Raw genomic sequence first — 107,949 nt, 5'->3', positions numbered from 1 at the left:
AACTATTCCAATGCAGACAAGGCCTATTGCAAATGGCAAGGGAAACTTCTCCGGGTGGGGACGTCCGCTACGTATCAGGCCGCTATCTGCAATATCAAGGGCCAGGATACGTATTTGGGGTTGGACAAGGCCACGGGGAACACGACGAAACTACCGGCAACAGTCAGCGGCGGGGAGGTGACAGTGCTAAATCTCGATTACGTCTACAGCCTCAACGTGAGCAAATTTCAAATATCCAAGGGAAACAAGGTCATTGGAAGTGAGAAAATGCTCTCTTGGTTGGAAGCTGATGCATCAGAGCTGCGACTGCCGGGCGATCTTGGCATCAGCCAGCCCATTAGCTATCCAGTGTGTGACGGGAACGGCGTGGTCATCCTCGGGGTATCGTGGGATCCCTCAACTGACGCCTCGAGCATCCAACGACTGCTGATCGCAAATCCGGGCAGCGAATACATCCGCACTGACCTCGCCTGTGACAACTTCCGCAGCCCGTCCACCGAGAATAGCGATGGCAATTTCATCTACGCCGTCATACGCCTAGTTCAGGGAGACAAGGCCAAAGTGTGCGCAGCCATGGGACAGTACAAGGCCAGTAGTGGGGATTGGTTGGAAAACGACGTCGATCCAACTGCTAGGATCACTTGCCCTTAGCCGGTGCTCTCGCCATCAGTGGAAGCAACCGGTGGAGCAACTGCGATGATTGCGGTTCATCAATTCACGAATCGTCCTCGCTTCCAACGGGCGTGAAGGGCTGGCTAATGGGGTCGAAGTAATCCTTGCTGCCATCCAGTATGGATTCGAACTTAGCAACTTGCTGATTGATGTGACGATCGAGAACATGGTCGCGGAGATACGCCACTGTCAGTAGAGCGAGGCAGGCGAAGAATCCCATTCCGGCCGCGTATACCAAATACTTCGCAAGTACTTGGGCATACTCTCCAAAGGCCCAGAGGTTTACGGCAAAGGCGAGCCACGACATGCCGGCAATAACGGCCCAAAATACAGCAAGGATTATCATGACGCAGGCCCATCGTTTGAGCTTTCGGCGGCGAGACGATGCGTCGGTACCGGAGTGGACTGGAATGTCTCCCAAACTTGGTGAGTTTTTTGCCATTGGGGGATTCGCAGTAAATACGAAGCCATGAATTGATGCCAACGGGGGGATAAGGTCCGCCTGCATGATGGCCATTCCCTCCTCCTCACCGGCCCCGACAATTTGGAAACCAGGCCAGTTCAGGGCGATGGATGGAGGAATCAAGGTATCTACCAAGGCTGTGCCAAGACGTATCCTAAGTGGTTTCCCGCCATCGAAATCGGACGTCTTTATACTGGATTTGCAAGGGTTAACTAGAATCACTGCGGCCGTGTGCAGACCTGGAAAGTTATGTCCTTTGCGTCCACAAACAATCCTGAACTCTAGACGTTTCTTCTTACTGTCCCTGGTGAACTTCACCAGTTCGATGACGGCGGCCACGACTGCAGCCACGCCGCCCGACGCAGCAATAGTGAACCCAAGCCATTGATCCATACGCCTAATGTAGCCCTCGTTGTCCTTGCCCGGGAATCCATTTTCGGAATCGTCAGGGAACCGGTTGGCCCACATACCTACCACCTGGGCGCCCCGTCAAGCGCCTATTTGAGTAATCATGAACTGTAATATCACTTTTCAATCACGGAAATTCAGGTAAGGATTGGGTATCACAGTCGACACGCTTGGAGTTGCTTCACATGCCCACCCCCCACCGCCTGCACCCCGAGCTGGACTGCGGTATCGGCAAGTGGGACAAGCTTCTTTACGGCAACCACCGGATAGTGGTGACCGTGGCCGCGCTGCCGCAACATTGTCGAGCAGCCACGGTGACCCTGCCGTGGCGCCGCCAGGATCCCACGCCGGCAGATGTTGACGTCATTGTGGTCTCCGCCGCAACGGGCACACGGGTGCGCAATGTGGTGGCCGGGGAACGGAACCGGGCCAGCGGCACGTTTACCTTTGAACCCATCGACGGTGCCGGCGACTACTTCTTCTACTACCTGCCCTATGCCATGGCCGGCCACGCCCACTACCCGCAGGCACAGTACCTGCCCGCCCGTCCGACGGCGGACCCAGCCTGGGTGGGTGCCGTGTCGCCGAGCGTGTTCTCGGCTGAGCAGGGCCGCGGTGGCAGCAATGCCCCTTCCGCCGCGGCAATCCGCTACGAGGCCGCGAGTGAATGGGACACCTTCGCCCCGATGAACTTCACCGCCACGGACGCCGAACTGGCGGCACTCCACGCGGCCCATGCCGGCGCACCCTTCATGCTCTTTGCCCAGGACCGCCGCCATGCCATCTCCCTGAAGGATGCAATCCCGGCGCACTGGGCCATCGCGGGTCCCGCGGCCGTGGCCGGGGGAGCGCACAGGGCCGAGCCGCTCGTGGTGCAGGTGCAGCCCGGTGAGGACTACGTCATCCAGCTGGGGCTCTACGCTTGTGCCGACCTTGCCGACGTCACCGTGGCCGTCGCCGCCCAGGCGGATGGAGCCTGCGTTGCGGCCCGGTGCATCAATACGGCCGGGGTTGACCGCCTGGGCCGGCCGTTCACCAAAGCACTGGCTGTCGCCAGCGGCGCCGTCCAGGCGTTGTTCGTGGTGGTCCCGGTGCCCGCCACCGCAGCCGGTTCAAGCCTGGAAGCCGTCATTACCGTGGCCACGACCACCGGGGCCGCTGAACTGCCCGTGCGCCTCGACGTGGCGCTGGACGCCGAGCCGGACATCGCCGCCGGCGGTTTTGGCGACCCCCGCGCACTGCGGCGCCTGGCCTGGCTGGACTCCACCCTGGCCCAGGACGACGAGCTGGTGGCGCCGTTCACCGCCGTCGGTCTCGACGAATCCAGCCGGACGCTGTCCATCCTGGGCCGCACGGTTGAGCTCGCCCCCAACGGCCTGCCGGCGCAGCTGGGCTCCACGTTCACCTCCGCCGTGACGGCCCTTGACGGCCCGGCCCGGTCGCTCCTGCTCGAGCCCCTGGGCCTGCTGCCGGAGCCGGTGCAGGGCCCCGCGGCCTGGGAGTTTTCGCCGCTGGCCTTCACCACCCACGGCCCGGCCAGGGTGGCTTGGGAGTGTTCCTGGACCAGTGCGGACACGCCCCTGCGTGTCACGGTGGAAGGGCAGTTGGAGGCCGACGGCGCCGCCGAGTTCGCCGTCCGGCTGAGCGTCCCGGGCGGGGCCGGAGCCGTGGAACTAAACAATGTGGCGTTGACCGCGTCCTTTGATCCCGCGGCCGTGCCCTACGCCATGGGGCTCGGCGTGCCCGGAGGCACCCGCCCGGAGCGCATCGACTGGACGTGGGAGGTCGCCGCCAGGAACCAGGACTCACTGTGGCTGGGCGACAGCAACATCGGTGTGCAGCTGGCCCTGCGGGACGACAACTACGAGCGCCCGCTCAACACCAACTTTTATCGCGAGAAGCCGCTCATCGCCCCTGAATCCTGGGCCAATCCGGATGCGGAGACCGCCGGTGCCGGCGTCACGCTCGGGGCGGGTCGGAGCGCTAACGGACGCGACGCCGTCGTGCTTCAAGCGTTCAGCGGCGGACGGACCATGACGCCGGGGGAGAAGCTGAACTATGGTTTCCGGCTGCTCCTGACCCCGTTCAAGCCGATCGATCCAGCCCGCCAGCTGCGCAACAGGTACTTCCACGACCAGGGCAGCGTGGCGGATATTGCCGCCACGGGTGCCAGCGTCATCAACATCCACCATGCCACGGCCCTGGCCCCCTTCATCAACGACCCCCTGTTGCACGCCGACGCGCTGGCTGCGTACACGGCGCAGGCGCACGCGGCAGGGCTCAAGGTCAAGGTCTATGACACGGTGCGGGAGCTGACGGGGCACAGCCCTGACCTGCTGCCTCTGCTGTCTCTGGGCCAGGAGATCTTCAGCGACGGACCCGGCAAGGGGCACATTTGGCCGCAGGAACATGCCGGTGCCCACTATGTGTCAGCCTGGTATGCGCCCAACGTTGACGACATCGCCGTGGTGACGGCGGGCGAGTCCCGCCTGCAAAACTGGTACATCCGCGGGCTCGACGAACTGGTGCGCAGGACAGGCCTGGACGGCATCTACCTGGACGACATCGCCTATGACCGCCAGGCCATGAAGCGTGTGCGCAAGGTGCTGGCGCGGCGCTGCGAGGACCCGGAAATCGACATCCACTCAGCCAACCAGTTCAACGACAGGGACGGCTTCGCATCCTCCGCGAACATGTACATGGAACAGCTGCCCTACACGGACAGGCTGTGGCTGGGCGAGTACTTTGACTACGACAACACCGATCCGGCGTATTGGCTCGTGGAGGTCTCCGGGATCCCGTTCGGCCTGATGGGCGAGATGCTTCAGAGCGGCGGCAACCCGTGGCGGGGCCTGGTTTTTGGCATGACGGGCCGGGCCCCGCGCGTGGACAACAGGGCCCTGTGGTCGCTCTGGGCCGCTTACGGCCTGGCCGAAGCGCCCATGGTGGGGCACTGGGCTGTTGATGTGCCTGTGCGCAGCAGCCACCCCGAGGTGCTGGCCACGTCCTGGATCACGCCGTCAGGGCTGGTCACGGCGCTGGCCAGCTGGGCCGCGGAACCGGTGTCCGTGACGTTGGAGTTTGCCCCGGAGTTCGCGCACCTGGCAACGGCTGCCGCGGTGGCGCCCTTCGTTGACGGCTTCCAGGACGCCGCAACCTTTGCTCCGGGCACCGCCATCACCGTGGCGCCGCGCCGGGGCGTGGTGTTGGTGGTCAACCGGGCGTAGTTTCACCCGGGCGGGCGCGGAAACCCGCGCCCGCCCCTCCAGGATGTTGGGCCCGGAGAGCAGTCCCAGGACATAGCTTCCATTCTGCGTGGTCCTGGCCGCTGGGCACTGTCACGGCCACCACCTTGCGGTCCTCCGCACTGCCATGCCTGGCGTGCCCAAGAGTAGGGGTTGGGACGCCGCCGGGAATGATGGAAGTAGGTCTCGAAAATGAAACTTAGATCAGCTTCTTGCATCTGTGGACCGCATCACTTATCTTTGTTAAACGGTTAACATGGCGGGGGTCACAAACACCACGCCGCAGTGCCGCAGGAGGGGATGAAAAGCCTCAGCAGAAACAAGGAGAGCCATGAGCCAAATGCAACAGGAGTCGGTCGAGCGTCTTGACGCCACGGATGACATCCCCGCGGTGAGCAAAGCCCGCAGTGGCCGCAGCAAAACCAAGCGCGGCAAGCTGCCGGTGGACCACGACGGCCTGCCCGTGCGCCACGTGGGTTGGAGGTCGCGCCTGCGCCGGGACAAGCAGATGCTCATCATGATGATCCCGGGCGTGCTGTTCCTGGCACTGTTTTTCTACATCCCGATCCTGGGCAACGTCATTGCCTTCCAGGACTACCAGCCATTCCTGGGCATCTCGGCCAGCGACTGGGTGGGGTTGACGAACTTCGTGGACCTGTATTTCAACCCGGACTTCTGGGTGGCGTTCCGCAATACCATGGTGCTGGCAGTCTGGCAGCTGCTGTTCTTCTTCCCCGTACCCCTGGGCCTGGCGCTTGTGGTGGACTCGCTCATCAGCACCAAGATCCGCCGCTGGTTCCAGTCGCTGGTCTACCTGCCGCACTTCCTGTCCTGGGTGCTCGTCATCGCCTTGTTCCAGCAGGTCCTTGGCGGGGCAGGGCTGGTCAACAACACGCTGCGGGACATGGGCCTGGACACCATCCCGTTTATGACCAACCCCGAGACCTTCCCCCTGCTGGCCACCGTCCAGCTCATCTGGAAGGAGTGCGGTTGGGCCATGATCATCTTCCTGGCCTCGCTGGCCGCCATTGACGGCTCCCTTTACGAGGCGGCAGCAGCCGACGGCGCAGGCCGCTGGCGTCGCATGTGGCACATCACCTTGCCGGGGCTGCGCTCCATCATCGTGCTGCTGTTGATCCTACGCATCGGCGACATCCTCAGCGTCGGCTTCGAGCAGTTCCTGCTCCAGCATGACGCCGTAGGGGCGGGGGCTGCCGAGGTGCTCGACACCTTCACCTACTTTGCCGGCGTGGTCGGCGGTGGTTGGAGCATGGGTGCCGCCGCTGGCCTGGCCAAGGGCGTGGTTGCCGCCCTGCTCATCTGGGGCGCCAACTCGCTGGCCCACCGCATGGGGGAACCCGGAATCTTCCAGAAGAAGGTCGGCTGATCCGGGCCCCGGCCAGGACCAAGCCGTATAAGGAGAAAATCATGACCGCAACACTTCAGGAGCGGCGCGCCACTCGGCGCCGCAACAAGGCACTGAGCTTCAACCCTGGCCGCCCCGCCTGGAAGGAGCCGGCATCACCGCTCTACAACTTCATCAAGGCCGTCATTGTCGGCGGGATCAGCCTCTCGATCGTGATCCCGATCATGCTGGTGGTCTCCACCTCACTCGCCGATGACAAGCAGCTCATCGCGGCCGGCGGCTTTGTCCTCTGGCCCACCAACCCCACCTTCGCCGCCTACCAGGCGATCTTCAGCGGCGAGTTCATGTTCCGGGCCCTGGGCGTCAGTGCCGTCATCACGGCCGTCGGCACCGTGCTGGCACTCTTCGTCACCATCACTATGGCCTACGCCACCTCCCGGCCGGTCATGTTCGGACGGCCCGTGCTGCTGCTGGTGCTGTTCACCCTGCTCTTTGCCCCAGGCCTGATCCCCATGTTCCTCATGGTCAAGCAGCTGGGACTGCTGAACACTTTGTGGTCGTTGATCCTGCCGAGCGTCTTTGCCGCCTTCAACTTTGTGGTCATGCGATCCTTCTTCATGAACATCCCCACCGAGCTGATTGAAGCAGCCCGCATCGACGGGGCCAGTGACTTCATGATCCTGCGAAAGATCGTGTTGCCGCTGTCCAAGGCCGTGATCGCCGTCGTCGGACTCTTCTACGCCGTGGGCTTCTGGAACGCGTTCTTCAACGCCATGCTCTACATCAACGACCAGACGCTGTACCCCGTCCAGCTGGTGCTGCGCAACTACGTGGTGCAGGGCGGCTCCATGGCGGAGGCCATCGGCGTCGCGACCAGCCCGCCGCCGCAATCCATGCAGATGGCCATCGTGGTCGTGGCACTGGTTCCCATCCTCATCGTCTACCCGTTCCTGCAAAAGCACTTCAACAAGGGCGTCATTACCGGCGCCGTCAAGGGCTAACCCCTTCCGCAAGCAAACCCATCAGCAAGCCACCCAAACCTGAAAGAGGAAAAGACATGAAACGAGTTGTCAACGAAGCCCGGGTTTCACGCCGGAACTTTCTGAGCCTCGCCGGCGCATCCGTCGCCGCCATTGCCCTGACCGGAACCCTGTCCGCCTGCGGCGGCGGGGGAGCCAAAACTAGCAGCGGCGCCGAAGCCTCCAAGAAGGTGGTCCTGCCCACCTACAAGGAATTCACCGGCGTCACCGCCGATCTTCCCGGCAATGCCAAGGGCCTGGAATCCGCATTCCTGACCATGCCCAAGCCAGTGGTCTCCGCCAAGGGTGCCCCGCTCACCGGACCCATCAGTCTGCTTTCGGAAACCTTCGAGGTCATGGCCCCGGCCATGCCGGACAACCCCTTCTGGCAGCGCCTGAACACCGCACTGGGCGGCGAGTTCAAGATGCAGATTGTTGAAGACATTGGAGACGGCTACCCGGCCAAGTTCGCCACCATTCTCGCCGGTGGTGACCTGCCGGACCTCATGTGGATCCCGCCGAACCAGGGCATCCCGAACGTGGGGCCCATGCTGGAGGCCAAATTCCAGGATCTGACCCCCTATCTCTCCGGCGACGCAGTCCTGGAGTACCCGAACCTGGCCGCACTCAAGCCCGACTCCTGGCGCACGGCCGTGGTCAATGGCAAGATTTGGGGCGCACCCATCCCCAGCACCCCCTTTGGCCAGGTCATGGTTGGCACCTCACGCACTTGGGAGAAGGTGGGTGGCCTGAACGCCAAGAATGCCGACGAGTTCTTTGAAAAGGCCAAGGAACTGAGCAACCCCGGCAAAAAGCAGTACGCGCTGGAACCTGCCTACATCAACGTGCTGCACATGATCACCGAATGGCTCGGCGCACCCAACTCCTGGGCCGTCAACAAAGACCGTTCGCTGACCCACATTTATGAAACCGATGCCTACATTGCCGGTCTGGAATACGCCGCCAAGCTGTTCGCCGCCGGAGCCTTCTACCCGGACGCCGGCGTCACCAACACCAAGGCACTTATTCTCAACGGCACACTGGGTGCCGTTGTGACGGCCGGCCCTCGTGACGTCCGGGGTTTCCGTGCCATGGACAAGGACGTGAAGATGGAAATCCTCGTTCCGTTCAGCTTCGACGGCACCATCAAGCCCACCTACGACATGGGCTACGGCACGGTGGGTTACACCGCGTTCAAGAAGGCCGACGAGAAGCGCATCAAGGAGCAGCTGGCCCTGATCAACTGGCTGTCCGCGCCGTTTGGTACCTCCGAGTACCTCATGAAGAACTTCGGTGCCGAAGGGAAGGACTTCACCTTCGACGCGGACGGCAACCCCATCATGACCGAAGAAGGCCAGAAGAACCTCCCTGGCGTCGTCAGCGCACTGAACATCATGTCCAGCCCCGAATCAGTGCTGTACAACCCCGGCTTCCCGGAAGACACCAAGTACGTGCACGCAACGGAGGAGAAGCTGCTGGAATTCGCCTGGCGCAACCCCACCAACGGCAGCTACTCCGACACCAACGCCAAGGTCGGTCCGAAGATCACCAAGATTGTCCGCGACAAGACGATCGACATCATCACCGGCCGCGCCAAGGTTTCCGACCATGCCGAGGTGCTCAAGCGCTGGAAGTCCGAGGGCGGTGACAAGATCCGCGCAGAGTATGAGGCAGACCTTAACCCAGATGCCCCCGTGTTCACGCAGCAGCCGGTCAAGAAGTAGACTCCGGGACGGACCGGCACGCCACCGCGTGCCGGTCCGCCGCACCACCATCACGCACCACTACCCGCCGGGCACCAGAGAATGAGGAAAGGACGCTGCCGGACATGATTCGACCGACCATTAAGACAGTGGCTGCAGAGGCAGGCGTCTCCACGGCAACGGTTTCCTACGTCCTTGCCGGGCGCACGAAGGGAAACGGTTCCGGAATTTCACCGGCAACCGCCCAGCGGGTCCACGCTGCCGCAACCAGGCTGGGCTACCGGCCCAACCAGGCCGCCCGGACCATCAGGACCGGCAGGTCCAACCTGATGATGCTCTCCCTGACCATGCTTTCGGACCCTTGGTCCCTGTCCGTCAGCAAGGCCGTCGGTGCGGCGGTTGTCCCCGCCGGCATCACCCCCATGATTCTTGCCGACACGGATTGGCGCACGGCCATCAAACGGCAGGGCGCCGATGTTATCTTCATTGATGCAGCGGAGCGGCCGGGCGACGCCGGGCTCCTGGCCGAAATGGCGCGGGGAAATAACTTGGTGGTCTTCAGCGAAACGCTGGAACCGGAGGGCTTCGATGTGATCCGTTCCATGGCCGGAGACTCCATGGCAAAGGCCATGGACCATCTGACAGCAGGCCACACCAAGGTGGCGGCATTGACGACCTCCGGCAGCGTGGAATCGTCCGGTCCCACCAGGTACCGGGCTTACACGGCCGGGCTTGAACGGGCCGGCATTGAGTTCCGGCAGGACTACGTGGCCACCTTTGAGGGGGATGAGGTCAGTGCCTACCAGGCGGCCGTGGCCCTGCTGCAATTGCCTGACCCGCCCACCGCCATCTTTGCCACGTCCGACTTTGCGGCCATCGCGGCCGTCCATGCCGCCGAGCGGCTCAGGATGGCGGTGCCCGATGATGTGGTGGTGCTCGGCATTGGCAACACCATGGCCGGCGAGGCCATGACTCCGTCGCTGACCACCATTGGCCCCACTGATTTTTACGCCGGCCTGGCAGATTTTCTGGTGGCAAGGGCACAGGACCCCGACAAGCCGAACCAGGTGTTGGAATTCCCGTGGCGGCTTATTGTGCGCGATTCCGCCCCGGCCCACCCCTAATTTTCGTTTTTCGACCAAGAAAGAAGTTGTGTTGTGACAGATTTGGTTCAGGCCCGCCCGGACAGTGAGCAGGCCGTGCAGGACATGCGTATTGGGATCGTCGGCTTTGGCTTGCGGGCGTCGCTGTGGAAGCAGGTGCACAAGCCCGGGCAGGGATCGGAAGTGGTGATGGTGTGTGATGTTTCCGAGCGCGGCCGTGCCGATGCTGCGGAAAAGATTCCTACCGCCGCCATCACAGGCGACCTCGAAGAGCTGCTGGCCGCCCGGTTGGACGCCGTGCTGGTGTTGACCCCCGACAACCGCCACGCAGAGGTTGCCGTGCAGACGCTCAAGGCCGGCATCCCCACCTTCTGCGAGAAGCCCCTGGATGTCACCCTTGAGGCCGCCGACGCCATTTTGACCACAGCTTTTGAGACCGGCACCCGCCTCTACGTTGGCCACAACATGCGCCACATGCCCGTGGTCGTCCAGATGCGCGAGCTGATCCAGGCCGGCACCATCGGCGAGGTCAAGGCTGTCTGGTGCCGCCACTTTGTGGGCAACGGCGGCGACTACTACTTCAAGGACTGGCATGCCGAGCGCGCCAACACCACCTCCCTTCTGCTGCAAAAGGGTGCCCATGACATTGATGTGATCCACTGGCTGGCCGGCGGCTACACCAAGCGGGTCTCCGCCATTGGCGATTTGGCCGTGTACGGGGGCGTCACTTCGCGCAGGGACAACAGTGACAGGCGCATGGGGGACTGGTTCTCGCTGGACAACTGGCCCCCCGCGGAGCAGACGGACCTGAACCCGGTCATCGACGTCGAGGACATTTCCATGATGCAGATGGTGTTGGACAACGGCGCGCTGGCGTCCTACCAGCAGTGCCATTTCACCCCTGACTACTGGCGCAACTACACGGTCATTGGCACCAAGGGCCGGATCGAGAACTTTGGTGACGGCCCCGGGGACGTCATCAAGGTCTGGACTACGCGCAGCCAGACCGGTTATGTGGCCCCCGATGCTGAAATTGAAATCCGCGACGGCGACGGCGGCCATGGCGGAGCCGACCCGCTGCTGATTGCCGAGTTCCTGCGCTTCGCCCGCGACGGCGGTGCCACCGAGACTTCGCCCATCGCTGCCCGCGCCTCGGTTGCGGCCGGTGTGCTGGCGGCCCAGTCGCTGCGGTCCGACGGCGGAGCCCTGACGGTGCCGGAACTGCGCGCCGAGCTCGTGGAGTACTTCAACGCCGGCCAGCCGGCGCGCAGCTAGGCGCATGTCTGCGTCGCCAGCGTGGCGAAGGCGTGCCACGCTGGCGATGACGGATGAAATTAGGCCAGCGCACCCATCGGGTCCCAGGCGGGCAGTACTACGGGTTCGGCGTCCAGGGCCTGGCGAAGTTCGGGGGAGAGTCGGTTCTTGTTGACCACGACCTCGAACACGTACTCGTCGAACCAGTTGTCGGCCATCGTGTAGAAGCCCTGGTCGCCGCTTTCATCGCCCCAGCTGTTCTCCACCCGCCAGCGGCGGGTCCGCCCTTCCAGCACGTCCACGCCGGTCAGCAGCATGGCGTGGGTCATGGCCGATGCGCCGAAGCGGACACGGGACTCCTTGTCCAGGGCAAGCTCGGCGCCGTAGAGGCCCGCATAGTCGTAGAGGCGGGCGTCCCAGATGCCGTCCTTGCGGGCCATCTGCGGTCCCACGTCGCAGCCAAACCAGACGGGCTGCCCGTCAAGGATGGCATCCCTGGCCATGGCCTTGGCCACGGCGATATCTACATTGAGGTAGAGTACCGGCGCCGCGCCGAGAACATTGCCCAGGTGCTCCACCGTCAAGGTGCTGCCCTTCGGGTGCTCCGCCCTGGGATCATCCACGAGGCAGACGTAGTCCTGGAGGTTGATGGTGGTGTACCTGGCGAGGAATTCCTGCGGGGTCAGATCACCCTCGCGGTGGAAGACCTTCTTGTCGTCGGTGTATTCCCACTCGAAAGACGTTGGCGGGGTGCCAAGGTGCAGGGTGAGGATCCTGTGCACCTCAGTGATGATCCGGGCCCGGGCCCGTTCCTCCCCGGCCGTGTCCCCGGCGTGGCGGAGGGCGCGGAGTTCCTTTGCACCGCGGCGCAACAGCAAGCACAGCACCGCATTCATCCGGTTGGTGTTGGAGGACGATTCGGTCTCCGGCATGGCGGCCTTGGGTACGGCCCCGTACTTGGCGAAGATGTTCACCGCCATGTCCCACTGCCCGCCGTCGCTGAGCACGTTCTGCAGCAGGTAGGAGACCAGGCGGTCGTCCTCGGGCCGGTCGGCTGTTTCCAGGATCGACGCCAGGAAATAATTGGCCCGCTCCAGCTTGTCGAAGTACATGGCGTAGTTCTGGGAGAACTCGAACTCCTTGATATCCAGCTCCGCCTTGGCACCGGCCCGCAACAGGTTCAGGGCCGCGAAAAGCCAGCACCGCCCCGACTTCTTCTGGTTCGTGACCTTCCAGTCGTCAATGCGGTTCGAGACTGTGGTGGAGAGGGCGGTCGCGAGCTGGTGGTCGACGGCGAGTTCGTCCACGCTGACCCTGGCAATCGCGTTTTGCATGCGTTTGAGGACAGGGTCGGCGGCGAAGGCCTTGTGCAGGTCCGCAAGCTGTCCTGCGGTTAGTGACGTGGCGGTCGTATCTGTGATGGCGGTCATGTATTCCGTTCTATCCTGATTCCGCACCGGCGGCAACCGCGGGGACTACTGGGCCGTCAGCTCCGCCATGACCTCCTGCAAGGCCTGGGCCACGAGCATGACAGAGGCCCGCTTCAGGTTTTCGGGGCGGGCCAGCAGGTCAATCCGGCGCCTGGTGTTGATCCCGGTGAGCGGCCGCAGCACCACGCCGGGGTTCAGCGCCGCCCCCGGGGCCAGGGCCGGGCTTGAGGTGTAGCGCGGCAGCAGGCCAATGAGCTCTCCTGTGGACACCAGGGCAGCGGCCGCCGAATAGTCGTTGATCCTGTGCACCACGTTCACCGGGCAGCTCGTGACGGCTCCAATGGCGGTCAGCACATCCGCGGGGGAGTAGCCGCTGCGGCTTGCCACCCACGGATAAGCCACGACGTCGGACGGGGACAGGGATGCCTTCGCCGCCAGCGGGTGGTCCTCGGCGACGGCAATGTCAAGAGGTTCGTGGGCCAGGGGGATGACCCGCACCCGCGACTCCGGCCACGCCGGGCTGTGGTCCATGCGGTGCGCCAGGACCAGGTCATACCGGGCCGTCAGTGCCGGGAAGTCCTGCTGTGCCACGTCCTCGTCCGAGATCCGCAGCGCCGGGACGGCCCCCGCACCCGGTGCCGGGGAATCACGCATGCCCGCCAGGCGCCGGACCAGGGGCGCGAACAGGGCCTGGCCGGCGCTGTGGAAGCCGCTGAGCGTGACTGTTCCGCCGGCGTCGTGCTCATACGTGCCGATCGCGGCGCGGGCCGCGGCCATGGCGTCGGTGACTTGTGCGGCAGCGTCCGCCAGCACCTTCCCGGCCTCCGTCAGCACCAGGTTTCGCCCGTCCTTGCGGGTCAGCGGCGTGGCCACCTGGCGTTGGAGCAGTGAAATTTGCTGGGACACGGCCGAGGGTGTGACCCGCAGGGTGTCGGCGACGGCCTTGACGCTGCCCAGCTCGCCCAGCTCGCGCAGCATTTGAAGTTGATGAAGTTCCACGCACTCAGGCTACCATTTAGCATTTACTTAATCGATGATGGAGAAATTGTCGATTGTGCTAAATGGTTTTGGCGGCTGTAATGGAAAGCACACCACCGCATCGTCAAAGCACAACAGGAAAGTCAGCCATGAAAGCTCTCTACAAGTCCGGCGCACATGCAGGGTTCGAACTCGTTGAACGTCCCGAACCCGAAGCCGGTCTCCGCGACGTAAAAATCAAGGTTGGCACCACAGGCCTGTGCGGTACCGATCTGCACATCCAATCCTGGGATGCGTGGGCTGCGGCCACCATCGCAGCCCCGCTCATTGCCGGCCATGAGTTCTACGGCGAAGTGGTGGAGGTCGGGGCCGACGTGCACGATGTCAAGGTGGGCGACAAGGTTTCCGGTGAAGGCCATGTGGTGTGCGGCATGTGCCGCAACTGCCGCGCCGGGCGCCGCCACATGTGCATCAACACCATCTCCGTGGGCGTGCAGCGCGACGGCGCATTTGCCGAATACGTCGTGATCCCCGAATCCAACGTCTGGGTCCACCACGACCCCTCCATCACCCCCGAGCTCGGCGCCATCTTCGACCCGCTGGGCAACGCAGTTCATACGGCACTGAGCTTCGGTCTTGTGGGCGAGGACGTGCTCATCACCGGCGCCGGCCCCATCGGACTGATGGCCATCGCCGTCGCCCGTCATGCCGGAGCCCGCAAGATTGCCATCACCGACGTCTCCGAACCGCGCCTGGCCATGGCCGCCGCGATGGGCGCCGACCTCGCGGTGAACGTGGCCACCACGCGCCTGAAGGAAGCACAGCGCCAGCTTGGCATGCGCGAAGGATTCGACATAGGCCTTGAAATGTCAGGCCACCCCACGGCACTGCCTGAAATGATCGACAACATGAACCACGGCGGCCGCATCGCCATGCTCGGCCTGCCCAGCGAATCAATTGACATCAACTGGGGCAAGGTCGTCACCCACATGCTCACCCTGAAGGGCATCTACGGCCGCGAAATGTTCGAGACCTGGTACGCCATGAGTGCCATGCTCTCCTCCAACCCCGTGCTGCGCAAGGCCGTCGCCAGTGTTGTCACCGATGTCCTTCCCGCCACAGAATGGGAGCAGGCCTTTGAGATCGCCCGGTCCGGCCGCGGCGGCAAAGTGGTCCTGGACTGGTCGGTCTTCTCCTAGCACCTGCGCATGCTCCGTACGACGGCGGAACCTCAGGTTCCGCCGTCGTCCATCCTTTCCCTTACCTCACCCAAGGAGTTTCCATGTACACCTCCATGAAGGACGAGCTCGCCGCCGAGCTCACCGAAATCCGCACCGCCGGCCTGTTCAAGACCGAACGCCAGATCACCTCCGCCCAGTCCAGCCACGTGACGGCGGGCCCGCTTGACGGCGCCACCGCGCCGGTGCTGAACTTCTGCGCCAACAACTACCTCGGCCTGGCCGACCACCCGGAGATCATCGGCGCGGCGAAGTCGGCCATGGACAGCCACGGCTTCGGCATGGCCAGCGTCCGCTTCATCTGCGGCACCCAGGACCTGCACCTGCAGCTGGAGGCAGCCGTCTCCACGTTCCTTGGCACCGAGGACACCATCTTGTTCTCCTCCTGCTTTGACGCCAACGGCGGCGTGTTCGAGTCCCTGTTCGGCGCACAGGACGCGATCATTTCCGACGCCCTGAACCACGCGTCCATCATTGACGGTATCCGCCTGTCCAAGGCCGCGCGCTTCCGCTACGCCAACCAGGACATGGCAGATCTTGAAGTCCAGCTGAAGGCCGCCGCCGCCATGAACGACGGCGCCGGGGCCCGCCGCACCATCATCGTCACCGACGGCGTGTTCTCCATGGACGGCTTCCTTGCACCGTTGGCGGCCATTTGCGACCTCGCCGAGCAGTACGGCGCCCTGGTCATGGTTGATGACTCCCACGCCGTCGGCTTCATGGGTGCCACGGGCGCCGGCACACCCGAGCACGCCGGAGTCTCGGACCGTGTGGACATCTACACCGGAACCTTCGGCAAGGCCCTCGGCGGGGCATCGGGCGGCTACGTTTCAGGCCGCGGCGAAATCGTCGCCATGCTGCGCCAGAAGGCCCGCCCGTACCTGTTCTCCAACTCGCTGGCCCCCGCCATCGTGTCGGCAACGCTCAAGGCCCTTGAACTCGTCGAGGGGTCCGCCGAGCTGCGCACCCGCCTATTCGAGAACGCCGAACTGTTCCGCACCCGTATGACAGCCGAAGGCTTCGAGCTGCTCCCCGGTGAGCACGCCATTGTCCCCGTCATGTTCGGCGACGCCGTCGAGGCCGCCCGCGTTGCCGATGAAATGCTCAAGCACGGCGTCTTCGTCACCGCGTTCAGCTTCCCGGTAGTGCCGCGCGGTGCAGCCCGCATCCGCGTCCAGCTCTCCGCCGCGCACAGTGCAAACGACGTCGAAGCCTGCGTGGCCGCGTTCGTCGCCGCCCGCGGCTAGGAAGTGCCACCGCATGGCAGGATGAAACCATGACTTTCGCATGGGACATCAGGGCGCGCGTGCAATTCGAGGGCGACGCCCACGTCCAGGAGGACAGCTGCGGCTTCAACGGCCCGAACGCCTGGATCATCGACGGCGCCACCACGCTCCTTGAGCCGATCGAGTTGCCTGCGGCATCGAATCCGCAGTGGCTGGCACAACAGCTGTCAATGAGCCTGGCCGTGGGGGCCGCTGATCCGCAGCGGCAGGGGGTCCGCGCCGTGCTGGCCGCCGCCCTGGCCGCCGTCGACGCCGCCGCCACGCCCCTTGTCGGCGACGAGCGGGTGCGCTTTCCCAGTGCGGCGATCTCCGTGGCCCGGCTCAACGGGCAGGGTGTTGAGATCGCCGGTCTTGCCGACTGCACCGTGGTTGTCAGGACGGACGACGGCGCAACCCACCTCGTGCGTGCCGAGCTCGCCGACTCCCGCATCCCGGCAGAGGCAACGGATGCGACCCGCGTGGAACTCCTGAAGGCGGACCGCGCCGTGCGCAACACCCCCGGCAGGCTGTGGGTCGCCCGGCGCGAACCCGAGGCTGCCGACCATGCGCACGTCATCCAGCTTGGCCGGCCCGAGCTGATGGTGATGGCAAGCGACGGGGCCTGGCGCGCCGTCGACCTTGGCCTTGTCAGCGGGCCCGAGGAATTCCTGGCCCGCACCGCCACAACCCTTGACGCGCTGGGCCTGATGCATGAACTGCGCCTCCATCAGGCAGGAATTGGCGAGGTGGCCGACGACGCCACAGTCCTGGCCCTCGCCCCGGGTCTGTGACGTACTTATTGCATCAAATGAGCGACAGTAAGCGCTTTCCAGTGCAGTAAGTGCGTCACAGACCGAGGGGGTTACGGTGAGACCGTCCTGAACCCCAGGTTTCCGCTGGCCGACTCCGGCGAGTTTGAACTGCGTGCCGCGAGCCTGTAGCGGTTGCAGTAGGAGTCGTGGCACAGGTATGAGCCGCCGCGCATGACCCTGCCACGGCCGATCGTTGGCCCTGCCGGATCGGTCACCGTACCCTGGGCCAGGCATGTCTTGTAGTACTTGGGCAGGAACCAGTCGGCGCACCACTCCCACACGTTGCCGCTTGTCTGGAACAGGCCGAACGCGTTTGGCTCGAAGCACTCAACGGGCGCCGTGGTGAGGAATCCGTCCTCGCACGTGTTCTCCGTGGGGAAGGTGCCCTGCCAAATGTTGCAGTGGTGGAGCCGATCCCCGTTGGCAGCCACGCCGTGGAGCTCGTTACCCCAGGGGTAGCGGGCCTGGGCAACACCGCCGCGGGCGGCATACTCCCATTGGGCCTCGGTGGGCAGCGCCCTGCCGGCCCACGCGCAATACGCCAGCGCATCGGTGTGGGAGACCTGGGTGACGGGGTGGTCGGGGATGTCCTGCCAGGAGGACAGCGGCCCGGCGGGGTGGGCCCAGTCGGCCCCGCGCACATTCAACCACCACGGGGTGCCCGACGCCGTGCCAAGGATGTCCGGCCGTTCGGCCTGCACGGCCAGATGGAACACGGCCGAAGTCCCGTAGGCCTCGGACTCGGTGCGGTACCCGGTGGCGTCAACGAACGCGGCGAAGGCTGCATTGCTGACTGCCGTCGTGTCGATGCTAAAGGCCGACACCTCGACCTCGTGGACAGGGGTTTCACCGTCGCGGGGATAGCCCTCCTCGAAGGGGTCGCCCATGGCGAAGCGGCCGCCCGGGAGGCTGACCTCCCGGGGCACGGTGGTGGCCGCTGCCGCCTGGCGGGGCGGAACGCTAAGCGGGAAAAGCTGCGGCGCCGCGGCGGCGTGTTCTGCGTGGTCGTCCCGGCCGGGACTGCAACAACTTGACATGGTCTCTCTTCGCTCCGGGCAACTGGGGGTTTAGCTCAAGTCTAGGCAGTCGGCGGGGTGTCCGCCGCCACGTCCATGGTGCCCGGAACCTTGCCCTGTGTTGGCGCAGGAAGGCACCCATGTGCCACCATGGCCCCATGGAGACGCAGGTATTGATCATTGGTGGCGGCATTGCTGGGCTTTCCTTGGCGTGGCGGCTGGCGCCGGCGATCCCCGTGGTGGTGGTTGAGGCAGAAGCAACACTTGCCTTTCACACATCGTCACGGTCGGCCCGCCAGATGCAGCCAAGCTACGGCCCTGCACCCATCGCGGAACTGACGCGGCGAAGCATCAAGATGGTGCGGGACATTTCCGCCTCGCTGGTCGCGCCGATCCTCAAGCCCCGGCCGCTGTTGACCTTGGGCACTGTCGAAGAGGTTGTGGCGCTTGTGGCCGCCCATCCGGGTCTGGAGGTCATCGGTCACGCCGAGACCCTGCGGCGAAGCCCCGACCTGCACGCCGACGTGTTTGAGGCCGCGGCCCTCGACGGCACAGCCATGGAGGTGGATGTTCCGGCCCTCATCGAGCACTACCGCAGCCAGGCCGTCGCCGCCGGCGCGGTCGTGCTGACGGGCGCCCCCGTGACACGCATCGATGCTACGGCACGGGACAGTGCCCCTGGATTCACTGTCCTGGCGTGGGAGCAGGTGATCTCTGCCGCCTTGGTGGTCAACGCGGCGGGGGCGTGGGCCGACACCGTTGCCGCCATGGCTGGCGCGGCCCCGCGCGGACTCGTGCCGTACAGGCGCAGCGTGGCCATCGTGTCCACGAAGCTCCCGGTGGACCCCGCCGGGCCCATGGTCGAGCCGGTCGATGAGAGCTTCTATTACAGGCCCGACGGCGGGCACCTGCTGATCTCCCCGTGCGAGTCGGTGCCGGCCGAGCCGGGCGACGCACGGGTGGTCGATGCCGACATCGCCGAACTGATCGGGCGCATTGACGCGGTGACATCGTTGGGGGTGGCCGGCGTCGTCCGCGCCTGGACGGGGCTCCGCACCCAGCCTGCCGACGGGCTGCCTGTCGTCGGTTTTGATGCGAGTGTGCCGGGCTTCTTCTGGCTGGCGGGGCAGGGAGGCTACGGCATCCAGACATCGGCGGCCCTGGCAACCCTGGCCGCGGCGCTGATCACGGGGACACTGCCCAATGACGACCACGACCTTGCCTCCGCGCTCAGCCCCCAGCGGGCGGGGCTGAAGTAGGCGACTGCCTCAGCTCGTGGCGCCGGAGGCGATCACGCCTACGCCCAGCACGGCCATAATGGCGCTGCTGATGCGCTCAATGAGTGAGTTGACCTTGGGCTTGCGCAGCCATTTCATGGCCCGATAAGCCACGAAGGCGATTGCCGCCAGGTAGAGGAAACCGATCACGGCCAGCGTCAGGCCCAGCACCATGGCCATGGCCAGGGTGTTGACGCCGTGGGGGATGAACTGCGGCACCACGGCCAGGTAAAACAAGCCGACTTTGGGATTGAGCAGCGTGGAGACGAGCCCGGCGGCGAAACCTGCGCGCTTGCTGTAAACCAGCGGCTGGTGCCTCTCGCTCCCGGCGGCAATGCCCGCCTTGGCAGCCTTGCGTGCCTTGAAGAAGGAGGAAATGCCCAGGTAGAGCAGGTACAGCCCGCCGGCAACTTTAATCCACCTAAACACCTCGGCCGACTGCTCCAGAATCGCGGCCAGGCCAAACCCCACCAGGGCGGCCCACACCAGTGCGCCCACGCCGGAGCCAGCCGCGGCGGCAATCCCGGCACCTACCCGGTTGAGTGAAATGCGCAGCACCATGAAGGTGTCGGGTCCGGGAATGAGCGCCAGCATCAGGCACAGCCCGGCAAAGCCCAGCAGAGAAACTAAAGTCATAACCTCCATTGTCCGTGCCGTGGAAGACCATCGGCAACCTGGCCGCCGTCGCGGTACGGGTTGGTGTCTGTTATGCCAGACGCGGCACTGTTGCCGGCGGCCCGTGCCGGGTTGCGCCGTCGTACGCTAAAGGCATGAGTGAATTAATCAGCAACATTGGCGAATTGATGACCCAGGACGGTGACCTCGGCACGCTGCGCGACGCGGCGGTGGTGCTCGAGGGGGAGCGTATAGCGTGGATCGGGCCCAGCGCCTCCGCGCCCGCGGCGGACACCCGCACCGACGCGCAGGGCAGGGCCGTGCTGCCCGGCTGGGTGGATTCTCACTCGCACCTGATCTTCGCGGGGGACCGCACGGCCGAGTTTGAGGCGCGCATGGCCGGGGAAAGCTACAGCGCCGGCGGCATTGCCGTCACTGTCGATGCCACCCGCGCGGCCGGCGACTACGACCTCACGCGCCTGGGCATGGGCCGGGTCGCCGAGGCCGTCTCCCAGGGCACCACCTACCTTGAAACCAAGACCGGGTACGGCCTTGACGTGGACAATGAGGCCCGCAGCGCCAGGATCGCCTCCACCGTTGCCGACGAGGTCACCTACCTCGGCGCCCACCTCGTCCCGGCCGGCATGGACGCCGAGGAATACACCGAGCTCGTGTGCACCGAGATGCTCGACGCCGTGCGGCCGTACGCGAGATGGGCCGACGTGTTCTGTGAGCGAGGGGCGTTCACGCCCGCCCAGTCCCGGCGCGTCCTTGCGGCATGCCGCGACGCGGGGCTTGGCCTGCGCGTCCACGGGAACCAGCTGGGCCCGGGCGCCGGCGTTTCTCTTGCCGTGGAGTTTGCTGCCGCCAGCGTTGACCACGTCAATTTCCTGACTGACGACGACGTCGCCCTCCTCGCGCAGTCATGGTCGGGTTGGGACGTGGCCGCCAATGCCGGGCGCGGGGCCGGGGTGCGCGGGACGGTGGCCACCGTGCTGCCCGCCTGCGACCTCTCGACCCGGGCGCCGCTGGCACCGGCGAAGCGGCTCCTTGAGGCAGGCGTGCAGATTGCCATGGCCTCCAACTGCAACCCCGGAACGTCCTACACGTCCTCGATGGCTTTTTGCGTGACGACGGCAGTGCTGCAGATGGGGCTCAGCGTGCATGAGGCGGTGCGGGCCGCAACCTATGGGGGAGCGCTGGCGCTTGGCCGCGAATCCGGGGTCGACGTCGACGGGAAGCGGGCCGTTGGCACCCTCGCCGTGGGCCACAGGGCCGACCTACACATGCTCAAGGCCCCGTCGGCCACACACCTTGCGTACCGTCCGGGCATCCCGATGACTGCCGGTGTGTGGCGTGCCGGAGTGCGCGAAGTCTAGTTTTCCCTGCTTAAACAACTGACCCGCAGCAGTGGTTGAAAATGTCCCGTTTCGGGGATATTTCCGACCTCTGCTGCGGGTCAGTTGTTGGGTTTAGCTGCTAGCCGTGGCTGCGGCGACGGCGAACCAGGATGGTGGCCGCACCACCAAACAGCGCCAGCAGGGCGATCGCCATGAGCGGCAGGAGGCCCTTGGCGCCCGTGCTTGCCAGGTCATCAGCGGTTGCCCCCGAAGTCGCAGCAACCGTCGCACCCGGTGTGGTTGCACCCGGTGTGGTTGCACCCGGTGTGGTTGCACCCGGTGTGGTTGCACCCGGTGTTGTGGCACCCGGTGTGGTTGCACCCGGTGTTGTGGCAACTGTCGTTGCCGGTGTGGTGGCCGGTGTCGTTGCCGGGTCGGTCGGCTCAACCGCTGCACGGGTTACCGTGAGGTTGGTGGTACCGGTTGCGGCCTTGCCGTTCTTGTCCGTTCCGGTGACAGTCAGCGTCGCTGCACCAACCGTGGCATCGGCCGGAACAACCAGGCTGAAGGTGGCCACGCCGTCGGCGTTGGCAACTGCAGTGATGGCGGCGCTGGCCTGGGCGGCAGCACCCGGGGCAAACGTCAGGCTGGCGGTCGAGCCGGCCTTCAGATCTGCCACGGTGACCTTGTGGGTTGAACCCTGGTCGACGGCGTTTCCGCCCTCGACCACGGGGGCCAGGGTCAGGGCCGGAACTGCATTGCCGCAGGTGAACTTGGCATCTGCCCAGTCAGCCCACTCGTCGCCTGTGGTGCCGGCAACTACTACCTTGGCCGCGTTCAGATCAAGGTAGTTGACGCCGCTCACGTTGACGGCGAAGGAGAAGCCCTTATCGTCAACCGTCAGCTGCGGTGAGGTGGCAAGGACCTTGCCGTCGCCCACCACGGAGAAGACAACGTTTCCGCGGTGTGCCTTTGTCAGCTTCGCATCGTCGATGCCCACCACGGCAGTGAATGTGGTGCACTGGGCGCCGAGGTAGAAACGAACGCTGGAATCGGCGTGTACGCCAAGACCCTTTTCGTAGACCTTGCCGTCGAGGGTGATGGGTGCGCCGTCGCCGGCAGCGTCTTCACCGTTGTTCGTGTCACGCTCCACCGGGCCCCACTCGTTGACAGGGGTGCCAACGAAGTCAAGGTCACTGGCGAAGCTGTCCTTGGTGGGAGCCTGCGGCAGCTTGCCGGCAAACGTCACCGCGACGGAGCCTGTGGCGGCCTTGCCGTTGGTGTCGGTGCCTGCAACGTTGATGGTTCCCGCACCGGCTGGAGCATCGGCGGCAACCTTGTATGTGTAGGTGGCAACGCCGGCGGCGGATGCCGTGGCCTTGCCAAGCTCGGTGGTTCCCAGGGAGAACGTTGCCTCGGAGCCGGCCTTCAAGTCACCAACGGTGACGGTGTAGGACTTGCCCTGTTCCAGCGGACCGGCGGGGTTGATCGCGGGAGCGAGCACGAGTGCCGGGGTGGTGTCGGAGCAGCTGAACTTGGCATTGGCCCAGTCGGCCCAGTCGTTGCCGTTGTCGCCGTTCTTGTCAACAACAAGTTCAACGTACTTGACGCCCTTCAAGTTAACGTTGATGGGCAGTGCCGCCGAGGCCCCTGTCATGACGGGGGTGCGGAAGAGTTCAACGCCATCGCCCTTCACGATGAAAATGACGGATCCGCGGGTTCCCTGGACGTCGTCGATGCCGACGACGGCGGAGAAAGCGGAGCATTGGCCGCCAACGAAGTACTTGATGGTGGAGTCGGCGTGCACTCCAAGACCCTTGGCGTAGACCGTCTTGTCAAGTGTCAGCGGCGGGCCGTCCCCTGAACCCTGTTCACCGTTTGCCTTGTCCTTTTCGGCGGGACCCCAGCCATTGACGGGGGTGCCGATCCACTGCATGTCGGACGCGAAGGTGTCCTGTACTGGCGGATGAGGCAAGGTGTAAACGCTCAGTTCCATGGAGGAGCTTCGCGCGCCAATGGGAGCCACCGAGGTGGAGTAGCTGGAGTTGGCCTTGAGGGTGTAGGTGCCGTCGGCTGCTGCCGGGGCGAACACCTTCCAGGTGGTAATCAGCTTTGCGCCGGGGGCCAGTGTTGCGGCCGTCGAGGCGTTGGTGGCTGTGGCGGTCCAACCGGCAGGAACCTCAAGGGTCACGGCAACGTTCTTCGCGTCGGCTGCCTCGTTGGAGGTCAGCGTTGTGGTGAAGGTGTTGTCGGTGTTCTGCTCGATGATCGCGCCGCCCTGTGTCAGTGTGAGCTGTGCACAGGCCGGTGTCTTGGTGGATGCACCAAGATCGCGGATCAGGACATTGTCAATGGAGGTGTCGGCACCGGCCGATGATCCATTGCGCAACAGGCCAACATAGCTGCTTCCGCAGGCACTGGCTGTGAAGTTCTGGACCCAGCGGGTGTTGGAAGTGGCCACCGGGAAAGGCTTGACTTCGGTCTGCACAGCACCGGTGGGGCTGTCATAGCCGCCCACCCATGAGTACTCATTGGCCTTGGAGTTCTGGTAGTCGAAGGAGACCTCGTAGTCGTGGCCGGGCACGAACGGCATGGTTGCCATCGTGGTGCGGTACACCAGGCCACCGTTTTCCTCATGCGACTTCAAGGAGAACTCGCCGGCTAGAACGTCATCGACGGTCTTGGCGGAAACAACACCGCCGTTCGCGGGGCCGTACTTGCTGCCCTTCTGGGTGAAGGGGGCGTGCTTGGGGGCAAGGTGGGTGCGCGGGTCGGTGGTGCCGCCCGAGTTGCCCTTCACAAACGGGCCCCAGCCCTGGTCAACGTTCTCGAAGTCCTCGGCAAGGACCACGCCGGCCGGTGAGCCCGTGACGACGTCGGCCGCGGTGACAACCTTTGTCTTGATGACGCGGACGTCATCAATCTTTACCACTGTGGCACCCGCCGGGGCGGAGAAGGTGACGGTCGGCTTGTCCCCGTCCTTCTTGACATCGATCAGCACGCGCACACGCTGCGTGTAGGTGCCGTTCTTTTGGTCCGCTGCCACGGTGTTCAGCAGCGGTACCGCATCTATGGTGTTGCTGACGGCAGGGTTGCCCGAGACCGTGGCGCTCAGAGTCGTAGCACGGGTCTTCATGGTCGCCCCTGCCGCCCTGTCCGGGTCAATGCCGATCCAGGCGCTGACGGAGTAGGTGCCCTTATTCAGTGCGCCCAGCGTCTGGGAGATGCCTGATGCGGCGGCGCCCAGCTGTGCCGAGGTCAGGCCCTTGGCCGAGGTGGTCAGGCTTGCCCCGCCCGTTGCGTTCCACGTGGCAAGCGTGCCGGAGTTGAAGCCGGGGTCGTTGATGCCGGTGCCCTGGCCCCAGTTGGTGTCCGCGTTGTTCGGAACCGTCGGGACGGGTGCCTTGGTGGTGTCAAGCAAGGGCGATGTGGGCTCAAGTACGTAGGCTGTATTGGCCTCCGGGCTCAGTGTGACCTGCTTGTTGGCGACGGCGACGTTGCCCACCGATACACGGCCCTGGTCCGTGAGCTTGAAGAGCTTCATGGACGTCTGGGTGGCGAAAGCCGCCGGCAAGGTCCATGTCTTGGTGCCACCGGCGAGGCTGTAGTTGTACAGCTTGGTCTGGGTGGGATCGTTCTTGGCGTCCTTGCCAAACTGGACGGGATCACTTGACCAGGGCAGGAGATAGTCGTGGCCGTCAAGGACCTTCACGCCGCCCTGGGTGATGACCCTGTCATCTAAGGATGTGCCTGTCACTGTGAGGTCGTTCCCCAAGGTGATGGCTGCCGGGGTCCAGGTCTTGATGTCCTGCTGCTGCAGGAACTTCACGGGGACGTTGTTGTCCCACACGTTCTTTAGGAACTTGGTGTAGTCGTTCTGGCCGGTCCAGCCCTGCCATTCAATGATGTGGGCGGTGCCCAGGCGGGCGTCAGGGTTCCAGATGTCACGCTGGGTGTTCTGGGCAAAACGCAGGATCTGGGAGTTCCAACCCTTCGTGTTGGTTCCGCCGTACTTTTCATCGACGGCCCAGTGGGACCAGGTGTTGTTGCGCGGCATGGCTGCTGCGAACTCGGAAGACACCGAGAAACCGTTCTTGATGATGCTGTCCTGGAGTTTCTGGCCAACCCAGCCGGACTCATAATAGACGTCAATGTAGTTCGTCGTCAGGTTGTTGTCGGTCGCATCGGCCAGGGCCTTGATGCGGGCGTTCTGCGTGCCTGAGAGCACGTCGGTGCGCTGGTTGATGTAGTAGGACTGTTCCAACCAGTTCCAGCCCGGGGACGGCGGCTGGTTGACAAAGGTGTCATTGAATGACTTGGCCTCAGGGTACGCCTCGGTGTTGTTCATATGCACGCTGAACGTGGCGCCATACTGCTTGGCAGCGCTGAGCATGGTGTTCATGTCGCCGATGCCGCCTGCGCGGACGTTGAAGTTGTCGCCGAAGTCTGTGTTGGCCGAGTCATGGCCCTCACTGGTGAAGCCCTTCAACAGGTTCAGCTGGCCCAGGCCGTCGGTGGCAAGCGCGACGTGCTTAGTGTCATCGAGCGTGCGCAGGAACGGGTTGGTGGCCTGGCTGGCGAAGTTGAAGGGAATGGTCTGAACAACGCGGTTCTTCACATCTTCCCAGCCGGCGGGCTTGATCTGGATGTCGCGGGAGGCAATGGCGCCGTCCTGCCAGTCAACCTTGTTGTCGGCGTTGGCATCACCGGTGATGATGACCTTGGCCATGGGCAGGGTTTCAGTCTGCGCGTCTGATGCGCCTTTGGCGCGGTACAGCCAGGCGCCGGAGGAGATGCCCATCTTCTTGTTGGTGGCGCCGTCGGCCTTGACCTGGCGCCAGAAGCGGCCGCGGTCGCTGGATGCCAGTGTGTTGTCGGCTGGGGAGATGGCGCCGTCGTACAGCGAGTTGCTTTCCAAGCCGGCCGCGAGGGAGTCGTTGGAGGCAATGGCCACCATTGAGGTCTTCGCAACGGTGTCAACGGTTGTGGCTGAGGTCAGGGGCGTGAAGGTGTCGCCGGTGATGGCGCGGTTCACGGAAACCACGGCGGAGGCCACTGACGCGCCAGGCTCGGTGGAGGAAAGGGTCACAAGATCCTGGTCAACAATCTGCACCGTGGATACGCGGGCTGTGCCGGCTTCCTTGATCTCGGTGATATTGAACGACACAACGTTCTTATCAACAGAGAGTTTGGCCTTCATGCTCACACCAGCCATGCCGGGTACCGCGATGTCGTAGTCGATCGACTTGCCGTCGGCGTTGACCGTGGACGTCACGTTGACTGTCTGGTCCGTGCCGTTGATTTTCATTGTGGTGGCGACGGCGGTGGCGCCTGTCATGGTCTTGGTTCCGAGCGTGTACTTTAGCGCCTGGGGGAACGCGGTGGAGACCTCAACGGACATTTGACCGGAGGTGATCACCGCCGTTCCGTCTGCCGCCATGGCAGGTATGGCAGCAGCGATCGGGACGATGGTACCGGCCATGACAGCGCCGGCAATCCCCATCCCCAACCACTTGCGTTGGTGTCGAGCGAGTGACATCAAGAACTCCTTGAACATCTTCGTTGCGGGTCCAAGCGGCGTTTTGCACACTTGAAGTGATGATCCTTTTATCAAGAGACAGGGAGTCGAATATGGCCCAGCTCACTGTTATCCATAACATGGTAACAGCCCGACCCTCGTGTTTCGCTACCCTGCGCGAAATGGTTGCGGCACAAAATGAACGGCTTCCGGGTGGCGCCCACGGGGCACCCCGTGGGCACTCAGGTCATTCCCAGATTTTCGGCACTAGGGGAGATTTATGATCGAACCTGACGTTTTAGACATCGTAATAATCATGATTGTGTTATGATTGGGTAAATTTGGAAACGCTTCCATGGACCGGGAATCCCGCCGTCCGCCGTTAATAATCAAGGAGAACGCTTAACAATGAGCGAAAACACCCAGCTCGGTCCCTTCATGGACGCAGAGCTCACCAGCCAGCCCGATGTCTGGACCAAGGCAATCGCCCAGGCGAAGAGCGAGAACCTGCTTCCGGCAGATGGTGAGCGCGTTGCAGTCATCGGCTGTGGTACCTCCTGGTTCATGGCCCAGAGCTACGCCACGGCACGTGAAACCGCAGGCAAGGGTGTCACCGACGCCTTCGCCGCCTCCGAGGCCTTCCTGGGCGCGGACCGCGGCTACGACGCCGTCATCGCCATCACCCGCTCGGGCACCACCACCGAGGTCCTTGAAATCCTGACCGCCATCAAGGGCACCGTGCGCACCGTTGCACTCGTCGGGGACACCACCTCCCCGATCATGGTCCTGGCCGACGCCGTCGTCGAACTTCCCTACGCCGACGAGCAGTCTGTGGTCCAGACCCGCTTCGCCACCACAGCCCTGACCTACCTGCTCACGAGCATTGGCGTTGACTTGACCGCCGCCGTCGAGGACGCCAAGAGCGCTGTCACCGCGCCCGTCGAGCAGGAACTGATCGACGCCGAGCAGTTCACCTTCCTTGGCACCAACTGGACCGTCGGCCTGGCCCACGAAGCCGGCCTGAAGATGCGAGAAGCCGTCCAAGGCTGGACCGAGTCGTACCCGGCCAAGGAATACCGCCACGGCCCCATCTCCATCGCCGCCCCGAACCGCGTCACCTGGATCTTCGGCGAGCAGCCCGAAGGCCTCGACAAGGACATGGAAAAGACCGGGGCCCTGTACATCAACAATGACAAGCACCCGCTCGCCGAACTGGCCCGCGTCCACAAGGTAACCCTTGAGCGCGCCCGCGCCCGCGGCATGAACCCGGACCTGCCCCGGAACCTGACACGCTCGGTCATTCTGGCCGACTAAGAGCCGGCGACAGGCCGGCACACGGCTAAAATGTTGGGCATCCCATTTCGCTGAACGTCAGCGACGTGGGGTGCCCGCCGTTTCCTCCCAACGGCCCGCCCGCATCAAGCTTGCGCACGGGCCATTGCACCCCGAAAGAGCCATCCCCATGAATACCTTGACGAACCCCGCCGGCAGCCCCGGCACAGTGCCAAGTGAACACGTGCAGCCGGTTGCAGCGCAGGGAGGCAACGACGTTGTGCTTGCCTTCGACATTGGCGGCACTGACATGAAGTCGGGGATCATCCTGGGGGATCTGGCCCAGGGCGACGTGCAGGTCCGCGACGTCCAGCGCCACCCCACGCCCCTTGAGGCCGGCCGCACCGGCGAGAGCGTTTGCGGGAGGATCGTGGAACTGACTGCCGTTTACCGTGCAGCGCATCCCGAACTGGTCATTTCGGCCGTTGGCGTGACAGTTCCAGGCATTGTCGACGAGGAGGCCGGCGTCGGCGTGTTCTCGGCAAACCTTGGCTGGAAGAACTTCCCGTTCACGGCCACCCTGACCGAGGCGCTGGGCCTGCCTGTCGGGTTCGGGCACGACGTCGGCATGGCAGGGGAGGCTGAATTCCGTCTCGGTGCCGCGGTGGGCAAGAAGGATGTGCTCATCATGGTGATCGGCACGGGCATTGCCGGGGCAGTATTGTGCGACGGGAGCAGGGTTGCCGGCGGAGGTTACGCGGGCGAGATCGGCCATGCCATGGTCCCCGCCCCCGACGGCTCCCTTGCCATCATGGAATCGCTTGGTTCCGCCGGCGCTATTGCCCGCCGCTACACCGAGGCAACGGGCACAGCCGTTTCCGGCGCCCGCGACGTTCTGGCCCTGGCCGCCGAAGGCGACGCGGCAGCAAAGACTGTATGGAAGGACGCCATTGACGCCCTGGCCTTCAGCATTGCCCAATGTGTCTCCATCCTCGGCACCGAAACAGTGGTGCTCGGCGGGGGACTGTCCATGGCGGGCGCTGTCTTGTTCGAACCCCTGGCCGCACGCGTGGACGAACTGCTGACCTTCCACCGCCGCCCCGAATACCTCCACGCCGCCCTCGGCGAAAACGCGGGCCTCATCGGCTCGGCGCTGAAGGCCCGCACCATGAAGGACACCGCATGAGCGAAAACAACCTTGTCCTGACGGTCACGCCGAACCCCGCTGTCGACGTCACTTACACCGTCGCCGGCATCCACCTGGGCTCCTCCCACCGCGTGCCCAGCCCACTCCACCGTGCCGGCGGCAAGGGCCTGAACGTCTCACGCGTGGCCCACCAGCTGGGGCATCCCACGCTGGCGCTGGCCACCGCGGGCGGACCGTCCGGGGAACAGCTCCGCGAAGACCTGGTTGCCGCCGGAATCCTGCACCACCTGGTGCCCGTCGCTGCCCCGACGCGGCGCACGGTCGCCCTTGTTGACACGGCCGATGACAACACCACCAGCATTTTCAACGAGGTGGGGCCCGCGCTGTCTGCCGGCGAATGGCAGGCGCTGACCGCAGCCGTCGTTGACAACCTTTCAGGCATCCGGACATCCGACGGCGTGCGCCGCCCGGGCGTGCTGGTGGGCTCCGGCTCCCTGCCGGAGGCGGCACCGGAAGACTTCTACCCCGCACTCGTCGCCCTGGCCCACGGGGCCGGGGTGCCTGCCATCATCGACACATCAGGGCGCGGCATCCTCGCGGCGGCTGAAGCCGGCGCCGACCTCCTCAAGCCCAACAACCACGAATTGATGGAGGCGGTAGGGGAGAGCGACCTCGTTAGCGCCGCCCGTAAATTGATGGACATGGGTGCCAAGCGCGTCCTCGTCAGCGTCGGCGAGAAAGGCATGCTCGCCTTCGCAGCCGACGCCCCCGGAAGCTACCTCCAGGCACGACTGCCGGCTCCGCTCAGCGGCAACCCCACGGGTGCCGGCGACGCAGCGGTGAGCGCGGCCGCCGTCGCACTTGCAAACGGAATCGAGGATCTAAAAGAAATCCTGCGCCGGGCCACATCGTGGAGCGCGGCCGCCGTGCTCATGCCGGGGGCCGGGGAAATCTCACCGCTGTACGCCGACCTGGCCAAGCAACTGATCATCACAGACCACTAAGGAATCTAATTTCATGGCTTTGACCAACACCAGCGACCTCATGGACCTCGCCGCCAAGGCAGGCACCGGCCAGGGCGCATTCAACGTGATCCACCTCGAAACCATCGAGGGGCTGATCGGCGGCGCCGAGGCCGCCGGCCGACCCGTCATCTTGCAGATCTCCGAAAACTGCGCCAAATTCCACGGCGGACTTGAGCCCGTTGCCCTGGCCACGCTGGCTGCTGCCCGCAAGGCCTCGGTGCCGGTTTCCGTGCACCTTGACCATGCGGAGGATGAGGCATTGGCGTACGAGGCGGTGGACCTTGGCTTCGGCTCGATCATGTACGACGGTGCGCACTTTGAGTACGAGCAGAACGTTGAGGTCACGGCACGCGTTGCAGCCTACGCCCACGCACGCGGCGTGTACGTTGAGGCCGAACTCGGCAAGGTTGGCGGCAAGGACGGGGCCCACGCCCCCGGCGTACTGACCGACCCGGCCGAGGCCGCAGCCTTCGTCGCCGCCACCGGCGTTGACGCGTTGGCCGTTGCCGTGGGTTCCTCCCACGCCATGACCGAACGCAGCGCCGCGCTGAACCTCGCCCGGATTGCAGAGTTGAAGGCTGCTCTGGACGTGCCCCTGGTGCTGCACGGCTCCTCGGGTGTGTCGGATGAGAATATTGTTGCGGCCATCGCGGCCGGCATGACCAAGATCAACGTCTCAACCCACCTGAACGGATTCTTCACCCGGGCGGTGCGCGAATTCCTCGACGCCAACCCCTCGGTGGTTGATTCCCGCAAGTACCTGGGAGCAGGTCGCGCAGCCCTGATCCCCGAGGTTTCACGCCTGCTGGACTTGTTTGCCGGCGCCACTGCCGCATCCAACTCATAACGAGGGCCGCTTGGCCCCTAGGATTGGCACATGAACAGAACTGAACGACTCACCGCGATCCTGGACATCCTGGCTGCCGACGGCCAGGTTGAAGTGGACGAGATCGTGGAGAAGCTGGCGGTTTCCCCCGCCACCGCGCGCCGAGACCTTGACTCCCTGGCCAACGAGCGTCTGCTGACGCGCACGCGTGGCGGTGCGAGGAGCGGTTCTGTCTCCTATGACCTGCCCGGGCGGTACAACCGCGACGACCACGCCGAAGAAAAGCACCAGATCGCACTGGCAGCCAGCGCCCTGATCCCCAAGGGTGCTGTCATCGGCTTGTGCGGAGGCACCACCAGCACGGCGCTGGCCCAGGTGCTGTCCACGCGCGAGGACCTGATGGAACAATCCAACCGGCCAACGCTGACAGTTGTCACGAATGCGATCAATATTGCGGCCCAGCTGGCCATCCGGCCCAACTTCAAGATCATGGTCACAGGCGGCATCGTGAACCCGCGCTCCTACGAGCTCGTTGGACCGTATGCCGATTCGATCCTGCAGCGCGTGGCCCTTGACTTTGCGTTCATTGGCGTCAACGGCATCGAACCCGGTGCCGGACCCACCACCAATGATGAGGGCGAGGCGTCTGTGAACTCAAAGATGGGCCGCCGCGCCTCCGAGGCCTATATCCTTGCCGACGCGTCAAAGATTGGAAAGCGCGCCTTCGCCACCATGGAGGAGCACGAATTCCGCAACCTGATCACTGACTCACGCATCACCGAGGAGCAGCTTGCGGCGTTCCGTGAGGCGGGTACCCACGTGATTGTGGCGCCGCAGCCGGAGTAGTGGTTTTCTGGGGGTGCGGGGCCGGCCACCCCGCCTGATCCAACATGGCGGATGTGCTCGTTGAGCCTGTCGGATTTTCCGAGCCTGCTTTGCAATGCCACAAACTGTTCCGGGTTTTTCTGGAAGCTCAGGAACATCAGGCCGGCATCGAGACGGCCCACGGAGTCCAGCCCGTCGGTGAAGTTGTAGCCACGGCGCAGGATCTTGTTTCCGTTGTTGTTTTCATGGACTGCGAGGGCAATGTGGGAGTCGGGTGCAATTCTCGGCACGCCTGCGGACACCGCGTGAAAATCCGGGACGTCGTGCTCGGCGGTCCCGGACAGCGGCGCACCGTGCAGCTTGGTGCGCCCGAAGATGCGTTGCTGATCACCGATCGGGTCTTCATCCCAGGTCTCGATGAGCAGGTGGATCTTGCGAGCCACCAGGTAGCTGCCGCCGGCCATCCATGGCTGCCTTGCCTCGTCACCAACCCACACATGCTCAGCGAAATCCTCCCGTGTGGTGATGTTGCGTGCACCGTCCTTGAATCCCATCACGTTCCGCGGGGTGCTCTGGCCCGCTCCGGCGGAGGCCCGCCCAAACCCCAGGACCGTCCACTTGGTCTTGACCGCCGTGCGGGCCAGGTTGCGCACAGCGTGGTAAGTGAGCTGGGGATCGTTGGCGCACGCCTGGATGCACAGGTCGCCGCCGGTCATCTCGGCCATGGCCGCCGACCACTTCGCCAGCACCAGCTGCAGTTCCACAGGGCTCGTGGCGCTCACGTCAAAGGCCATGAACACCAGGTGGTCCTGCGGGGGAGTGTCGATTCCGCCCTGGTGCTCCCCGTAGTAGGGGTACGCCAGGGAAGCCCGCTGCGCCACACGTTCGGCCTCAGACACCGGCCCGGTTGCTGCCGCCGATCCGCGAAGGAAGCGGCGGCGCGAAAGTTGCGCGTCCGCCTATGGCGAGTTCCTCGGGCTTGTAGCCGCCCTTGGTTTGCGGCTCCTGGGTCAGCGTCTTGAGGGTGCCCACATTCTTCACAATGCCGGCGGCCAGTGCCGCGGACTTTTCCGTGACGGCTTTTGACTCGAACAGGTCCTTTTCCAAGGGATGGAAGCCTGTCCAGTCCGTTCCGGGCACGACGTCGGCCATGCGGAGGTCAAGGGCTGGGTCCAGATCGGGGAAGCTCTCGGCAACGGGTTCGATCCGCTCACAGAAGGGACGGGCCGCGGCGTAGGCGTTTTGGCTGGCGCCAACATCTCCGGAGTCCACGGCCGCCTGCCGTGCAGCCACGGCCACCTGCAAGGGTGACGGTGAAATTGACAGGCCTCAGGCCGGGGATCACGTTTTCACGTTCGCCCAGGATGCGTTTGTCGCTGAGCAGCTCCACCTCACTGACGCCGGAGGCGTCCTAGTTTGCGACGGTATAGGTGACGGGGCGGCCGTCGGGAGGCCGCCACCGCTGAGGGTCAGTGCGGTGCACTGAGTGTTGACGGCATCAATGATGACGCCGTTCGCGAGCCACAGCGTGATGGTGCCCTTGTGCTTCCAGGATGTGGCAAAACGGCCGGGGTTGGCGGATGAACTGATGCCACAGGCATCCTGCCGCCGTTGATCCCGGCAAGGTCCTTTGTTAACAGCGTTGCCGGTTCATCGATGGCGCCGGAGGGTGGTTCGGCCGTGAAAACGGATGCCGTGCGGCCTGCATGGGACTCGGTTCCGTGGGCGGTGAGCGCATGGCTTTCCTCGCTGCCGTCGGCGGCGGTTTCAACCAGGGCCAGTGACGGGGTTGAGCGCCGTTCGCGTCGAGTGCGGCGTTGTTGGCCCCGCTGGCAACGGCTTGGGTGTGCGTTCCCAGCACAACCCGCAGCGAGACTGAAGGGTCGCCGGAGGAGGTGATGGCCGGCGTCGGACGTGTGGCAAGGGAAGCCGCCGGAGAGGATGGCGGCCCGTGCGGTGCAGTTTGGGACCAGCCAGGGGAGGTTGATTGTGCTGCCCTCGCCCACGTTGGGCCAGCCGGCCTCGTGCGCAGTACGCAGCGATTTCATGACCAGGCCAAGGACCGCGCCAAAGCCGGCAGCCAGCTGCGTCATCGAGGATTGGAAGGCGGCAACCATGAAGACAGCGGTTTCAACACCTTCACGCAAGACCGCAAGGAAGGCCATGCCCGAGAGTGCCATGACGGAGCCGCCCTTGAGCGCAGAACCGGCGCAGGCCTCGAGTGTCGACTTCATGGAGCGGGAGTTCTTGCTCATCCACAGGATGATAAACGTCACGATGACAACGGCCGCAGCACCCACGCCAAGCCCAATGGGTTTGAGCGAAGTGCCGTTGCGGCGCGGGAAGGCCGCGATCACGCCCACACTCAGGGCAGCCTCAGGACCTTCGCGAAGGCCGATGACCAATGGTGCAAGCACCCAAATACTCCGGAGTCCACTCGACGTTACGACTGGGGTGTGCCCCGGTACTTAGGCAGGGCTACGCTTAGGCGCGCCCGAAAATATAATTAGGCCAGCGCAGTGTTGCGCAATGGGATTCGGTTGGTCACCAAATATGGTCGGGGGCATCAAGCACCGTATTCGTCGGGACCGCGGCTGTCCACTGCTCGAACGCGGTGTCCAGTGTGTAGCGTGGCCCGTCCTTGAGCAGCGTGCGGATATCGGCGTTGCCCGGGTTGTTCAGGGACTCAAAATACTCCACCGACCAGTGGAACCAGCGCATGCAAAACAGCCGCATCGTCAACCCGTGCGTGACAAGCAAGGTGTTGGGTGCGTAGTCGGGCCGAGCCCAATGCCTGTACAGGGTTTCCATGAAAGAGGACACTCTGTCGTAGACGTCCGAGCCGGATTCACCCTCGCGGAATCGATAAAAGAAATGCCCATAGGCGTTGCGGAGTTCCTTTTGGTCCGCGATCTCCGACGGGTTTTGAAAATTCGCCCAGTCCTGTTCACGCAACCGCGGCTCCTCCATGATGGTCTCCACCAGGTCCCCAAGGTTCAGGGCCTCGAGCGTCTGATAGGCGCGTAAATAAGGGGAAACATACACCCGCACTTTTTGGCCATCCAGCTGCCGGCGGACCTGCTCGCCCGCCTCCCTCGCCTGGGCCACGCCGAGCTCCGTCAACGGGATCCTGTAGTCGGGGAGCCGGTTGTAAATGGTCTGATCAACATTCGCCGCCGACTGTCCATGGCGGATCATGATGATTTGGCGGGGAGCGCTCATGGAACGAGCCTAGTCCCCACGCCCTCCCAAACCTCGTTCCTCGGTTCGGGGCCCTCGGGCGTGTGGGCCCAGCCACGCCGCCGGAGCCTCGTTCCTCGGTTCGGGGCCCTCGGGCGTGTGGGCCCAGCCACGCCGCCGGAGCCTCGTTCCTCGGTTCGGGTCCCTCGGGCGTGTGGGCCCAGCCACGCCGCCGGAGCCTCGTTCCTCGGTTCGGGGCCCTCGGGCGTGTGGGCCCAGCGTGTCACTTCTCCCCATTACACGTCATCAGTCATTGGCCTGGTTGTGGCCGTCATCAAGATTGAGAATCCCTGGCTATCCATGTTGCGTGCGTCCCGCAAAGAAACGGCCTGCGGGACGCCAGTAACAGTACCCGGCCGACGAGCGGCGCCGTTGGGAGAAGATCAGAACCGCACGGACCCATACCAATGGATATTTAATTAAACATAGGTATGCTTGGATCATGTCAATGTTTGAGCAGAACGCGGACTGGCCATCACTGGGCTATGAAGAGCGACCGTGGCACAACGTCCAAGACGAGTATGGCTCACGTACACAAAGACGCCGGGCTACCGGGTCTTATCTGGCCGCGGTGCCCCCATTCATTTCCGTTCTGAAAATCCATATTGATGGCGAATTGCAAGCTCTAACTGAAGAAGCAGCCAGTGAACTCGCCCGCTTCGACGCCGAAGTAGGGCAGATTGCAGCATCATTCGCATCCATTCTCTTGCGCACGGAAAGTGCCTCCAGCTCAGAGATTGAGAACCTAACTAGTGACGCGCGACAGATCGCCCTGGCGGAACTCGGTGAGCACGCCTCGAAGAACGCGCAGCTGATCGTGGGCAACGTCAGAGCCATGCAAGCAGCGCTCACACTGTCCGAATCCATTGATGGCCACGCCATCTTGGAAATGCACAGGGCGCTACTCGAGCAAAGCAATCCCGACATCGTCGGTCATTGGCGCGATCGGCAGGTGTGGATCGGAGGAGGGAGTCTCGGGCCCCACACCGCACAGTTCATCCCGCCCCATCACGAGCGAGTCACCGCACTCATGGACGATCTTGTCGCCTTCGCCAATCGCGGCGATCTTCCTGTTCTTGTTCAGACCGCGATTGCCCATGCCCAATTTGAAACAATCCATCCATTCCCCGATGGCAATGGCAGAGTCGGCCGGGCACTTATCCAGGCGATGCTGCGTGGAGGGCAGCTAACGCGCAATGTCGCCGTTCCGGTCTCTGCGGGTTTGCTCCACGACACGAGTCGTTATTTCGATGCCCTCGGTGCCTACCGGACAGGAGACATCGCACCTATAGTTCGCTCCATAGCTGAGGCATCGTTCGCGGCAGTTCACAATGGTCGCATCCTCGTCGACGACTTAGAAACTGTCCAGCTTGATTGGCGCGACCGGGTTAAGGCCAGGCGAGACTCCGCGGCCCACCGGCTCGTGGGTATCATCCTTCGCCAGCCAGTTATTGACACCGCAGCCGCTGCAAATCAACTTGGTATTTCAGCCGTCAATGCCCAGGTCGCCATCAACCGCCTTGTCGATGCTGGCATCTTGATCCAAATCTCGAGCGGACGACGCAACCGCATTTGGCTGGCGAAGGATGTTGTGCGGGTTCTTGACGAGTTCGGCGCTCGGGCCAAGAGACGCCGATAGGGGAACGGTGGATTCCGGCGGTCATTGCAACAGGAGGGTTCGATCAGCTCGATCGGTTTCTTGAACTCTAATCGTTTGCGTGGTCGTCTCGCGTGGGATCCTACGCTCGGTTCGGGTCCCTCGGGCATGTGGGCCCAGTCACGCCGCCGGAGCCACATTCGGTCCCTCGGAAACGTCAAACTGCGACATTTCATGACCCCACCGGGCATGATTGCAGTATGAGTGAATCAGTGCCAGCCATGTCAGCGCCTGGCGGCGGGCAACCCGCGCCCACAGCAGCAGGTGGGGGATCCGGCGTCGAACGTCCGGGGCGGGGCGGCCGGTCGAGGCGGCGGCTCATCTTTGAGGTGCTGCTGGTGCTGGGGCTCTCGCTGGGGCAGTCGGCGGTGTACTCGGTGGTCTCACTGCTGCAAAAGTTGTCGCAGGCCCCCATCGCGCAGGGCACCTCGACACTGAACAAGGTCCAAAGCAGCCGCGAATACTTTGATCTGACGTACCAGCTGCTGGGCATCTTTTTCGCCGTGGTCCCCGTTTTTCTCGTGTTCTACTTGCTGGCCGAACCCGGGAAGTCGGTATTTAGGCGGATGGGGCTGGACTTCCGCCATCCGTGGCGCGACGGTTTGGGTGCTCTTGGGCTGCTGGTTGTCATCGGCGTGCCGTCGTTGGGGCTGTACGCGGCGGGCCGCGCCATGGGGATCACCACCGAGATCATTCCAAGCGCCCTGCACCAGTACTGGTGGACCATCCCGGTCCTCGTCCTCTCCGCAATCCACAACGGACTGCTGGAGGAAGTCATCATGGTGGGCTACCTGCTGGGCCGGTTGGAGAAGATTGGCCTGGCGCCCATTACCGCGGCTGTTGTCAGCTCGCTCATCCGCGGCAGCTACCACCTGTACCAGGGCTTCGGGCCGTTCCTTGGCAACGTCCTCATGGGCCTGCTGTTTTGCTGGCTGTACAAGAAGTACGGGCGGGTCATGCCGCTGGTCATTGCACACTCCCTTGTCGACGTCGCCGCATTCACCCTGGGCCCGGCGCTCGGCTTTGGCGGCTGATCCGGCTGATCCGGCTGATCCGGGCCGATCCGCGCCGAGAGCTAAGCCGAGCTGAGCTGCGAAAAGCAGCCTGCAACGATGCATCCGGCAGCCAAGCTCAGAACTCGCCGCGTCCCGTCGAACCGGGAAACGAAAACGGCACCCCCGCAGGGATGCCGTTCGAAGGTGCCCGAAAAACTAGATCGTCACCGGGCCGCTGGCCGTCTCGAAGGTGACGCTCATGATGCCGGGCGTGCCGCGCGGGGCGATCCACTCCACGGCCACGTCATCGAGCGGCTTCTCCACGGGCTCGCCGAGCCATTCGGTGACACGCTCGGCACTGCCGGCAATGGTCAGTGCGGACAACTTCACGGTTGAGGTGCGTGCAAGGGAGGGATGCAATGCGGGGTCACCCTCCCACTTGAGCATGTAAGGGACCTGCGGGTCGGCAATCAGGCCCTTGATGCCGATCTGCTGCCAGACCAATTCCTGACCGTCAGGGAACTTGCGGTTGCCAGGGACGGCGCTGCGGCCCAGGCGTTCCTCGAACGGGGCGAGGTCGTCAACGGCGACGCACCAGCCCATCCATCCGCCGCCGGCTGCGGAGCGGGCCTTGACGGCCTGGCCGAACGGCGCCTTGTCGGAAGCGGGGTGGTTGAGGCACTCAACGATTTCCACATAATGATGGTCCGTGAGGGGGATGATCATATTGCGGGTGCCGAAGCGCGGGTGGATTCCACCTCGCACTGCATCGACCCCGAGGGCGGTCGCGATTCGCTCCGTGGTGGCAGCCAATCCGTCTGATTCACTGGCGTAAGAAACATGATCCATTCGCATGTGCCCATCTTGACACTTTGTGTCACTACGCTCGACTTAGTGTTACCTAAGCCACATGGGACGTCAGATGATGAGGTGATTCGGTGCCTCCCCACGTGGGGCAGAATTGGAGGGTGACTGACACTGCCGCCGCACCCCTGACCCTGCCCACCGCTGCCGCCCGCGAAGACCGGATCTGTGCCGCGATTGCCGCGGAGCTGGGTGTGCGCCCGGCCCAGGTTCGCGCCGCGATCGCCCTGATGGACGACGGCGCGAGCGTCCCCTTCATTGCCCGGTACCGCAAAGAAGCCACCGGGACCCTTGATGACGCACAGCTGCGCGACCTTGACGAGCGCCTGCGTTACCTGCGTGAGCTCGAGGCGCGCCGCGCCGTCGTGCTGGAGACTATCCACAGCCTGGGCAAGCTGAGCACCGAACTGCGCCGGGCCATCGACGCGGCCGACTCAAAGGCCCTCCTCGAGGACCTGTACCTTCCATATAAGTCAACCCGCAAGACCAAAGCCGACGCCGCCCGCGAGGCCGGACTGGAACCCCTGCTCGACGCGCTTCTAAAAGACCCGTCACGGTTCCCTGCGGTGGAAGCGGATTCCTTCGTTGACGCAGGCCGCGGCGTGGCCACCGCTGATGACGCCCTCGCCGGGGCACGGTCCATCCTGATTGAGCGGGCGGGAGCCGACGCGGCACTCGTGGGGGAGCTGCGCGAAAGGCTGTGGAAAAAGGGCCGTCTTCGTTCCTCGGTGAAAACCGGCAAGGACGCCGAGGGCGAGAAGTTCAAGGACTACTTCGACTTCGCCCAGCCCCCGCACACCCTGCCCAGCCACCGGGTCCTTGCCCTGCTGCGTGGCGAAAAAGAAGGTGTGCTTTCCCTCGACCTGAGCGAGGGTGACCCCCGCGACGCCGACGCTCAGGCGCAGGCCCGGGCCGGTTATGAAAACGCGGTGGCCCACTCCCTGGGCATCGTCGATTCCGGTCGGGCCGCCGACTCATGGCTCATGACAAGCGCCCGGCTCGCCTGGCGCACCCGCGTCCTGACCCGCCTTTCAGTTGACCTGCGCGTGCGGCTTTTCCAAAGTGCGGAGGAGGAATCGGTCCGGGTCTTTGCCGCCAACCTGCGTGATGTGCTGCTCGCCGCGCCCGCCGGAAACCGGGCCACCCTCGGCCTGGATCCGGGCCTGCGCACAGGAACCAAGGTTGCCGTGGTTGACGGCACGGGCAAGGTCGCCGCCACCGACACCATCTACCCCCACGCTCCGGTCCGGAAGTGGAATGAATCCCTGGCCACTTTGCTCGCCCTTGCGCAAAAGTACGACGTCGAACTTGTCGCCATCGGCAACGGCACGGCCAGCCGGGAAACAGACAAGCTCGCCACCGAACTCGTGGCAGAGCTCAAGCGCATCGCACCGGAACGCCAGGTGACAAAGCTCGTTGTATCGGAGGCAGGCGCCTCCGTGTATTCGGCCTCGGCACTTGCCGGCGCGGAACTGCCCGGCATGGATGTGTCCCTGCGCGGCGCCGTGTCCATTGCCCGACGGCTGCAGGACCCGCTGGCCGAACTGGTCAAAATCGACCCGAAGTCCATCGGGGTGGGCCAGTACCAGCACGACCTCACTCCGGCGAAGCTTGAACGCTCCCTCGGCGCCGTCGTGGAGGACTGCGTGAACGCCGTCGGCGTCGACCTGAACACGGCCTCGCCCGCGCTGTTGGCGAGGGTTGCCGGCGTCGGGCCGCTCCTGAGCGAGAACATTGTGGCCCACAGGAACGAAAACGGCCCCTTCACCAAGCGCCGCGAGCTGCTCAAGGTCGCCCGGCTGGGACCGAAGGCCTTCGAGCAGTGTGCCGGATTCCTGCGCATCACCGGGGGAGCGGAGCCGCTTGACGCCTCGAGCGTGCACCCGGAGGCGTACGGCGTAGCGCGCAAGATCCTCGCCGCCGTCGGCGCCAAACCGGCCGACATCGCCGGCGGTGTCGGCGCGGTTGCCGCCGTGAACCCTGCCGATTTTGTCGACGGCAGCTTCGGCCTGCCCACCATTGCTGATATTGTTTCCGAGCTGCAAAAGCCTGGCCGCGACCCCCGCCCGCGCTTCGAAACGGCAACCTTCACCGACGGCGTCGAGAAGATCACCGACCTGCGCCCCGGCATGATCCTTGAAGGTACGGTCTCCAACGTTGCAGCGTTCGGCGCGTTCGTGGACATCGGTGTGCATCAGGACGGGCTGGTCCACGTATCGGCCATGAGCAAATCCTTCGTGTCTGACCCGCACACAGTGGTTAAATCCGGGCAGGTGGTCCGGGTCAAGGTCCTGGAGGTCGAGCCCGAACGCAAGCGCATCTCCTTGACCCTGCGCCTGGATGACGATGCTGCTTCCCCTGGTGGTACTTCCAAGCACGACGCCGGCTCCCGCACCCCGGTGCGCAGCCAGCCGCGCGCCGGGGGCCAGGGCGCCCAGGGTCAGGGCGCCGGGGCGGGCCGGAGGGGGCCGGGACAGGCTGGCGCGCGGCCCAACGCTGCCCCGCCGTCCGCCACGAAGGCCGCGCCGCCGTCGGCCACGAAGGCCGCCCCGCCGTCGGCCAACACCGCCATGGCCGAGGCGCTGCGAAGGGCTGGATTGGGCAAGTAGGCCCCGTACGCAACTCAACGCTGCCACGAGTGTCCACATATCGTCGTCTTGAACCGCCGCAGCAACGGCCAAGCGACGTCAAGTGGACACTCACGGAACGTGGCGCCGCAGTCAGCCACTTGTTCGCCATGAACCACTTTTTGGGCCGAATTTCAAGCAGATGTTCGCGAAAAGTCATAAACTCGTCACAATCTTGCGGCGGAGAGGTGTTTCTTCCACACTGGAAATAGGTCATGAGTGTCAGCAATTAGCCCCGGCTTGCTGACCGGCAACCCTCCATCCGCGGTGGGGTGCCCCGGGTGAAGACCTGGCACCGAACCGACCGGTTCCGGTGCAAGCGCGGGCCATCGACGCCAGAGCCCTGCACGCACGATGCGCAGGAGGGCTTTGCTGCAGGCCTCTAGTGTGAAGGAATACATCCATGAGCAACGGTTGGTCATTTGAAACCCGTCAGATCCACGTAGGCCAGGAGCCGGACGTCACCACCGGTGCACGCGCCCTGCCGATCTACCAGACATCATCCTTCGTTTTCCCCTCAGCCGAAAGCGCCGCAGCGCGGTTCGCCCTGGCCGAGCTGGAGCCGATTTACACCCGCATCGGCAACCCCACCCAGGACGCCGTCGAACAGCGCATCGCCAGCCTCGAAGGCGGTGTGGCGGCCCTGCTGCTAGCCTCAGGCCAGGCGGCAACCACTTTCGCCATCTTGAACCTTGCCGAAGCCGGCGACCACATCGTCTCCAGCCCGAGCATCTACGGCGGAACGTACAACCTGTTCGCCAACACCCTTCGCAAGCTCGGCATCGAGGTCACCTTCGTTTCCGACCCCGATGACCTTGACGGGTGGCGTGCAGCCGTGCGCCCCAACACCAAGGCCTTCTTCGGCGAGGTTGTCTCCAACCCGCGCCAGGACGTCCTTGACATTGAGAACATCAGCGCCATCGCCCACGAGGCAGGTGTGCCGCTGCTGGTGGATAACACCCTGGCCACCCCGTACCTGATCCGCCCGCTTGAATGGGGCGCCGACATCGTCATCCACTCCGCCACCAAGTACCTTGGCGGCCATGGCAACGCCATCGCGGGCGTGATTGTCGACGGCGGCAAGTTCGACTTCGCTGCCAACCCGGAGAAGTTCCCCGGCTTCAACACCCCCGATGATTCCTACAACGGCCTGGTCTACGCCCGCGACCTGGGTGTGGGCAGCGCACTGGGTGCCAACCTGGCCTACATCCTCAAGGCCCGGGTGCAGCTGCTGCGCGACCTGGGCTCCGCCGTCGCACCCTTCAACGCCTTCCTCATTGCCCAGGGCATCGAAACCCTGAGCCTGCGCGTCGAGCGCCACGTGAGCAACGCCGTCGCCGTGGCGAGCTGGCTGGAGGAAAACGAGAACGTCGAGGCCGTGGCGTATGCCGGTATCCCCTCCAGCCCGTGGTTCGAGCGCGGCCGCAAGTACGGTCCCAAGGGCACAGGCGCCGTCATCGCCTTTGACATTGTGGGCGGGGCCGAGGCAGGCAAGCGCTTCGTCGACGGCCTTGAACTGCACTCACATGTTGCCAACATCGGCGACGTGCGCTCCCTTGTCATCCACCCGGCGTCGACCACCCACGCCCAACTTTCACCGGAGCAGCAGCTTGCCGCCGGTGTCCGCCCTGGCCTGGTGCGCCTCTCGGTGGGACTGGAGAACATCACCGACATCCTCGCCGACCTCGAAGCCGGGTTCCGCGCCGCAAAATCCGTGAGCTAAATGACTCACCTGATTCATACGGCGACGGAGCAGAAAGTGTTTTCCCCTGAGACTGAAACCGGCACTCCCGAGCCGGCCGGCACCTCCTGGGCTGCCGCCGTCGGCCAAGGCGGCGGGCTGCTGCGCTCGATCCATATCGGTGCGCTGCCGCTGGAAGCCGGGGGCATCCTGCCCTCGGTGACCATGGCCTTTGAATGCTGGGGAACGCTCAATGAGGCTGGCGACAACGCCGTCCTCATTGAGCACGCCCTCACCGGCAGCACGCACGTCAGCCGCGGCGACTCCGAGGAGGACGGCTGGTGGGAAGGCCTCGTTGGCCCCGGCGAAGTCATCGACACCGACAGGTACTTCGTGGTGTGCGCCAACATGGTGGGCGGCTGCTATGGAACCACCGGCCCGTCAAGCATTGCCGAGGACGGGCGCCCCTACGGCTCCCGGTTCCCGTTCGTCACAATCCGCGACTCGGTCCATGCCGAGGCGCGCCTGGCCCAGAAGCTGGGCGTCACCGCATGGCATGCGGTCATCGGCGGGTCGATGGGTGGTGCGCGCGCCCTTGAATGGGCTGCGAGCTACCCGGAGCGGGTGCGCCGGTGCGCCGTCGTCGCCTCATGCGCGGCCAGCACGGCGGAGCAGATCGCCTTTGCCCAGGCCCAGGTGCTGGCCATCCGGCAGGATCCGAATTTTGCCGGCGGGGACTATTACGACGGCGCGGCCCCCACCGCCGGCTTGGGGCTCGCCCGCCGGATTGCCCACATCACCTACCGCTCCGAGACGGAGATGGGTTCGCGCTTTGGCCGTCAGGCCCAGGACGACGGCGGCACCATCAGCCACGAACGTCTCGAGCCCAACGCTGTGGGCAGGTACCGGGTCGAAAGCTACCTTGACCACCAGGCACGCAAGCTGGTGGGACGGTTCGACGCCAACAGCTACATCGCCATCACGGAGGCGCTCATGAGCCATGACGTGGCCCGCGGGCGCGGAACCCTCGAACAGGCGCTGGCTGGCACCGAGGGTGTGGAATTCCTTGTGGCTGCCGTCAGCAGCGACCGGCTGTACTTCCCCGTCCAGTCGGAAGAACTTGCCGCTGCCCTTCCGGGGGAGGTCGCCGTTGGGCGCATTGACTCGCCCATTGGCCATGACGGCTTCCTGACGGAGGTTGCCACCGTGGGTGAACTGCTCCGGGAGTCCTTCTTCAAGGCCTGAACAACGAGGACGAAGGTCGCATCTTCGTCCTAGTTGTTCAGGCGGTTAGAAGTTCTTGAAAATTGCCTCGCGGTGGACGGCGTATTGTTCCGCCGTGACCTGGCCGTTGCGGCGTGCGGCATCAAGGGCTTCAAGCTGGCGCTTGAGCTCGGCCTCGGCCTTCATGCGCTCGTTGGCGAAATTGGCTATCTGGTGGCCGTGGGCGGGGTCATAATTTTTCATCGGCACGCCGTTGAGCAGCGTTCCAACAAAGGGCGCGTTCGTGGGCTGGTGCGCAACACCGGCACGGCCGGCGGGGTTGGAGTTGTTCGTGTTTTGCTGTCCGTCCCGCCTCTTACGGCCGGCAGCCCTGATGAAGGTGCTGAAAAGCACGACAGCAATGATGATCAGCACAAAGAACGGCTGAATGGTGAATGAGCTGGACGAAGACGCGGCAACGGTTCCCATCGCCAGTGACTCGATCATGATCGGCACAACACACCTCTTCCAGGCAATGGGGCCCACACGGGCGCCTCCTTCCATCCTAGTCGTGAAAGCTGTCATATCCTCGGGACGGAGTGGGGGCGGGACGTTCTTCATGGGCAATTCAGAGCCAACAGTGGGAGTCAAGCCCCACGATTGTCCTTGACCCTGACCCTGCCCAGCTCATGGTGGTGCTCGACACCACCTCGGCTTTAGCAGCGGCGGGCAGCTCTCGGACCTTCTCGGCAGCAACCGCGGCGCCGCTTTCGCCTCGGTGGTATTCGCAGGTGCCAGCATGTTCCTTGTTGTCACGTATTACGTGCAGTCGTCACGGCCCTATTCACCCATACAGGCAGGTGTTGGGTCCATGCCCCTGGTTGCCGCACTGTGCCTGGCCGCGCAGCTGTCGACCAACCTGCTCTTGCCGCGCCTTGGCCAAAGTCAACACGGGCCAGCAGGTGGGCGGGTCCATCGGCACGGCGCTGTTGAACACGCTGGCTGCCACGGCCGCGACCTCGTAGGTGGCCGCCCATCTTTCTCCCTCGCCGGAGGTCCGGGAAACCGGATGTCCTGGCCATAAGGGATCACTGCTCGTGCAGGATCACCTGGTAGAGGTTGTGGTCCTGCCATGACCCGGCAATTTTCAAGTAGCGCGGCGCCACGCCAATGTGCTCGAAGCCTGCCTTGAGCAGCACCTTCTGTGAGCCAATGTTATTCAGCAAGGTGCCTGCCTCGATGCGGTGCAATCCGAGCTCGTCACGAGCCGTCTCGAGAATCGTCTTGACCGCGGCCGAGGCAAGCCCGCGGCCCGTGAAGCCGGCGTCGACCCAGTAGCCAAGGCCCGCGCTTTGGAAGGGTCCGCGCACGATTCCGGCCAGGTTGAACCGGCCAACAAGGGTGGCGCCGCAGAACAAGCCAAGGGGATATCCGGAGCCGGCTTCCGTCGCTGCAAGCCGGCTTGCAATGTCGCCAGCCTGCCATGCTTGGGTGTAGTACTCATCGGGGCGCACCGGTTCCCACGGGGCAAGGTGCTCGCGGTTGCGCTCGTATGCGGCGGTAAGCGCTGGCGCGTCGCTGTGGCGCAGAATGCGCATGCTGACATTTTCACTAAGCTGGCGGGATTCAAACACGGTCCAACGTTAGTCGAGAACCCCCGTTGGCCGCCGGTGCGCCTAGGGGAAGCTTCCGCTAGGGCTGCACGTACAGGACCTCTCCTGCTGCCTTCCCGGTGTGGAGGTCCCAAAATGCTTCGGCGATCAAATCCGGATCGAAGAAGGTGCCGGCCGCAACGACGCCCCCGATCGTGACGGTGCCGACCTTCAGGCCCTGCCCGGTGAGCTCATCGGCCAGGGTGAAGGTCAGGTTGCGCAGCCCGGCCTTGCTGATGGATGCAGATGCCCTGGAGGCAACGGGATTCAACGCGAGCAGACCGCCGGTGAAAAGGATCGAACCCTTACCTTGTTCAACCATGGACGGGATCACCAACTGCGCGCAGGTCAACGCCCCGACCACGTTCACGGAGAAGTCCCGGGCCAGGTCCGCGGCGTCCAGCACGGAGGGGTTGGCAATCGAGTTGGCTCCCGCGTTGTAAACCAAAGCAGCCAAGGTCCCGTGGTCGGCGTGGATGCGGGCGAAAGCCGATTGCAGGCTTTGCAGATCCGTCACATCGGCGACGATGCCCTGGGCTTCAATACCAGCGTCCTGGAGCTCAGAAACCCGAAGCCGAAGTGATTCAACGTTCCTGGCGAGCAGGATCACCGTGAAGCCGTTGGCGCCAAACTTCCTGGCCACGCCGGCACTGACCCCGGGACCGGCCCCGATGATGGCGACACACTTCTTGTTCATTTTGCTGCTTTCGGTTGACGGGATCCCGACGACAACAAGACGGGAGGAAAGGAGCTGGGGCTGTTCAAAGAGTCGGCTGGCATTCCATGTCATGCGCGTGGGCTACTAATTTTTGACTGTATCACCGGAAAATTTCTGTGCTGTGGAGCCTGCGGGACCCTCGGCGCCGAGGGTTCCCCTCCCCGGACCGGAACCGCGCTGTCACCCCGATTACATTCCCTGATTCGGTGTGAGAGTGATCATCCGGCTGTGCTCGTTAACGGAGCAACCACAACAGCATGACCAGTCCAGCGCCGGGTAGGCCTAGGCTGGTGACATGGATGCGCTCGAAGTACAGCTGGCCAGCTACCCGCACGGTGTCATGGAGTCAGGGAATTTCCGGATCAAATCCGTCCCGCTGCCGGATCTTGGCGACGGCCAGGTGATGGTCCGTTTGCGCAGACTTGGCCTCAACGCAGGGTTGGCCAACCGGATTGGGGGTCCGGACACCGCCTATGGCCCGGGCATCCACCCGGGCGACGTGCCGGCGAGCGACGGCGTCGTGGAGGTCGTTGAATCCCGTAACGAAGGCTTCAAACCCGGTGACATGGCGGTGCGGAAATCTCCGTGGCGCAGCATGGACGTCGCCGATGAAGGCGAATTGCGCCGCATTCCCGCACCGGAATCTGATGTTCCGTTGGAGAATTACCTGACGGTGCTTGGACATACCGGCTTCACCGCCTACACAGGCCTGATGCGCTTTGGCGGTGTGCGCTCCCAGGATACCGTCTACGTTTCGGCAGCGGCAGGGGGAGTGGGCAGCTGTGCTGTGCAGTTCGCCAAAGCCGTTGGAGCCGCCGTGATCGGTAGTGCCGGTTCATCGGAGAAGGTCACGCTCCTGAAGTCATTGGGTGCCGATGCGGCTTTCAACCATCACGACGGGGCGGCCCTGGACCTCCTTCTTGAGGCGGCACCGGAGGGAATTGACCTTTTTTATGACAACGTGGGCGGAGAGCAGCTGGAAGCTGCCTTGGAGCTTCTGCGCTTCGGCGGGCGCGTGGTGGTCTGTGGTGCCGTGTCACAGTACGGTCAGGGAAACAAACAGCGGGGCCCAGCAAACTACACGCGCATGATCTACCGGCAGCTGATCATGCGCGGCTTCGACGTGACAGCAAACGAAGACCTGCGCGAGCAATTCCAGAACGACGTCGCCAGCTGGTTGCGCGTGGGAAAAATTCACAGTGTCCACACCCTCATCAGCGGCTTTGAGCAGATCCCGCAGGCGTTCGCGATGCTCCTCGCCGGTGGTAATAGCGGGCGCACGATCCTCGATTGCGACAACTGACCGGGAAACCAACACTGTGTGACCTGCCAACGGCGGCTGCTACCGGCGCGTGGCCGGCCCGTCGCCCTGGTCGAACACTGGCCCCGGGGTGGGCCGCTTGGGGAATATGCCGTCGCCCGATGACTGGTGGCGCAGCCGGCGCAGCACCCATGGCATCAGGTATTCCCGGGCCCACACCAGGTCCTCGGTCCGCGCCGTCTGCCATTTCTGCGGAGGCAGCGGCTTGGGCATCTCGGGAACCAGCGAGTGCGGGACATTGAGCGCATTCAGGGCCATGATAGCGATCGTATGGTGGCCCAGCGGGGCAAAGTGCAGGCGGTCCTCCGCCCACATTTGCGGTTCGGACAGCTCGCGCAGCGACCACATGTCAGCCACGACGCAATCGTAGCGGGCTGCGATGGTGCGCAGGTTTTCGTTATAGATCGCAACCCGGCCGCGCACGATGCCCAGCACGGGTGTGGCGCGGATGTCGGGGCCGTTGAAGAGCAGCACGCTGGCACCGGCTGCGGTCATCTTGCCCACCGCCACATCGAGCCTCTCGGCCAGTGCGTCAGGGTCCGAGCCCGGCCGGATGAGGTCGTTGCCGCCCGCGGAGATGCTGATGAGGTCTGGTTTTAGGCTCAAGGCCGGCTCGAGCTGTTCGTCAAGGATCTGGCCCAGCAGGCGGCCGCGGATGGCAAGGTTCGCGTACTTGAAATCGGCGGAACTGCGGCTCAGCTCCTCAGCCAAGCGGTCGGCCCAACCCCGGTAGCCGCCGGGGCTGGACGGTTCGGGGTCGCCAATCCCTTCGGTAAATGAGTCGCCCATGGCGACATATCGGGTCCAGGGATGCTGCTGCAGGGAATCGTTCACCCTCCCATACTGCCCGGAAATATCGGATTTGCGCCACCGATCTTTTTGGCAGGCGCCGGGTGCATGGAAAGATGAGCGCATGAGTGAAACCCCCACAGTCCTTTGGTCACGTCCCGAAAATGAGCGCCCCGGAACACCCCTGCTGGTGATTTTCCACGGCTACGGTGCCGACGAGGCCGATCTGTTCAGCCTGGCCTCCCAGCTTCCCCCGGAGTTCACCGTTGCCTCGGTCCGCGCGCCGTTGCCGGCCGGCCCCGGCTACGCATGGTTCCCGCTGCGCAACGACCTGAGCTACTCGGTGACAGCCGTGACCGAGTCCGCGTCCGACGTCGAACGCTGGCTTGAGAGCGTGCGCGCCGGCCACACATCGGTCAGCCTGCTCGGCTTCTCCCAGGGCATGTGCATGGCCACCTCCTTGCTGCGCCACCGCCCCTGCGACTACGCCGCCGTCGTCGGCCTGTCCGGTTTTGTTGTCGACGCCGAGGGGGACCCGTTCTTTGACGACGCCGCCGTGGCTGCCCTGAAGCCGGAGGTTTTTTGGGGCCGCGACCAGGGGGACCCCGTTGTTCCCGAATACGTCATTGAGCTGACGAACACGTGGATGCACGGGCATGTGAAGCTGACCAAGGTGCTGTACACGGGCATTCTCCACGGCATCAACGCTCAGGAAATTTCGCACGTGGGTGAGTTCCTGCAGTACAAGGTCCTGAACGCCAAGTAGGCAGTTGTTAAAGTTCGACGGCGGGCACCTGGCTTGGGTGCCCGCCGTCGTGCGGTGTGGTTCTCAGCCGCCGGTGGTGATGCGGACAGTTTCGCCGTTGACCGTCACGGTGTCGCCGTGGTGGAGCTGGCGGCCGCGTCGTTCGTCGATCTCGCCGTTGACCTTCACGAGGCCGGCCTTGATGACGTCGGTCGCCTCAACGCCGTCCTCGACCAGGCTTGCCAACTTCAGCAGCTGGCCCAGGCGGATCATGTCGTCGCGGATGGGGATGTCAATGATCTCGTGTGAACTCATGGGTTAATTGTGCCGCATGGATCGCAGCGCCGAGTCATTCAAGGCGTTTGTTGGCCGGGCACGCTAGCGTTGGTAGTAAAGATTCACTGTCCACCAGGAGCCAGCCCATGCCATCAACCCCGGACCTTTTTGTCAGCGGCTACACCGAGGAAGGCTACGGTGCCGGTCCCGGCCTCGCCGGATTTCGGCTGCTGCCCGACGGCACCGTGGGGGAGCAGGTGGGGGCAAGCGCTGCCGTACGGAATCCGTCCTTCGTGATTGCCGCAGGAGGTGTGCTGCTGGCCGTGGAGGAACTGCCCCAGGGGAACCTGCTTGCCCTTGACAGGCAGGATCTGAACATTCTGGGGCGCCTGTCAACCGGTGGGGCAGATCCCTGCCACGTGGCCTTCGCCGACGGAACGGTGTGGGCCGCCAACTACTCCTCGGGCAGCGCCGCCGTGCTTTCGCTGGCCGATTTGTTGGCAAATACCGTCTCCGAGCCGAAGCTTGTTGCGCACCCGGGCAGCGGACCGGTGCCCGGGCGGCAAGGGCAATCGCACGCCCACCAGGTCACGGCCACACCGTGGGGAACCGCCCTGGTCGCCGACCTAGGGGCGGACCGCGTCGATGAATACGCGCTGGCCGGCGGCAACGAACTGCTCGGTTCGGCACAGCTGCCGCCGGGAACAGGTCCGCGCCACGTGGCCTTGAAGGGCGACTTCCTTCTAGTGGCGGGCGAACTCGACGGGTGCGTGCATGTGCTGCGCCGCACAGTCCATGGCGGGGACCATTACTGGCACTGGCTGTTCAAGACGGTGCTGGCGGAAAACACGGAGGCCAGGGACGAGGAGTTTTATCCCTCCCATATTGAGCTGTCCGGCGACGGCAGCAAGTTGTACGCGGCAGTTCGGGGCCCCAACACGCTGGTGGTGCTCGACGTGGCCGGCCTGCCCGCTTCGGCCGACACGGACCAGACGCCCACCCCGCCAGTCTTTTTGCGCCAGGTCGCCAGCGGCGGAAACTGGCCACGCCACTTCGCACTGGGCAGCCATGGCGGGGGAAGCGGAAAGCTGTACGTGGCCAACCAACTATCAAACAACGTTGCCGTCTTCGACCTCGACGCCGACGGCCTGCCCGGTGCGTTCCCGGTGCAGTCGCTGGACTTTGGCAGTCCCACCTGTATATTGCTCCACCGGTAGGCACGGGGGGTGGGCCTCCAGCGCAAGCCGCGTGCCGCCGTCGTGCGTCTTGCACCGTTGTGCGCCCAGCCCGCAGTTGAATTCAACGCAGAACACTGTTGTGCGCCCAACCCGCGCCCCAGTTCAGCGCAGGACGGAACAATTCCTCTCCAGGCGGCACGCAACGGTAGGCTTGGGCACTGGCGGACCGCACCCAGCGGCCTCGTAATTAATAGGAGTAAACAGTGGCGCCTCAGTCCAAGCTTGACCAGGTCATTTCACTCGCGAAACGTCGCGGCTTTGTTTTTCAGGCCGGTGAGATTTACGGCGGTTCGCGATCGGCCTGGGATTACGGCCCCCTCGGCGTTGAGCTGAAGGAAAACATCAAGCGCGAATGGTGGCAGTCATTCGTCCGCGGCCGCGAGGACATGGTGGGACTGGATTCCTCCATCATCTTGCCCAAGGCAGTCTGGGAAGCCTCCGGCCACGTGGCCACGTTCACCGACCCCCTCGTGGAGTGCACCCAGTGCCACAAGCGCCACCGCCAGGACCACCTCATCGAGGCCTTCGTGGCCAAGAAGAACCGCGAGCCCGAAAACGGCATGGACGACATTGTCTGCCCCGACTGCGGCACCAAGGGCCAGTGGACCGAACCTCAGCTCTTCTCGGGCCTGATGAAGACCTTCCTGGGCCCGGTCGAGAGTGAGGCCGGCATGGCCTACATGCGCCCGGAAACCGCCCAGGGCATCTTCGTGAACTTCAACAACGTGCTCACCACCTCCCGCAAGAAGCCCCCGTTCGGCATCGGGCAGATCGGCAAGGCGTTCCGCAACGAGATCACACCCGGAAACTTCATTTTCCGCACCCGTGAATTCGAGCAGATGGAAATTGAGTTCTTTGTTCCCGGCGAAGACGCCGAGAAGTGGTTCAAGGAATGGGTCGAACTGTGCTGGGACTGGTTCATTGATTTGGGCATCAACCCGGAGAACATGCGCCGCTTTGACGTCCCCGAGGACGAGCGCGCCCACTACTCCGCCGGCACGATCGACTTTGAGTACAACTTCGGCTTCCAGGGTTCACAGTGGGGCGAGCTCATGGGGGTCGCCAACCGCACGGATTACGACCTCGGCTCACACACCAAGGGCTCCGGCACCGACCTGAGCTACTTCAACCAGGCCACGGGCGAGCGCTTCACCCCCTACGTCATTGAGCCGTCCTTCGGCCTGACCCGCTCCATGATGGCATTCCTTGTGGACGCATTCGTGGAGGACGAGGCCCCCAACGCCAAGGGCGGCGTGGACAAGCGCACGGTCCTGAAGCTGGATCCGCGCCTGGCCCCCGTCAAGGCTGCCGTCCTGCCGCTGAGCCGCAACGAGGACCTGTCCCCGAAGGCCAAGGAGCTTGCCAACACCCTGCGCAAGCACTGGAACATCGAGTTCGACGACGCCGGCGCCATTGGCCGCCGCTACCGCCGCCAGGACGAGATCGGCACCCCGTTCTGCATCACCGTTGACTTCGAAACCCTTGAGGACAACGCGGTAACCATCCGTGAGCGCGACACCATGAGCCAGGAGCGCGTGCCCCTGGATCAGGTGCAGGCCTACCTGGCTACCCGCCTCCTGGGTGCCTAGGCATGGCTGAACTTTCCTACCGGCCGTGGCGCGACGGCGACGACCTGACTCTTCGGCAGATCTGGGGAGATGCCGACTCCGCCCCGGCCGGGCAGTTCCGTGCCGCACTGGCGCCCGAAAGCGACGCAAACCCGTGGCGGCGCACCATCGTCGCCGAGGACCAGGGCATCCCTGTCGCGGCCGCCGTCGTGTATTCGACCAAGCTGCACCCGGCACGCCTGTGGGCGTTCGTCGAGGTCGCCAAGGACCACCGCCGGGCAGGGGTCGGTGCCACCTTGGTGACCATGCTGCGCCGCGAGGCTGACGGCGCGCTCGAGGCCGGCCTCATCAGCACGACGGCGTTGCGCACCAAGGTTGCCCCCGGCACCTCGGGCGCGGCGTTCGCCGAGGCCATGGGCCTGGCTGTTTTGCAGCGCAACAGGGTCCTCGAGGTGGGCCCCGGCGCACTGAAACTTCCCATGTTCGGCGAGGGCACCGAGGCTGAGGCCGAGGCGCGCGTGCAGGACCTGGCCACCGGTTCGGTTGAGCTGACAGACGTCGTTGGCCGCTACTACGAGTCGGTGAACCAGTGGGACCCCACCGGTCCGCTGAGCCCGGGCCTGGTCCAGCGCATGTTCCTGGACGATCTGACCGGCGCCCACGGCGCACTGGTGCTGCGGGCCGAGCCCGCCAGCGCCTTCGGTGCTTCCGTGGAGCCGAGCAAAAAAGGCAAGATTCAGGCCTTCGCGCTGAGCTACTCTCAGGGCCACCTTGAGCACTCGGACGAGGTCGCCGCCAACGCATCGGAGGTGTTCCTCGGCGTCGAACCGACCCTTGAACGCGATGTTGCCGTGCAGGCCGTCTATGATCTGCTCGCCCTCATCACCCACCAGTACCCCGTGCTGTTGGAACTCGACGACGCCATGGAAGCCCTCGCGGCCGTGGTCAACCCCATGATCGCCGTGAATGCCGCCAAGGTTCGCGGCACTGAAACCCTCGTAGTCGGGGAGTAGCACCTCCCCACCGGGCCAATGACTGCGAAATGGTCATCCGCTGTTGATATATCACCAGCGGATGACCATTTCGCGCTCATGGGCCGCTCACGCCCCTGCACACAATCGAAGGACAGCCCATGGGCCACTCCCATTCGCACACTGACGATGCTTCCTTGACCCGACCGGAATTGCGCCGCCGCAAGGCCGTACGACGCCGGGCCGTCACCCTGCTTGGTTGGGTGCTTGTGCCGCTTGCCGTGCTGACCCTGGTTGCCATGGTCGTGATGTGGCCTTCCGCCAACACCGGACCGGCACCTGCGGGCAATCCCCAAGCTGCCGCCCCGGGCGCCAGCATCGAACGCGGAACCGTGCAGCGAACGGCCTCCGAGGACTGCTCCAAGAACGCAGGCGGCATGGCAGGGACCACCTGCTACATCGCCTTCACCCGCGTGGAGGGGCTCCCCGACGTCCCGGTGGTCATCACCCCGGACATCGAGGCGTCCCGCGGGGTGAAGGTTGGCGACACCATCAGCTACCTGAACTTGTCGGGACTGGCCGCCATTACCGGTGCCGAACACGGCGGGACCAATTACGTGTTCATGGACTTTGTGCGCACAGTGCCCATGGGGCTGCTTGCCGCCCTTTACGCCGTGGTGGTTGTTGCCGTGGCCAGGTGGCGGGGGCTGCGCGCCATGGTGGGCCTTGCCGGCGCTTTTGGTGTCCTCGCCTGGTTCATCCTGCCCGCCCTGGCCCAGGGACAGCCGCCGCTCCTGGTGGCCCTTGTGGGGTCCTCGGCCATCATGTTCGGGGTCCTGTATTTTGCCCACGGGTTTTCCGTGCGTACTTCAACGGCTCTGTTGGGGACCTTGTTTGGCCTGGGCGTCACGGCAGGGCTGGCGGCCTGGGCCGTGGACGCCGCGGCTCTGACGGGAACCTCCGGCCATAATGCGTACCAGCTGGCCAACATGACAAGCGGCATGTCCCTTTCCGGCATGATCCTGTGCGGTTTGGTGATCTCAGGTCTGGGCGTGCTCAACGACGTGACAATCACCCAGTCCTCGGCCGTCTGGGAACTGCACGAGCTGGCGCCCCACACCAGTGCCAGGGAGCTGTTCTCATCGGCCATGCGGATCGGCAGGGACCACATTGCCTCGACCGTGTACACCATTGCCTTCGCCTACGCCGGAAGCGCCCTGCCGGTGCTGTTGATGGTCTCCCTCTTCGACCAGCAGCTGCTGACGGCTTTGACAGGTGCCGAGCTGGCGGAGGAAATTGTCAGGATCCTGGTGGGCTCCATCGGCCTGGTCCTTGCCATTCCCGTCACCACGGCGGTGGCAGTCGCCGTCGTGAAGGCCACGGGCCGCTCACCGCAGGTGAGTCATGGTGAAACGGCGCGCGACCAGGTTCCTGAGCGCGTTTAAGCGGAACACCAGCCTGAGTCCCGTGTGCCGAAGATGGAGGAACGACGCCGGGAGCGGACGTCCCAGCGCCATGTTCAGCCACGCCTGCCGTGAGGCTGCCCGGGCGGCCCGCATGCGCCGTCGCTCAAACCTCGCCAACCGTTTCCCTGTTGCCTTGCCCGCCAGTGCATCGACGATGATCGGGGCAAGGGCCGCGGCATCCAGCCAGCCAAGGTTCATGCCCTGCCCGCCAATGGGGCTGATCTCGTGGGCGGCGTCGCCCACCAGCGCCGTGCGTCCCTGGACCATGCGCCGCGCCATGCGTGACCTGACGCCAAAGGCGCTGAGCATGCTGTTCGCCTCCGCATCCACCGAAACGCCGGCACGCTCGGCGATGAGCGCCGCAAGGTCCCCGGGCGAGGCCTGATCCAGCAGTGAATCTGTGTGGAGGACCCACCTGCGCAGCCCGCCAGGCAGCGGAAACGACTCAACAATGCCGCCCGGCTCGAGGTAGAGCAACGCTGTGGAACCTGCGGATCCCGTGTCGGGGAAGTCGCCCATCAGATAGGTGTCGGGGTAGTTGCGCCCGCTGGTGGGGATGCCCAGCAGCATCCGTACTGCCGAATGGGCGCCGTCGGCCCCCACCGCCAGCCGCCCCTGGATGTGCTCCCCGTGCGAGCCCGACAGCGTGAGGACGGATCCGGCGTCGTGCACGGAAGTGACGCAGAACCCGCGCACCACGGCGTCGGGGTCAAGGGCCCTGACCCGCTCCTCAAGGATGGCCTCGGTGCGTGCCTGCTTCAGGGTCAGCACGAAGGGCCACTGCTTGCAGGCCGCCGCGAATGACAACCTGGCCACCTCCCGCCCGCCGCTTAGCGCCGAACCCAGGGAAATGTGGACGCCCTCGGCCAGCATGGCCTGCGCCACCCCGGCCCGTTCAAGCGCCGCAAGCGCCGGCGGATGGATGCCAATGGCACGCGAATGCGGGCTGGGTTCGGTGCGCTGTTCGAGAATGCGCACCGACAGGCCCTCCTGCAGCAGCAGGGTGGCAAGGTACAGCCCCACGGGTCCGGCCCCCACAATGACGACGTCAAACATGCAATCGGACCGGGGTGTAAAGCAGCAGGTTCCGGTACGGGCGGGCAGATTCGACGTGCCAGCCGGGCGGCACGACGGCCCGCAATTCGGCGGCAGTGTAGCTGCGCCGGATGGACGTCAACCCGTCCCGCCGTATGAACGAACCAGGGAAGAACGGCAGCGTCCCCACCGAAAACAACGCATAGGCCAGGGGGCTGCGGGCAATGTCGCTGTGGATCACGGACCTGCGCGCCAGGTGGGCGGAGTCCTCGAGCAGGACCTGGAGTTCGGCAGGGGTGAGGTGGTGCACCATGTGGTTGGAAATGACGACGTCGAACACGGCACCTTCGGCGACAAGGGTGCTGCTGTGGGTGCGGCGAAAGGCCACGTTCGGCGATGACTTGTTGGCCAGGGCGAAGTCGATGGCCCGGGGGTCGGGGTCGATGGCCGTCATCGAGAGCTGCAAACCGTCGCGGGCGGCCCACCCGGCCAGGCTGGCGGCAATGTCGCCTCCGCCGCAACCGATATCCAGCAAGGTGGTGGCTTTTGATGCCGACAACATGGGCCTGATGCGCTGCTTGTACACGCCGTGCCACCGCGAAAGAACCCCGTTGACTAGGGGAAACTGGGCGTAGGTCCGGGCCAGCATACGGGCATCGCAATTGGGCCTGTCCATTTCCTCGATGGCGTCAGCGTCCCGCACGGCAAGGAATCTCCCGTTCCCGATGGCGCCCCCGTGTTCAGGCATTGACGGAGTCGACTGCCTGGCCGGCGGCGACAAGGGTACGTTGCACGGCCGGGCTGACCTTGGTGAACAGGCCCGTTTCCACCGTCAGCCCCGGGCCAAACGCCATGGCGCAAATGTTCTCGCGGGCCTCGGCCGCGGGCAGGTCAAGGATGTGCTTGAGCACGAACATGACGGTTGCGCTGCTCATGTTCCCGTAATTGCGCAGGGTCTCCCGGGCCGGGATGAGCTGTTGTGCCGAGAGCCCCAGCTTCGCCTCTACCTTGTCAAGGATGCTGCGCCCGCCCGGGTGGATGGCCCAGTGCGGGATGTCGGCGAAGGGGCCGGCGCCGAGTCCGGGCTCATGGGCCAGCAGGGGTGCCAGGGCGCCGACAATGTGGTCATCGATGATGTGCGGAACGTAGCTGTCAAGGACCATTTCGAAGCCCTCATCGCCGATGTTCCAGGCCATGGAATCCTCGCCCACCGGCGTCAGCACGGTCTCAAAGTGGTCAAGCTCGATGACGGTCTGGGCGGTGGGAAGGTCGCGGGCAGTGACGACGGCGGCCGCCGCACCGTCGGCGAACAGGGAGGAACCCATGATGGTGTCGGGGTTGTTGGAGGTACGCACATGCAGCGAACACAGCTCGGCGCTGACAACGAGCACGACGGCGTCGGGCTGGGCATCGCAGAACGCCTTGGCCGCGCGCAGGGCCGGGAACGCGGCATAGCAGCCCATGAAGCCGAGGTGGTAGCGCTGCACCGATGGGGCCAGGCCCAACGCCCTGACGATCTTGTAGTCAGGTCCCGGGTTGAAGAAGCCCGTGCAGGAGACGGTGATGACGTGCGTGACATCGGCGGCGGCTATGCCATCGCATGCGGCAAGTGCCTTGCTCGCGGCCTCGATGAACAGCTTGGTGGATTCCGACGTGAAGAGTTCGTTGCGCACCTTGGTGCTGGGGGAGAGCAGGAACCCGGTGTCGGCGTCGTAAAACACCTTGGTGTCGCCGAGGAAGCCAACGCACAACTCCGCGACCGAGGTGTGGCGGGTGTCGATCGCCGCCGAATCAAAACAGGTGCGCACCAGGCGCTGCCCCAGCCGGGTCAGCCCCGGTTGCGCAGCGAAGACATCACGTGCCTCGGACTGGACCAGGATGGTGGGCGGAACAGCGGTTTCTAGGGACCTCAGCGTGACCGTCATGGTTCATTCTTATGCCGGGCGGGCGAAGAACACAATGCCCCGCCGTCGGCCGGGGCCGTGCGTCACCGTCCCGAACACATGCCATGGGCAACCGAAGAGCACGGTTGGCGGCTCTGACCTGCGCAAATACGTGCAGGCAGGTCTTGCCGGGGTACCTGGTAATTCGTGGGTAGTGCGCCACGTGGCCTAGGATGGCAAGGGATGCCCGGAGTCATGCTGAATTCCTAGAGGCGCACATTTTGCCCGGTCGCACCTGGTATGGAGGGAGGTGGGCCGCACATGGATGACGGACCTAGTCGATCTATCGCACCGTGCGGGCCCCTCCTGCGCCACCTGAAAAAAACCTCCCGGTAATCCCCACGCCTGATTTCGCACACGGACGAATTTCCTCCGTCCCTGCGGATTCCGGCCGGACCGCCCGGAGTCCTTTCCGGCGGCCACGGGTTCGTGCGGCAGCGGGTCAGCAGCACCACGCCACACACCCATTTTTTGCACACAGCCACGGCCATCACCGCGGCATTCGGACGTGTGCATGCACCGGAGGGACCAGGATCATGATCAAGTACCCCGTCCAGACCTTTGAGGACAGCGCAGAACTTCTCACCAAGGCCTTGGCCGCTAACAACCTTGCCGCCATTTCACGGGCGCTGCAGCCCCTGAACGTCACCGAAACCCTAGAACAGCTTGAACGGCTGAGCACGATCGAGCGGGCGCTCGCGTACCGGACACTGCCCAAGGACCGCGCCGTCGAGGTCTTTGAGGGCCTCGACGCGGCGCTGCAGGCAGACCTGGTGGCCGGACTGCAGGAAGCCGACGTGGCGGAAGTCTTTGCGGAGCTAAGTCCCGATGACAGGGTGGCGCTGCTTGATGAGCTGCCGGCGTCGGTGGCCCACCGGCTGATATCAGGCCTCGACGAGCACCAGCGGGCACTGACAAGCACCGTCCTTGGCTATCCGCAGGGTGCCGTGGGTCGTTTCATGAGCCCCCAGTTCGTCACGACCCACCCGCACCTGAGCGTTGCGCAGACTTTCGCCCGGGTGCGCACGCAGCTGGATGAGGCCGAGAGCGTCTACACGATTCCCGTGACGGACGCGGGACGGCACCTGGTCGGGGTGGTCTCCCTGCGCGAGGTCCTGCGCGCGGACGATGCCGCCCTGATTGCGGACATCATGAAGGATCCGTTGAGCTTCCCTGCGACCAAGGGAGCGGAGGAGGCGGCCCGCTACTGCGCCGACGCGAAGGTCCTTGTGCTGCCCATTGTCGACGCCGAGGAGCGCCTAGTTGGCATCCTGACTGTTGACGACGCCCTGCGGATCCTCGAGGACGCAGAAACCGAGGACGCCGCACGTGCAGGCGGAACCGAACCACTGCGCCGGCCCTACCTTGCCACCCCCGTCAGCAGCATTGTGCGGGCCAGGGTTGTGTGGCTGCTGGTGCTGGCGGTGGGGGCCACCCTGACGGTGCAGGTCATCGGGGCCTTTGAGGCGACCCTGGAACAGCAGGTGGTGCTGTCCCTGTTCATCCCGCTGCTGATCGGCACCGGTGGCAACACGGGCAACCAGGCGGCAACAACCATCACCCGGGCCCTGGCATTGGGGGACGTGCGCCCGCAGGATGTGTTCAAGGTCATTGCCCGGGAGGTGCGCGTCGGCGCGTTCCTCGGCCTGCTCCTGGGCACGCTTGGCTTCACCATCGCCTCCCTTGCCTTTACCGTGCCCATGGGCCTTGTAATCGGGCTGACCCTGTTGGGCGTGTGCACCATGGCGGCCAGCATCGGCGGCCTGATGCCGCTGCTGGGCAAGGCCGTCAGGGCGGATCCAGCCGTGTTCTCAAACCCGTTCATTTCAACCTTCGTCGATGCTGCCGGGCTGGTCATTTACTTCCTGATCGCCACAGCTATCCTGGGCCTGTAACCCCCTCCGAACGCTCCCTCACTTTCTGCTTGTTTTAACGCAACGCTCGGTCTATCCGAAGCGTCGGCGGCGGTAAATGAACCGACGGTGGACAGCGCCCCCTGTTGATCCGCCGCTGAACCCCTGCAGAGCCGTCCCGCTCATGGCAGCAGCCGCATCCCTCAGCGAAAGGACCCTTGCCCGGCGCCTTGAAACCCACACGGGGGTGGCACCCATGAAATGGCTTGCAGCACAGCGGGCCGAACGGGCAATGGACCTGCTTGAAACAACGGCAACCCCCAGCCACTACCGCAACAGCTTCAGCGCCGATCAGCAGTGGGGCCGGGAGGTGAGGGAGCGTAGGGGAAAACACCGCCGGATGTAACCGAGCGTTCAGCCACAAGCAGCAGAATCTAACCGAGCGTTTAGGCGGGGTGGGGGCCTGACGCCAGCTTTCCGGACAGGGTGAACAGGATCGCCGCAGACACGTCTTCGGCCGGGGTGTCAGGGCTGAACAGCAGCCATTCGAGCCCGCCCATGAGGGTCGCCCCGAAGATGCCGCCGGCCATCAGCAGCCGGCTCCCCTCGGAGGTGCCGGCCGGGACCAGTGGCAGCAGTGCCGTGCCAATCTCGCTGACGGCGTCCCGGCGCAGGGACGATACGGCGTTCTGCCACACCCTGTCGGTCCGGAAAATTTCCGCCGCCATCAGCTTCGCCAGGGCCCGGTTCCCGGCAATCAGGGTCAGCATGTCCGAGACCATGGCCTCGATCGCGGCGAACCCTGCGGCCGACTGCCGTGCCTGTGCCAGCGTCTCGGCGAGCGAACTGACACCCGTCGTCAGCAGTTCCTCAAACAGCTTGTCCTTGGAGGAAAAGTTGTAATAAACGCTGCCCTTGGCCACGCCTGCCCGCTCCGCGACCTCCTCCATGGTGGTCCCGGAAATCCCGTGCAGCGCGCCGAGCTCCAGCGCGGCCGCCAAAATGGCCTTCTTGGTGGGGGAGATGCGGGGCACGGAATTTCCTTTGCTTGGGTGGGACGGGACCACTAGGTGGCAATGCTCAAAGACGCGGTCGACGGCGTGGCCGGAGACTCCCGTCGCTGGCTACATCTCCAGTTCCGGATGCAGCCACTTGCTGGAGAACACCCGCTGGCGCCCGGCGCAGAAGGCGCTGACGGCCACCGATGCGATTGCCAGTGCGGCAAGGAATGCCACGGAGATCCACAGTCGGGAGTCTATTCCACCAGTCATCAACTCCCTAAGTCCACTCACCTCATAGGTGGCCGGCATGAAGGGGTGAAGTGCCTGGAAGAACCCGGGGGTGGTTTCCACGGGGTAGGTTCCACCTGAGGAGCTCAGCTGCAGCATCAACAGCACGAGGCTGACGACGCGGCCGGCCGCAGTGCCGAACACGATGATAAACATTTGCTGCAGTGCAAGGAATGCCACGGTTGTCAGGTAAATGAACGCAGCCATGGCGACGGGGTAGACGGGTTTCATGTCCAGGCCACACAGGAGGACGGCAACCATGATGGCCACCTGGCCCAGGCCGATGGCCAGTGCCGGGAGCAGGTCGGTCAGCACGGAACGCAGTCCGCTGGCCCCGGCGGCGAGTGCACGGGTGGGCAGGGCGGCGGCCATTTTCACTTCTTTGTACTGATTGGTCAGTCTAACAAAAGTGTGGAGCTGGAGTTCAACCGCCCGGGCGCCTGCTTGGAGTGACGTTCTTCACTGCGCCGGGTGGGCGGGGCTGCGGATTACAGGGGTGGCGGCACGGTTTGGAGCTCTGGCTGCGCACCACCCGCGGGGGAGTGGAGCTTAATTTGGACGGATTTGAGAGAATTGAGCTGTGACTGTTCTCGACATCCCCGCCAGCGACACCAAACTGGACCTCCCGCCCCTGAAACTTGGCAACATCACCGTGGAAACCCCTGTGGTGCTTGCCCCCATGGCCGGAATCACCAACACCGCCTTCCGCCGGCTGTGCCGCGAGCACGGTGGAGGTGTCTTTGTCTCCGAGATGGTCACCTCCCGTGCCCTCGTGGAGCGCACCCCGGAATCCATGCGGCTGATCAGCCACGATCCCGACGAAAAGATCCGCTCCGTCCAGCTGTACGGCGTGGACCCCGAAACTGTGGGTAAGGCCGTGCGCATGCTGGTCGAGGAGGACCACGCGGACCACATCGACCTAAACTTCGGCTGCCCCGTGGCCAAGGTGACCCGCCGCGGCGGCGGAGCGGCGCTGCCGTGGAAGATCGACCTCTTCACCTCGATCGTGCAGACAGCCGTGCGCGAGGCGTCAAAGGGCCACATCCCCCTGACCATCAAGATGCGCAAGGGCATCGACGATGACCACCTGACCTACCTCGAAGCCGGTCGCATTGCCCGCGACTCCGGTGTGGCAGCCGTCGCACTTCACGGGCGAACGGCCAACCAGTTCTACTCCGGGAAGGCCGACTGGGATGCCATCGCCAGGCTCCGCGAGGCACTGCCGGATGTTCCCGTTCTCGGCAACGGTGACATCTGGAGCGCCGAGGACGCCATCGCCATGGTGCGCCAGACAGGGGTCGACGGAGTTGTCGTCGGCCGCGGATGCCAGGGCCGCCCCTGGCTCTTCGGCGACCTGATGTCAGCCTTCGAAGGCAGCGACGCCCGCCACAAGCCCGGCATGGCCGAGGTTGCCGCGGCCGTGTACAGGCACGCAGAGCTCCTCGTTGACACGTTCGACGACGAAAACAAGGCCCTGCGCGACATCCGCAAGCATATGGCCTGGTACTTCAAGGGCTACGTTGTGGGCGGGGAACTGCGCGCCCAGCTTGCCTCGGTGCCCACCCTGGAGGTGCTGCGCGGGCTCCTTGAGCAGTTGGACATGTCCGGCGAATACCCGGGAGTCGACGCCGAAGGCCCCCGCGGCCGCGCCGGAACGCCCAAGCGAACCGCACTGCCCGCCGGCTGGCTGGATGCACGCACGGTCAGCGGATCGGAAAAGGCGGAGCTCGTGGGTGCCGAGCTGGACACCTCCGGCGGATAATCCCCAACTCCTCCCACTACTCGCAGGCTCGCAGCGGGTCCCTCGGAGTCGTGGGCCCACCCAACTCCTCCCACCCACGGACATTATGCGCAGGACCCACCCGCGGGTTCTGCGCATAACCGTTTATGCGCAGAACTGGCAGCCAGCCCGACGCAGAACGGATTCAGCGGCCCGTGCACCGCGTCCCCGCCTGCGGCCGCGATGGCCCTAAACTTAGGCTTATGTCCAGCGAAACGCAGTCAGTGTACCTGCCCCACGATCAGCAGCGCTGGGTGCAGGAGGCGCCAAAAACGAGTTTTCGCACGGTCTTTGAGCGCGACAGGGCGCGGGTGCTGCACTCATCGGCGCTGCGCCGGCTGGGCGCCAAGACGCAGGTGGTGGCACCTGACACCGACGACTTCGTGCGCACCCGCCTGACCCACAGCCTTGAGGTCGCCCAGATTGGCCGCGAGCTCGGCCGCACGCTCGGCTGCGACCCCGACGTCGTCGACACCGCCTGCCTGGCCCACGACCTCGGCCACCCGCCCTTCGGGCACAACGGCGAATCAATGCTCAACGAGCTTTCCCACGACATTGGCGGCTTCGAGGGCAACGCCCAGACCCTGCGCCTGCTGACGCGCCTTGAGTCAAAGGTGCTGACGGCCGACGGCGGATCGGCCGGCCTGAACCTGACGCGCGCCTCACTCGATGCAGCATCGAAATACCCCTGGCTTGCTGCAGACGCCCCCCTAATCGATGGCCTGCGCACCAGCAAGTTCGGCGCCTACACCGACGATCTCCCCGTCTTTCAGTGGCTGCGCCAGGGCGCCCCCGCAGGGAAGAGCTGCATCGAGGCCCAGGTCATGGATCTGGCGGACGACATCTCCTACTCGGTCCACGACGTCGAGGACGCCATCGTTGCCGGCCATGTGCAACTGAAATGGTTGGCCAACCAGGACCAGCGCAACCGCGTCCTTGGATACACCCAGCAGTGGTACCTGCCCGCCATGGACACCGCGGAGATTGATGCTGCGCTGCGCCGGCTCGAGGACACCGACGTCTGGGTCAGGCACGCGGACGGCAGCCGGAAGTCCATGGCGGCGCTGAAGGACATGACGAGCCAGCTGATCGGCCGCTTCTGCCAAAGTGCAGTCGGCGCCACCCAGGACATCCACGGAACGGGACGTCTTGCGCGGTACGCCGGCGACGTCGTCGTGCCCCGGGAAACCGTCACCGAAATCGCCGTCATGAAGGGTCTGGCCACCACCTTCGTCATGACCACCGACCACCGCCAGCCCATCTACCAGCGCCAGCAGGACATCCTCAGCGAGCTCGTGGCGGTGCTCAATGCCACGGGCGATGCCCACCTGGAAACCATGTTCGCCGCCGATTGGCGTGACGCGGACGACGACGACGCCAGGCTTCGCGTCGTCATCGACCAGATCGCGTCCCTCACGGATGTGTCGGCCCTTGCGCTGCACGAACGCCTGGTGGGTGTGGAGCGGACACTGCTCTAGGGGCGCGGCTGCAGCGGGGCCTAGTTGGCCGATTCCCAGCGGAACCAGCGGATGCCGACGTATGAAGCCATTGCGGGCCAGCATAGGCAGGTGATCAGGGCCCAGCTGTCATTCCACGTCCACGGCGCACTCCCGAGCGCGTCCGAAAACACGGTGAAGCCGAGCAGGCGTCAGGCCCCCAGTCCGTCGTGAAGTCGGGCCGGTGTTGTCCTGACCCCGTGCAGCCCCGAAAACAGGCCCGCGAGTGGTTGAATCGTCAGTTCCGGCTGGAAGCTTGAGGACTGCAGTTGCACCCCCATGCGACCCCGGGTCTCAAGCGGCTGCGTCTGCACGTCGACGCCGTCAAAAGGAGGGTCCCGGCGTGGGGTGTGAGCAGGCCTTCGACCGCGCTGAGCGCGCCTGTCTTCCCACGCCGTGGCGGGCCAGGAGGATGCCGGAAGGGTGTGATTGCTGCCACCGGGTGTTCCCCGTGCCTGTGGACAAACGGCCGGAACATGCAGGAAACTCACGTAAACTGGCCCGGTGGCTGGGCTGATTAAACGCGAAGATATTGATGAGGTGCGAACACGCACGGACCTCAAGGAAATTGTTGACGCCTACGTCACCTTGAAATCGGCCGGAATCGGCTCGTACAAGGGATTGTGCCCTTTTCACGATGAACGCAGCCCCTCATTCCACGTGCGCCCGCAAATGGGATATTTCCATTGTTTTGGCTGCCAGGAAAGCGGCGACGTCATTTCCTTTGTCCAAAAAATGGACCACATTTCATTTTCCGAGGCAGTGGAGAAACTGGCCGGGCGCATCGGTTATGAATTGCGTTACGAAGACGGCGGCACGGGGCCCCGCCGCGAGGATATCGGCCGGCGCCAGCGCCTGCTCGATGCGCACAAGATTGCCGGGGAATTCTTCCGGGCCCAGCTTCTGACCCACGCCGCGGCCGCCGGGCGCCAGTTCCTGGCCGAGCGCGGCTTTGACCGTGAGGCGGCCGAGCGCTTCGGCGTGGGCTTTGCCCCGCAGGGATGGGACGCGCTGCTCAAGCACCTGACGGGCAAGGGCTTCACCCACGAGGAACTGAAGCTGACAGGAATGTTCTCCGAAGGCAATCGCGGCATCTATGACCGTTTCCGTGGCCGGCTCATGTGGCCCATCCGCGACATTGCCGGTGACACCGTCGGATTCGGTGCCAGGAAACTCTTTGAGGATGACCAGGGGCCCAAATATCTGAACACCCCCGAAACCACCCTCTACAAAAAGTCCCAGGTCCTGTACGGGATTGACCTTGCCAAGAAAAGCATCGCGGCCAAGCGCCAGCTGGTGGTTGTCGAGGGCTACACGGATGTCATGGCCTGCCACCTTGCCGGGGTTGACACGGCTGTGGCGACCTGCGGCACCGCCTTCGGCGCCGATCACATCAAGGTGGCCCGGCGCCTGCTGTCCGACGACGGCACAGGTGGCGAGGTCGTGTTCACCTTCGACGGCGACGCTGCCGGACAGAAAGCTGCACTGAAGGCCTTTGACGAGGACCAGCGGTTCGTGGCGCAGACGTTCGTGGCAGTTGAACCGAGCGGCGCGGACCCCTGCGAGCTCCGCCAGCGCAAGGGTGACGAGGCCGTCCACGCCCTGATCCGGTCCCGCCGGCCCCTGTTTGAATTCGCGATCCGCACAACACTCGCCAAGTTTGATTTGAGCACGGTGGAGGGCCGGGTGAGCGGCCTGCGGGCCTCCGCCCCCGTCGTTGCCTCCATTCGTGACGGCTCCACCCGGATGGGCTACAGCCAGGAGTTGGCCGGCTGGCTCGGTTTGGCAGACCCTAATGAGGTGCTGCGGGCCGTCAAGACCGCAGAGCGCAGGACGCATAGCCAGCCCGAGGCCAAGGGCCACGCCTCGGTGCCGGCCCGAGCCGACGCCGGACAACACAATGGTGGGCAACAAGCCGGCGGCCACCAGGGGGCAGTTGCCCAGGCTGCTTCCGGTCCGGGCTTTGCCCCAGGGCAGGGGCAGGCTGCGCCGCAGCCGGAGGCCCGTCAGCCCATTGCTCGCCCGGACCCGCGCGATCCCCAGGGGCGCATGGAGCGGGAGGCGCTCGAGGTGGTCCTGCAGCATCCCGGGATCCTGACAGCGGGGAACTGGCAGCATTTTGCCGCGACGGAATTTGTGGTGCCCGCATACAAGGCCGTGCAGCAAGGGATTGTGCTGGCGGGTCAGTCGGCGGAGGCGTCCTCGCAGTGGCTTGAGGCCGTGCGGGCCAACGTTCCGCCCGAACTTGCCTCGCTTGTGGCAGAACTTGCACTGAGCCCCCTGCCCGCCACGGGTGAGGACACGCTGACGCGGTACTGCCGCGACATTTTGAACAGGCTCTTTGAGCTTCAGATCACCCGGCTCAAACAGGAGCGCCTCGGTGCCCTGCAGCGCATGGATCCGGCCGTGGATCCCGAGAGCTACCAGCTTCTGCAGCGCGAATTAATGGAGTTGGAAACTGCCCGCAGGCAGCTTCGCGGGGACAACTGACGGGGCGGGACGGCTCGATTTCACAACTGGCCAACCCTTTGTTATTGTTGTTCCTGCACGATCCCCTATAGCTCAATTGGCAGAGCGTTCGACTGTTAATCGAAAGGTTCCTGGTTCAAGTCCAGGTGGGGGAGCCAAGGCGATATGTGTCTCCGGCCTCCGTGTGGGGCCGGAGACAATTTATTGTTCACGTGTGCAGAAATGATCGGATTTGTTTGTTGCTGAGATTATCTGCTAAGATTTATCTTGCTTCATTCCCCTATAGCTCAATTGGCAGAGCGTTCGACTGTTAATCGAAAGGTTCCTGGTTCAAGTCCAGGTGGGGGAGCTTTCGAGAAGAACCCCCGTATTCCTTGTGAATGCGGGGGTTCTTTGCTTTTCTCCGGCGCGGGCTCTATCCGCCCGTCCAACGAGATTGTTCCCATAGAGGGGAGCCACGGGCCATGTGGATGCGCATCCTGGCTGCAGTGGCGGTGTTTGTCTCAGCCCTGATCCACCTTGAACAATGGATTGTTGTCTTCCAGCACACGGCCGTTGTCGGACCGGCCATGCTTGTCAACTTCGCCGGCGTCGTCGTAATCGCTGTGGCACTTCTCTTCTGGCGCTATTGGGCGCCGCTGGCCCTCGCCATCCTGTTCGGCGCATCGACCCTTGGCGCGTTCATAACGGCGGTGACCATTGGCCGCTTTGGTGTCCACGAGCACTGGACAGGATGGATCATTTTCACGGCCGCCGGAGTCGAGAATGCTGCCATCATCCTGGGCCTGACCGGGCTGTGGATGGAACGACGGCGGTACGTGGCACCCAGCCCGACTCTGCGGCAGGCTTGACGGCCCCGCTGAAGGCCGTCACAAACTTGTCCCGAAACGCGCCCATGGGCCATACGCGCGCGCCCGGATCCGGCAACAGCCCCTGCTGCCAGCCCCAGGGGTTGATCCTGGCGAACACCGCCCGGTCGCGGGCAAGGATCGATATGGGCACGTCAGGGCCGGTTTCTTGGCGACCGATTCCGGGGAGCTGCCGGGCGCCGTCGTGCTGGGCGTTGGCTGGCTCCGGAACAAACGCGCGCAAGCACGACACAACCCGCCGCGACACAGTGCAGCATGGAACGCGGGAGCACGACATGCCTGAGCGCCCGTACACGCTGTTGAGCTCTGAGATGTCAATCGACGGCTACATCGATGACTCCCGCGACGGCCGCCTGCTGCTGTCCAACGCGGCCGACTTCGACAGGGTCGACGCCGTGCGGGCCTCCTGCGACGCGAGCCTCGCCGGTGCCGGCACCATCCGAGGGCACAACCAACGCCTGCTGGTGCGCAGCAGCGCCCGGCTGGACCCTGACTCGGGCTTCTTCACCGCAGGGGACCCCCACAAGGTCATTTACTGCGCCAGCGCCCGCGTCGATGAGGCTCGCGCACGCTTTGGTCCGCTGGCAACAGTGGTCGACGGCGGCCCGCAGCCCGGGATGGCCGGCGTCAGCGAGGACTTGCATGCCAGGGGCGTCAGGCGGCTCATGGTGGAGGGGGACAATCGGTCCACACCCAGTTTCTTACCGAGGGCCTCGCCGACGAACTCCAACTGGTGGTGGCGCCCTTCTTCGTCGGCGATTCGCGGGCACGTCGGCTGGCCGGAAGCCTGAACCGCGCCCGCCAGGCAGGGAACGCTAGATCTTGGGCACTGTGCGCGGCCTGACGATGAGCCAGAGAGCGGCCATGGCCAGCAGGCTCGCCCCGCCCATGATGGCTGCCATCGGTGTTGCGGTCTTGACGCCGACAATGCCCACAATGGGGGTGATCAGGCCTGCGAAGCCAAAGGTTGCCGCGCCAAGGAGTGAGGCAGCAGTGCCGGCCTGCTTTCCGTTGCGGGCCAGGCCCATGACCTGCACTGAGGGGAACATGAAGCCCGTGGCGCAGATGAAGAACCACAGTGGCACCATCGCGCCCCACAGCCCAAGGCCCAGTTGGTCGCAGACAATCATCGCGAGGGCGGCGGTCACCTGCGCTACAGTGGCGCACGCAATTACCCATTGCGGGCCGGTGTGGCGCATGATCCGCGCTGCCAGCTGCACGCCAGTCACCACACCGAGTGAGTTCACCGCGAACAGGTAACCGTATTGCTGCGGCGTGAAGCCATAGGTGGTCTGGAACAGGAAGGTTGAGGCCGAAAGGTACGTAAAGAGGGCGGCGAAGTTCAGTCCGCCCACAAAGAGGGTGCCGACAAAGATCCTGTCGCTGAAGACCGCCTTGTAGCGCTGGGCAACACCCACGCCGTCGGAATGGCGCTTGTGCGGCGGCAGGGTCTCGACGATGAACACAATCGCGGCGACAACCACCAGGGCCCCGTAGGCGGCAAGGAACCAGAAGATGCCGGGCCAATCCATGATGCCCAGCAGTTGCGAGCCGATCACGGGGGCCAGAATGGGGGCCATGCCGTTCACAAGCGCCATGCGCGAGAACATGCGGACCAGCTGGTAGCCGCCAAAGAGGTCACGGACCATGGCCATGGCCACGACGCCGCCACCTGCAGCACCGATGCCCTGCAGCACGCGGAACACGCCAAGCATGGTGATGTCTGTGGAGAGTGCGGCGCCGACGGAGGCACCTACATGCACGGCCGTCGCCAGGATCAGCGGCATGCGGCGCCCGAACTTGTCGCTGAAAGGCCCCACAATCAGCTGTCCGGCCGCGAAACCAATCGTTGTTGCCGTCAGTGTCAGCTGGACAGCTGTGGCGCTGACGCCCAGCTCCTTGCCAATGATGGGGAACGCCGGCAGGTACAGGTCGATGGTGAAAGGGCCAAGTGCTGTCAGCAGGCCCAGCACCAGGACATAGATCAGTTTTTGGCGACGGGACAGGGCATCGCCCGGATGGGAGGTGATGGTCAAGACGTGAATCCTCAGGAATGTGGTGTGCGCGTGGGTGCGGGCGGCCGCACAATGCAGACTGCCCGATGGTTCATGGTATGTGTTTTTTGGTCGAAGCCGGTCAAGGCCAGGAACGACGGCGGAACTCGCTCTGCCTGCCCGGAACCGACAACATGGCAGGGGCCTTTACTATTCCGCAACATTGCCGTGGCAGTGCCAGGCCCGTCGCGGCTGCGATGGGTGGTAATTTTGAGGTTACGAACAGTGCCACCTTTAAGTGGGCTGCAAATATTCTGGGTTCGAGCGGGACCATTTACGGACACCGCCCGGACCCTCATAACGGAGGCGGTCTCAGTGACTGATGTGCAAAAGGACCTGCATGTCCCGGCGGAAGAACATCAGAAAGTCGATGGCTCTGCGCTTGTAGACGCCGTCAAGACGGCCATACGGCTTGTGCCACGCCAGGTCAACGACGAAATTGCGTTGGCCAAGCTGGAACTCGAACACAAAAAAGCCCGTGTGGGCGGGGTCGTGGTCTATGCCACGCTGGCACTGGTATTCCTCGCACTTTTTGTCACCGCCCTCGTTGTGGCCGCCATAGCGGGGCTGGGCACCATCCTGCCCCTGTGGCTTTCCGCGCTCATCGTGTGCGCAGCGATGCTTGTCATCATCGGCATCACCTCATTGATTGCCTATAAGAAGGTCAAGTCGTTGCTGCCGCTGATGCCCGAGCACGCCTGGCGCGGCGTCCGCTACGATGTGGGGATTCTCAAGGAAGGCCGCGACTTTGACCCGGCAACCCTTGATGCGGAACCCCTCACGCGCGGGCAAAAGAAGGCGGCCAAGGCCGAAGCCGAGGCGGCCCGGGCCAAGGCCGACGCCGAACGTGCCGCCAAGGAAGCCGAACACGGCCCCAAGGCCACCGAGAACGAACTCATCGCACGCACCACGGCCCGCCGAGAACACCTGCTGGCGCTGCGCGGGGAGCTCGTGGCGGAAGCTGACGTCAAGAAGCAGGCCACGTACTTCATGGACACGGCCCGCAGCAAGGCCATGGATACGGTGAACAAGGCGGCATCGGGCGTTGTGGGCCAGGTGGCCACAACAGTCAAGGAGCGTTGGAAACCACTCGCAACCTTGGCCGTGTCGGCCACGGCATGCGTGCTGTTGCTGCGAAAGTTGATCAAGAGGTAATTCCGCTGTGGCATTGCCATGCACGTACACAAGAGAACCTGGGGAGGTGATTGACATGTCCGGACGTTCCACCACGGGCTCCGACGCCATTCTCACCATCCCCAATGTCATCACGGTGGTCAGGTTCCTTGGCACGCCACTGTTTGTGTGGCTCGTGCTGGCCCGCCAGGAATATGGTTGGGGTGTTTTTGTCCTCGCCGTGATGGGCTGCACCGACTGGATCGACGGGTTTGTGGCGCGCAAGCTCAACCAGGCGTCACGGCTGGGCCGGATCATGGACCCCCTGGCCGACAGGGTCGCCCTCGTTGCCGTCACCATCACCTTGGTGTTGGCTGGCATTCTGCCCCTGTGGCTGTTGGTCCTGCTGGTGATTCCCGACGTCGTCCTGCTCAGCGTTACGCTGTACTTCTTCCGGGGGGACGCTGATCTGAAGGTCACCATGCTGGGCAAGACCCGCACGGCCTCGCTCATGATCGGTACGCCCATGCTGCTGCTGGCCAAGGCGCTGGAATCCGATTTCACGTTCACGCTCGCCTGGGTTTTCCTCGGTGCCGGCATGGTCATGCACGTGATCGCCTTTAGCCAGTATTTTGTCGCCGTCATTGCCAAGCACCGCGAACTGCACTTCCCTGACAGCCTTGAAACGCACAGCCCGGAACAGGGGCGCCCTTGATGTGGCTTGCCGTGATGTGCGCCGTGGCGGGGGCGTTCTTCCTTGCGTTCGGCGCCCAGCGCCAGGGCAGCGCCGTGCAAAACAACACCGGCGGACTTGCCCTTGGCACCTCGGGCTTCATGCGGCTGCTGCGCAACCCGCGGTGGGTACTGGGGCTGTTGCTGCTCGGTGTGGGCACAGCACTGAATGTAATCGCGCTGACCCTGGGCACGCTGACGGTGGTGCAGCCCATTGGGGCCATAGCCCTTGTCATCACCACCATTGTGAATTCCCGCGACCAGGGCATCAGGCTCAACCGTGCAACAGTGGTCTCGATCACCGCCTGTGTTGCAGGAAGTGCGCTTTTTGTCCTCATGGCAGTGAATGTCGTGCGTGAAAATACTCACGTCACCGTCACCCAGGAGTTGACGGTGGTGATGCTGCTGGCCATTGTCGTAGTTATTTTTGGCGGTTCGCTGGTCTTTTTCAGGCAACGCCTGAAGGCCTTCTTTTATATCCTCGGGGCCGGTGTGTTGTTTGGCTTCGTCGCGGTCCTGACTCGCGTTATCTCGAAGCAGATCTTTGACCCGAACGGGCTTTTTCTGCTGAATGTCCAGTGGTATTCAGTGATCGCCATCGCCGTGGCTGGCGGGCTTGGCAGCTGGTTTGTGCAGAGCGCCTATGCCAGCGGTCCGCCGGATCTGGTGATCGCAGGCCTGACTGTCATCGATCCGATGGTGGGCGTTGCCATTGGCATTGTCATCTTGGGTGAACTTCGCAACGACGTTCCCCCGGTGGTGGCAATTGCCATGGCTGGAGCTGCGTTACTTGCTATCGTTGGGGTCATCGCGTTGTCAAGGCACCATCCGGACGTGGTGAAGCGGCGGCGTGCCGCGAAGAAGGAACAACGCAAGCAATGAGCCTTCAGCTGGCCCATTCAACAATCCATCAGGAGTTTTATCCGTGACATCCACCCAGGGTGAAGGCGCCCAAAAGCCGCTGACGATCTTGATCGCGGCTGACACTTACCCGCCGCACATCAACGGTGCTGCGCAGTTCAGTTTCCGGTTGGCGTCGGGGATGACGGCCAGGGGCCACAACGTGCATGTGATGGCGTGCCGTGAAAATGGCGGCCCCATGTTCACCGAAAATCGCGCGGAGGCCACCGTGCACCGTCTGCGGTCCCGGTCAGTGCCCACCCACGAGTACTTCCGGATCAGCCTGCCCTGGGAAATCAAGAAGGACATCTCGGCACTCTTTGATGTGATCAAGCCGGATGTCGTCCACGTGCAAAGCCACTACATGATCGGTGAACACGTGGTGTACGAAGCCGAACGCCGGGGCATCCGCATTGTGGCAACAAACCACTTCATGCCTGAAAACCTGAACCCGTTCCTGCCGTTCCCGCAATGGTTCAAGAACATCGTTGGCCGCGTTTCCTGGCGCGACATGGGCAAGGTCATGAGCCGGGCGGATGTCGTCACAACGCCTACACCGCTGGCGGCCAAGGCCATGCACGAGCACGCGTTCTTGCGCAAGGTCCTGCCGCTCTCCAATGGCATCGACTCGGGCAACTACGAATTGGCCGACGGCGAGGCCATGCGCCGCAACGACTACCCGACCATTGCGTTCGTTGGCCGCCTGGCCGAGGAAAAGCACATTGACGTCCTCATTGATGCCATTGCCAAGACGCCGGCAGAGTTGAACCTGCACCTGGTAGTTGTCGGTGGCGGCGAGGTCAAGAATGCACTCAAGGCCCAGACTGAAAAGTTGGGCCTTTCCTCGCGGGTGTCCTTCACCGGGTTGATCAGTGATGAGGAACTGCGCGAGGTCTACCTCAAGGCCGAGCTCTTTGTCATGCCCGGAACCGCTGAATTGCAGTCCCTGGTGACCCTTGAAGCCATGAGCGCCTCGACTCCCGTGGTGCTGGCCAACGCCATGGCCCTGCCGCACCTGGTGGAGGACGGCGTCAACGGCTACTTGTTCAAGCCGAATGACAGCGACGACCTCGCCGAGAAGATCACGACCATCATGACCCTCTCTCCCAAGGACCGCGCAGCCATGGGTGAAGCAAGCCACGGCCTGGTCGCCCGGCACGGGTTGAAGAAGACCCTTGACACCTTTGAGGACATTTATCGTGGCGGAAGCTTCGAGGATCACGCAGTTTAGCCCTTCACCCCTTAGGATTGTGGGAGTGCTTTTCCGCTGACCGTATTTCGGTGCTGCCGGCGAGGGAAGGCACCATGCGTGGGGCCATAGCTCAGCTGGTTAGAGCGCGGGACTCATAATCCTAAGGTCCTCGGTTCAAGTCCGAGTGGCCCTACAAGTAAAGCCGCAGGTCAGATTCCTTTTCAGGAACCTGGCCTGCGGCTCTTTTTATTTTGGTGGGAGTTTTTGTAGGTGGGCTCACCTGTTGACGGACTTGCGGTTCAACTGTCCGGACCGGTTCGAGGGGAGGGGAATGGCAGGGACGGCACCGCAGAATGTTGCCTGCGTCATGCGGATGCTGTATGTTACTGATCAGTAACATGTTTGGTTGTGGGCCGAACGGTTGACTGTTCAAAGTTGAGTTCAAGCAAAGGAATGCCCGTGTCCAAGGCTGCAGTAGACCTAAAAAACCTTCCCTACGCCGATGGCGACTTCTACGGTTTCGAGCAGCTGCTCTCCGTGGCCGAACGGGAGCGCCTGGCGGAAATTCGCGATTTCCTGGCCAAGGAAGTCAAGCCCATCGCCGTGGACTGCTGGAACCGCGGGGAGTTCCCCATGGAGCTGATCCCCAAGCTTGCCGAGGCAAACCTGATGAGCCCTGTCCGCCACCAGGGTTACTCGAACGTCTTTGCCGGCATTGTCCACGCCGAATTCACCCGCGCAGACGCCTCAATCGCCACGTTCATGGGCGTCCACGACGGCCTGTTCACCGGTTCGATCGAAGCCCTGGCCTCGGAGGAACAAAAGGCTGCCTGGCTGCCCGACATTTACGCCATGAAGAAGATCGGCGCCTTCGGCCTAACCGAGCCGCTTGGCGGATCCGACGTTGCCGGCGGCACCCGCACAACGGCCGTCCGCGATGGGGATAACTGGATTCTCAACGGGGCCAAGCGCTGGATCGGGAACGCCACCTTCTCCGACTGGGTCGTGATTTACGCCCGCGATGTTGCCGACAACCAGGTCAAGGCATTCCTTGTCGATACGACGCTGCCCGGCTATAGTGCCACGAAGATTGAAAACAAGATCGCCCTGCGCACGGTCCAAAACGCCGACATCACGCTGGAGAACGTGGTGGTTCCGCACGATTTCAAACTGGCAGGCGGCAACAGCTTCCGTGACACGAATAAGGTCTTGAAAGTCACCCGCCTAGCCGTGGCCTGGCAGGCAGTGGGCCAGCAGCTGGCGGCCTTCGACGTTGCCCGCCGTTACGCCGTCGAACGCCAGCAGTTCGGCCGGCCCATCGCCTCCTTTCAGATGGTCCAGGACCAGTTGGTGCAAATGCTCGGAAACACCGTCAGCTCGATGGGCATGATGGTCCGCCTCGCTCAGCTGGAAGACCAGGGCATCGCCAAGGATGAGCAGTCGGCACTGGCCAAGGCGTTCACGACCTCCCGCATGCGCGAAACTGTCGCCATGGGTCGCAGCCTGCTGGGCGGCAACGGCATTGTCACCGACTATGAGATGGCAAAGATCTTTGCCGACGCTGAAGCCATTTACTCCTACGAGGGCACCTACGAGATCAACACCCTCGTCACCGGCAGGGCCATCACCGGAGTCTCCGCGATCGTGTAACGCACGTCGCGGCATGCTCCTCTGTGCGGCTCCGCCCAGCAAGGGGAGCAGGATCGAGGGGCGCAGGTCCATGACGAATTGCAGGGGATCAAGGTACTCCTCCCCGCGCCGCACGCCCCAATGCAGGCAGCTGGCCGCGCCCGATGGGGCGCCATCGCAGTGTGTGGGCCCCTCGAGGGTGCCAATGACCTGCCCCCGCGCAACGGCATCGCCAACCTTGAAGTCTGAGGTCACAGGTTCAAGGCTCAGCCGCAATCCACCGTCGACGGAAATCGTGAGCACGGACCTGTTGGCGACCCTCCCGGAAAAGCTGACGACCGCTGACGTGGGTGCCAGGACCTGGCTGCCCTGCGCCGCAGCCAGGTCCACGCCGCGATGGCCGGCCAGCCACGGTTTCGCCGGCGGGTCAAAAGCATGCACAACCCGCGGCTTGCCAGCCAGCGGCCAACCCCAGGCCAGTGACCCCGGGAGGGGGGCTGCCGCCGTCGAACGTGAAGCTGAATCGGTGGCGGCGAACGACGGCGCGGGACCCGGCAGCAGGGAAAAGGCGAGCAGGACGATGCCCAGCAGGGGTAGTCCCCGGTGGCCGGTCATGATGCTCATCCTTCAATCGTGCGCGCCCAGGAACCAGCGCGCAGCCGCACCCGGGGTCAATGTGCGCAAAACCCGGATAGGAGCCGGTTGTGGGGGAGTGGATGTGGTCAGCTGGGTCGAGCGCTCTGTAGTAACATTGACAGAGCAGTGTGCTCTTTGTGCACTGACTACGCGCGCCCCACCCTGATGAGGTACCGGGAGAGATCCCGGATCCGGCTAAAGGATTGTGCCCATACGGTCCGCCTTACGGTGGTTTATGGAATGCACGATGGGTGCCAGGAGCTGGGGCTTGACCGGTTTTCCGGCCGGGCCTAAAAGCTAAACAACCGTTAAATTATATTAAAGGAGCGTCGGCATGCCCGTCGTAACAATGCGCCAGCTGCTTGACAGCGGCGTCCACTTTGGACACCAGACCCGTCGTTGGAACCCGAAGATGAAGCGATTCATCCTCACGGAGCGCAACGGCATCTACATCATCGACCTGCAGCAGTCACTGTCCTTCATTGACCGCGCCTACGAGTTCACGAAGTCCACCGTTGCACACGGCGGAACCGTACTCTTCGTCGGTACCAAGAAGCAGGCTCAGGAAGCCATCGCAGAGCAGGCCACCCGTGTTGGCATGCCTTACGTAAACCAGCGCTGGTTGGGTGGCATGCTCACCAACTTCCAGACGGTTTCCAAGCGTATCTCGCGCATGAAGGAACTCGAAGAAATCAACTTCGACGACGTTGCCTCCTCGGGCCACACCAAGAAGGAGCTCCTGCTCCTCAAGCGTGAACTCACCAAGCTGCAGACCAACCTCGGTGGTATCCGCAACCTGACCAAGGCACCGTCCGTGCTCTGGGTTGTTGACACCCCGAAGGAACACCTCGCCATCGACGAGGCTCACAAGCTGAAGATCCCCGTTGTAGCCATCTTGGACTCCAACTGCAACCCCGACGAAGTTGATTTCCCGATCCCGGGCAACGACGACGCCATCCGCTCCGTTGCGCTGTTGACCCGCGTCATCGCCGACGCTGTTGCTGAGGGCCTGATCGCCCGCAACAACAAGGCAACCGGCAACACCGAAGCTCCGGCTGAGCCGCTGGCTGCCTGGGAGCGCGAGCTCCTCGAGGCACCCGCCGCCGATGCTGTTGTTGAAGCACCCGCCGCTGACGCTGTTGTTGAAGCACCCGCCGCTGAAGCTGTTGTTGAGGCTCCGGCCGAAGCTGCTGCTGACGCTGCGACCGAGAAGTAAAAAACTTTTCCCGGTAGAGCCTACGGAAATGATTTCCCGGGCCTGCCACTAAGGAACCAGATGCTGGCAGGATCGCACCGCCCACACGGCAAAGCGGTCCTGCCAGAACTGGCCTAGTACCAATTTATTTACTTAAAAATCTACACTGAGGGGTTCATATGGCGAACTACACCGCCGCTGATATCAAGGCTCTGCGCGAGCGCACTGGCGCTGGCATGATGGACGTCAAGAAGGCTCTCGACGAGGCAAACGGCGACGCCGAGAAGGCCATGGAGCTCATCCGCATCAAGGGCCTCAAGGGTGCAACCAAGCGCGAAGGCCGCTCAACTGCTGAAGGCCTCGTTGCCGCCGCTGTTGAAAACGGCGTTGGTGTCATGGTTGAAGTCAACTGCGAGACCGACTTCGTTGCCAAGGCTGCTCCCTTCATCGAATTCTCCAAGAAGGTTCTGGCCACCGCGCTGTCCTCCGGTGCAGCCGACGTCGAGGCCCTGTTGGCGGTTGACGTTGACGGCAAGCCCATGTCCGAGGTCGTTATCGAAGCTGGCGCACTCTTGGGCGAAAAGGTTGCCATCCGCCGCATTGCACGCGTTGAGGGTGCAACGGTTGACGCTTACCTGCACAAGACCTCCAAGGACCTCCCGGCCCAGGTTGGCGTCTTGTTCGCCATCGACGGTGACAACCAGGAAGTTGCACACGACGTAGCCGTGCACATCGCTGCCATGTCCCCGTCTGTCTTGAGCCGTGACGAGATTGCTGCCGAGACCGTGGAGAGCGAACGCCGCATCGCCGCAGAAACTGCAGTAGCCGAAGGCAAGCCCGAAGCAGCCATGTCCAAGATCGTTGAAGGCCGTTTGACCGGCTTCTTCAAGGAAATGGTTCTCGTTGACCAGGCATTCGCCAAGGACTCCAAGAAGAGCGTCGGCGCTGTTCTGGAAGAAGCAGGCGTCAAGGCTGTTGCCTTTGCACGCTTCCGCGTTGGGGCATAATTCACCTGTGTGAACTAGCCTGATGTGACGAAGAAGGGGTGACCGCGAACTGCGGTTGCCCCTTCTTTGCATGCAACGTCGGATAAGATTTTAGACGCACCCCTTCGCCCGGCTTAACGCTGGGTCGAAACAGGTGAGAAGCAGCACCCCCAGCACAACTGCACGCAAACGGCCGGCGCGGCGAAATCCATGCGCCGCCAGCCAAGCGCCGGTACCCACGGAAGGCACCATGACCACGAACACTTCGCAGACCGCGCACAGCACCACCGAAACAGCAGCGGGAACAGGCAGGCGCCGTCGTGTGTTGCTCAAGCTCTCGGGCGAGGTATTCGGTGCCGGCAAGCTCGGCGTCGACCCTGACACGATCCGCGGCATCGCCAAGCAGATCGCCAGCACCGTTGACACGGTGGAAGTGGCCATTGTTGTCGGCGGCGGCAACTTCTTCCGCGGCGCCGAACTCTCCGCCTCGGGCATGGACCGCTCACGCGCCGACTACATGGGCATGCTCGGCACCGTCATGAACTGCCTGGCGCTGCAGGACTTCCTCGAACAGGCCGGCGTTGACACGCGCGTCCAGAGCGCCATCACCATGGGTCAGGTCGCCGAGGCCTACATTCCGCGGCGCGCCATCCGCCACCTCGAGAAGAGCCGAGTGGTCATCTTCGGTGCAGGCGCAGGCCTGCCCTACTTCTCCACCGACACAGTCGCGGCCCAGCGTGCGCTGGAAGTCCACGCCGACGTGGTCCTCATGGCCAAGAACGGCGTTGACGGGGTCTACACGGCAGACCCCAAGAAGGACCCCACAGCCGTCAAGCTTGACCACCTCAGCTACGACGAGGCGATGGCCCGCGACATCCGCGTCATGGACCAGACCGCGTTCAGCCTGTGCAAGGACAACAACGTGACCATGCTGGTCTTCGGCATGGAGGGTGAAGGCAATGTGGCCCGCGCCATCCTCGGTGAGGAACTGGGCACCCTGGTCACGCCCTAAGGCCATGATCGGCCAATTATGCGTGTGGCTGGCCCGGGCTCCCGGGCCAGCCACGGTAGGATGGACTCAGAATTGCCGCGTGCACACGCCGCGGAAAGTTGTGTAGTTATTTATTGAGGGAGAGACGCGTGATCGAAGATACTTTGCTCGAGGCCGAGGAAAAGATGGACAAGGCCATTGAGGTCGCCAAAGAGGACTTCTCCGCCATTCGCACGGGCCGTGCCAATCCCGCCATGTTCCACAAGGTCATGGTGGAATACTACGGTTCACCGACGCCGCTGCAGCAGCTTGCATCCTTCGCCGTGCCCGAAGCCCGCACCTTGCTCATCACCCCGTTCGATAAGACCGCCCTGCACGACATCGAGCGCGCATTGAGCTCCTCCGAGGTTGGCGCCAACCCGTCAAACGACGGCAATGTCATCCGCATCATGATGCCGGAACTGACAGCCGAACGACGCAAGGAATACGTCAAGGTTGTCCGCACCAAGGGTGAAGATGCCAAGATTTCCGTCCGTAACATCCGCCGCAAGGCCAAGGAGCAGCTGGACAAGCTGGTCAAGGATGGCGACGCCGGTGAGGATGAAGGGAACCGTGCCGAGAAGGAATTGGATGCGATGACCAAGGCCCACACCGACAATATCGATGAGCTGCTCAAGCGCAAGGAAGTCGAGCTTCTCGAGGTCTAATGACCGACCCCAAGAGTACGCAGGCCGGTTCCGCTGGGGAGCCGGCCGCGTCAAATTCAGGGCACGAGCTCGTGCCAGCACCGGCCGGCTACCAGTTTCCCTCACGTAAGGCCCGCCGCGAGGCGGAGCTGACAGGCATGATTCCCATTATTGTGCCCAAGAACGCGCAGGTGCCGCCTGTGCCGCCTGTGCAGGAGACTCCCGAAGCACAGGCTCCCGGCGAGGCAGCGGTCGAAGAGGTCGTTGACAAGCCTGAGGTTGAAACACCTGCGGCCCGGACTCCGGACGACGCTGGTGCCCCTGGTGGGATGGTAACCGCCAGTGACGAGGACGACGTCGAACTTTCGGAGCAAGAACAGGAACACGAATCTGCGCCGCGTCCGGTTTCCGCGGCACAGGTAACAGGCCTTCCGGTGATTCCGGTTCCGCAGGGTCCCGTCGGGGCCTTGCCGGTGGCTGCAAGCGCGGCGAAGGCTCCGCGGACGCCCAAGGCAGGCCGCGACCTGCCTGCGGCATTCAGCGTTGGTGTTGGCCTGTTGGTGCTGGTCATAGGTTCATTGCTGTTTTACCCCGTGGCGTTCGTTGGCGTGGCGACTGTGTTTGTGTGCGTCGGCGTCTGGGAAGTCACCCGCGCCATAGCCACCCGGGGCATCAAGGCCCCGCTCACCCCCGTCATGGTTGGTGCCCTGGCCATGCCGGCATCCGCCTACTTTGCCGGTGCCGAAGGACTGCTTTTCGCCCTGGTCGCCAGTGCCTGTGCCACTTTCTTGTGGCGTTCCCTTGATTCCGAGCCGGGTGCAGTAAAGAGCATCCTTGCCGGCGTATTTTCACTCATGTGGATCCCGTTCCTGATGGGCTTCGTGTTCCTGATGCTCCGTGGTGAGCACGGCGCGACTTTTGGCCTGACCCTCGATTTGGCGCACATCAACCCGGGCGTCACGCAGGTTCTGATCATGCTCCTGCTGGTGGTTGCCAACGACACCTTCGGCTACCTGGTGGGCGTGCTCTTTGGCAAGCACCCGATGGCACCGAAAATCAGCCCGAAGAAGTCCTGGGAAGGGTTTGCCGGCTCGCTCGGTGGGGCCATGCTGGTGGCCATTCCAGCAACTGTTTTCCTGCTCGACCAGCACTGGTGGGTGGGCCTTGCCCTTGCCGTCGGCATGGTTTTTGCCGGTACTGGCGGGGACTTCGCCGAGTCCATGGTCAAGCGTGAGCTTGGCGTGAAGGACATGAGCAATTTGCTTCCCGGCCACGGCGGCGTGATGGACAGGTTGGATTCCATCTTGTTTGCTGCTCCGGTGGCGTACGCCATCTTCACCGTATTGGGCAGTTTTTGACGGCCGGGCCCCGGCGCGACACACCGTTTGATGCAACCCGTAGAGAAAAGTTCAAGGAATGACTGTGACAGTGGAAGAAACGCCCCGCACCAACTCCAAGTTCAAATTGGTCGGGCCCAAGGAAGTTGGCTACAACGTCAAGCAGGTCGACGTGTTCCTGGAGCGTGCCCGGGCCTACTTCCTGAACACGGACACCCCCGGCACGGCCATCACAAGCCTGGACGTGCGCACGGCGTCATTCGCGCCTGCCCGCGGCGGTTACAGCGCGCAAGCTGTCGATGCGGCGATGGACAGGATCGAAGATGAGTTTGTGCTGCGTGAGAAGGAACTGCTGATCGCGGCGGAGGGCGAAAAGGCCTGGATGATGAAGATCGGCAAGACGGCCTCCGTGCTGCGTGCCCGCCTTCACCGCCCCGACGGGCAAAGGTTCCGCCGCCCGTCCAGGAAGAGCTCCCAAAGCTACAACATAGACGACGTTGATGTGCTGTGCCGCGAGCTGCTCGTCTACATCGAGGACAACGGAGAACTGAGCGTTGACGTTGTCAGGCGGGCGGTCTTTGCTCCCGAAAAGGGCAACAGCGGCTATGAGGAAAGCCAGGTTGATGCTTTCCTTGACCGTGTCGTTGAGCTGATGGCAGCCATCGACCCGCTGCCCCCGAGGTAGCGCCGGGATGACTGGGGCCGGCGAATTTCCGCCCGGCCCCATTTCTGTTTAACCACAGGTTTGCCGGCAGTTCCTCAGCCCTGGGTCCGCGGGATATCAGCGGCCAGGGGGCGCTCCGGCACGTGCAGCTTGGTCATGAACCGGGAAACCGTGGAGCTTTGCCGGTGCCTTGTCGCCTTCGACACCACGATGGTCACCAGGAACGCGGCAGGAACGGTCCAGGCCGCCGGCTGCATCAGCAGGTCCCGCCACTGTGAACCGTCGCCAAGCCGGGAACCGGTAAGGATGGCTGCTCCGCACAGGATGCCGCCGGTGAGCATGCCGGCCACCGCGCCGGCGTCTGTCAGTCCGCGCCACCAAATGCCCAGCAACAGCAGGGGGCAGATGGTCGAGGCCGTAAAGGCAAACACGAGGCCAACGCTGCCAGCCAGTGCCAGGGAGTCGGTCATCATGGCAACCCCAAAGGGCACGACGGCGGCGACAATGGCGGCAATCCGGAATCCGCGCACACTGCCGCCCAGGACATCCTGGCTGATGACGCCGGCCAACGAGACCACTAGGCCCGAGGTTGTGGAGAGGAAGGCGGCAAAGGCTCCGGCCACCACAAGGGCCGTGAGCAGGTCGCCGGCGGTACCTCCGATCAGGGCCCGGGGCAGCAGCAGGACAGTGGCGTCCGGGTAGCCGTTAGCTGCCAGTTCAGGCATCCACGTCCGGCCCACCAGCCCGTAAATGGTGGGGAACAGGTAAAAGAGCGAGAGCAGCCCCAAAACGATCAGGGTCGTGCGGCGGGCAGCTGCGCCGTCGGGGTTCGTATAAAAGCGGACCAGCACGTGGGGGAGCCCGAGCGTACCGAACAGCAGGGCTACCATGAGCGAGACTGTCCGGTACGTTGATCCGGGCGAGATCGCATCGACCGGCGGGAAGATTTCCGTGCCGGCAGGCAGTGCCGGAGCCTCACCTGACGTGCCGGTCGCCGCGAGCAAAATGAAAATGGCAGGGACGGCCAGCGCCGTGAGTTTGAGCCAGTACTGGAATGCCTGGACGAAGGTGATGGAGCGCATTCCTCCTGTCGCAACTGTCAGGCCCACGACCAGGACCACGGCCCCTGCGCCAACCCAGGAAGGCAGGCCTGTGGTGGTCCGGATCGTCAGTGCGGCGCCGTGCAGCTGCGGCACAATGTAAAACCAGCCCACGGCCACCACCAGCAGGCTTGTCACATAGCGGGCCGTGCTTGATTCCAGCCTTGCCTCGGCGAAGTCGGGGATTGTGTAGGCTCCTGAACGCCGCAGCGGTGCGGCGACAAAGAACAACAGCATCAGGTAGCCGGCCGTGTAGCCGATGGGGAACCAGAGGGCCTCGATGCCTGAAATGACCACGAGTCCGGCAATGCCGAGGAAGCTGGCCGCGGAGAGGTATTCGCCGCCGATCGCAGAGGCGTTCCACCAGGGGCGGACTGTGCGCGAGGCAACGTAGAAGTCGCTCGTTGTGCGCGAGGCACGCAGCCCGAAAAAGCCAATCACGGTTGTCGCAACGGACACAAGAATCAAGGCCGAATACCCGATGACCGGGTTCATTTTTCGCCCACAAGGTCGCGATACTGGCTTTCATTTCTTGTTGCGGCCCGGACGTAAAGCCAGGCGCAGGCGCCGATGATGGGGTAGACGCCGGCGCCCATCATGAGCCACGCCGCCGGAATGCCAAGGATCCGCCAGTCGGTAAAGGAGGGCACCCACCGCACAATGCCCCAGCACAGCAGCAACGCCGCCAGGAATCCGGCAGACACCACCAGGGCAAGCCGGAGCTGCGAACGGATCAGTGCACGCACCATCACCTCTCCGACGGCCGACTGTTCGGCAACCTCATAGGACACGCTTGTACCGTGTGGGATGTGCTGGGCGTGGCTGCGTGGCGCAGAAACCCTGACCCTGCCCGGGGCAGGCGGCTTTTCGGGTCCGAGCGTCATCAGAAGTGTCCTCTCAGCAGTGAAGTCCCGGGCCCGGCAGTCCTCGTGGGCGTCATTGCAGCGGCCGCACCCTCGTGGCCTGTAAACGCTCGCGCAGCACCGGGACGTGCCTGCGGCTGACGGGCAGGACGGCGCTCTCAACCGATACTGTCGGCTTGGCTGCGCTGAGCTTCAAGGCGGTGACGAACTGCATGCAGACAAGGTAGGAACGGTGGATCCGGATGAAGCCGGACTCCGCCCAGCGTTGCTCCAAATCTGCCAGTGGGACACGGATCAGGTAGCTTGCCTCGGCGGTGTGCAGACGGGCGTAATCCCCCTGCGCCTGGACAAACCTCACCTCGTCAAGACGGATCAGCTTGCTGACGCCGCCCTGGTCGACGGTGATCATCTCAACGACCGCGGCCGCGGCAGGGTGGGCCACCAGCTCCACGACCCTGTCAACCGTGCGGGTGAGCCGCTCGTTGCGCAGGGGTTTAAGGAGATAGTCGACGGCGGCCAGCTCGAACGCTTCAAGCGCCCGGTCGTCATCCGCTGTGACGAAGACAACGACTGGCGGGTTGGGCAGCCTGCCAAGCACTTCGGCCAGTTCCAGTCCTGACAACCCTGGCATGTGGATGTCCAGAAAGGCTGCGTCGACCGGGTGTTCGGCCAGCAGGGCCAGAGCCTCGTCGCCGTTCATGGCACGGTGGATGGTGCCGACGCGGGGGTCCTGGCCCAGTAGGAATGCCAATTCCTCGACGGCGGGCAGCTCGTCGTCGGCCACAAGGACGTTAATCATGGGGCTAAGCCTAATGCCCGAGGGGCCACGGGCGAGCGAAGCGAGACTGGGGAGGGAGTTAGGCGCTAATGCCCGAGGGGCCACGGGCGAGCGAAGCGAGACTGGGGAGGGAATTGGAGGCTATGCGTCGTGGCCGGGTTGGTTCTTCGGCACTGTCATGGTGATCAGCATGCCGTGCCCCACCCCGGTGTCGATGGTGAGCCCGTGGTCATCCCCGTAGACCTGGCGCAGCCTGGCATCAACGTTGCGCAGGCCCACATGCGTCCCGTCGTGCTGGCCTGCCAAGACCAGCCGCAGCTGCTCCGGGTCCATGCCCACGCCGTCGTCCTCTATTGTCACCTCGGTGTAGGCGCCAAGGTCTCGGGCGTTGATCTGCACAAGCCCCCTGCCGAGCTTTGCCTCGAGCCCGTGGCGGACCGCGTTTTCCACCAGCGGCTGCAGGCTCAGGAACGGAATCACCGTGCTGAGCACCTCGGGGGCGATTTGCAGGCTGACCTGCAGGCGCTCGCCAAAGCGGGCGTTTTCAAGCAGCAGATACCTGTCGATGCAGCGAAGTTCCTCCGCCAACGTGGTGAAATCCCCGTGCCGGCGGAAGGAATAGCGGGTGAAATCGGCAAATTCCACCACAAGGTCGCGGGCCCGCTGCGGATCGGTGTTGATGAAGGAGGCGATCGCGTTGAGCGAGTTGTAAATGAAATGCGGGCTGATCTGGGCGCGCAGGGCACGTACCTCGGCCTCGGCCAGCAGGGTGCGCGAGGCACTCAGCTCGGCAATCTCCAGCTGCGCCGACACCCATGCCGCGACCTCGTTCGTGGCTCGCACCAGCCCGGCGGTCGGCGTTTTGGACAGGATGAGAACACAGCCCACGGCCCGCGAATCAACCTTCATCGGGCAGATGACGGCTGCCTTCAGGTCGACGCCGCGGGGAAGGCCCAGCGCTTCCCTCAGCGTGTCATCCAGCGTGGCCACCTGGGTGCGGCCGTTGCCCAGCGCCTTGGCCACCAGGTCCATGACGACGGCGGACTCGGGCGCCTTTGCGGCGGCTTGGGAACCGTCCCAAGCCAGGAGACGGACGCAGTCGGTCATGGCGAAGACCGTGCAGTTGAGCAGGGTGCGCAGCTGCCTGCTGGCCTTCAGCGCACCTGCCGGTTCAAGTCCATTGCGCAGCTGTCCGCCGGCAACCGCCGCGGAATGCAGCGCGGCAAACGTGGCGTGTTCGGCCTCGGTGCCCAACTCACGGTAGGAGCGGGAAAGACGGAAACCGACGGCGGCCACAATGGCGATCGCGGCAACGACGGCTGCAATTGCCGTGATGAGCAGGAGCGTCGAATCACTGAGCGCGGGGGAGGGCATGCTGACAAGACTAGCGGGAGAACGCGGCGGTTCAGGCAGCAGGCCACGGCTGGTTCGGAGGCCTCCCGGCGGCAGCTCGTGGACACTTTGGGGTGCGTGGCTGCCATTCGGCGCAGCTTCCATGCCGTTCACCGCGGCGTGCGCCACAACCATCGCAGGTGTGAGTCGGAGCACTTCATAGTGAAGGGGATCACATTACTCAAAGGAGGAATGATGGGTATCCCCACCCCCGCAAGCAAGGACAATCCGGTGGATTTCATGGCGGAACAGAACTCACGGGAGTTCCAGAAGCTGCGCACATCGCACAGGAATTTTGTTTTCCCCGTAGCCGCCGGCTTCCTGGTTTGGTACTTCGCTTACGTCCTGTTAGCTGCCTATGCCCATGAATTCATGTCAATCAAGGTGTGGGGCAGCCTCAACATCGGCCTGGTCCTGGGACTTTTGCAGTTCGTCACGACCTTCGGCATCACCACCTGGTATGTCTCCTACGCCAACCGAAAGCTCGATCCCCAGGCCGCCGTGATTCGCGAGCGCCTTGAGTTGCGGATCGACTCAGCCACCAAGACCAAGAAAGAGGTGTAATCCGTGAGCCTGCCCTCCATCCTTCCCAATGTGGCACCGCTGGCACAGTCACTGAGTGAACAAACCAAGGAAAACTCGTGGATCAACATCCTGATCTTCGTCGGCTTCGTTGCCATCACCATGGTTGTTGTCTTCCGTGCCAGCCGGAACAACAACACTGCCGCGGACTACTACGCGGCCGGCCGGTCCTTCTCAGGCGGCCAGAACGGCACCGCCATCGCAGGTGACTACCTCTCGGCCGCCTCCTTCCTTGGCATCACGGGGGCCATCGCCGTCAACGGCTACGACGGTTTCCTCTACTCCATCGGCTTCCTCGTCGCCTGGCTCGTTGCGCTCCTGCTCGTCGCTGAGCTGCTGCGCAACACCGGCAAGTTCACCATGGCCGACGTCCTCTCCTTCCGCCTCAAGCAGCGACCCGTGCGCATTGCGGCCGCAACGACCACCCTTGTGGTCTGCTTCTTCTACCTACTGGCCCAAATGGCCGGTGCCGGCGGTCTTGTTTCACTCCTGCTGGGGTTGGACAACACGAACAAGGCCGGCCAAAACATCGTCATCGCCGTGGTTGGCGTGCTCATGATCGTGTACGTACTGATCGGCGGCATGAAGGGCACCACCTGGGTCCAGATCATCAAGGCATTCCTGCTGATCATTGGTGCGGCCATCATGACCATCATTGTGCTGGCCATGCACGGCTTCAACCTCTCAACACTCATGGATGCCGCAGTCCAGACCTCCATCAACGAAGGCGGCGTCGGTGAGGCCCTGCTGAACCCGGGCGCCCAGTATGGCAAGGCTCCCCTCGACTTCATCTCGCTGGCACTGGCGCTTGTCCTTGGCACCGCGGCCCTGCCACACGTGCTGATGCGCTTCTACACGGTTCCCACTGCCAAGGAGGCCCGCAAGTCAGTTGTTTGGGCGATCTGGCTCATCGGCGGCTTCTACATCTTCACTCTCGTCCTTGGCTACGGTGCAGGGGCCCTGATCGGCAAGGACGCGATTCTTTCGGCTCCCGGCGGTGTCAATGCCGCCGCCCCGCTGCTGGCCTTCGTGGTGGGAGGGCCGATTCTGCTGGGGTTCATCTCCGCCGTCGCGTTCGCCACAATCCTTGCCGTCGTTGCAGGCCTGACCATCACTGCGGCAGCGTCGTTCGCCCACGACATCTACTCCAACGTCATCGTCAAGGGCGAGCCCAAGCCTGAAATGGAAGTCAAGGTTGCGCGCCGCACAGTCGTCGTGATCGGACTGGTCGCCATTGGCGGCGGCATCCTTGCCAACGGCCAGAACATCGCGTTCCTCGTGGCCCTTGCCTTCGCGGTGGCTGCCTCGGCCAACCTGCCCACCATTATCTACTCGCTGTTCTGGAAGAAGTTCACCACCCAGGGCGCTCTGTGGAGCATGTACGGCGGCCTGGCCTCGGCCATCGTGCTGATTACCTTCTCACCCGTTGTCTCCGGCAACGCCAAGGCCATGATCCCCGGGGCCGACTTCTCGTGGTTCCCGCTGGCCAACCCCGGCATCGTCTCCATCCCGCTGGCCTTCTTCCTCGGCTGGCTCGGAACGGTGCTGGATAAGAACACCGAGGACCCGCGCATCCAGGCCGAGATGGAAGTCCGCTCCCTGACCGGCGTCGGTGCCGAGAAGGCCGTGGACCACTAGTCCCGACACCCCGCCCAACCCACCCTATTTTCATGGTGGTTGCGGGCCCACCAGCCGCCGGTCCGGTCAATCGCTGGCGCGCATCCCTGAAACAATGCTGAAGGCCCTGTCCGGGCGTCACTTTCGACGCCGGACAGGGCCTTTGGGCTTTCACCTAGTGGTGGTGCCCTTGATTCTTCAATTGCTCAAGATTGGTGGGAACGGTGGGGCTGTTTTCCGTGCCGGAGTGCCCTGCGTGCCCGGAGTGCCCGGAATGCGGCACGGCGAGCTCGCCAGCCGTGGACGCTGCCATGCCCACAGTGGTGATGCCGGCAACCAGAATCGACGCCGCAAAAAGGGTGCCAACCACAACTGTCGCGGACCGCTTCTTCGCGTAAAGTCGCGCTGGCCCCCTCCTCAGTTCGGCATTGCGGCGCCAACCGAGGACGGCGATGACCGACAGTTCCAGTACAAGCAGCGACGCCAGCGTCACATCAAAGGTTCGTGCCGTCTCAGGCATCCTCCACAGCTCCTCAAGCAGCACCGCAAGATGCGCGGCTGCCGCAAATGCAAGCACGATGCGAACTGCGGCAGCCTTCGGGAGAGTCCCACGCCTGAAGGAAAGAAAGCCGTAGACAAGTGCCGCGAGGCTGTAGGCGGCAGAGGCAACCCCCGCACTCCACACCAACGGCGCCCACGTCCCCAGCCCGGTTCCTGCAACAGTGGCAACGCCGGCTGACTCCCCGCTGAGCACGGGGATCAAACTAGAGCTGGCGGCAGCTGCCAGTGCCGCAATGCCCAACAAGGCCAAACTGGCATAAAGTGGCGATAATTCGGTGCCGTTGAGCTTTGCTGGTGCAACGGTCTTGCTACTGGGGAACGCCGTGGCAGGGCCCCGCCCGCCAAGGGGCGGGGCCGCCAGCTGCTGGGCCGGTGCCATGCTCAGGCCGTGCGGGCTGCGGCAGTGCGGTCCTGGGACAGTCCGACGGCGAGCAGGACCAAGGCGCTGCCCAGGTGCAGGACGTTGTCTGCGCCGTTGAGGGCAATGATGTTCAATGCTGTGCCCGGAAGGAACAGTCCCACAATCCCCACCAGCAGGTAGACCGAACCCACGGTGGAGTTCATGGTCTTGGCCGCCGTGGTCGAGGACAGCCCCGCGATCAAAAGTGCCGCTCCGATGGCAAGGTGAATGACGTTGTGGAGGGGGTTGACCTCAAAGACGATCAAATTCCGTCCCTCGGTGGCAAAGAACCCGATCCCGCTGGTGACGAAGAAGCCTACGATGCCGACCAGGAGGTAAATGGCGCCGAAAACGGTGGCCAGCAATTTATTCGGTGAAGTGCGCATGATGTTTAGTCCTTTTCCCGACGACGAAGAATCGATCGCTTCGCCTTGTCCTGACGGGGTTCAGGTGAACCCGTACCAGTACTTCGGAACCGGTGGGGCCGTGGATTGGACGGGCGGGAACTATTTGCTCAGCTGCCTTTCCAGCAGCGGGGACATGCGGAAAGGCACCAGCTCATTCATGGCAAGCGATGTTTCGGTGCGCTCGACGCCGTCGCACGCCAGGATCTTCCCGTTAACCCGAAACAGGTCCTCGGCCCCCGTGGAGACCACCCGCACCAGCAGGTCGGCGCGGCCGCTGAGACCGTGGGCCTCGAGCACCTCGGGAATCCCCGCGAGGGCGGCCCCCAGCTGGGGGAGCTTTTGCTGCTGCACGTGCACTGAAATGAAGGCCGTCAGGGGATACCCCAGCGGGGCCGGGCTGATCCTGTGGTCAAAGGGCAAAAACGCGTGGTTCTTCTCCAGGGCGGCCATTCGGGCCTGGACAGTGTTGCGCGACAATCCCAAGTGCGCGGCCATGGCAACAACTGTCTGCCGGGGATCCTTGACAAGGGCAAGGAGGATGCGTGCGTCGGTTCCGTCCAAGGTAGGCATACTGCGCAGACTAGCACGCTCCGGCATGTCGAGGCTGTGCATAATGATCAATAATTTCGCCGGTTATTGCCCCGGATGCCTTGCGTGAGTATCGTCACACCCAAGGGGAACCATCCCTAATAGCCATGCAGGGAGGCGAGCATTGTGAACCATTCGAGCCATGAGCCCACAGGCCAGGCGCCAATGATCATGCACCAACTCATCACCGCAGACGGGAACCGTGTTGCAGATGGGTTGTTGGACGGATTTGTCAGCGACATCGATGACGAAACGCTCCGAAATCTGTACGAGGACATGGTGGTGATCCGCAGGATCGACGCCGAAGCCACCGCCTTGCAGCGTCAGGGGCAGCTTGCCCTGTGGCCGCCGCTGCTGGGCCAGGAAGCGGCCCAAATCGGCTCGGTCCGGGCACTGGATGACGACGACTTCATCTTCCCCACGTACAGGGAAAACGGTGTTGCGTACTGCCGAGGCGCCAAAATGTCAGATGTCCTTGGCGTCTGGCGCGGCACCTGGAACACCGGCTGGGACCCGTACGAGGTCAACATGGCCACGCCCCAGATCATCATCGGATCGCAAACCCTCCACGCCACGGGCTATGGAATGGGACTTGTCCTTGAGGGGAAGGAAACGCTGGCCATCGCCTACTTGGGCGACGGCGCCACGAGTCAGGGCGACGTCCATGAGTCAATGGTCTTCGCCGCAACCTTCCAGGCCCCCGTGATCTTCTTCTGCCAAAACAACCAGTGGGCCATCTCCGAACCCGTGGGACTGCAATCGCACGTCCCGCTCGCCGGACGCGCGGCCGGCTACGGCATGCCCGGCTTGCAGGTCGACGGCAACGATGTGCTCGCGGTCCTGGCCGCCGTCCGCTGGGCGGCCGACCGTGCCCGCACCGGCAGCGGCCCCAGCTTCATCGAGGCCGTCACCTACCGCATGGGCGCCCACACCACAGCCGATGATCCCACCCGGTACCGCGGCGTCACCGAACTGGAGGAGTGGGGCGCGAAGGACCCCATCACCAGGATGCGCACCTTCCTGCGCAATTCCGGAAGGCTCGACGGTGCAGCAGAGTCAGCGATTGCAGCAAAGGCCGACGCCGTGGCCGCCGAGTTGCGCCAAGCGTGCATCAATCTCCCGGATCCGGATCCGATGAGCGTCTTTGAGAATGTCTATGTGGACGGGAACCCCATCCTCGAACTTCAGCGCAAGCATTACGGGGCCTACCTGTCCGCACTGGGGGAGCAGCCGGTCGGATCCGCAACAGCGCAAGGGGGCGCATCATGAGCAACCTCAGCCTCACCCAGTCCATCAACGCAGGCCTGCGCCGCGCACTTGAAGATGACCCCAAGGTGGTGTTGCTCGGTGAGGACATCGGCACCCTCGGCGGCGTCTTTCGGGTCACCGACGGCCTGATGAAGGACTTCGGCTCACACCGCGTCATCGACACGCCACTGGCGGAATCGGCCATCATCGGCACCGCCGTGGGTCTGGCGTACAGGGGCTTCAGGCCTGTGTGCGAGATCCAGTTCGACGGCTTCATCTACCCCGGCTTCGACCAGATCGTCTCCCAGGTGGCCAAGATGCACGCAAGAACCCGGGGCGCGGTCCGCATGCCACTGACCATCAGGGTGCCGTTCGGGGGAGGTATTGGCTCCCCGGAGCACCACTCCGAATCGCCCGAAGCCTACTTTGTGCACACATCGGGCCTGCGGGTCATCAGCCCGTCCACCTCCCAGGACGCCTACACCATGCTGCGCCAGGCCATCGCCTGCGATGATCCCGTGCTCTACTTTGAGCCCAAGCGCCGCTACCACGCCAAGGGTGAGGTTGACCTGGACGCGCCCCTGGCGTCGGCACCTCCCATGGGTGCCTCGCGGGTAGTCGCGGCCGGCACTGACGTCACGCTTGTCACGTACGGCCCGTTGGTGAAAACCGCCCTTGACGCCGCACGTGCCGGCGCAACCGAAGGCATCTCGATCGAAGTCATCGACCTGCGCTCGCTCTCACCCATTGATTACGCCCCGCTGATGGCGTCGGTGCGCCACACCGGCCGTCTGGTCATCACCCATGAAGCTGGCAGGACGCTGGGCCTCGGTGCAGAAATCGCAGCCACCATCACCGAACGCTGCTTCAACCACCTTGAGAGCGCCCCCGTGCGCGTCACCGGCTTCGACATCCCCTACCCGCCGTCAAAGCTGGAGAAGCACTTCCTGCCCGACCTGGACAGAATGCTCGACGGCGTCGACCGCGCCCTGGGCCGCGCCAACTCACACACAGGAATGGACGACTGGGAATGATCGCAGAATTCAGGCTCCCCGACTTGGGTGAAGGCCTCACCGAATCCGAAATCGTCAGCTGGCACGTGTCGATCGGCGACACTGTCACGCTTAACCAGGTCCTCGGTGAGGTGGAGACAGCCAAGGCCGTGGTGGAGCTTCCCTCCCCTTACGCCGGGACGGTCACGGCCATCACGCATGAGCCGGGCACCATGGTCGAGGTCGGCGAGGTCATCATCGCCTTCGACGTCGCCGGGGATGCAGATGGGGAGGCCGCCGGGGGCGGCGAGCCCGCGCCAAAGCGGGTTCCCACCCTGGTTGGCTACGGTGCAGACCCGGAGAGCGCCGCGCCGCCGATACGACGGGCCAGGGTGTTTGCCAACCCCCTGGCCCCGGCGGCCGTGCGTGAAGGCTCAGCAGCCGGCGCGGTGACCGCTGCCCCTGATCGGGTGCAGGCCGACCGTCCGCGCTCGACCCCTCCCGTGCGCAAGCTGGCCCGCGACCTCGGCATCGACCTGGAGCTGCTGGCCGGTTCGGGTGAGCGCGGGCTGATCACCCGCAGGGACGTCGTCACCTTTGCCGGGGACCACGTGCCCGGTTCCGGGACCGCGGTGGGGGCTGCGCCGTCGTCCGTTAACGGGGGAGAAGCTCGTGAGGTGCGCACCCCGATCAAGGGGGTGCGGAAATTCATGGCCCAGGCCATGGTGGAGAGTGCCTTCACGGCGCCGCACGTTACCGAATTCCTAACGGTGGACGTCACCGAAGGCATGGAATTTCTGGCGAAACTGCGCTCGCGGAAAGATTTCGAGGGCGTCAAGGTGACGCCGCTGACCCTCGCCGCGAAGGCTGTCTGCGTGGCGGCTGCGCGGCATCCGGCGCTGAATTCCCACTGGGACCAGGCGGCGCAGGAGGTTGTGGCGTTCAATTACATGAACCTGGGGATTGCCGCAGCCACGCCGCGCGGACTGGTGGTGCCGAACGTCAAGGACGCGCAGTCACTGGGCCTGCACGGGCTGGCGGTCGCACTCGGTGCGCTCGCCGAGACTGCGCGTGCCGGAAAGACCCAGCCTGCCGACCTGGCCGGAGGGACGTTCTCAATCACCAACATTGGTGTGTTTGGCATTGACGCCGGAACACCCATCCTCAACCCGGGCGAGGCCGGCATCCTGGCCCTCGGCGCGGTGCGCAGGACGCCCTGGGAGTATCGGGGCGAGGTGGCGCTGCGGCAGGTCATGACGCTGAGTTTGTCCTTTGACCACCGGCTTGTTGACGGCGAACAGGGCTCCCGTTTCCTTGCGGAGGTGGGGGCCGTCATGGCCGATCCGGCGATGGCGCTGGTGCTTGGCTGAGCTGGTGCCGGAATGCAATCTGCCAGCTCTGGATACGCCGTGGTTGCGGACGTATATTTGTAGTGACCCCCACTTTGGGAGCCAACTCATAAGGAGGTTGGTATCAATGAAGAGGTGGAATCGCTGGCAGGATTACGTTGCCGTGGTCGCAGGCCTGTACGCCGCATTGTCGACCATGTGGACGACGCAGCAGGGCAGTTCCATGGTCATGATGATCGGAGCCGGAGCGCTGTTGGTTGTCGCAGGCGTCTGGAACCTCATGAGCCCCGGGCAACCGGTAGGTGAATGGGTGCAGATGGTTCTTGGAGCCCTGTTGTTTGTCTCCCCGTGGATCGCCGGTTACACGGCCCACACAGGGGCAACATGGACATCCTGGATTGCCGGTGGTGTGGCACTGATTGCAGCGGTAATGGCGCTGCAACCGAGCATGCACACGCACGCCGAAGCCCATCACGGAGGCGCAGCAGCACACTGAATCACAACGAATTCATGCAACGAGGGAAGCGCCGGGGCAACCCGGCGCTTCCGTCGTGAGGGCCCAACCGATTCGCCCTATATGGCCGTCAGGCCCGCCCAGGCCATGGCCTCGAGTACGGGCCTTGCCATGGCAGCCTGGTGGCGCTGCATGTGGACGCTGTGCGGTGTTGAGTTGATCAGCCCGAAAACGGCCTGCGCCTGAAGCCGGCGCACGGCCGTCTCACGCTCAGGAAACAACCGACCCAAGACGCCTACCCACAACTCAACGTAGGCGCGCTGGAGCGATCGGACGGCCGAGCTGTCGGCGGTGCCCAAGCTGGCAAAGTCCCTGTCCTGGACGCGGATCACGTCCGGCTTTGTCAGGGCAAAGTCAACGTGGAAGGCGACAAGTGCGCGCAGGGAGGCAGCGGCGTCGGGCGTTGACTCAAGCACTGCCTGCCCGCCAGCCAGCAGGTCCTCGCTCACACCCACAAGCAGAGCGCCCAGCAGTGCCTGTTTGCCGTTGAAGTGCCGATACACCGCGGGTCCGCTCACCCCTGCCGCGGCTCCCAGATCCTCGATGGACACGCCATTGAAGCCGCGCTTGGCGAACAGCGCCGCCGCGGAATTGAGCAGCACGGAGCGCCGGTTGGCCTTGGCCTGGGTTCGGGTGGTTGCCGTTTGCTCCACCATGCCTCCTGTTGTGTTGGACATCACAGAGTCCAGGGGCTAACCTGAAACTCAGTTAGTGATTATTAACTTAGTGTAGCCGTGCGGCAAACAAAAGAGGGATCGATGGAGACTTTGCGGAGCCAGGTGGAACCGGCGGGGGAGATGTTTTCGCGCAACGATGCGCAGCAGCGCGCCCTGGTTGAAGAGCTGCGCCGGACTCTGCGGACCACGGCGCGCGGCGGCCCCGAAAAGTCGCGTGAACGCCATGTTTCACGCGGCAAGCTGCTGCCCCGGGAGCGGATCGAGCACCTGCTCGACGACGGCAGCCCCTTCCTTGAAATTTCCCCGCTTGCCGCCCACGGCATGTACGACGGCGCGTCCCCCGGAGCCGGTCTCATCGCCGGCATCGGGCTGGTTGCGGGCCGCCACGTGATGATCGTGTGCAACGACGCAACAGTCAAGGGCGGCACGTATTACCCGCTCACTGTAAAGAAGCACCTGCGGGCACAGGAAATCGCGCTGGAGAACAGGCTGCCCTGCATCTACCTGGTCGATTCCGGCGGCGCGTTCCTGCCCCGGCAGGATGAGGTGTTCCCGGACAAGGAGCACTTCGGCCGGATCTTCTTCAACCAGGCCCAGATGTCGGCAAAGAAGATTCCCCAGATAGCCGCCGTCATGGGGTCCTGCACCGCAGGCGGGGCCTACATGCCCGCCATGAGCGATGAAACAGTGATCGTGCGCAACCAGGGCACCATCTTCCTGGGCGGCCCGCCGCTGGTGAAGGCCGCGATCGGTGAAATCGTCACGGCAGAGGAACTCGGCGGCGGCGATGTCCACGCGGGCATCTCGGGCGTGGTTGACCACCTGGCCGAAAATGACGAACATGCCCTAGCCATCATCGCCGACATTGTCGCCACGCTGCCGCCCAACCCCGCGCCGGCCTGGACCGTGCAGGAACCGGTGGGCCCCGCCGTCGACCCCGAGGAACTCTACGGGGCCGTGCCCACCGAGCTGAACGACGCGTACGACATCCGCGAAATCATCGCCCGCCTCGTGGACGGCAGCAGGTTCCACGAATTCAAGAAGAACTACGGCACCACCCTTGTCACGGGTTTCGCCACACTGCACGGCCACCCCGTGGGCATCGTGGCCAACAACGGCGTGCTGTTCAGCGAATCGGCCCTGAAAGGTGCCCATTTCATTGAATTGTGCGACCAGCGCGGCATCCCGCTGATCTTCCTGCAAAACCTGAACGGCTTCATGGTCGGCAAGGACTACGAGCACGGCGGCATTGCCAAACACGGCGCCAAGATGGTCACGGCCGTCGCCACCGCACGCGTGCCAAAGCTGACAGTCATCGTGGGCGGCTCCTTCGGCGCCGGCAACTATTCCATGTGCGGGCGCGCCTACAGCCCGCGCTTCCTGTGGATGTGGCCGGCCGCGCGGATATCGGTCATGGGCGGCAACCAGGCCTCCTCCGTGCTGGCAACCGTCAAGCGCGAACAGTTCCAACGGCACGGCGAGGACTGGACGGCCGCGGCGGAAACGGAGTTCAAGGCGCCCATCCTGAAGCAGTTCGAGGACCAGGGCAGCCCCTACTATGCCACCGCCCGCCTCTGGGACGACGGCGTGATCGACCCCATGGACACCCGCACCGTGCTCGGGCTGGCCCTGGATGTGTGCGCCCGCACCCCGCTCCCGGACACCTCCTTCGGAATCTTCAGAATGTGAGCCACAATGACACCTCTATTTGACACCGTCCTGGTGGCCAACCGCGGCGAGATTGCCTGCCGCGTCATCCGCACCCTGAAGGAGCTGGGCATCCGCTCGGTGGCGGTTTACTCAACGCCCGACGCCGGGGCGCGCCACGTGCGCGAAGCCGACGAGGCCCTTTGCATCGGCCCGGCAGCGGCCTCCGAAAGCTACCTGAACATCGACGCCGTCGTCGCCGCCTGCACGGCATCCGGCGCCCAGGCCGTGCACCCCGGCTATGGCTTCCTGTCGGAGAACCTGGCTTTCGCCCAGGCGCTCGAGGCTGCGGGCATCACGTTCATCGGCCCCAACGTTGAGGCACTGAACGTCATGGGCGACAAGATCCGCTCCAAGAACCACGTCAGTGCCGCAGGGGTTCCCGTGACGCCGGGCATCTGCCTTCCCGGGCTCAGCGACGCCGAGCTGATGGCCGCGGCAGCCGACATTGGCTTCCCCGTGCTGATCAAACCGTCGGCGGGCGGCGGCGGAAAAGGCATGCAGAACGTGTTCTCCGCCGCGGAACTGCCCGCCGCACTGGCAACGGCACGCCGGGTGGCGGCGTCGTCCTTTGGCGATGACACCCTGTTCCTGGAACGGCTCGTGGCCAACCCCCGCCACATCGAGGTGCAAATCCTGGGCGATAATTTCGGCAACGTCGTCCACCTGGGCGAGCGCGAATGCTCCCTGCAGCGCCGCCACCAAAAGGTCATTGAGGAGGCACCCTCCCCTCTGCTGTCGGCACTGCCCGACGGCGCCGCCATCAGGGAGCGCCTTGGCGCCGCGGCCTGTGACGCGGGCGCCAGCGTGAACTACACGGGGGCGGGAACAGTTGAATTTCTGGTCTCCAACGACAACCCGGGCGAGTTCTTCTTCATGGAGATGAACACGCGCCTGCAAGTGGAACACCCCGTGACGGAAATGGTGGTCCGGGTCGATGGTGAACCCCTGGACCTGGTGGCCTGCCAGCTGCGCATCGCGGCCGGGGAGAAGCTCGGCTTCACCCAGGGGGACCTCACCCTGGAAGGGCACGCGGTGGAAGCCCGAGTGTATGCCGAAAGCCCTGCCCAGGGATTCCTGCCGGCGGCAGGGGAGGTCGTACTGCTCGACGAATCCGTTGCCCTGCGTCAAGGCGTGCGGGTTGACAGTTCCCTGCTGCAGGGGCTGGAGGTTTCGGCCAATTACGATCCCATGCTGGCCAAGGTCATCGCGAGGGGATCCGACAGGGCCCAGGCGCTGGAGCGGCTCGATGAAGCGCTGCGGGACTACGTGGTGCTTGGCGTGCCCACCAATGTGGAGTATCTGCGCCTGCTCCTTGCCGATCCCGATGTCCAGGCCGGCCGCCTCGACACCAACTTGATTGAAAGGAAGCTCCCCGAGCTGTCCTTCCGCACCGTGGACGCCGGCGACTACGCCGAGGCCGCGCTAGTCCTGCGCTCAGCACGCGGTGGGGCGCCGGCAGCGCCGCCGTCATCACCCTGGGCCCGCACCGACGGTTGGCGCATCGGCGGCCCTGCCCCGTGGCGCAGCACATGGGCAGCACCCGGGCGCACGGGGGTGGTGACTGTCAGCGTCAGCCGGGCCAACAGCGGCACTGCCGGGTCCGACGTCGTCCTTGTCACCGGACTCGGTGGCGGGACTCAGGAGGTGCGCACCGTTGAAGGTGCAAGCGGGCGGCACGCCGCCATCGAGGGGAACACCGTTTTCCTGGGCAGCGGCGGGTGGAGTGCACAACTGCAGCGACTCGAGAGGGACGCGGCGACGGCGCGCATGCTCCCGGGCCTGGACCGAAAGAATGCGGCGGCCGATCCTCAGGTGCGCAGCCCCATGCCTGGCACGGTGACGATGGTCAACGCCGCCACGGGGGACAGGGTCGAAGCCGGCACCGTGCTGCTCGCCGTGGAGGCCATGAAGATGGAACACCAGCTGGTTGCCGCCATCGCCGGCACAGTCCACATCGCCGTCGGGGTGGGGGCGCTGGTGAAAGCCGAGCAGGTCGTGGCCCACGTGACGCCGGACGCGCCCGCACAGAGAGAATCTGAAACAACAAGCCCTGAAGGGGAATGACGTGCCAAATTTTGAGCTCAATGATGAGTACCAGGACCTGTCCGATACGGTCAGGGACTTCGCCGACAACGTGGTGGCCCCGGTCTCGGCCAGGCACGACGAGGAACACAGCTTCCCGTATGAAATTGTGGCGCAGATGGGGGAGATGGGACTGTTCGGCCTGCCGTTCCCCGAGGAGTTCGGCGGCATGGGCGGGGACTACTTCGCGCTGTCCCTGGCGCTCGAGCAACTGGGCAGGGTGGACCAGTCGGTCGCCATCACCCTTGAGGCCGGCGTATCGCTGGGCGCCATGCCCGTGCACCGCTTCGGCACGCAGGCGCAGAAGGAAACGTGGCTGCCGCAGCTGACCGGCGGCAAGGCGCTCGCAGGGTTCGGCCTGACCGAACCCGGCGCCGGATCGGACGCCGGCGGCACGGCAACCAAGGCCCGGCTTGAGAACGGCGAATGGGTCATCGACGGTGCCAAGCAGTTCATCACCAATTCAGGCACCGACATCACCAGCTTCGTCACTGTCACGGCTGTCACCGGGACCTCCGAACGGGCCAACGGGTCTGTGAAAAAGGAAATCTCCACCATCCTTGTGCCCAACGGCACGGCCGGGTTCACGGTGGAAAAAGCGTACAACAAGGTGGGCTGGAACGCCTCGGACACCCACCCGCTGAGCTTTGCCGATGCCCGGGTGCCTGAGGAGAACCTGCTCGGCGTGCGTGGCCGCGGCTACGCGAACTTCCTGTCCATCCTGGATGAGGGCAGGATCGCCATCGCAGCCCTGGCCACGGGTGCCGCCCAGGGCTGCGTCGATGAGGCAACCCGCTACGCGAAGGAGCGCAGCGCGTTCGGTCACACCATCGGCCACTACCAGGGCATCGCCTTCAAGATCGCCCGCATGCAGACACGCGCGCACACCGCCCGCCTTGCCTACTACGACGCCGCATCGCGCATGCTGGCGGGCAAGCCCTTCAAGACGGAGGCCGCCATCGCTAAGCTGGTCGCAAGTGAGGCGGCCATGGACAATGCCCGCGACGCCACACAGGTCTTTGGCGGCTACGGCTTCATCAACGAGTTTTCCGTGGCCCGCCATTACCGGGATTCAAAGATTCTGGAAATTGGTGAAGGCACCACCGAGGTCCAGCTGATGCTCATCGCCCGGGAACTGGGCCTGTGAACCACGTGAAAGGAACGTTGCCATGATCAACAAAGTCGTTGCCACCCCGGCCGCCGCGATCCATGACATCCACGACGGCGCCTCCCTCGCCGTCGGCGGGTTTGGCCTGTGCGGCATCCCCGTGGCGCTCATCCAGGCCATCCACGACGCCAAGATCTCCGAGCTGGAAACCATCTCCAACAACTGCGGCGTCGACGACTGGGGCCTTGGCATCCTGCTGCGCGAGGGCCGCATCCGCCGCACGGTCTCCTCCTACGTGGGGGAGAATCGGGAATTCGCCAGGCAGTTCCTCGCCGGCGAACTGGAAGTCGAACTCACGCCCCAGGGCACGCTCGCCGAGAAGCTGCGCGCCGGGGGAGCGGGCATCCCCGCCTTCTATACGGCCGCAGGGGTGGGGACCCAGGTCTCCGAGGGCGGCCTGCCGCGCAAGTACGACGGCGCCGGCGGGGTTCAGATCGCCTCGCCGCCCAAGGAGGTGCGCACCTTTGGCAACGCCGACTTCGTGCTGGAGGAATCCCTCACCCCCGACTTCGCCCTCGTCCACGCATGGAAAGGCGACCGCCACGGCAACCTTGTCTTCCACGCCACGGCCATGAACTTCAACCCGCTGTGCGCCATGGCCGGGCGCATCACCATCGCGGAGGTCGAGGAACTGGTAGAACCCGGGGACCTTGACCCAGAACACGTCCACGTCCCCGGCATCTTTGTCCAACGCGTGGTCCTGGTAGCGCCAGGCACACCCGGCAGCGAGAAACGCATCGAAAAACGCACAGTATCTGACCCCACCCCCTCCGCCGATGCACCCACGAAGGAGGCATGACCATGGCACTTTCGCGTAATGAACTGGCGGCACGCGTGGCGCGTGAATTGCACAACGGACAGTACGTGAATCTCGGCATCGGCATGCCAACCCTGATTCCGAACTACATCCCCGACGGCATCGAGGTGGTGCTGCATTCAGAGAACGGGATCCTGGGGACAGGGCCCTACCCGGCCGACGCCGACGTCGACCCCGACCTGATCAACGCCGGCAAGGAAACAGTCACGGTCAAGAAGGGGGCCGCGTTCTTTGATTCGGCAACCTCCTTTGGCATGGTGCGCGGCGGTCACGTCGACGTGGCAGTGCTGGGCGCCATGCAGGTCGCCGCGAACGGGGACCTTGCCAACTGGATGATCCCCGGCAAGATGGTCAAGGGCATGGGAGGGGCCATGGACCTGGTGTTCGGCGCCAAGAAGCTCATTGTCATGATGGAACACGTGGACAAAAACGGGGCGCCCAAGATCCTGGCCGAATGTACCCTGCCCTTGACAGGGAAACGCTGCGTGGACCTGATCATCACCGACATGGCCGTCATTGAGGTGACTGAGGACGGGCTGGTCCTGAAGGAACTGGCCCCCGACGTCAGCGTTGAACAAATTGTGGCCGCAACGGGTGCGCCGTTGAACCTTGAGATGCATGATGTGGACAACGTATGAGTGAACAGCCGGTCATCACACAGCGGGGCCTTTACTTCGAGGAACTTGAGCCCGGAACCCTGTACCAACACAGGCCCGGACGCACCATGACGGAAACTGACAACGTCCTGTTCACCACCATGACCATGAACACCCAGGCACTGCACCTCGATGCCGCATGGAGTGCCGAACAACCGTTTGGCCAGCGGCTCATGAACTCCATGTTCACCCTTGCTACCCTGGTGGGCCAATCCGTGGCCCAGCTGACGCAGGGGACCATCGTGGCGCAACTTGGCATGAACGACATCTCCTTCCCGCATCCGCTCTTTCATGGGGACACCCTGTACACGGAGACGGTGGTGACGGCGAAGCGGCTTTCCGCATCGCGTCCCGGACAGGGGATAGTGGTGATGGAACATACAGGCCGTAACCAGTCCGGCGTCGTGGTGGCAAAAGCGAGCAGGACTGCTCTGTTTTTGCTACTGCCCGCCACTTAACCTATGCACCAGAGAAGCCAAGGAGCACGTCATCACCCGCACTATCGAATTCAGCATGGGACCTGCGCTCCTGTTCGCCCCGGCGGACAGGCCAGAACGCTTCGCCAAAGCGGCGCAGCGATCCGACGCCGTGATCGTGGACCTGGAGGACGCCGTCGCGCCCGCCGCCAAGGCCCAGGCCCGCGAACACCTGATCGCCTCCACCCTGGACCCGGCAACCACCATGGTGCGGATCAACGCCCTCGGTACGCCCGACGCCGCCCTTGACTTGGCCGCCCTGGCCCGCAGCAACTTCCACACCATCATGGTCGCCAAGGCAGAGGACGCCGACGCCGTCGCAGCGCTCGCCGACTACAACGTGGTGGTGCTGTGCGAATCGGCCGCGGGAATCCTCGCTGCACAAGCGCTCGCCGCCCTGCCCAACGTGGTGGGATTGATGTGGGGGGCCGAAGACCTTCTCGCATCCCTGGGCGGGACCTCAAGCCGCTTCGGCCCGGGCAGTCCCCGCGCGGGCAGCTACAGGGCAGTGGCTACCCATGCGCGCTCGCAGCTGTTGTTGGCGGCCGCGGCGGCCGGAAAGACCGCCATCGACTCCATTTACGCTGATTTTGCCGACCTTGACGGGCTCGCCGAGGAGGCGGAGGATGCGGTGGCCAGCGGATTCGGGGCCAAGGCCGCCATCCACCCGTCCCAGGTTGCCGTGATCAGGGACGCCTACCGCCCCTCGGGAGCCGACGTTACTGCGGCCACCGAGCTGTTGGCGGCCGCCGACGCCGCGGGAACCGGCGTTTTCGCCTTCCAGGGGCAGATGGTCGACGGCCCGATCCTGCTCCACGCACGGAAAACCCTCCGCCGCGCAGGCCTCTAACCCCCCAGACGCTCCCGCAGAATCGGTGCTTAAATGCCGAACGCTCCCGCACCAGTGCGGGAGCGTTCGGGAAAATCACCCCAATGCTGCGAGAGCGTTGGGGTGGTGCTTAGACGGCTGACATTGCGCCTTCGCGCACTGCCTTCATGGCGTGGGTCCAGGAGACGAGTTGGTCAAGCATCGGGGCAACGGAGGCTGCCTGAAGCTCTGTCGGCTTGAAGGTGGAGAAGTTCTCGAAGTCGGTAAACAAGGAGAACATGCCCGTCTTTTGGACGTGGGCAACCTGGAGCTCGGAGAGGATTCCACGCAGGTGCTCCACGGCGCGGACACCGAAGGCCGAGCCGTAGCCGACCATGCCGGCAGCCTTGTTGTTGAACTCAACGTTCAGGTAGGAGATGGCGTTAGCCAGGGCGGGCTGGACCGAATGGTTGTATTCGCCGGTGATGAAGATGTAGCCGTCGAACTCGTTCATCTTCGCGGACCAGGCCTTGGTGTGGTCGTTCTGGTAGTTCTGGTAGCCGGCGGGGTATGCCTCATCCAGGACGGGGAGATTGAAGTCGGCAATGTCGACCAGTTCGTAGTCGGCGTCGCCGCGCAACTGTGCCTGGGCCAGAACCCACTCTGCAACGCCGGCGTTGACGCGGCCGGGACGGGTGGAACCTGTGACGATGGCGATCTTGGTCATTCGTTGTCTCCTTGGAAGTGGCAACCCGGCACCCGATGTAGGTGACGCGTCAACTAAAACTTGATGTTTCAATCATTACGCGAGAAGATTGACATGTCAACTACTAATTTACTGAATGTGAGCAACGCCATGACCGAGCCCCGCTGGCTCAGCACCGACGAGCAAGCCACGTGGTTGGAGCTGCGTGAATTCAACTCCGGGCTGCCGCGCGTCATCGACCGCCAGCTCAGTCAGGATGCCGGAATTTCGGGCGGGGAGTACGCCGTCCTGGCTGCCGTATCCGAGGCCCCTGCCGACGGCGTCCGCTCGGGGGACCTGGCTCGCATATTGGAATGGGAAAAATCGAGGGTGTCCCACCTGCTCCGCCGCATGGAGGCCAAGGGGCTGGTTGCGCGGTGTGCCGCAAGCTGCGATGGCCGCGGGCAGGAAATCATGCTGACCCCGGAGGGTTGGAACACCGTCCGGAGCACGGCCCCCGGCCACGTCACCCTGGTGCGGGAAACCGTCTTTGACCCCCTGAGCGCGGATGAGCTGCTGCAACTGCGCAATTCGCTGCGCAAGATCCGTGCCGCGGCCATCGACAGGGGACTCTGGTAGTCCCCACTGGCTCCCCCATCGCCCGCAAGTGCGGAATACTTATAGGCATGGCGCATCGTAAAGTGATCATCCTCGGCTCAACAGGTTCCATCGGCACCCAGGCGATCGACGTCGTCGGCCATGCCGCATTGGCGGACGGGAGCCCCCGGTTCAGCGTGACGGCACTCAGCGCCGGCGGCGGGAATCTTGACCTGCTGGCCCGGCAGGCAGTGACGTTGCAGGTCCTGGCCGTGGGCACCGCCTCGAACGACGCCGGGGCCCTGCGTTCGCTGATCGACTCCCATGCCGCCGCGGCCGGATTGGCAGGCTTTGCACCCGAAATATTGGCCGGTCCCGACGCCTCGACCGTCATTGCCGCGTGGGGCGCGGGCACGGCCGACGCCGCCGATGTCGTGCTCAACGGCATCACCGGATCCATCGGCCTGGCGCCGACTTTGGCAGCCCTGGGCACCACGGCAATCCTGGCCCTGGCCAACAAGGAATCGCTCATCGTGGGCGGGGCGCTCGTGAAGGCTGCCGCCTCACCAGGGCAGCTGGTCCCCGTGGATTCAGAACACTCCGCCCTGGCCCAGGCACTGCGTTCGGGCACCGCCGCCGAGGTGGACAAGCTGATCGTGACAGCCTCCGGCGGCCCCTTCCGTGGTCGCAGCAGGGAAGAACTGGCGGACGTGACCCCGGCACAAGCGCTCAAGCACCCCACCTGGGACATGGGCCTGATGGTCACCACCAACTCGGCAACACTTGTCAACAAGGGACTTGAGGTCATCGAGGCCCACCTGCTCTTTGACGTTCCCCTCGACAGGATTGACGCCGTCGTCCACCCCCAATCAGTGGTGCATTCCATGGTCCAGTTCACCGATGGCTCCACCATTGCCCAGGCCTCCCCGCCTGATATGAGGCTGCCCATTGCGCTGGGTCTAGGCTGGCCTGAGCGGGTTCCCGGCGCGTCGGCACCCTGCGACTGGAGCAAGGGGACGACCTGGACTTTTGAGCCGCTGGACAACGAGGCCTTCCCCGCCGTCGAACTCGCCAAGGAGGCCGCGCGCCGGGGGAGCACCTGCCCCGCCGTGTACAACGCGGCCAACGAGGAAGCCGTCCACGCCTTCCATGCCGGCCGGATAGGCTTTCTGGATATTGTGGACACCATTGCACAAGTTCTCAGCGAACACACACCCGCTTCGCAGCTGACGCTCCAGGCCGTGTTGGATGCTGAGACTTGGGCGCGCGCGCGGACCAGTGAGTTGCTGGCTGCCAGGGGCTGAGAACGCCTGAGACAAGAAAGTACATTGTGACTGTATTGCTGTTCATTGGCGGAGTGGTCTTCGTGGCCGTCGGCATCGCCCTGTCCATTGCCTTGCATGAGGTGGGACACCTGCTGCCCGCAAAGCTCTTCAAGGTCCGCGTCACCCGCTACATGATCGGCTTTGGGCCGACCGTGTGGTCACGGAAAAAGGGCGAAACCGAATACGGGATCAAGGCCATTCCGGCCGGCGGCTACGTGGCCATGGTCGGGATGTACCCGCCCAATCCCGTCGATGGAAGTGTCAGGCCCTCCAGTACGGGCATGTTCCAGACCTTGGCCAGCGAAGCGCGCACCGCCGCCCATGAGGAAGTCGGGCCGGAAGACGCCAATCGGGTGTTCTACAAGCTGCCCGTCTGGAAAAAGATCATCATCATGCTGGGCGGGCCGTTCGTGAACCTGCTCATTGGCGTGGTGCTCATGGCCGTGCTGCTGATGGGCTTTGGAACGGCCCAAGCCACCACAACGCTTGCGGAAGTCAACGCCTGCCAGGTGGCCTTTGGGGAACCCGCACCGACTGACCTGAGCAACTGCACCAAGACGCCGGCGGCCGCGGCAGGACTGCAACCCGCAGACACCATCAAGTCCTTCGACGGCAGGGAAGTCACCGACTGGGCAGCCCTCACGGACTGGATCCGGGCCTCGGCCGGCAAGACAGTGCCACTTGTTTACGAGCGGGCCGGGAAAACCATCTCCACCACCATCACCCCCGTGCTCACCGCCCGCCCCGTCATTGGCGCCAATGGATCGGCCGAAGTTGATTCCGCCGGCAAGCCCGTCACGGTGCAGGCAGGGTTCCTTGGGGTGGGGCCGACATCCGCACTGGTGCGTGAACCGGCGTCGGCCGTGCTGCCCGCCGTGGGCAACAACATCGTCCAGGTCTCCGGCGTCGTGTTCCAGCTTCCGCAGAAACTTCTCGGCGTGGCCCAGGCCGCCTTCAGTTCCGAGCCGCGCGATCCCAACGGGCCCATATCGGTGGTCGGCGTCGGGCGTGTGGCAGGCGAAGTGGCCGCCATGGAACAGGTTCCGCTGAGCTCGCGCGTGGCGACCCTGACGGGGCTGCTAGCCGGCGTCAACCTGGCCCTGTTTGTTTTCAACCTGATCCCATTGCTTCCGCTGGATGGGGGGCACGTTCTCGGGGCGCTCTACGAAGGGGCCCGCCGCCGCGTGGCCAAGCTCTTCAAGCGCAAGGACCCGGGGCCGTTCGACATCGCCAAGCTTCTTCCTGTCACCTACGTTGCCGCCATCGTCCTGATGGGCATGGGTGCGCTGCTGATCTACGCCGACATCGTGAAACCGGTGAACCTGTTTGGCTAGGGCTTCGCTTCGGAACGCCCCGGTATCGCTCACCCAAAAAACATTGATATTAATAAAACAATTGATTATGGTTTAGTCATGTTCGTTCTTACGATTGACCAGCGCGGCAGCCGCACCCACGGGGACAAGGTTCCTCAGCTCCTGGAAGTTCTTGCCGGTGCCGACACCGCTGTGCCCTTCGACCGCTCGGTGGGTGACGAGGTGCAGGGGGTCATGGTGGACGCCGACGCCGTTGTTGGGGTGGTTGCCAGGGTCCTTCGCCTGCGGGACTGGTACATCGGCATCGGGATTGGCGGCGTCGACGTGCCCCTGCCGTCCAGCTCACGTGAAGGGTCCGGCGATGCCTTCATCTCCGCCCGCGAAGCGGTTGAAGCGGCAAAAAAAATGGGGGAGCGCGTGCCCCTGCGCATCAAAACCCAGACCGACTCACAGTGGGCAGAGGCTGCGGAAGCCGTTCTTGCCCTGTTCGGTGACCTTGTCCGCAAGAGGTCAGGGGCCGAATGGCGTGTCCTTGACGCCCTCGAAGCTGCCCCGCTCGCCACACAAAAGGATGTTGCCGCCCACTTGGGCATCAGCCCCCAAGCCGTCAGCAAGGCCATCACCCGTTCCGGCAGACTGGAAGAGGCCAACGGCCGCCGGGCCGCGGCACTTTTGTTGCGACAGGCGCAACAGACGTTAAATGTCGGTCCCGGCAGCTAGTGTGAACACCACAGCGGCGCCGGTGGACGCCGAGCAACTACGCTGGCGCGGGGAGGCTTCATGGCGGCAATCTGGATAGCAGCGGCACTCATTGCGGGTGTTCTGGGTGGCTGGCCCGTGACCGCGGGGATTCTCAGGCTGGCCAGATCCAAGCCTGTCCGGGCCATGGATGCGGCGGAGTCGGGCGGGCCCGATCAGCCTGCCGGGCCCGCCCAGCCTGCCGCGCCTGCCGCGCCTGCGCAGGCGGCTGCGCCGTCGAGCATTGCAGCTGAAGAAGATCCGACGGGCCCAACCCCCGCGCCAGGAACCAAGGTTGAGGTCCTTCGCGGCGGGCTGCTCATCGGCTTTCTGGAGCGTGCGGCCGTGATGGTTGCCATCTTCTCCGGCCAACCGGTGGCCATTGCCTATGTCGTGGCCATCAAGGGGCTCGGCCGGTACCCCGAGTTGAAAGACACGCCTGCGGCCAGCGAGCGGTTCATCATAGGCACGTTTGCCTCGTTGCTGTGGGCCGCCAGTGTTGCGGCGCTCACAAAAGCGCTCCTGCTATAGGGTGAAACCATGTCTATTTTCGCTGTTGAATACGTATATGGTCCCGAGGCAGAAGCCGCAAGGATTGAGCACCGCCCCAAGCACCGGGAATGGCTGGCCGCCTTGGCCCAGGAGGAAGTTCTGCTAGCCTCCGGTCCCTACGCCGATGGTGCCGGGGCGCTGCTGATTTTCCGGGCCGAGGATGAGGCCGCCGTGCGTGGGCTTGTCGCCCAGGACCCCATGACCGTTGGGGGAGGGGTCACCGGACTGAGGGTTTCGGGCTGGAGTCCCGTGACCGGGCAGTTGAGCCGCTACGTGG

General features: G+C 64.1%; 94 protein-coding genes, 3 tRNA genes, 3 pseudogenes and 1 riboswitch (1 of these 101 running past the window's edge). Of the genes and pseudogenes, 68 read left to right on the top strand and 32 right to left on the bottom strand.

What is annotated here, in order from left to right; translation table 11 throughout:
- The coding region (locus AAGW05_RS07865; protein WP_411803934.1) for a hypothetical protein at positions 1–651 on the top strand (651 nt) is incomplete at its 5' end.
- A 64-nt stretch (positions 652–715) separates the two neighbouring features.
- On the opposite strand, the gene AAGW05_RS07860 is transcribed toward AAGW05_RS07865, so the two are convergent.
- On the bottom strand, positions 716–1,528 hold the full coding sequence (locus AAGW05_RS07860; RefSeq protein ID WP_411803933.1) for a hypothetical protein: 813 nt from the start codon (positions 1,526–1,528) through the stop codon (positions 716–718).
- Between the two features lie 200 nt (positions 1,529–1,728).
- Between AAGW05_RS07860 and AAGW05_RS07855 the strand changes: the two genes are divergently transcribed.
- The 6 genes from AAGW05_RS07855 to AAGW05_RS07830 all read left to right on the top strand — a co-directional run bounded on the left by AAGW05_RS07855 (position 1,729) and on the right by AAGW05_RS07830 (position 11,254).
- On the top strand, positions 1,729–4,770 hold the full coding sequence (locus tag AAGW05_RS07855; RefSeq protein ID WP_411803931.1) for a glycoside hydrolase domain-containing protein: 3,042 nt from the start codon (positions 1,729–1,731) through the stop codon (positions 4,768–4,770).
- Positions 4,771–5,119: 349 nt separating this feature from the next.
- Positions 5,120–6,175, top strand: a complete 1,056-nt coding sequence (locus tag AAGW05_RS07850; protein WP_411803930.1) for an ABC transporter permease — start codon at positions 5,120–5,122, stop codon at positions 6,173–6,175.
- A 41-nt stretch (positions 6,176–6,216) separates the two neighbouring features.
- Complete coding sequence (locus AAGW05_RS07845; RefSeq protein WP_411803928.1) at positions 6,217–7,155, top strand: carbohydrate ABC transporter permease; 939 nt, start codon at positions 6,217–6,219, stop codon at positions 7,153–7,155.
- A 56-nt stretch (positions 7,156–7,211) separates the two neighbouring features.
- Positions 7,212–8,897 carry a sugar ABC transporter substrate-binding protein gene (locus AAGW05_RS07840; protein ID WP_411803927.1) on the top strand — a complete coding sequence of 562 codons (1,686 nt, stop codon included), beginning with the start codon at positions 7,212–7,214 and terminating at the stop codon, positions 8,895–8,897.
- Positions 8,898–9,001: 104 nt separating this feature from the next.
- The gene (locus AAGW05_RS07835) at positions 9,002–10,000 is read left to right on the top strand and encodes a LacI family DNA-binding transcriptional regulator (protein ID WP_411803926.1); all 999 of its coding nucleotides are present in this window, start codon (positions 9,002–9,004) and stop codon (positions 9,998–10,000) included.
- Positions 10,001–10,084: 84 nt separating this feature from the next.
- Positions 10,085–11,254, top strand: a complete 1,170-nt coding sequence (locus tag AAGW05_RS07830; protein ID WP_411803952.1) for a Gfo/Idh/MocA family protein — start codon at positions 10,085–10,087, stop codon at positions 11,252–11,254.
- A gap of 59 nt (positions 11,255–11,313) precedes the next feature.
- On the opposite strand, the gene AAGW05_RS07825 is transcribed toward AAGW05_RS07830, so the two are convergent.
- Complete coding sequence (locus AAGW05_RS07825; protein ID WP_411803925.1) at positions 11,314–12,663, bottom strand: aminopeptidase C; 1,350 nt, start codon at positions 12,661–12,663, stop codon at positions 11,314–11,316.
- A gap of 45 nt (positions 12,664–12,708) precedes the next feature.
- Entirely contained in the window at positions 12,709–13,662 is a 954-nt protein-coding gene (locus tag AAGW05_RS07820; RefSeq protein WP_411803924.1) for a LysR family transcriptional regulator, read from the bottom strand.
- 128 nt (positions 13,663–13,790) lie between these two features.
- On the opposite strand from AAGW05_RS07820, the gene tdh reads away from it, so the two are divergent.
- From tdh to AAGW05_RS07805, 3 genes are all read left to right on the top strand, one after another.
- Positions 13,791–14,840, top strand: coding sequence for an L-threonine 3-dehydrogenase (tdh, locus tag AAGW05_RS07815; protein ID WP_411803923.1), 1,050 nt, complete (start codon positions 13,791–13,793; stop codon positions 14,838–14,840).
- 83 nt (positions 14,841–14,923) lie between these two features.
- Positions 14,924–16,126: a glycine C-acetyltransferase gene (locus tag AAGW05_RS07810; RefSeq protein WP_411803922.1), complete on the top strand. Its 1,203-nt coding sequence runs from the start codon at positions 14,924–14,926 to the stop codon at positions 16,124–16,126.
- A 29-nt stretch (positions 16,127–16,155) separates the two neighbouring features.
- A complete protein-coding gene (locus tag AAGW05_RS07805; protein ID WP_411803921.1) occupies positions 16,156–16,935 on the top strand; it encodes a hypothetical protein in 780 nt (259 codons plus the stop codon).
- Between the two features lie 71 nt (positions 16,936–17,006).
- Here AAGW05_RS07805 and AAGW05_RS07800 read toward each other — a convergent pair whose 3' ends face one another.
- Entirely contained in the window at positions 17,007–17,993 is a 987-nt protein-coding gene (locus AAGW05_RS07800) for a formylglycine-generating enzyme family protein (RefSeq protein WP_411803920.1), read from the bottom strand.
- Positions 17,994–18,130: 137 nt separating this feature from the next.
- Here AAGW05_RS07800 and AAGW05_RS07795 point away from each other — a divergent pair, with 137 nt between their 5' ends.
- A complete protein-coding gene (locus tag AAGW05_RS07795) occupies positions 18,131–19,231 on the top strand; it encodes an NAD(P)/FAD-dependent oxidoreductase (protein WP_411803919.1) in 1,101 nt (366 codons plus the stop codon).
- 9 nt (positions 19,232–19,240) lie between these two features.
- Here the strand turns inward: AAGW05_RS07795 and AAGW05_RS07790 are convergent, their stop codons facing one another.
- The gene (locus AAGW05_RS07790) at positions 19,241–19,885 is read right to left on the bottom strand and encodes a LysE family translocator (RefSeq protein WP_411803918.1); all 645 of its coding nucleotides are present in this window, start codon (positions 19,883–19,885) and stop codon (positions 19,241–19,243) included.
- A gap of 134 nt (positions 19,886–20,019) precedes the next feature.
- Between AAGW05_RS07790 and AAGW05_RS07785 the strand changes: the two genes are divergently transcribed.
- A complete protein-coding gene (locus tag AAGW05_RS07785; RefSeq protein ID WP_411803917.1) occupies positions 20,020–21,243 on the top strand; it encodes an amidohydrolase family protein in 1,224 nt (407 codons plus the stop codon).
- A 100-nt stretch (positions 21,244–21,343) separates the two neighbouring features.
- Here the strand turns inward: AAGW05_RS07785 and AAGW05_RS07780 are convergent, their stop codons facing one another.
- Positions 21,344–26,743, bottom strand: a complete 5,400-nt coding sequence (locus AAGW05_RS07780; RefSeq protein WP_411803916.1) for an endo-alpha-N-acetylgalactosaminidase family protein — start codon at positions 26,741–26,743, stop codon at positions 21,344–21,346.
- A gap of 387 nt (positions 26,744–27,130) precedes the next feature.
- On the opposite strand from AAGW05_RS07780, the gene AAGW05_RS07775 reads away from it, so the two are divergent.
- The 5 genes from AAGW05_RS07775 (at position 27,131) to AAGW05_RS07755 (ending at position 31,838) form a co-directional block, all read left to right on the top strand.
- On the top strand, positions 27,131–28,036 hold the full coding sequence (locus AAGW05_RS07775; RefSeq protein ID WP_411803915.1) for an SIS domain-containing protein: 906 nt from the start codon (positions 27,131–27,133) through the stop codon (positions 28,034–28,036).
- Between the two features lie 148 nt (positions 28,037–28,184).
- On the top strand, positions 28,185–29,180 hold the full coding sequence (locus AAGW05_RS07770; RefSeq protein ID WP_411803914.1) for an ROK family protein: 996 nt from the start codon (positions 28,185–28,187) through the stop codon (positions 29,178–29,180).
- Positions 29,177–30,145: a 1-phosphofructokinase family hexose kinase gene (locus tag AAGW05_RS07765; RefSeq protein ID WP_411803913.1), complete on the top strand. Its 969-nt coding sequence runs from the start codon at positions 29,177–29,179 to the stop codon at positions 30,143–30,145. The genes AAGW05_RS07770 and AAGW05_RS07765 overlap by 4 nt, the downstream gene beginning before the upstream one ends.
- A gap of 13 nt (positions 30,146–30,158) precedes the next feature.
- Positions 30,159–31,013 carry a class II fructose-bisphosphate aldolase gene (locus AAGW05_RS07760; protein WP_411803912.1) on the top strand — a complete coding sequence of 285 codons (855 nt, stop codon included), beginning with the start codon at positions 30,159–30,161 and terminating at the stop codon, positions 31,011–31,013.
- Positions 31,014–31,043: 30 nt separating this feature from the next.
- Positions 31,044–31,838, top strand: a complete 795-nt coding sequence (locus AAGW05_RS07755) for a DeoR/GlpR family DNA-binding transcription regulator (protein WP_411803911.1) — start codon at positions 31,044–31,046, stop codon at positions 31,836–31,838.
- Between the two features lie 38 nt (positions 31,839–31,876).
- Here the strand turns inward: AAGW05_RS07755 and AAGW05_RS07750 are convergent.
- The 4 genes and pseudogenes from AAGW05_RS07750 to AAGW05_RS07735 all read right to left on the bottom strand — a co-directional run.
- Positions 31,877–32,533 (bottom strand): annotated as a pseudogene (locus AAGW05_RS07750) (Dyp-type peroxidase); the annotation flags it as partial.
- Positions 32,534–32,708: 175 nt separating this feature from the next.
- Positions 32,709–33,110, bottom strand: coding sequence for an imelysin family protein (locus AAGW05_RS07745; RefSeq protein WP_411803910.1), 402 nt, complete (start codon positions 33,108–33,110; stop codon positions 32,709–32,711).
- 176 nt (positions 33,111–33,286) lie between these two features.
- On the bottom strand, positions 33,287–34,234 hold the full coding sequence (locus AAGW05_RS07740) for an FTR1 family protein (RefSeq protein WP_411803908.1): 948 nt from the start codon (positions 34,232–34,234) through the stop codon (positions 33,287–33,289).
- A 127-nt stretch (positions 34,235–34,361) separates the two neighbouring features.
- Complete coding sequence (locus AAGW05_RS07735; RefSeq protein WP_411803907.1) at positions 34,362–35,039, bottom strand: histidine phosphatase family protein; 678 nt, start codon at positions 35,037–35,039, stop codon at positions 34,362–34,364.
- A gap of 460 nt (positions 35,040–35,499) precedes the next feature.
- Between AAGW05_RS07735 and AAGW05_RS07730 the strand changes: the two genes are divergently transcribed.
- Positions 35,500–36,696: a Fic family protein gene (locus tag AAGW05_RS07730; RefSeq protein WP_411803906.1), complete on the top strand. Its 1,197-nt coding sequence runs from the start codon at positions 35,500–35,502 to the stop codon at positions 36,694–36,696.
- Positions 36,697–36,914: 218 nt separating this feature from the next.
- Complete coding sequence (locus tag AAGW05_RS07725) at positions 36,915–37,748, top strand: CPBP family intramembrane glutamic endopeptidase (RefSeq protein ID WP_411803905.1); 834 nt, start codon at positions 36,915–36,917, stop codon at positions 37,746–37,748.
- 177 nt (positions 37,749–37,925) lie between these two features.
- Here AAGW05_RS07725 and AAGW05_RS07720 read toward each other — a convergent pair whose 3' ends face one another.
- Complete coding sequence (locus tag AAGW05_RS07720) at positions 37,926–38,564, bottom strand: VOC family protein (RefSeq protein WP_411803904.1); 639 nt, start codon at positions 38,562–38,564, stop codon at positions 37,926–37,928.
- Between the two features lie 113 nt (positions 38,565–38,677).
- Between AAGW05_RS07720 and AAGW05_RS07715 the strand changes: the two genes are divergently transcribed.
- From AAGW05_RS07715 to metX, 3 genes are all read left to right on the top strand, one after another.
- Entirely contained in the window at positions 38,678–41,182 is a 2,505-nt protein-coding gene (locus AAGW05_RS07715; protein WP_411803903.1) for a Tex family protein, read from the top strand.
- A gap of 229 nt (positions 41,183–41,411) precedes the next feature.
- A riboswitch (SAM riboswitch) is annotated at positions 41,412–41,528 on the top strand.
- A 75-nt stretch (positions 41,529–41,603) separates the two neighbouring features.
- Complete coding sequence (locus AAGW05_RS07710) at positions 41,604–42,923, top strand: bifunctional o-acetylhomoserine/o-acetylserine sulfhydrylase (RefSeq protein WP_411803902.1); 1,320 nt, start codon at positions 41,604–41,606, stop codon at positions 42,921–42,923.
- A gap of 36 nt (positions 42,924–42,959) precedes the next feature.
- On the top strand, positions 42,960–44,126 hold the full coding sequence (gene metX / locus AAGW05_RS07705; protein WP_411803901.1) for a homoserine O-acetyltransferase MetX: 1,167 nt from the start codon (positions 42,960–42,962) through the stop codon (positions 44,124–44,126).
- Between the two features lie 45 nt (positions 44,127–44,171).
- Here the strand turns inward: metX and AAGW05_RS07700 are convergent, their stop codons facing one another.
- The 3 genes from AAGW05_RS07700 to AAGW05_RS07690 all read right to left on the bottom strand — a co-directional run bounded on the left by AAGW05_RS07700 (position 44,172) and on the right by AAGW05_RS07690 (position 46,526).
- Positions 44,172–44,591: a hypothetical protein gene (locus tag AAGW05_RS07700; protein ID WP_411803900.1), complete on the bottom strand. Its 420-nt coding sequence runs from the start codon at positions 44,589–44,591 to the stop codon at positions 44,172–44,174.
- A 581-nt stretch (positions 44,592–45,172) separates the two neighbouring features.
- Positions 45,173–45,682 (bottom strand): GNAT family N-acetyltransferase, encoded by a 510-nt coding sequence (locus AAGW05_RS07695; protein ID WP_411803951.1) that lies wholly within the window; start codon positions 45,680–45,682, stop codon positions 45,173–45,175.
- Positions 45,683–45,776: 94 nt separating this feature from the next.
- Positions 45,777–46,526 (bottom strand): SDR family oxidoreductase, encoded by a 750-nt coding sequence (locus tag AAGW05_RS07690; protein ID WP_411803899.1) that lies wholly within the window; start codon positions 46,524–46,526, stop codon positions 45,777–45,779.
- A gap of 223 nt (positions 46,527–46,749) precedes the next feature.
- Between AAGW05_RS07690 and AAGW05_RS07685 the strand changes: the two genes are divergently transcribed.
- Complete coding sequence (locus tag AAGW05_RS07685) at positions 46,750–47,757, top strand: zinc-binding dehydrogenase (RefSeq protein ID WP_411803898.1); 1,008 nt, start codon at positions 46,750–46,752, stop codon at positions 47,755–47,757.
- 39 nt (positions 47,758–47,796) lie between these two features.
- Here the strand turns inward: AAGW05_RS07685 and AAGW05_RS07680 are convergent, their stop codons facing one another.
- The gene (locus tag AAGW05_RS07680) at positions 47,797–48,564 is read right to left on the bottom strand and encodes an SGNH/GDSL hydrolase family protein (protein ID WP_411803950.1); all 768 of its coding nucleotides are present in this window, start codon (positions 48,562–48,564) and stop codon (positions 47,797–47,799) included.
- 124 nt (positions 48,565–48,688) lie between these two features.
- On the opposite strand from AAGW05_RS07680, the gene AAGW05_RS07675 reads away from it, so the two are divergent.
- Positions 48,689–49,330 (top strand): alpha/beta hydrolase, encoded by a 642-nt coding sequence (locus AAGW05_RS07675; RefSeq protein ID WP_411803897.1) that lies wholly within the window; start codon positions 48,689–48,691, stop codon positions 49,328–49,330.
- 63 nt (positions 49,331–49,393) lie between these two features.
- On the opposite strand, the gene AAGW05_RS07670 is transcribed toward AAGW05_RS07675, so the two are convergent.
- Entirely contained in the window at positions 49,394–49,624 is a 231-nt protein-coding gene (locus tag AAGW05_RS07670) for an RNA-binding S4 domain-containing protein (RefSeq protein WP_411803896.1), read from the bottom strand.
- Positions 49,625–49,731: 107 nt separating this feature from the next.
- On the opposite strand from AAGW05_RS07670, the gene AAGW05_RS07665 reads away from it, so the two are divergent.
- The 4 genes from AAGW05_RS07665 (at position 49,732) to AAGW05_RS07650 (ending at position 54,807) form a co-directional block, all read left to right on the top strand.
- Positions 49,732–50,802, top strand: coding sequence for a lactonase family protein (locus tag AAGW05_RS07665; protein ID WP_411803895.1), 1,071 nt, complete (start codon positions 49,732–49,734; stop codon positions 50,800–50,802).
- A gap of 224 nt (positions 50,803–51,026) precedes the next feature.
- Positions 51,027–52,412 carry a glycine--tRNA ligase gene (locus AAGW05_RS07660; RefSeq protein ID WP_411803894.1) on the top strand — a complete coding sequence of 462 codons (1,386 nt, stop codon included), beginning with the start codon at positions 51,027–51,029 and terminating at the stop codon, positions 52,410–52,412.
- A 2-nt stretch (positions 52,413–52,414) separates the two neighbouring features.
- Positions 52,415–53,404 carry a GNAT family N-acetyltransferase gene (locus tag AAGW05_RS07655; RefSeq protein WP_411803893.1) on the top strand — a complete coding sequence of 330 codons (990 nt, stop codon included), beginning with the start codon at positions 52,415–52,417 and terminating at the stop codon, positions 53,402–53,404.
- A 119-nt stretch (positions 53,405–53,523) separates the two neighbouring features.
- On the top strand, positions 53,524–54,807 hold the full coding sequence (locus tag AAGW05_RS07650) for a YibE/F family protein (protein WP_411803892.1): 1,284 nt from the start codon (positions 53,524–53,526) through the stop codon (positions 54,805–54,807).
- Here AAGW05_RS07650 and AAGW05_RS07645 read toward each other — a convergent pair.
- The 3 genes from AAGW05_RS07645 to AAGW05_RS07635 are packed head-to-tail and all read right to left on the bottom strand — an operon-like array spanning position 54,751 to position 57,788.
- The gene (locus AAGW05_RS07645) at positions 54,751–55,884 is read right to left on the bottom strand and encodes an FAD-dependent oxidoreductase (protein WP_411803891.1); all 1,134 of its coding nucleotides are present in this window, start codon (positions 55,882–55,884) and stop codon (positions 54,751–54,753) included. The two genes, AAGW05_RS07650 and AAGW05_RS07645, sit on opposite strands and share 57 nt — an antisense overlap.
- Positions 55,877–56,611 (bottom strand): class I SAM-dependent methyltransferase, encoded by a 735-nt coding sequence (locus tag AAGW05_RS07640; protein WP_411803889.1) that lies wholly within the window; start codon positions 56,609–56,611, stop codon positions 55,877–55,879. The genes AAGW05_RS07645 and AAGW05_RS07640 overlap by 8 nt, the downstream gene beginning before the upstream one ends.
- Positions 56,604–57,788: a type III polyketide synthase gene (locus AAGW05_RS07635; protein WP_411803888.1), complete on the bottom strand. Its 1,185-nt coding sequence runs from the start codon at positions 57,786–57,788 to the stop codon at positions 56,604–56,606. The genes AAGW05_RS07640 and AAGW05_RS07635 overlap by 8 nt, the downstream gene beginning before the upstream one ends.
- A 554-nt stretch (positions 57,789–58,342) precedes the next feature.
- On the opposite strand from AAGW05_RS07635, the gene mgtE reads away from it, so the two are divergent.
- Together mgtE and AAGW05_RS07625 are read left to right on the top strand one after the other, a co-directional pair.
- Positions 58,343–59,701 carry a magnesium transporter gene (gene mgtE, locus AAGW05_RS07630; RefSeq protein ID WP_411803887.1) on the top strand — a complete coding sequence of 453 codons (1,359 nt, stop codon included), beginning with the start codon at positions 58,343–58,345 and terminating at the stop codon, positions 59,699–59,701.
- Between the two features lie 142 nt (positions 59,702–59,843).
- A complete protein-coding gene (locus AAGW05_RS07625; RefSeq protein WP_411803886.1) occupies positions 59,844–60,065 on the top strand; it encodes a helix-turn-helix domain-containing protein in 222 nt (73 codons plus the stop codon).
- A 40-nt stretch (positions 60,066–60,105) separates the two neighbouring features.
- Here the strand turns inward: AAGW05_RS07625 and AAGW05_RS07620 are convergent, their stop codons facing one another.
- Both AAGW05_RS07620 and AAGW05_RS07615 read right to left on the bottom strand, forming a co-directional pair.
- Positions 60,106–60,693 (bottom strand): TetR/AcrR family transcriptional regulator, encoded by a 588-nt coding sequence (locus AAGW05_RS07620; RefSeq protein ID WP_411803885.1) that lies wholly within the window; start codon positions 60,691–60,693, stop codon positions 60,106–60,108.
- 90 nt (positions 60,694–60,783) lie between these two features.
- Complete coding sequence (locus tag AAGW05_RS07615; RefSeq protein WP_411803884.1) at positions 60,784–61,320, bottom strand: YhgE/Pip family protein; 537 nt, start codon at positions 61,318–61,320, stop codon at positions 60,784–60,786.
- 208 nt (positions 61,321–61,528) lie between these two features.
- Between AAGW05_RS07615 and dusB the strand changes: the two genes are divergently transcribed.
- The 7 genes and pseudogenes from dusB to AAGW05_RS07580 all read left to right on the top strand — a co-directional run bounded on the left by dusB (position 61,529) and on the right by AAGW05_RS07580 (position 68,406).
- Positions 61,529–62,710, top strand: a complete 1,182-nt coding sequence (dusB, locus tag AAGW05_RS07610) for a tRNA dihydrouridine synthase DusB (RefSeq protein ID WP_411803883.1) — start codon at positions 61,529–61,531, stop codon at positions 62,708–62,710.
- Between the two features lie 221 nt (positions 62,711–62,931).
- The gene (locus AAGW05_RS07605; RefSeq protein ID WP_411803882.1) at positions 62,932–64,206 is read left to right on the top strand and encodes a deoxyguanosinetriphosphate triphosphohydrolase; all 1,275 of its coding nucleotides are present in this window, start codon (positions 62,932–62,934) and stop codon (positions 64,204–64,206) included.
- 522 nt (positions 64,207–64,728) lie between these two features.
- Positions 64,729–66,714 (top strand): DNA primase, encoded by a 1,986-nt coding sequence (gene dnaG / locus AAGW05_RS07600; RefSeq protein ID WP_411803881.1) that lies wholly within the window; start codon positions 64,729–64,731, stop codon positions 66,712–66,714.
- A gap of 61 nt (positions 66,715–66,775) precedes the next feature.
- A tRNA-Asn gene (locus AAGW05_RS07595) sits at positions 66,776–66,851 on the top strand.
- A 118-nt stretch (positions 66,852–66,969) separates the two neighbouring features.
- Positions 66,970–67,042 (top strand) — tRNA-Asn (locus AAGW05_RS07590).
- A 115-nt stretch (positions 67,043–67,157) separates the two neighbouring features.
- Entirely contained in the window at positions 67,158–67,544 is a 387-nt protein-coding gene (locus AAGW05_RS07585) for a hypothetical protein (protein ID WP_411803880.1), read from the top strand.
- Positions 67,427–68,406: pseudogene (locus AAGW05_RS07580) on the top strand (RibD family protein). Before AAGW05_RS07585 ends, AAGW05_RS07580 begins: the two are co-directional and overlap by 118 nt.
- Here the strand turns inward: AAGW05_RS07580 and AAGW05_RS07575 are convergent.
- A complete protein-coding gene (locus AAGW05_RS07575; RefSeq protein ID WP_411803879.1) occupies positions 68,378–69,598 on the bottom strand; it encodes a multidrug effflux MFS transporter in 1,221 nt (406 codons plus the stop codon). The pseudogene AAGW05_RS07580 and the gene AAGW05_RS07575 overlap by 29 nt on opposite strands.
- 333 nt (positions 69,599–69,931) lie before the next feature.
- On the opposite strand from AAGW05_RS07575, the gene AAGW05_RS07570 reads away from it, so the two are divergent.
- From AAGW05_RS07570 to AAGW05_RS07545, 6 genes are all read left to right on the top strand, one after another.
- Entirely contained in the window at positions 69,932–70,771 is an 840-nt protein-coding gene (locus AAGW05_RS07570; protein WP_411803878.1) for a phage holin family protein, read from the top strand.
- Positions 70,772–70,826: 55 nt separating this feature from the next.
- The gene (locus AAGW05_RS07565) at positions 70,827–71,444 is read left to right on the top strand and encodes a CDP-alcohol phosphatidyltransferase family protein (RefSeq protein ID WP_411803877.1); all 618 of its coding nucleotides are present in this window, start codon (positions 70,827–70,829) and stop codon (positions 71,442–71,444) included.
- Entirely contained in the window at positions 71,441–72,343 is a 903-nt protein-coding gene (locus tag AAGW05_RS07560; protein WP_411803876.1) for a DMT family transporter, read from the top strand. The genes AAGW05_RS07565 and AAGW05_RS07560 overlap by 4 nt, the downstream gene beginning before the upstream one ends.
- Before the next feature lie 43 nt (positions 72,344–72,386).
- Positions 72,387–73,592 (top strand): glycosyltransferase, encoded by a 1,206-nt coding sequence (locus tag AAGW05_RS07555; protein WP_411803875.1) that lies wholly within the window; start codon positions 72,387–72,389, stop codon positions 73,590–73,592.
- Between the two features lie 80 nt (positions 73,593–73,672).
- Positions 73,673–73,746, top strand: a tRNA-Ile gene (locus tag AAGW05_RS07550).
- Positions 73,747–74,006: 260 nt separating this feature from the next.
- Complete coding sequence (locus AAGW05_RS07545) at positions 74,007–75,203, top strand: acyl-CoA dehydrogenase family protein (protein WP_411803949.1); 1,197 nt, start codon at positions 74,007–74,009, stop codon at positions 75,201–75,203.
- Between the two features lie 96 nt (positions 75,204–75,299).
- Here AAGW05_RS07545 and AAGW05_RS07540 read toward each other — a convergent pair.
- A pseudogene (locus AAGW05_RS07540) lies at positions 75,300–75,797 on the bottom strand (M23 family metallopeptidase); the annotation flags it as partial.
- Positions 75,798–76,152: 355 nt separating this feature from the next.
- On the opposite strand from AAGW05_RS07540, the gene rpsB reads away from it, so the two are divergent.
- The 6 genes from rpsB to AAGW05_RS07510 all read left to right on the top strand — a co-directional run bounded on the left by rpsB (position 76,153) and on the right by AAGW05_RS07510 (position 81,698).
- Entirely contained in the window at positions 76,153–77,034 is an 882-nt protein-coding gene (gene rpsB / locus AAGW05_RS07535) for a 30S ribosomal protein S2 (protein WP_411803874.1), read from the top strand.
- 158 nt (positions 77,035–77,192) lie between these two features.
- Positions 77,193–78,020 carry a translation elongation factor Ts gene (gene tsf, locus AAGW05_RS07530; RefSeq protein WP_411803873.1) on the top strand — a complete coding sequence of 276 codons (828 nt, stop codon included), beginning with the start codon at positions 77,193–77,195 and terminating at the stop codon, positions 78,018–78,020.
- Between the two features lie 229 nt (positions 78,021–78,249).
- Complete coding sequence (gene pyrH / locus AAGW05_RS07525) at positions 78,250–79,011, top strand: UMP kinase (RefSeq protein ID WP_411803872.1); 762 nt, start codon at positions 78,250–78,252, stop codon at positions 79,009–79,011.
- Positions 79,012–79,139: 128 nt separating this feature from the next.
- Positions 79,140–79,697 carry a ribosome recycling factor gene (frr, locus tag AAGW05_RS07520; protein WP_411803871.1) on the top strand — a complete coding sequence of 186 codons (558 nt, stop codon included), beginning with the start codon at positions 79,140–79,142 and terminating at the stop codon, positions 79,695–79,697.
- 446 nt (positions 79,698–80,143) lie between these two features.
- Positions 80,144–81,034: a phosphatidate cytidylyltransferase gene (locus tag AAGW05_RS07515; RefSeq protein WP_411803948.1), complete on the top strand. Its 891-nt coding sequence runs from the start codon at positions 80,144–80,146 to the stop codon at positions 81,032–81,034.
- Positions 81,035–81,092: 58 nt separating this feature from the next.
- Positions 81,093–81,698 carry a DivIVA domain-containing protein gene (locus AAGW05_RS07510; RefSeq protein ID WP_411803870.1) on the top strand — a complete coding sequence of 202 codons (606 nt, stop codon included), beginning with the start codon at positions 81,093–81,095 and terminating at the stop codon, positions 81,696–81,698.
- A 74-nt stretch (positions 81,699–81,772) separates the two neighbouring features.
- Here the strand turns inward: AAGW05_RS07510 and AAGW05_RS07505 are convergent, their stop codons facing one another.
- The 4 genes from AAGW05_RS07505 to AAGW05_RS07490 all read right to left on the bottom strand — a co-directional run bounded on the left by AAGW05_RS07505 (position 81,773) and on the right by AAGW05_RS07490 (position 85,792).
- On the bottom strand, positions 81,773–83,272 hold the full coding sequence (locus AAGW05_RS07505) for a cation acetate symporter (RefSeq protein ID WP_411803869.1): 1,500 nt from the start codon (positions 83,270–83,272) through the stop codon (positions 81,773–81,775).
- Positions 83,269–83,661 carry a hypothetical protein gene (locus AAGW05_RS07500; protein ID WP_411803868.1) on the bottom strand — a complete coding sequence of 131 codons (393 nt, stop codon included), beginning with the start codon at positions 83,659–83,661 and terminating at the stop codon, positions 83,269–83,271. The genes AAGW05_RS07505 and AAGW05_RS07500 overlap by 4 nt, the downstream gene beginning before the upstream one ends.
- A 52-nt stretch (positions 83,662–83,713) precedes the next feature.
- On the bottom strand, positions 83,714–84,439 hold the full coding sequence (locus AAGW05_RS07495; RefSeq protein ID WP_411803867.1) for a LytR/AlgR family response regulator transcription factor: 726 nt from the start codon (positions 84,437–84,439) through the stop codon (positions 83,714–83,716).
- A gap of 120 nt (positions 84,440–84,559) precedes the next feature.
- On the bottom strand, positions 84,560–85,792 hold the full coding sequence (locus tag AAGW05_RS07490) for a sensor histidine kinase (protein WP_411803866.1): 1,233 nt from the start codon (positions 85,790–85,792) through the stop codon (positions 84,560–84,562).
- 213 nt (positions 85,793–86,005) lie between these two features.
- Between AAGW05_RS07490 and AAGW05_RS07485 the strand changes: the two genes are divergently transcribed.
- Entirely contained in the window at positions 86,006–86,374 is a 369-nt protein-coding gene (locus tag AAGW05_RS07485) for a DUF485 domain-containing protein (RefSeq protein ID WP_411803865.1), read from the top strand.
- Between the two features lie 30 nt (positions 86,375–86,404).
- Positions 86,405–88,030, top strand: a complete 1,626-nt coding sequence (locus tag AAGW05_RS07480; protein WP_411803947.1) for a cation acetate symporter — start codon at positions 86,405–86,407, stop codon at positions 88,028–88,030.
- A gap of 154 nt (positions 88,031–88,184) precedes the next feature.
- Here AAGW05_RS07480 and AAGW05_RS07475 read toward each other — a convergent pair whose 3' ends face one another.
- The 3 genes from AAGW05_RS07475 to AAGW05_RS07465 all read right to left on the bottom strand — a co-directional run bounded on the left by AAGW05_RS07475 (position 88,185) and on the right by AAGW05_RS07465 (position 89,947).
- Positions 88,185–88,949 (bottom strand): hypothetical protein, encoded by a 765-nt coding sequence (locus tag AAGW05_RS07475; RefSeq protein WP_411803864.1) that lies wholly within the window; start codon positions 88,947–88,949, stop codon positions 88,185–88,187.
- A 2-nt stretch (positions 88,950–88,951) separates the two neighbouring features.
- Positions 88,952–89,356 (bottom strand): DUF4383 domain-containing protein, encoded by a 405-nt coding sequence (locus AAGW05_RS07470; RefSeq protein WP_411803863.1) that lies wholly within the window; start codon positions 89,354–89,356, stop codon positions 88,952–88,954.
- A gap of 120 nt (positions 89,357–89,476) precedes the next feature.
- A complete protein-coding gene (locus AAGW05_RS07465) occupies positions 89,477–89,947 on the bottom strand; it encodes an Lrp/AsnC family transcriptional regulator (RefSeq protein WP_411803862.1) in 471 nt (156 codons plus the stop codon).
- Between the two features lie 183 nt (positions 89,948–90,130).
- Here AAGW05_RS07465 and pdhA point away from each other — a divergent pair, with 183 nt between their 5' ends.
- The 4 genes from pdhA to AAGW05_RS07445 all read left to right on the top strand — a co-directional run bounded on the left by pdhA (position 90,131) and on the right by AAGW05_RS07445 (position 94,050).
- Positions 90,131–91,234: a pyruvate dehydrogenase (acetyl-transferring) E1 component subunit alpha gene (gene pdhA / locus AAGW05_RS07460; protein WP_411803946.1), complete on the top strand. Its 1,104-nt coding sequence runs from the start codon at positions 90,131–90,133 to the stop codon at positions 91,232–91,234.
- Positions 91,231–92,247, top strand: a complete 1,017-nt coding sequence (locus AAGW05_RS07455; protein ID WP_411803861.1) for an alpha-ketoacid dehydrogenase subunit beta — start codon at positions 91,231–91,233, stop codon at positions 92,245–92,247. Before pdhA ends, AAGW05_RS07455 begins: the two co-directional genes overlap by 4 nt.
- The gene (locus AAGW05_RS07450) at positions 92,244–93,575 is read left to right on the top strand and encodes a dihydrolipoamide acetyltransferase family protein (protein ID WP_411803860.1); all 1,332 of its coding nucleotides are present in this window, start codon (positions 92,244–92,246) and stop codon (positions 93,573–93,575) included. The genes AAGW05_RS07455 and AAGW05_RS07450 overlap by 4 nt, the downstream gene beginning before the upstream one ends.
- A 106-nt stretch (positions 93,576–93,681) precedes the next feature.
- Positions 93,682–94,050 (top strand): SPW repeat protein, encoded by a 369-nt coding sequence (locus AAGW05_RS07445; protein WP_411803859.1) that lies wholly within the window; start codon positions 93,682–93,684, stop codon positions 94,048–94,050.
- 77 nt (positions 94,051–94,127) lie between these two features.
- Here the strand turns inward: AAGW05_RS07445 and AAGW05_RS07440 are convergent, their stop codons facing one another.
- Complete coding sequence (locus AAGW05_RS07440; RefSeq protein WP_411803858.1) at positions 94,128–94,745, bottom strand: TetR/AcrR family transcriptional regulator; 618 nt, start codon at positions 94,743–94,745, stop codon at positions 94,128–94,130.
- An 81-nt stretch (positions 94,746–94,826) separates the two neighbouring features.
- On the opposite strand from AAGW05_RS07440, the gene AAGW05_RS07435 reads away from it, so the two are divergent.
- Genes AAGW05_RS07435 through AAGW05_RS07405 form a run of 7 tightly spaced genes read left to right on the top strand, consistent with a single transcriptional unit; the run spans position 94,827 to position 102,504 of the window.
- Positions 94,827–96,434: a carboxyl transferase domain-containing protein gene (locus AAGW05_RS07435; RefSeq protein ID WP_411803857.1), complete on the top strand. Its 1,608-nt coding sequence runs from the start codon at positions 94,827–94,829 to the stop codon at positions 96,432–96,434.
- Between the two features lie 6 nt (positions 96,435–96,440).
- Positions 96,441–98,519, top strand: coding sequence for an acetyl/propionyl/methylcrotonyl-CoA carboxylase subunit alpha (locus AAGW05_RS07430; protein ID WP_411803856.1), 2,079 nt, complete (start codon positions 96,441–96,443; stop codon positions 98,517–98,519).
- Between the two features lies 1 nt (position 98,520).
- Positions 98,521–99,684: an acyl-CoA dehydrogenase family protein gene (locus tag AAGW05_RS07425; protein WP_411803855.1), complete on the top strand. Its 1,164-nt coding sequence runs from the start codon at positions 98,521–98,523 to the stop codon at positions 99,682–99,684.
- Positions 99,685–99,706: 22 nt separating this feature from the next.
- Positions 99,707–100,504, top strand: coding sequence for a CoA transferase subunit A (locus tag AAGW05_RS07420; RefSeq protein WP_411803854.1), 798 nt, complete (start codon positions 99,707–99,709; stop codon positions 100,502–100,504).
- 2 nt (positions 100,505–100,506) lie between these two features.
- Positions 100,507–101,160 (top strand): CoA transferase subunit B, encoded by a 654-nt coding sequence (locus AAGW05_RS07415; protein WP_411803853.1) that lies wholly within the window; start codon positions 100,507–100,509, stop codon positions 101,158–101,160.
- On the top strand, positions 101,157–101,636 hold the full coding sequence (locus AAGW05_RS07410) for a MaoC family dehydratase (protein ID WP_411803852.1): 480 nt from the start codon (positions 101,157–101,159) through the stop codon (positions 101,634–101,636). Before AAGW05_RS07415 ends, AAGW05_RS07410 begins: the two co-directional genes overlap by 4 nt.
- Positions 101,637–101,691: 55 nt before the next feature.
- Positions 101,692–102,504, top strand: coding sequence for an HpcH/HpaI aldolase/citrate lyase family protein (locus tag AAGW05_RS07405; protein WP_411803851.1), 813 nt, complete (start codon positions 101,692–101,694; stop codon positions 102,502–102,504).
- A 109-nt stretch (positions 102,505–102,613) separates the two neighbouring features.
- Here the strand turns inward: AAGW05_RS07405 and AAGW05_RS07400 are convergent, their stop codons facing one another.
- The gene (locus AAGW05_RS07400; RefSeq protein WP_411803850.1) at positions 102,614–103,189 is read right to left on the bottom strand and encodes an NADPH-dependent FMN reductase; all 576 of its coding nucleotides are present in this window, start codon (positions 103,187–103,189) and stop codon (positions 102,614–102,616) included.
- A 93-nt stretch (positions 103,190–103,282) separates the two neighbouring features.
- On the opposite strand from AAGW05_RS07400, the gene AAGW05_RS07395 reads away from it, so the two are divergent.
- The 6 genes from AAGW05_RS07395 to AAGW05_RS07370 all read left to right on the top strand — a co-directional run.
- Positions 103,283–103,786: a MarR family winged helix-turn-helix transcriptional regulator gene (locus AAGW05_RS07395; RefSeq protein WP_411803849.1), complete on the top strand. Its 504-nt coding sequence runs from the start codon at positions 103,283–103,285 to the stop codon at positions 103,784–103,786.
- A 47-nt stretch (positions 103,787–103,833) separates the two neighbouring features.
- Complete coding sequence (gene dxr / locus AAGW05_RS07390; RefSeq protein ID WP_411803848.1) at positions 103,834–105,048, top strand: 1-deoxy-D-xylulose-5-phosphate reductoisomerase; 1,215 nt, start codon at positions 103,834–103,836, stop codon at positions 105,046–105,048.
- A gap of 23 nt (positions 105,049–105,071) precedes the next feature.
- Positions 105,072–106,403, top strand: coding sequence for a M50 family metallopeptidase (locus AAGW05_RS07385; RefSeq protein ID WP_411803945.1), 1,332 nt, complete (start codon positions 105,072–105,074; stop codon positions 106,401–106,403).
- Positions 106,404–106,481: 78 nt separating this feature from the next.
- Entirely contained in the window at positions 106,482–107,102 is a 621-nt protein-coding gene (locus tag AAGW05_RS07380; RefSeq protein ID WP_411803847.1) for a MarR family transcriptional regulator, read from the top strand.
- A 60-nt stretch (positions 107,103–107,162) separates the two neighbouring features.
- Positions 107,163–107,651: a hypothetical protein gene (locus tag AAGW05_RS07375; protein ID WP_411803846.1), complete on the top strand. Its 489-nt coding sequence runs from the start codon at positions 107,163–107,165 to the stop codon at positions 107,649–107,651.
- A gap of 9 nt (positions 107,652–107,660) precedes the next feature.
- A protein-coding gene (locus AAGW05_RS07370) for a YciI family protein (RefSeq protein ID WP_411803845.1) crosses the window boundary here: on the top strand, positions 107,661–107,949 show its 5' portion. It continues 5 nt past the right edge of the window; the window shows 289 of its 294 coding nt (coding positions 1–289); it begins with the start codon at positions 107,661–107,663; its stop codon lies beyond the right edge, outside the window.

The organism is Arthrobacter sp. LAPM80, assembly GCF_046736435.1.
In the GTDB taxonomy this organism is placed as follows: Bacteria; Actinomycetota; Actinomycetes; order Actinomycetales; family Micrococcaceae; genus Specibacter.
This window is presented reverse-complemented; position numbering and strand designations above follow the sequence as displayed.

Excerpts from the sequence above, each read along its gene's own strand:
- AAGW05_RS07445 (WP_411803859.1), top strand. The coding sequence starts at position 93,682 with ATGAAGAGGTGGAATCGCTGGCAGGATTACGTTGCCGTGGTCGCAGGC.
- AAGW05_RS07700 (WP_411803900.1), bottom strand. The coding sequence starts at position 44,591 with ATGATCGAGTCACTGGCGATGGGAACCGTTGCCGCGTCTTCGTCCAGC.
- AAGW05_RS07625 (WP_411803886.1), top strand. The coding sequence starts at position 59,844 with ATGGCAGCAGCCGCATCCCTCAGCGAAAGGACCCTTGCCCGGCGCCTT.
- AAGW05_RS07685 (WP_411803898.1), top strand. The coding sequence starts at position 46,750 with ATGGATGCGCTCGAAGTACAGCTGGCCAGCTACCCGCACGGTGTCATG.
- AAGW05_RS07790 (WP_411803918.1), bottom strand. The coding sequence starts at position 19,885 with ATGACTTTAGTTTCTCTGCTGGGCTTTGCCGGGCTGTGCCTGATGCTG.
- AAGW05_RS07565 (WP_411803877.1), top strand. The coding sequence starts at position 70,827 with ATGTCCGGACGTTCCACCACGGGCTCCGACGCCATTCTCACCATCCCC.
- AAGW05_RS07735 (WP_411803907.1), bottom strand. The coding sequence starts at position 35,039 with ATGAGCGCTCCCCGCCAAATCATCATGATCCGCCATGGACAGTCGGCG.
- AAGW05_RS07435 (WP_411803857.1), top strand. The coding sequence starts at position 94,827 with ATGGAGACTTTGCGGAGCCAGGTGGAACCGGCGGGGGAGATGTTTTCG.
- AAGW05_RS07640 (WP_411803889.1), bottom strand. The coding sequence starts at position 56,611 with ATGCCTGAACACGGGGGCGCCATCGGGAACGGGAGATTCCTTGCCGTG.
- AAGW05_RS07785 (WP_411803917.1), top strand. The coding sequence starts at position 20,020 with ATGAGTGAATTAATCAGCAACATTGGCGAATTGATGACCCAGGACGGT.
- AAGW05_RS07670 (WP_411803896.1), bottom strand. The coding sequence starts at position 49,624 with ATGAGTTCACACGAGATCATTGACATCCCCATCCGCGACGACATGATC.
- AAGW05_RS07840 (WP_411803927.1), top strand. The coding sequence starts at position 7,212 with ATGAAACGAGTTGTCAACGAAGCCCGGGTTTCACGCCGGAACTTTCTG.
- AAGW05_RS07405 (WP_411803851.1), top strand. The coding sequence starts at position 101,692 with ATGGGACCTGCGCTCCTGTTCGCCCCGGCGGACAGGCCAGAACGCTTC.
- AAGW05_RS07490 (WP_411803866.1), bottom strand. The coding sequence starts at position 85,792 with ATGCCCTCCCCCGCGCTCAGTGATTCGACGCTCCTGCTCATCACGGCA.
- AAGW05_RS07710 (WP_411803902.1), top strand. The coding sequence starts at position 41,604 with ATGAGCAACGGTTGGTCATTTGAAACCCGTCAGATCCACGTAGGCCAG.
- AAGW05_RS07380 (WP_411803847.1), top strand. The coding sequence starts at position 106,482 with ATGTTCGTTCTTACGATTGACCAGCGCGGCAGCCGCACCCACGGGGAC.
- AAGW05_RS07430 (WP_411803856.1), top strand. The coding sequence starts at position 96,441 with ATGACACCTCTATTTGACACCGTCCTGGTGGCCAACCGCGGCGAGATT.
- AAGW05_RS07810 (WP_411803922.1), top strand. The coding sequence starts at position 14,924 with ATGTACACCTCCATGAAGGACGAGCTCGCCGCCGAGCTCACCGAAATC.
- AAGW05_RS07645 (WP_411803891.1), bottom strand. The coding sequence starts at position 55,884 with ATGTTTGACGTCGTCATTGTGGGGGCCGGACCCGTGGGGCTGTACCTT.
- AAGW05_RS07830 (WP_411803952.1), top strand. The coding sequence starts at position 10,085 with ATGCGTATTGGGATCGTCGGCTTTGGCTTGCGGGCGTCGCTGTGGAAG.
- AAGW05_RS07605 (WP_411803882.1), top strand. The coding sequence starts at position 62,932 with ATGTCCAGCGAAACGCAGTCAGTGTACCTGCCCCACGATCAGCAGCGC.
- pyrH (WP_411803872.1), top strand. The coding sequence starts at position 78,250 with ATGACCACGAACACTTCGCAGACCGCGCACAGCACCACCGAAACAGCA.
- AAGW05_RS07410 (WP_411803852.1), top strand. The coding sequence starts at position 101,157 with ATGAGTGAACAGCCGGTCATCACACAGCGGGGCCTTTACTTCGAGGAA.
- AAGW05_RS07770 (WP_411803914.1), top strand. The coding sequence starts at position 28,185 with ATGAATACCTTGACGAACCCCGCCGGCAGCCCCGGCACAGTGCCAAGT.
- AAGW05_RS07825 (WP_411803925.1), bottom strand. The coding sequence starts at position 12,663 with ATGACCGCCATCACAGATACGACCGCCACGTCACTAACCGCAGGACAG.
- mgtE (WP_411803887.1), top strand. The coding sequence starts at position 58,343 with ATGATCAAGTACCCCGTCCAGACCTTTGAGGACAGCGCAGAACTTCTC.
- AAGW05_RS07395 (WP_411803849.1), top strand. The coding sequence starts at position 103,283 with ATGTCAACTACTAATTTACTGAATGTGAGCAACGCCATGACCGAGCCC.
- tdh (WP_411803923.1), top strand. The coding sequence starts at position 13,791 with ATGAAAGCTCTCTACAAGTCCGGCGCACATGCAGGGTTCGAACTCGTT.
- AAGW05_RS07485 (WP_411803865.1), top strand. The coding sequence starts at position 86,006 with ATGGGTATCCCCACCCCCGCAAGCAAGGACAATCCGGTGGATTTCATG.
- AAGW05_RS07845 (WP_411803928.1), top strand. The coding sequence starts at position 6,217 with ATGACCGCAACACTTCAGGAGCGGCGCGCCACTCGGCGCCGCAACAAG.
- pdhA (WP_411803946.1), top strand. The coding sequence starts at position 90,131 with ATGATCATGCACCAACTCATCACCGCAGACGGGAACCGTGTTGCAGAT.
- AAGW05_RS07415 (WP_411803853.1), top strand. The coding sequence starts at position 100,507 with ATGGCACTTTCGCGTAATGAACTGGCGGCACGCGTGGCGCGTGAATTG.
- AAGW05_RS07510 (WP_411803870.1), top strand. The coding sequence starts at position 81,093 with ATGACTGTGACAGTGGAAGAAACGCCCCGCACCAACTCCAAGTTCAAA.
- dxr (WP_411803848.1), top strand. The coding sequence starts at position 103,834 with ATGGCGCATCGTAAAGTGATCATCCTCGGCTCAACAGGTTCCATCGGC.
- AAGW05_RS07465 (WP_411803862.1), bottom strand. The coding sequence starts at position 89,947 with ATGCCTACCTTGGACGGAACCGACGCACGCATCCTCCTTGCCCTTGTC.
- AAGW05_RS07760 (WP_411803912.1), top strand. The coding sequence starts at position 30,159 with ATGGCTTTGACCAACACCAGCGACCTCATGGACCTCGCCGCCAAGGCA.
- AAGW05_RS07720 (WP_411803904.1), bottom strand. The coding sequence starts at position 38,564 with ATGCGAATGGATCATGTTTCTTACGCCAGTGAATCAGACGGATTGGCT.
- AAGW05_RS07675 (WP_411803897.1), top strand. The coding sequence starts at position 48,689 with ATGAGTGAAACCCCCACAGTCCTTTGGTCACGTCCCGAAAATGAGCGC.
- AAGW05_RS07780 (WP_411803916.1), bottom strand. The coding sequence starts at position 26,743 with ATGTCACTCGCTCGACACCAACGCAAGTGGTTGGGGATGGGGATTGCC.
- AAGW05_RS07860 (WP_411803933.1), bottom strand. The coding sequence starts at position 1,528 with ATGGATCAATGGCTTGGGTTCACTATTGCTGCGTCGGGCGGCGTGGCT.
- AAGW05_RS07470 (WP_411803863.1), bottom strand. The coding sequence starts at position 89,356 with ATGCGCACTTCACCGAATAAATTGCTGGCCACCGTTTTCGGCGCCATT.
- AAGW05_RS07420 (WP_411803854.1), top strand. The coding sequence starts at position 99,707 with ATGATCAACAAAGTCGTTGCCACCCCGGCCGCCGCGATCCATGACATC.
- AAGW05_RS07400 (WP_411803850.1), bottom strand. The coding sequence starts at position 103,189 with ATGACCAAGATCGCCATCGTCACAGGTTCCACCCGTCCCGGCCGCGTC.
- AAGW05_RS07455 (WP_411803861.1), top strand. The coding sequence starts at position 91,231 with ATGAGCAACCTCAGCCTCACCCAGTCCATCAACGCAGGCCTGCGCCGC.
- AAGW05_RS07805 (WP_411803921.1), top strand. The coding sequence starts at position 16,156 with ATGACTTTCGCATGGGACATCAGGGCGCGCGTGCAATTCGAGGGCGAC.
- AAGW05_RS07450 (WP_411803860.1), top strand. The coding sequence starts at position 92,244 with ATGATCGCAGAATTCAGGCTCCCCGACTTGGGTGAAGGCCTCACCGAA.
- AAGW05_RS07680 (WP_411803950.1), bottom strand. The coding sequence starts at position 48,564 with ATGGGCGACTCATTTACCGAAGGGATTGGCGACCCCGAACCGTCCAGC.
- AAGW05_RS07545 (WP_411803949.1), top strand. The coding sequence starts at position 74,007 with ATGCCCGTGTCCAAGGCTGCAGTAGACCTAAAAAACCTTCCCTACGCC.
- AAGW05_RS07615 (WP_411803884.1), bottom strand. The coding sequence starts at position 61,320 with ATGGCCGCCGCCCTGCCCACCCGTGCACTCGCCGCCGGGGCCAGCGGA.
- AAGW05_RS07635 (WP_411803888.1), bottom strand. The coding sequence starts at position 57,788 with ATGACGGTCACGCTGAGGTCCCTAGAAACCGCTGTTCCGCCCACCATC.
- rpsB (WP_411803874.1), top strand. The coding sequence starts at position 76,153 with ATGCCCGTCGTAACAATGCGCCAGCTGCTTGACAGCGGCGTCCACTTT.
- AAGW05_RS07765 (WP_411803913.1), top strand. The coding sequence starts at position 29,177 with ATGAGCGAAAACAACCTTGTCCTGACGGTCACGCCGAACCCCGCTGTC.
- AAGW05_RS07850 (WP_411803930.1), top strand. The coding sequence starts at position 5,120 with ATGAGCCAAATGCAACAGGAGTCGGTCGAGCGTCTTGACGCCACGGAT.
- AAGW05_RS07695 (WP_411803951.1), bottom strand. The coding sequence starts at position 45,682 with ATGCGCATTCTGCGCCACAGCGACGCGCCAGCGCTTACCGCCGCATAC.
- AAGW05_RS07730 (WP_411803906.1), top strand. The coding sequence starts at position 35,500 with ATGTCAATGTTTGAGCAGAACGCGGACTGGCCATCACTGGGCTATGAA.
- AAGW05_RS07665 (WP_411803895.1), top strand. The coding sequence starts at position 49,732 with ATGCCATCAACCCCGGACCTTTTTGTCAGCGGCTACACCGAGGAAGGC.
- AAGW05_RS07500 (WP_411803868.1), bottom strand. The coding sequence starts at position 83,661 with ATGACGCTCGGACCCGAAAAGCCGCCTGCCCCGGGCAGGGTCAGGGTT.
- AAGW05_RS07855 (WP_411803931.1), top strand. The coding sequence starts at position 1,729 with ATGCCCACCCCCCACCGCCTGCACCCCGAGCTGGACTGCGGTATCGGC.
- AAGW05_RS07375 (WP_411803846.1), top strand. The coding sequence starts at position 107,163 with ATGGCGGCAATCTGGATAGCAGCGGCACTCATTGCGGGTGTTCTGGGT.
- AAGW05_RS07800 (WP_411803920.1), bottom strand. The coding sequence starts at position 17,993 with ATGTCAAGTTGTTGCAGTCCCGGCCGGGACGACCACGCAGAACACGCC.
- AAGW05_RS07775 (WP_411803915.1), top strand. The coding sequence starts at position 27,131 with ATGAGCGAAAACACCCAGCTCGGTCCCTTCATGGACGCAGAGCTCACC.
- AAGW05_RS07650 (WP_411803892.1), top strand. The coding sequence starts at position 53,524 with ATGGGCCACTCCCATTCGCACACTGACGATGCTTCCTTGACCCGACCG.
- AAGW05_RS07505 (WP_411803869.1), bottom strand. The coding sequence starts at position 83,272 with ATGAACCCGGTCATCGGGTATTCGGCCTTGATTCTTGTGTCCGTTGCG.
- AAGW05_RS07655 (WP_411803893.1), top strand. The coding sequence starts at position 52,415 with ATGGCTGAACTTTCCTACCGGCCGTGGCGCGACGGCGACGACCTGACT.
- AAGW05_RS07725 (WP_411803905.1), top strand. The coding sequence starts at position 36,915 with ATGAGTGAATCAGTGCCAGCCATGTCAGCGCCTGGCGGCGGGCAACCC.
- AAGW05_RS07795 (WP_411803919.1), top strand. The coding sequence starts at position 18,131 with ATGGAGACGCAGGTATTGATCATTGGTGGCGGCATTGCTGGGCTTTCC.
- AAGW05_RS07835 (WP_411803926.1), top strand. The coding sequence starts at position 9,002 with ATGATTCGACCGACCATTAAGACAGTGGCTGCAGAGGCAGGCGTCTCC.
- AAGW05_RS07475 (WP_411803864.1), bottom strand. The coding sequence starts at position 88,949 with ATGGCACCGGCCCAGCAGCTGGCGGCCCCGCCCCTTGGCGGGCGGGGC.
- AAGW05_RS07440 (WP_411803858.1), bottom strand. The coding sequence starts at position 94,745 with ATGTCCAACACAACAGGAGGCATGGTGGAGCAAACGGCAACCACCCGA.
- AAGW05_RS07755 (WP_411803911.1), top strand. The coding sequence starts at position 31,044 with ATGAACAGAACTGAACGACTCACCGCGATCCTGGACATCCTGGCTGCC.
- AAGW05_RS07690 (WP_411803899.1), bottom strand. The coding sequence starts at position 46,526 with ATGACATGGAATGCCAGCCGACTCTTTGAACAGCCCCAGCTCCTTTCC.
- AAGW05_RS07495 (WP_411803867.1), bottom strand. The coding sequence starts at position 84,439 with ATGATTAACGTCCTTGTGGCCGACGACGAGCTGCCCGCCGTCGAGGAA.
- tsf (WP_411803873.1), top strand. The coding sequence starts at position 77,193 with ATGGCGAACTACACCGCCGCTGATATCAAGGCTCTGCGCGAGCGCACT.
- AAGW05_RS07585 (WP_411803880.1), top strand. The coding sequence starts at position 67,158 with ATGTGGATGCGCATCCTGGCTGCAGTGGCGGTGTTTGTCTCAGCCCTG.